98 protein-coding genes and 9 pseudogenes (1 of these 107 running past the window's edge) are annotated in these 113,705 nt (G+C 64.9%); 61 read left to right on the plus strand and 46 right to left on the minus strand.

Annotated elements, in window-relative coordinates:
- Positions 1-156: 156 nt before the first annotated feature.
- Positions 157-678, minus strand: a complete 522-nt coding sequence (locus ACHMXA_RS32250; RefSeq protein ID WP_395322649.1) for a helix-turn-helix domain-containing protein — start codon at positions 676-678, stop codon at positions 157-159.
- 269 nt (positions 679-947) lie between these two features.
- Between ACHMXA_RS32250 and ACHMXA_RS32255 the strand changes: the two genes are divergently transcribed.
- On the plus strand, positions 948-1,256 hold the full coding sequence (locus ACHMXA_RS32255; protein WP_395322485.1) for a helix-turn-helix domain-containing protein: 309 nt from the start codon (positions 948-950) through the stop codon (positions 1,254-1,256).
- Between the two features lie 388 nt (positions 1,257-1,644).
- On the opposite strand, the gene ACHMXA_RS32260 is transcribed toward ACHMXA_RS32255, so the two are convergent.
- From ACHMXA_RS32260 to ACHMXA_RS32285, 6 genes are all read right to left on the minus strand, one after another.
- Positions 1,645-1,839: a YqaE/Pmp3 family membrane protein gene (locus tag ACHMXA_RS32260; protein ID WP_176668663.1), complete on the minus strand. Its 195-nt coding sequence runs from the start codon at positions 1,837-1,839 to the stop codon at positions 1,645-1,647.
- A 753-nt stretch (positions 1,840-2,592) separates the two neighbouring features.
- Positions 2,593-3,450 carry an alpha/beta fold hydrolase gene (locus ACHMXA_RS32265; RefSeq protein WP_395322651.1) on the minus strand — a complete coding sequence of 286 codons (858 nt, stop codon included), beginning with the start codon at positions 3,448-3,450 and terminating at the stop codon, positions 2,593-2,595.
- A 343-nt stretch (positions 3,451-3,793) separates the two neighbouring features.
- Positions 3,794-4,033: a hypothetical protein gene (locus ACHMXA_RS32270; protein WP_395322487.1), complete on the minus strand. Its 240-nt coding sequence runs from the start codon at positions 4,031-4,033 to the stop codon at positions 3,794-3,796.
- 371 nt (positions 4,034-4,404) lie between these two features.
- Positions 4,405-6,180, minus strand: a complete 1,776-nt coding sequence (locus tag ACHMXA_RS32275; RefSeq protein ID WP_395322489.1) for a GMC family oxidoreductase — start codon at positions 6,178-6,180, stop codon at positions 4,405-4,407.
- Position 6,181: 1 nt separating this feature from the next.
- Positions 6,182-6,922, minus strand: a complete 741-nt coding sequence (locus ACHMXA_RS32280) for a gluconate 2-dehydrogenase subunit 3 family protein (RefSeq protein WP_395322491.1) — start codon at positions 6,920-6,922, stop codon at positions 6,182-6,184.
- A 32-nt stretch (positions 6,923-6,954) separates the two neighbouring features.
- Positions 6,955-8,310, minus strand: coding sequence for a cytochrome c (locus ACHMXA_RS32285; protein ID WP_395322493.1), 1,356 nt, complete (start codon positions 8,308-8,310; stop codon positions 6,955-6,957).
- A 35-nt stretch (positions 8,311-8,345) separates the two neighbouring features.
- Here ACHMXA_RS32285 and ACHMXA_RS32290 point away from each other — a divergent pair, with 35 nt between their 5' ends.
- The 11 genes from ACHMXA_RS32290 to ACHMXA_RS32340 all read left to right on the plus strand — a co-directional run bounded on the left by ACHMXA_RS32290 (position 8,346) and on the right by ACHMXA_RS32340 (position 16,150).
- The gene (locus tag ACHMXA_RS32290) at positions 8,346-8,624 is read left to right on the plus strand and encodes a hypothetical protein (protein ID WP_395322495.1); all 279 of its coding nucleotides are present in this window, start codon (positions 8,346-8,348) and stop codon (positions 8,622-8,624) included.
- Between the two features lie 376 nt (positions 8,625-9,000).
- Positions 9,001-9,186, plus strand: coding sequence for a hypothetical protein (locus ACHMXA_RS32295; protein ID WP_395322497.1), 186 nt, complete (start codon positions 9,001-9,003; stop codon positions 9,184-9,186).
- Between the two features lie 37 nt (positions 9,187-9,223).
- Positions 9,224-9,469 (plus strand): hypothetical protein, encoded by a 246-nt coding sequence (locus ACHMXA_RS32300; RefSeq protein WP_395322499.1) that lies wholly within the window; start codon positions 9,224-9,226, stop codon positions 9,467-9,469.
- 347 nt (positions 9,470-9,816) lie between these two features.
- Positions 9,817-10,614: a PASTA domain-containing protein gene (locus ACHMXA_RS32305; RefSeq protein ID WP_395322501.1), complete on the plus strand. Its 798-nt coding sequence runs from the start codon at positions 9,817-9,819 to the stop codon at positions 10,612-10,614.
- Between the two features lie 750 nt (positions 10,615-11,364).
- The gene (locus ACHMXA_RS32310) at positions 11,365-12,264 is read left to right on the plus strand and encodes a ZIP family metal transporter (RefSeq protein ID WP_395322503.1); all 900 of its coding nucleotides are present in this window, start codon (positions 11,365-11,367) and stop codon (positions 12,262-12,264) included.
- A gap of 4 nt (positions 12,265-12,268) precedes the next feature.
- Complete coding sequence (locus tag ACHMXA_RS32315) at positions 12,269-13,174, plus strand: alpha/beta fold hydrolase (protein WP_395322505.1); 906 nt, start codon at positions 12,269-12,271, stop codon at positions 13,172-13,174.
- 54 nt (positions 13,175-13,228) lie between these two features.
- Positions 13,229-13,720, plus strand: a complete 492-nt coding sequence (locus ACHMXA_RS32320) for a ferritin-like domain-containing protein (RefSeq protein ID WP_395322507.1) — start codon at positions 13,229-13,231, stop codon at positions 13,718-13,720.
- A 19-nt stretch (positions 13,721-13,739) separates the two neighbouring features.
- Positions 13,740-14,015, plus strand: coding sequence for a hypothetical protein (locus tag ACHMXA_RS32325; protein ID WP_395322509.1), 276 nt, complete (start codon positions 13,740-13,742; stop codon positions 14,013-14,015).
- 228 nt (positions 14,016-14,243) lie between these two features.
- Positions 14,244-14,543: a DUF2934 domain-containing protein gene (locus ACHMXA_RS32330; protein ID WP_395322511.1), complete on the plus strand. Its 300-nt coding sequence runs from the start codon at positions 14,244-14,246 to the stop codon at positions 14,541-14,543.
- 467 nt (positions 14,544-15,010) lie between these two features.
- Positions 15,011-15,925, plus strand: coding sequence for a manganese catalase family protein (locus ACHMXA_RS32335; RefSeq protein WP_395322513.1), 915 nt, complete (start codon positions 15,011-15,013; stop codon positions 15,923-15,925).
- A 42-nt stretch (positions 15,926-15,967) separates the two neighbouring features.
- The gene (locus tag ACHMXA_RS32340; RefSeq protein WP_395322515.1) at positions 15,968-16,150 is read left to right on the plus strand and encodes a hypothetical protein; all 183 of its coding nucleotides are present in this window, start codon (positions 15,968-15,970) and stop codon (positions 16,148-16,150) included.
- 289 nt (positions 16,151-16,439) lie between these two features.
- On the opposite strand, the gene ACHMXA_RS32345 is transcribed toward ACHMXA_RS32340, so the two are convergent.
- Positions 16,440-16,961 carry a helix-turn-helix domain-containing protein gene (locus ACHMXA_RS32345; RefSeq protein ID WP_395322517.1) on the minus strand — a complete coding sequence of 174 codons (522 nt, stop codon included), beginning with the start codon at positions 16,959-16,961 and terminating at the stop codon, positions 16,440-16,442.
- A gap of 25 nt (positions 16,962-16,986) precedes the next feature.
- Between ACHMXA_RS32345 and ACHMXA_RS32350 the strand changes: the two genes are divergently transcribed.
- Positions 16,987-17,439: a helix-turn-helix domain-containing protein gene (locus ACHMXA_RS32350; protein WP_395322653.1), complete on the plus strand. Its 453-nt coding sequence runs from the start codon at positions 16,987-16,989 to the stop codon at positions 17,437-17,439.
- Between the two features lie 400 nt (positions 17,440-17,839).
- Here the strand turns inward: ACHMXA_RS32350 and ACHMXA_RS32355 are convergent, their stop codons facing one another.
- Both ACHMXA_RS32355 and ACHMXA_RS32360 read right to left on the minus strand, forming a co-directional pair.
- Entirely contained in the window at positions 17,840-20,119 is a 2,280-nt protein-coding gene (locus ACHMXA_RS32355) for an acyl-CoA dehydrogenase (RefSeq protein WP_395322519.1), read from the minus strand.
- Positions 20,120-20,226: 107 nt separating this feature from the next.
- Positions 20,227-22,911: a LuxR C-terminal-related transcriptional regulator gene (locus ACHMXA_RS32360; protein WP_395322521.1), complete on the minus strand. Its 2,685-nt coding sequence runs from the start codon at positions 22,909-22,911 to the stop codon at positions 20,227-20,229.
- A 144-nt stretch (positions 22,912-23,055) separates the two neighbouring features.
- Here ACHMXA_RS32360 and ACHMXA_RS32365 point away from each other — a divergent pair, with 144 nt between their 5' ends.
- From ACHMXA_RS32365 to ACHMXA_RS32415, 11 genes are all read left to right on the plus strand, one after another.
- Complete coding sequence (locus tag ACHMXA_RS32365; protein WP_395322523.1) at positions 23,056-23,841, plus strand: enoyl-CoA hydratase/isomerase family protein; 786 nt, start codon at positions 23,056-23,058, stop codon at positions 23,839-23,841.
- Between the two features lie 55 nt (positions 23,842-23,896).
- Positions 23,897-25,126 (plus strand): lipase family protein, encoded by a 1,230-nt coding sequence (locus tag ACHMXA_RS32370; protein ID WP_395322525.1) that lies wholly within the window; start codon positions 23,897-23,899, stop codon positions 25,124-25,126.
- A gap of 46 nt (positions 25,127-25,172) precedes the next feature.
- Entirely contained in the window at positions 25,173-26,342 is a 1,170-nt protein-coding gene (locus ACHMXA_RS32375; RefSeq protein ID WP_395322527.1) for a thiolase family protein, read from the plus strand.
- On the plus strand, positions 26,339-27,541 hold the full coding sequence (locus ACHMXA_RS32380) for a thiolase C-terminal domain-containing protein (RefSeq protein WP_395322529.1): 1,203 nt from the start codon (positions 26,339-26,341) through the stop codon (positions 27,539-27,541). The genes ACHMXA_RS32375 and ACHMXA_RS32380 overlap by 4 nt, the downstream gene beginning before the upstream one ends.
- Positions 27,538-28,035, plus strand: a complete 498-nt coding sequence (locus ACHMXA_RS32385; protein ID WP_395322531.1) for a Zn-ribbon domain-containing OB-fold protein — start codon at positions 27,538-27,540, stop codon at positions 28,033-28,035. The genes ACHMXA_RS32380 and ACHMXA_RS32385 overlap by 4 nt, the downstream gene beginning before the upstream one ends.
- Positions 28,036-28,037: 2 nt before the next feature.
- On the plus strand, positions 28,038-28,505 hold the full coding sequence (locus tag ACHMXA_RS32390; RefSeq protein WP_395322533.1) for a Zn-ribbon domain-containing OB-fold protein: 468 nt from the start codon (positions 28,038-28,040) through the stop codon (positions 28,503-28,505).
- 51 nt (positions 28,506-28,556) lie between these two features.
- Positions 28,557-30,230 carry an AMP-binding protein gene (locus ACHMXA_RS32395; protein ID WP_395322535.1) on the plus strand — a complete coding sequence of 558 codons (1,674 nt, stop codon included), beginning with the start codon at positions 28,557-28,559 and terminating at the stop codon, positions 30,228-30,230.
- Between the two features lie 161 nt (positions 30,231-30,391).
- Complete coding sequence (locus ACHMXA_RS32400; RefSeq protein ID WP_395322537.1) at positions 30,392-31,948, plus strand: AMP-binding protein; 1,557 nt, start codon at positions 30,392-30,394, stop codon at positions 31,946-31,948.
- Between the two features lie 27 nt (positions 31,949-31,975).
- Complete coding sequence (locus ACHMXA_RS32405; RefSeq protein ID WP_395322539.1) at positions 31,976-33,172, plus strand: thiolase C-terminal domain-containing protein; 1,197 nt, start codon at positions 31,976-31,978, stop codon at positions 33,170-33,172.
- 39 nt (positions 33,173-33,211) lie between these two features.
- Positions 33,212-33,991: an enoyl-CoA hydratase/isomerase family protein gene (locus ACHMXA_RS32410; protein WP_395322541.1), complete on the plus strand. Its 780-nt coding sequence runs from the start codon at positions 33,212-33,214 to the stop codon at positions 33,989-33,991.
- Positions 33,992-34,030: 39 nt separating this feature from the next.
- On the plus strand, positions 34,031-34,837 hold the full coding sequence (locus ACHMXA_RS32415; RefSeq protein ID WP_395322543.1) for an SDR family oxidoreductase: 807 nt from the start codon (positions 34,031-34,033) through the stop codon (positions 34,835-34,837).
- Between the two features lie 220 nt (positions 34,838-35,057).
- Here ACHMXA_RS32415 and ACHMXA_RS32420 read toward each other — a convergent pair whose 3' ends face one another.
- From ACHMXA_RS32420 to ACHMXA_RS32465, 10 genes are all read right to left on the minus strand, one after another.
- Complete coding sequence (locus tag ACHMXA_RS32420) at positions 35,058-36,677, minus strand: AMP-binding protein (RefSeq protein WP_395322545.1); 1,620 nt, start codon at positions 36,675-36,677, stop codon at positions 35,058-35,060.
- Between the two features lie 12 nt (positions 36,678-36,689).
- Entirely contained in the window at positions 36,690-39,002 is a 2,313-nt protein-coding gene (locus tag ACHMXA_RS32425; protein ID WP_395322547.1) for a molybdopterin-dependent oxidoreductase, read from the minus strand.
- A 17-nt stretch (positions 39,003-39,019) separates the two neighbouring features.
- Entirely contained in the window at positions 39,020-40,468 is a 1,449-nt protein-coding gene (locus ACHMXA_RS32430; RefSeq protein ID WP_395322549.1) for an MFS transporter, read from the minus strand.
- A 151-nt stretch (positions 40,469-40,619) separates the two neighbouring features.
- Complete coding sequence (locus tag ACHMXA_RS32435; protein WP_395322551.1) at positions 40,620-41,030, minus strand: RidA family protein; 411 nt, start codon at positions 41,028-41,030, stop codon at positions 40,620-40,622.
- Positions 41,031-41,051: 21 nt separating this feature from the next.
- A complete protein-coding gene (locus ACHMXA_RS32440) occupies positions 41,052-41,894 on the minus strand; it encodes a phytanoyl-CoA dioxygenase family protein (RefSeq protein WP_395322553.1) in 843 nt (280 codons plus the stop codon).
- Between the two features lie 329 nt (positions 41,895-42,223).
- Positions 42,224-42,913 carry a TetR/AcrR family transcriptional regulator gene (locus ACHMXA_RS32445; protein WP_395322554.1) on the minus strand — a complete coding sequence of 230 codons (690 nt, stop codon included), beginning with the start codon at positions 42,911-42,913 and terminating at the stop codon, positions 42,224-42,226.
- 191 nt (positions 42,914-43,104) lie between these two features.
- A complete protein-coding gene (locus ACHMXA_RS32450; protein WP_395322556.1) occupies positions 43,105-44,037 on the minus strand; it encodes an MBL fold metallo-hydrolase in 933 nt (310 codons plus the stop codon).
- A 586-nt stretch (positions 44,038-44,623) separates the two neighbouring features.
- On the minus strand, positions 44,624-45,604 hold the full coding sequence (locus ACHMXA_RS32455; protein WP_395322558.1) for a Bug family tripartite tricarboxylate transporter substrate binding protein: 981 nt from the start codon (positions 45,602-45,604) through the stop codon (positions 44,624-44,626).
- A gap of 32 nt (positions 45,605-45,636) precedes the next feature.
- Positions 45,637-46,674 carry a Rieske 2Fe-2S domain-containing protein gene (locus ACHMXA_RS32460; RefSeq protein ID WP_395322560.1) on the minus strand — a complete coding sequence of 346 codons (1,038 nt, stop codon included), beginning with the start codon at positions 46,672-46,674 and terminating at the stop codon, positions 45,637-45,639.
- A gap of 92 nt (positions 46,675-46,766) precedes the next feature.
- Positions 46,767-47,150, minus strand: a complete 384-nt coding sequence (locus ACHMXA_RS32465) for a response regulator transcription factor (protein WP_395322562.1) — start codon at positions 47,148-47,150, stop codon at positions 46,767-46,769.
- Positions 47,151-47,175: 25 nt separating this feature from the next.
- Between ACHMXA_RS32465 and ACHMXA_RS32470 the strand changes: the two genes are divergently transcribed.
- The 9 genes and pseudogenes from ACHMXA_RS32470 (at position 47,176) to ACHMXA_RS32510 (ending at position 55,064) form a co-directional block, all read left to right on the plus strand.
- The gene (locus ACHMXA_RS32470; protein ID WP_395322563.1) at positions 47,176-47,568 is read left to right on the plus strand and encodes a hypothetical protein; all 393 of its coding nucleotides are present in this window, start codon (positions 47,176-47,178) and stop codon (positions 47,566-47,568) included.
- Between the two features lie 188 nt (positions 47,569-47,756).
- The gene (locus ACHMXA_RS32475; protein WP_395322565.1) at positions 47,757-48,935 is read left to right on the plus strand and encodes an ABC transporter substrate-binding protein; all 1,179 of its coding nucleotides are present in this window, start codon (positions 47,757-47,759) and stop codon (positions 48,933-48,935) included.
- 33 nt (positions 48,936-48,968) lie between these two features.
- Complete coding sequence (locus ACHMXA_RS32480; protein ID WP_095946463.1) at positions 48,969-49,826, plus strand: branched-chain amino acid ABC transporter permease; 858 nt, start codon at positions 48,969-48,971, stop codon at positions 49,824-49,826.
- A gap of 5 nt (positions 49,827-49,831) precedes the next feature.
- A complete protein-coding gene (locus tag ACHMXA_RS32485) occupies positions 49,832-50,824 on the plus strand; it encodes a branched-chain amino acid ABC transporter permease (protein WP_395322567.1) in 993 nt (330 codons plus the stop codon).
- Positions 50,821-51,561, plus strand: coding sequence for an ABC transporter ATP-binding protein (locus ACHMXA_RS32490; RefSeq protein ID WP_395322569.1), 741 nt, complete (start codon positions 50,821-50,823; stop codon positions 51,559-51,561). The genes ACHMXA_RS32485 and ACHMXA_RS32490 overlap by 4 nt, the downstream gene beginning before the upstream one ends.
- Position 51,562: 1 nt before the next feature.
- Positions 51,563-52,277: pseudogene (locus tag ACHMXA_RS32495) on the plus strand (ABC transporter ATP-binding protein).
- 40 nt (positions 52,278-52,317) lie between these two features.
- Positions 52,318-53,260, plus strand: a pseudogene (locus ACHMXA_RS32500) (PDR/VanB family oxidoreductase).
- A 29-nt stretch (positions 53,261-53,289) separates the two neighbouring features.
- Complete coding sequence (locus ACHMXA_RS32505; protein WP_395322571.1) at positions 53,290-54,387, plus strand: Rieske 2Fe-2S domain-containing protein; 1,098 nt, start codon at positions 53,290-53,292, stop codon at positions 54,385-54,387.
- A gap of 107 nt (positions 54,388-54,494) precedes the next feature.
- Positions 54,495-55,064, plus strand: a complete 570-nt coding sequence (locus ACHMXA_RS32510) for a MarR family winged helix-turn-helix transcriptional regulator (RefSeq protein ID WP_395322573.1) — start codon at positions 54,495-54,497, stop codon at positions 55,062-55,064.
- A gap of 410 nt (positions 55,065-55,474) precedes the next feature.
- Here ACHMXA_RS32510 and ACHMXA_RS32515 read toward each other — a convergent pair whose 3' ends face one another.
- The 3 genes from ACHMXA_RS32515 to ACHMXA_RS32525 form a co-directional block, all read right to left on the minus strand.
- Positions 55,475-56,248: a carboxymuconolactone decarboxylase family protein gene (locus ACHMXA_RS32515; RefSeq protein WP_395322575.1), complete on the minus strand. Its 774-nt coding sequence runs from the start codon at positions 56,246-56,248 to the stop codon at positions 55,475-55,477.
- A complete protein-coding gene (locus tag ACHMXA_RS32520) occupies positions 56,226-56,678 on the minus strand; it encodes a cupin domain-containing protein (RefSeq protein ID WP_395322655.1) in 453 nt (150 codons plus the stop codon). The genes ACHMXA_RS32515 and ACHMXA_RS32520 overlap by 23 nt, the downstream gene beginning before the upstream one ends.
- 81 nt (positions 56,679-56,759) lie before the next feature.
- Positions 56,760-57,185 carry a cupin domain-containing protein gene (locus ACHMXA_RS32525; protein ID WP_395322577.1) on the minus strand — a complete coding sequence of 142 codons (426 nt, stop codon included), beginning with the start codon at positions 57,183-57,185 and terminating at the stop codon, positions 56,760-56,762.
- A gap of 93 nt (positions 57,186-57,278) precedes the next feature.
- On the opposite strand from ACHMXA_RS32525, the gene ACHMXA_RS32530 reads away from it, so the two are divergent.
- A complete protein-coding gene (locus ACHMXA_RS32530) occupies positions 57,279-58,202 on the plus strand; it encodes a LysR family transcriptional regulator (protein WP_395322579.1) in 924 nt (307 codons plus the stop codon).
- Here the strand turns inward: ACHMXA_RS32530 and ACHMXA_RS32535 are convergent.
- Positions 58,186-59,085, minus strand: coding sequence for a LysR family transcriptional regulator (locus tag ACHMXA_RS32535; protein WP_395322581.1), 900 nt, complete (start codon positions 59,083-59,085; stop codon positions 58,186-58,188). The genes ACHMXA_RS32530 and ACHMXA_RS32535 overlap by 17 nt on opposite strands.
- Positions 59,086-59,246: 161 nt before the next feature.
- Between ACHMXA_RS32535 and ACHMXA_RS32540 the strand changes: the two are divergent.
- The 7 genes and pseudogenes from ACHMXA_RS32540 to ACHMXA_RS32570 all read left to right on the plus strand — a co-directional run bounded on the left by ACHMXA_RS32540 (position 59,247) and on the right by ACHMXA_RS32570 (position 66,635).
- Positions 59,247-60,309, plus strand: a pseudogene (locus ACHMXA_RS32540) (alpha/beta hydrolase).
- Complete coding sequence (locus ACHMXA_RS32545; RefSeq protein WP_395322583.1) at positions 60,309-61,532, plus strand: MFS transporter; 1,224 nt, start codon at positions 60,309-60,311, stop codon at positions 61,530-61,532. Before ACHMXA_RS32540 ends, ACHMXA_RS32545 begins: the two are co-directional and overlap by 1 nt.
- Positions 61,529-61,990, plus strand: coding sequence for a cyclophilin-like fold protein (locus tag ACHMXA_RS32550; protein WP_395322585.1), 462 nt, complete (start codon positions 61,529-61,531; stop codon positions 61,988-61,990). Before ACHMXA_RS32545 ends, ACHMXA_RS32550 begins: the two co-directional genes overlap by 4 nt.
- A 229-nt stretch (positions 61,991-62,219) precedes the next feature.
- The gene (locus tag ACHMXA_RS32555) at positions 62,220-63,050 is read left to right on the plus strand and encodes a 2Fe-2S iron-sulfur cluster-binding protein (RefSeq protein WP_395322587.1); all 831 of its coding nucleotides are present in this window, start codon (positions 62,220-62,222) and stop codon (positions 63,048-63,050) included.
- Positions 63,037-64,029, plus strand: coding sequence for an FAD binding domain-containing protein (locus ACHMXA_RS32560; RefSeq protein ID WP_395322589.1), 993 nt, complete (start codon positions 63,037-63,039; stop codon positions 64,027-64,029). Before ACHMXA_RS32555 ends, ACHMXA_RS32560 begins: the two co-directional genes overlap by 14 nt.
- Before the next feature lie 108 nt (positions 64,030-64,137).
- Positions 64,138-66,210 (plus strand): annotated as a pseudogene (locus tag ACHMXA_RS32565) (molybdopterin cofactor-binding domain-containing protein); the annotation flags it as partial.
- Positions 66,211-66,278: 68 nt separating this feature from the next.
- Positions 66,279-66,635, plus strand: a complete 357-nt coding sequence (locus ACHMXA_RS32570) for a cyclophilin-like fold protein (RefSeq protein ID WP_395322657.1) — start codon at positions 66,279-66,281, stop codon at positions 66,633-66,635.
- 145 nt (positions 66,636-66,780) lie between these two features.
- Here ACHMXA_RS32570 and ACHMXA_RS32575 read toward each other — a convergent pair whose 3' ends face one another.
- Both ACHMXA_RS32575 and ACHMXA_RS32580 read right to left on the minus strand, forming a co-directional pair.
- Positions 66,781-67,473 (minus strand): PIN domain-containing protein, encoded by a 693-nt coding sequence (locus ACHMXA_RS32575; RefSeq protein ID WP_395322591.1) that lies wholly within the window; start codon positions 67,471-67,473, stop codon positions 66,781-66,783.
- Positions 67,470-69,290, minus strand: a complete 1,821-nt coding sequence (locus ACHMXA_RS32580) for a DEAD/DEAH box helicase (protein WP_395322593.1) — start codon at positions 69,288-69,290, stop codon at positions 67,470-67,472. Before ACHMXA_RS32580 ends, ACHMXA_RS32575 begins: the two co-directional genes overlap by 4 nt.
- A 217-nt stretch (positions 69,291-69,507) precedes the next feature.
- On the opposite strand from ACHMXA_RS32580, the gene ACHMXA_RS32585 reads away from it, so the two are divergent.
- From ACHMXA_RS32585 to ACHMXA_RS32600, 4 genes are all read left to right on the plus strand, one after another.
- Positions 69,508-69,756, plus strand: a complete 249-nt coding sequence (locus ACHMXA_RS32585) for a hypothetical protein (protein ID WP_395322595.1) — start codon at positions 69,508-69,510, stop codon at positions 69,754-69,756.
- A 223-nt stretch (positions 69,757-69,979) separates the two neighbouring features.
- Positions 69,980-71,656, plus strand: a complete 1,677-nt coding sequence (locus ACHMXA_RS32590; protein ID WP_395322597.1) for a class I SAM-dependent DNA methyltransferase — start codon at positions 69,980-69,982, stop codon at positions 71,654-71,656.
- On the plus strand, positions 71,646-72,665 hold the full coding sequence (locus tag ACHMXA_RS32595) for a hypothetical protein (RefSeq protein WP_395322599.1): 1,020 nt from the start codon (positions 71,646-71,648) through the stop codon (positions 72,663-72,665). Before ACHMXA_RS32590 ends, ACHMXA_RS32595 begins: the two co-directional genes overlap by 11 nt.
- Before the next feature lie 113 nt (positions 72,666-72,778).
- Positions 72,779-73,471: a hypothetical protein gene (locus ACHMXA_RS32600; protein WP_395322601.1), complete on the plus strand. Its 693-nt coding sequence runs from the start codon at positions 72,779-72,781 to the stop codon at positions 73,469-73,471.
- A 370-nt stretch (positions 73,472-73,841) separates the two neighbouring features.
- On the opposite strand, the gene ACHMXA_RS32605 is transcribed toward ACHMXA_RS32600, so the two are convergent.
- The 9 genes and pseudogenes from ACHMXA_RS32605 to ACHMXA_RS32645 all read right to left on the minus strand — a co-directional run bounded on the left by ACHMXA_RS32605 (position 73,842) and on the right by ACHMXA_RS32645 (position 85,285).
- Positions 73,842-75,323, minus strand: coding sequence for a hypothetical protein (locus ACHMXA_RS32605; RefSeq protein ID WP_395322603.1), 1,482 nt, complete (start codon positions 75,321-75,323; stop codon positions 73,842-73,844).
- A 113-nt stretch (positions 75,324-75,436) separates the two neighbouring features.
- Positions 75,437-75,869 (minus strand): annotated as a pseudogene (locus tag ACHMXA_RS32610) (helix-turn-helix transcriptional regulator); the annotation flags it as partial.
- Positions 75,870-76,216: 347 nt separating this feature from the next.
- On the minus strand, positions 76,217-76,639 hold the full coding sequence (locus ACHMXA_RS32615) for a DUF6896 domain-containing protein (protein ID WP_395322605.1): 423 nt from the start codon (positions 76,637-76,639) through the stop codon (positions 76,217-76,219).
- 2 nt (positions 76,640-76,641) lie between these two features.
- Positions 76,642-77,685, minus strand: a complete 1,044-nt coding sequence (locus ACHMXA_RS32620) for a ParB N-terminal domain-containing protein (protein ID WP_395322607.1) — start codon at positions 77,683-77,685, stop codon at positions 76,642-76,644.
- Complete coding sequence (locus tag ACHMXA_RS32625; protein WP_395322609.1) at positions 77,685-78,032, minus strand: PAAR-like domain-containing protein; 348 nt, start codon at positions 78,030-78,032, stop codon at positions 77,685-77,687. The genes ACHMXA_RS32620 and ACHMXA_RS32625 overlap by 1 nt, the downstream gene beginning before the upstream one ends.
- Positions 78,029-79,195: a DUF2169 domain-containing protein gene (locus ACHMXA_RS32630; protein WP_395322611.1), complete on the minus strand. Its 1,167-nt coding sequence runs from the start codon at positions 79,193-79,195 to the stop codon at positions 78,029-78,031. Before ACHMXA_RS32630 ends, ACHMXA_RS32625 begins: the two co-directional genes overlap by 4 nt.
- Positions 79,188-81,425 (minus strand): type VI secretion system Vgr family protein, encoded by a 2,238-nt coding sequence (locus ACHMXA_RS32635; protein WP_395322613.1) that lies wholly within the window; start codon positions 81,423-81,425, stop codon positions 79,188-79,190. The genes ACHMXA_RS32630 and ACHMXA_RS32635 overlap by 8 nt, the downstream gene beginning before the upstream one ends.
- Positions 81,426-81,586: 161 nt before the next feature.
- Complete coding sequence (locus tag ACHMXA_RS32640) at positions 81,587-82,069, minus strand: Hcp family type VI secretion system effector (RefSeq protein WP_395322615.1); 483 nt, start codon at positions 82,067-82,069, stop codon at positions 81,587-81,589.
- A gap of 603 nt (positions 82,070-82,672) precedes the next feature.
- A complete protein-coding gene (locus tag ACHMXA_RS32645) occupies positions 82,673-85,285 on the minus strand; it encodes an excinuclease ABC subunit A (protein WP_395322659.1) in 2,613 nt (870 codons plus the stop codon).
- An 812-nt stretch (positions 85,286-86,097) separates the two neighbouring features.
- Between ACHMXA_RS32645 and ACHMXA_RS32650 the strand changes: the two genes are divergently transcribed.
- The 3 genes from ACHMXA_RS32650 to ACHMXA_RS32660 all read left to right on the plus strand — a co-directional run bounded on the left by ACHMXA_RS32650 (position 86,098) and on the right by ACHMXA_RS32660 (position 89,849).
- Entirely contained in the window at positions 86,098-87,111 is a 1,014-nt protein-coding gene (locus ACHMXA_RS32650; RefSeq protein ID WP_395321453.1) for a diguanylate cyclase, read from the plus strand.
- A 239-nt stretch (positions 87,112-87,350) separates the two neighbouring features.
- On the plus strand, positions 87,351-87,488 hold the full coding sequence (locus ACHMXA_RS32655; RefSeq protein ID WP_395321455.1) for a hypothetical protein: 138 nt from the start codon (positions 87,351-87,353) through the stop codon (positions 87,486-87,488).
- Positions 87,489-88,325: 837 nt separating this feature from the next.
- Positions 88,326-89,849: a histidine-type phosphatase gene (locus ACHMXA_RS32660; RefSeq protein WP_395322660.1), complete on the plus strand. Its 1,524-nt coding sequence runs from the start codon at positions 88,326-88,328 to the stop codon at positions 89,847-89,849.
- 57 nt (positions 89,850-89,906) lie between these two features.
- Here the strand turns inward: ACHMXA_RS32660 and ACHMXA_RS32665 are convergent, their stop codons facing one another.
- From ACHMXA_RS32665 to ACHMXA_RS32680, 4 genes and pseudogenes are all read right to left on the minus strand, one after another.
- A complete protein-coding gene (locus ACHMXA_RS32665; RefSeq protein ID WP_395321457.1) occupies positions 89,907-90,608 on the minus strand; it encodes an SH3 domain-containing protein in 702 nt (233 codons plus the stop codon).
- 48 nt (positions 90,609-90,656) lie between these two features.
- Entirely contained in the window at positions 90,657-90,902 is a 246-nt protein-coding gene (locus ACHMXA_RS32670) for a hypothetical protein (protein WP_395321459.1), read from the minus strand.
- 199 nt (positions 90,903-91,101) lie between these two features.
- On the minus strand, positions 91,102-92,694 hold the full coding sequence (locus tag ACHMXA_RS32675) for a HEAT repeat domain-containing protein (RefSeq protein ID WP_395321461.1): 1,593 nt from the start codon (positions 92,692-92,694) through the stop codon (positions 91,102-91,104).
- Between the two features lie 9 nt (positions 92,695-92,703).
- Positions 92,704-92,901, minus strand: a pseudogene (locus ACHMXA_RS32680) (IS3 family transposase); the annotation flags it as partial.
- A 165-nt stretch (positions 92,902-93,066) separates the two neighbouring features.
- On the opposite strand from ACHMXA_RS32680, the gene ACHMXA_RS32685 reads away from it, so the two are divergent.
- The 3 genes and pseudogenes from ACHMXA_RS32685 (at position 93,067) to ACHMXA_RS32695 (ending at position 97,152) form a co-directional block, all read left to right on the plus strand.
- The gene (locus tag ACHMXA_RS32685) at positions 93,067-93,336 is read left to right on the plus strand and encodes a hypothetical protein (RefSeq protein WP_395321463.1); all 270 of its coding nucleotides are present in this window, start codon (positions 93,067-93,069) and stop codon (positions 93,334-93,336) included.
- Positions 93,337-93,364: 28 nt separating this feature from the next.
- Positions 93,365-93,740, plus strand: a pseudogene (locus tag ACHMXA_RS32690) (SDR family oxidoreductase); the annotation flags it as partial.
- 226 nt (positions 93,741-93,966) lie between these two features.
- The gene (locus ACHMXA_RS32695; RefSeq protein WP_395321465.1) at positions 93,967-97,152 is read left to right on the plus strand and encodes an error-prone DNA polymerase; all 3,186 of its coding nucleotides are present in this window, start codon (positions 93,967-93,969) and stop codon (positions 97,150-97,152) included.
- A 236-nt stretch (positions 97,153-97,388) separates the two neighbouring features.
- Here ACHMXA_RS32695 and ACHMXA_RS32700 read toward each other — a convergent pair.
- Positions 97,389-97,561, minus strand: a pseudogene (locus ACHMXA_RS32700) (IS3 family transposase); the annotation flags it as partial.
- A 335-nt stretch (positions 97,562-97,896) separates the two neighbouring features.
- Between ACHMXA_RS32700 and ACHMXA_RS32705 the strand changes: the two are divergent.
- Both ACHMXA_RS32705 and ACHMXA_RS32710 read left to right on the plus strand, forming a co-directional pair.
- Positions 97,897-98,574, plus strand: a complete 678-nt coding sequence (locus tag ACHMXA_RS32705) for a hypothetical protein (protein WP_395321467.1) — start codon at positions 97,897-97,899, stop codon at positions 98,572-98,574.
- Between the two features lie 55 nt (positions 98,575-98,629).
- Complete coding sequence (locus ACHMXA_RS32710) at positions 98,630-99,103, plus strand: hypothetical protein (RefSeq protein WP_395321469.1); 474 nt, start codon at positions 98,630-98,632, stop codon at positions 99,101-99,103.
- Between the two features lie 281 nt (positions 99,104-99,384).
- On the opposite strand, the gene ACHMXA_RS32715 is transcribed toward ACHMXA_RS32710, so the two are convergent.
- Entirely contained in the window at positions 99,385-101,181 is a 1,797-nt protein-coding gene (locus tag ACHMXA_RS32715; RefSeq protein WP_395321471.1) for a hybrid sensor histidine kinase/response regulator, read from the minus strand.
- 482 nt (positions 101,182-101,663) lie between these two features.
- Between ACHMXA_RS32715 and ACHMXA_RS32720 the strand changes: the two genes are divergently transcribed.
- A complete protein-coding gene (locus tag ACHMXA_RS32720) occupies positions 101,664-102,980 on the plus strand; it encodes a hypothetical protein (RefSeq protein WP_395321473.1) in 1,317 nt (438 codons plus the stop codon).
- Between the two features lie 113 nt (positions 102,981-103,093).
- Positions 103,094-103,987, plus strand: a complete 894-nt coding sequence (locus ACHMXA_RS32725) for a peptidoglycan-binding protein (RefSeq protein WP_395322662.1) — start codon at positions 103,094-103,096, stop codon at positions 103,985-103,987.
- 492 nt (positions 103,988-104,479) lie between these two features.
- Here ACHMXA_RS32725 and ACHMXA_RS32730 read toward each other — a convergent pair whose 3' ends face one another.
- Positions 104,480-105,157, minus strand: a complete 678-nt coding sequence (locus ACHMXA_RS32730; protein ID WP_395321475.1) for a response regulator — start codon at positions 105,155-105,157, stop codon at positions 104,480-104,482.
- A gap of 539 nt (positions 105,158-105,696) precedes the next feature.
- Between ACHMXA_RS32730 and ACHMXA_RS32735 the strand changes: the two genes are divergently transcribed.
- Positions 105,697-105,969 (plus strand): hypothetical protein, encoded by a 273-nt coding sequence (locus ACHMXA_RS32735; RefSeq protein WP_395321477.1) that lies wholly within the window; start codon positions 105,697-105,699, stop codon positions 105,967-105,969.
- 303 nt (positions 105,970-106,272) lie between these two features.
- Positions 106,273-106,497, plus strand: coding sequence for a hypothetical protein (locus tag ACHMXA_RS32740; protein WP_395321479.1), 225 nt, complete (start codon positions 106,273-106,275; stop codon positions 106,495-106,497).
- A gap of 641 nt (positions 106,498-107,138) precedes the next feature.
- Here ACHMXA_RS32740 and ACHMXA_RS32745 read toward each other — a convergent pair.
- Positions 107,139-107,974: pseudogene (locus ACHMXA_RS32745) on the minus strand (alpha/beta fold hydrolase).
- Between the two features lie 819 nt (positions 107,975-108,793).
- Between ACHMXA_RS32745 and ACHMXA_RS32750 the strand changes: the two are divergent.
- The 3 genes from ACHMXA_RS32750 to ACHMXA_RS32760 all read left to right on the plus strand — a co-directional run bounded on the left by ACHMXA_RS32750 (position 108,794) and on the right by ACHMXA_RS32760 (position 110,396).
- Entirely contained in the window at positions 108,794-109,195 is a 402-nt protein-coding gene (locus tag ACHMXA_RS32750) for a hypothetical protein (RefSeq protein WP_395321481.1), read from the plus strand.
- Complete coding sequence (locus ACHMXA_RS32755) at positions 109,188-109,742, plus strand: helix-turn-helix domain-containing protein (protein WP_395321483.1); 555 nt, start codon at positions 109,188-109,190, stop codon at positions 109,740-109,742. Before ACHMXA_RS32750 ends, ACHMXA_RS32755 begins: the two co-directional genes overlap by 8 nt.
- Before the next feature lie 78 nt (positions 109,743-109,820).
- Entirely contained in the window at positions 109,821-110,396 is a 576-nt protein-coding gene (locus tag ACHMXA_RS32760; RefSeq protein WP_395321485.1) for a DsbA family protein, read from the plus strand.
- Positions 110,397-110,423: 27 nt separating this feature from the next.
- Here ACHMXA_RS32760 and ACHMXA_RS32765 read toward each other — a convergent pair whose 3' ends face one another.
- A complete protein-coding gene (locus ACHMXA_RS32765; RefSeq protein ID WP_395321487.1) occupies positions 110,424-111,896 on the minus strand; it encodes a catalase in 1,473 nt (490 codons plus the stop codon).
- Between the two features lie 189 nt (positions 111,897-112,085).
- Here ACHMXA_RS32765 and ACHMXA_RS32770 point away from each other — a divergent pair, with 189 nt between their 5' ends.
- Complete coding sequence (locus ACHMXA_RS32770) at positions 112,086-112,808, plus strand: YoaK family protein (protein WP_395321489.1); 723 nt, start codon at positions 112,086-112,088, stop codon at positions 112,806-112,808.
- Here ACHMXA_RS32770 and ACHMXA_RS32775 read toward each other — a convergent pair.
- Both ACHMXA_RS32775 and ACHMXA_RS32780 read right to left on the minus strand, forming a co-directional pair.
- A complete protein-coding gene (locus ACHMXA_RS32775; protein ID WP_395321490.1) occupies positions 112,799-113,413 on the minus strand; it encodes an antibiotic biosynthesis monooxygenase in 615 nt (204 codons plus the stop codon). The two genes, ACHMXA_RS32770 and ACHMXA_RS32775, sit on opposite strands and share 10 nt — an antisense overlap.
- Positions 113,414-113,436: 23 nt before the next feature.
- Positions 113,437-113,705, minus strand: the 3' portion of a protein-coding gene (locus ACHMXA_RS32780) for a GNAT family N-acetyltransferase (protein WP_176666518.1). Its footprint extends 70 nt past the window's final position; 269 of the gene's 339 nt are visible here — the last part of the coding sequence; its start codon lies off the right edge, out of view; the stop codon is at positions 113,437-113,439.

Raw genomic sequence — 113,705 nt, forward strand, 5'->3', positions numbered from 1 at the left:
ACACTGACAATACCGACAGCCAGTATCGACCAGATCGTCCGCGACCTGGACGGATCGCCGCCGTACCCGCCCGACAGGTCCCAGAGCAATGCGGCTGGTAGCAAGAAAAGAAAGATGGCCACTCCCAAGTCAGGACAGCCATCCGCCTCGACTGCCTCACTCCCTGAGCGTGAAGACCACCGAGAGGTACGACACCGGCCCTGCATGGATCGCCTCGATCCCATGCAGCGCCGTGGCATCGAACAGCAGCGTGTCCCCTGCCCTCACTTCCACCGCCTTCGCGCCGTAGCGGTAGGTCACCGCCCCGGACAGGAAGTACAGGAACTTGAGCCCCGGATGCTGGAAGGTCACGTATGGCCCCGCCTCCGGCAACAACGTCACGAGGTAAGGCTCCACAAAGAGATTGCCCGACAGGGAGTGTCCCAGCAACTCGTAGCGGTAGCCCGCCACGGCACCGATGCGGTCGACCGCGAGCCCCTGCCCTGCCCGCACATGGCAGAAGTCCGTGCGCCGCGCCTGGTCTCCGAAGAAGCGCGACACAGGCACATGCAACCCCTGCGCGAGCCGCTCCAAGGTCTCCACCGAAGGCGAGACCAGCCCCCGCTCGATGCGCGAGAGCATCGAGGCCGAGATCTCCGACGCCAGCGCCAGTTGGCCCGCAGACCGCCCCGCCGCCATGCGCAGCGCCCTCACCTGCGCGCCGATGCGCGCGGCGGACAGGCTGCGCACGACAGGCGCAGGTCGCCGGGACCGCACACGCGTCACGGAGACCGGCAAACGCAGCGGGCGAGCCGTCGGCAGGGGAGAAGCTGTTTGCTTGCGCATCATTTTCAGGCAGCGACGATGCAGTCCGACTAGTCGCCCATCACAACGACAAAGGAAAAGGTCCGAGGAATGAGTTAAAGATAACGTGGTTTTAATTGTCTCTCGATCGCAGCCTTCTGTCCATGCAGAAGCAAGTTGATCGGAGAGGAAGACCATTGGGGGCAACCACATTCGAGGCCGAGCCCGCCCGAGCCTTCGGCGCAGTGGTAAGAGCGCTTCGAACGGCGGATGGCGTTGGGCAAGAAGCGTTGGCCTATCAAGCAGGCATTGAGCGATCACACATGGGAAAGATTGAACGCGGTGAGCACATGCCGACACTTGCGATGATCTTGCGAATCGCGCATGCCCTCGGCCGCACTGCCGGGGAATTGCTGCTCGAAACCGAAGCTGCGTTGGCCGAACAGAAAGATGCTCACGATGGTTACAAGTAACGGACTCGCAGTCCGTTGGCCATTGGTCCAATCCGCCATACTCGTGGCCGAACTTGAAACCGGCACCTTCAGCTTCCTCATGAAGCGCTACACGAAGGAACTTCGAGCCAAGCCGGCCACCGGATAGCGCGCCCGGGAGATTCTCGACCTTGGCAGTCAGAAGGAACCAATGGATGCGGATTCCCAAGCGGTTCCCCTGACGTTCGGCATACCGAACGTCAGGAGAGAAAGTGAGAGGGGAATACAACGCACCGCCAATGCAGCAGCGATCCGAAAGCTAGGCTGCGCGCAATAGCCCTGAGATGCGGGGTTTCTTAAAGATCAGCAGCGCTGATCAAGTTTCAAGCGATGTGCGCGGGCAACGCCGAACAAGTACGCACAGCCTCCGTCACACTCTTTGGCTGAGTGCCTTTTCGATCTTCTTGTCGGTCTTGTACTGGCCCAACGCGTACACCGCCCATATCGTCGCGGGCAGCCATCCGATCAAGGTGATCTGAAGAATCAGACAGATCACGGCGGCGACCGGCCGACCGATTGTGAAGAACGCCAGCCACGGCAAAATCAAGGCGATCAACAGACGCATCGCTCATCCTTTCTGCTGCGCAAATCTCCAAGCCTGTCCCACGAAGCTCGCTTCGAGCAGCGACGCTACGTTCACGACTGAGGTTACCTGAAGGGAATCGCTTCGCGCCAGACCCCAGCTCATCACGGATCGCTGCTTCAGAGTCTGCCCCGCCAAGGTTGCCGTCCGCTGGATTGAGCGCTCTGGCTGGAACCATTTAGCCCCGCGAATGCTGTAGGAAGTAGCCAATCCGGCCGGTAATTCCGGTGCTTTCGCCGCTTGGCCGCAGCGACAGGGCGAGGCGCGCATGGATCCCGCGCCGTGCCTTCGGCAGCATACGGATGCATCCCCGGGGGGCCAGTCGGCTTTATCCATGCGCTGTGCTCGGCGCGTGGCCCATCAAACGACCGTCTGAATCAAGCGACTCCCACTCGACCTCACAAGGAACAACGCCCTATTCCGGATACGGGCTCGATGTCGATCTCGGACGAGTCCACGACGGCTCCTTCGAAGCGATGTCTTCGACCCATCGCATCGATCCAGAGGCGTTCCAAGAAGGTCGGATGTTGCGGGTGCTGTGAGCGAGCGAGGTCGGTACGAAGCGGCTCGTGCCCGCGGACCTCGCAAGCGGAAGCTGGACCGCCGGGTGCTGCGATCCCGCTGGCTGAATCTCGACCAGCGGCGGCGAAGGGCTGAACTTGAACGGAATGCAGTTGGGCAAGTCCTCGGCGCAAACAGCTCTTGAGAGACATACGTCGCGCCCGATCACAGGATTCAGCGCCGAAGAAAATTGAGCAGCTGCGCCGCGAGTTCCACGGGTTTCTCCTCGGCCATGTGATGCCCGCAATCGAGCGAACCGCCTCGCAGATCGCTGGCCCAGGACGCCCACACGCCGAGCACATCGCCATAGAGCGTTTCCAGGTCATCCTGCTTCGCCCACATGCACAGCATCGGGCATCGAATCTTGCGGCCGCCTCGGCGGTCTTCTTCGTCATGCATGCGATCGATGCCCAGTCCCGCGCGATAGTCTTCCACCATCGCATGCACGGTGTCCGGGTCGTGGATGGCCCGCTGGAAGTCTTCGAACGCTTCGGCGCCCATGTGCTTCGGCGATCCGCCATACCAGGCGTCGGGGTCAGCGAGGATGGCGCGCTCGGGCTTGTCGGGCTGCGCATAGAAGAACCAGTGCCACCACCGTTGCGCAAAGCGGGCGTTGCAGCGCTCCAGCGCCTCGACGATGGGAACCGCGTCCAGCACCACGAGGCGGCTGATCGCATCCGGATGGTCCATGGCAGCCCGGAATGCCACATAGGCACCGCGATCATGGCCCACCACCGCGAAGCGCGAATGCCCGAGCTGCCGCATGAGCTGCACGCAGTCGGCCGCCTTCGCGCGCTTGGACGAGCCCGCGTGGTCCGGCGTATCCGCCGGTTTGGAAGACTCGCCGAAGCCGCGCAGGTCGGGACATACCACCGTGAAGTGCCTCGCCAGCAACGGCGCCACCTGCGCCCAGCTGGCGTGGGTACGCGGGTGCCCATGCAGCAACAACACCGGCGCGCCGGCGCCGCCATGGCGCACATGCAGCGTCGCGTCCTTCAGCACCAGGCGCTCTTCAGTGAAGCCCTCGAACATGGTTCCTCCGTCGAATCGGTCCTTCCCGGCGACGCACGCGGCCGCGCCGCGAATCGTGCAACTACTTCGAAGCGGGCGGACCCGCGGTGTCCTGCGGCGGCGTCGCGGCGCCTCGGGCGGGGACATCGCCGGGTCCTTTTTTCGGCTCGTGCGTCCCATAGGCCAAGAGCAAGCAGCCAACGCTGACCACGGCCGCCGCGAGCAGCGCGGCCATAAGGCGGCGGCCGATGCGCATCTTCGTGTCCCGATGTCTGCGGTGCATTTGGGTTCCTCATTCAGTGCGTCACTCACAAAGCTCCCGCCCGACATTTCCACAAGCCGCACCACGAGAGATCGAGAACGCCTACCCCGAAGGCTCCGTCTTGCGCAGCCCCCGTAGGTTGAGGGCCGCCAGGCAGACCTGCAGCGCGATCAGTGCAAAGGCGCGGCTGTGCCAGCCCCACGCTGTCCACAGCACGTTGCTGAGCAAGAACACCCAGAAGCCCCAGTTTCTGCGCCGCCTCGTATCGGATGCAACCAGCCAAGCCGCGGCGAGTGACGCCAGGAAAGCCGGCCACTGAATCAGATCCAGCATGTCGTCCATGAGATTGTTTTCATCGCAATTTCGGATCGAACGCCAACGACGCCGATCCTCGGATGCCTTCACGCTCGGGAAGGACTTCGCGACAAGGTAGGCAGACTGCACGCCGCAGTTCGTCGGCGGGCCGCTCTCGCAGTTGTAGGAGGAACCGCGAGGCGCGGGCCCGCCCTATGGGCCTGCGGGCGGTCGTCGCCGAAGGCGCCCGCACGGGGTTCGCGAACGACCGCCCCTGTTCCCCACAACCCCCGCCGGGCATCGGCGGAGCCATACGAACAGCCGACGCATGAGGCTCACCTCTCAAGTCCGACGGATGGCCGTGTGGCGCAGAAATCTCCCCGCATTGCGGGCTTGCGATCGACCGAACGCTGGGCCCCTCAGGCCATCGGCCCGGGCGCCTTGAGATACCGCTCGCGAATCGCCTTCGCCGACCAGTAGGTCAGCGCAGCCACCAGCCCGGTCGGGTTGTAGCCCAGTCCCTGCGGAAAGGCCGAAGCGCCTGGCACGAAGACGTTGTGCACGTCCCAGCTCTGCAGGTAGCGGTTGACCGCGCTGGTGCCCGGGTCGACGCCCATGATCGCGCCACCGTTGAGGTGGGTGGTCTGGTAGCCCACGACGTCGAAGTGCTCGCCGAAGTTCTTGACGAGAACCCGCAGGGCCTTCGGGCCCATGGCCTCGGCGATGCGCTGCATCTTCTGCGCCATGAAGCGCGTCATGCGGATGTCGTTGTCCTTCCAGTCGAAGGTCATGCGCAGCAGCGGCTGGCCCCATGCGTCCTTGTAGGTCGGGTCCAGGCTCAGGTAGTTGTCGCGGTAGCTCATGTGCGCGCCATGCGCGTCCATCGAGATGGTGTGGTTGTAGTTCTCGGCCACGGCCTTCTTCCAGCCGCTGCCCCAGGCCGGTGCGCCATCGGGCAGCGAGATGCCGCTGATGGGCTTGGTGCCGGCCTGGTTGACCCACATCGGCGAGCCGCCGACGAAGCCGGCCGGGCCGTGGTCGAAGTTGTCGGCGTTGAAATCGTCGATCGCGACGCCGTTGCCGCCCGCGCCGATGAAGGGATTGGCGTGCACGTCCTTGTCGAAGTAGGCCTTGATGGTCGCCATGTTCTGGTAGGCGAAGTTGCGCCCGACCGTGCCCTTGCCGGTGGCCGGGTCGTACGGCGTACCGATGCCGGACAACAGCATCAGCCGCACGTTGTGGAACTGGAAGGCCGCGATGACGACGATGTCGGCCGGCTGCTCGACCTCGCTGCCCTGCGCGTCGAGATAGGTCACGCCAGTCGCGCTGCGGCGGTCGCCCGAGAGGTTCACCCTGAGCACGTGGGCGTTGGCGCGCAGTTCGAAGTTCGACGCCAGCCGCAGGGCCGGCAGCACGTTGACGTTGGGCGAGGCCTTCGAGTAGTTGTAGCAGACGTAGCCGCTGCAGTAGCCGCAGAAGTTGCACGGCCCCATCTGGCAGCCGTAGGGGTTGGTGTAGGGGCCGGCGGCGTTGGCCGAGGGCAGGTCGTAGGGATGGTGGCCGAGCTTTCGCGCCGCATCGCCGAAGCGCTGCGCCGACACCGTGCGCTTCTGCGGCGGCAGCGGGAAGTCGCTCGACCGGTCTGGTGCGAACGGGTTGCCGCCCTCGCCCACCCGCTTGCCCGCCACCGTCCATGCCGCGCCCGAAGTGCCGAAGACCTTCTCCGCGAAGTCGAAATGCGGCTCCAGTTCCTCGTAGCTGACGCCGAAGTCCTGGATCGCCATTCCCTCGGGAATGAACTTGCGGCCATAGCGTTCCTCGTAGTGGCTGCGCAGCCGCAGCTCGACGGGGTCCACCCGGAAGTGCACGCCCGACCAGTGCAGCCCCGCCCCGCCCACGCCGGTGCCCGGCAGGAAGGCGCCCAGCTGCCGATAGGGCAGCGCCGTGTCGTTCACGCCGTGGCGCACGGTGACCGTCTCGCGCGACACGTCCTGGAAGAGCTTGCGGCGGATGCTGTAGGCCAGCTCGTCCAGCACCTTGGGATAGATGCCGTCGGTGGCGGTGTCGCGCATCGGTCCGCGCTCAAGCGCGACCACGTTCAGGCCGGCCTCGGTCAGCTCCTTGGCCATGATCGCGCCGGTCCAGCCGAAGCCGACGATCACCACGTCGGCCTTCTTCATCGTGCGCGCCGCCATTTCAGCCTCGCCTCCCGCTCAGCGCCACCGGCGGCAAGGGGTACGGAACGTCGCGCTCGACCCAGTCCATGAAATCGGCGCGCACGCCGGGAAAACCGATCAGCTTCCAGCCGACCAGGCCGCGGTTGCCGCCATGCACGGGATCGGCAAAGAAGCCTTCGCGCACGTTCTGCAGCAGCAGCGAAAAGAAGAGCCCGGCCGGCACGGTGTCGAACGGCGCCTGCCCCGCTTCGATGGCGTGCAAGGCCGCGTCCTGTGCATCCGCGGCGAGCTCGGCAAAGGGCTTGCCGTGGGCCTTGCGCACGAAGCCGTCGGCGGCGGCGAGACCCAGCCGATAGATCTGCTGCGGCGTGAGCTGCGACTGGTAGCCCAGGGTGGCCGGTGCATCGGCCTGGAACGGGCCCTGCATGTACCACAGCGCCCCCGTGGCCCAGGGCGTGTCCATCTGCCGGTCGATGAATTCCGGCACGCCCGCCTCGATCGCCCCTGGCCCCAGCGCGTCGCTCGGAATCAAACGCCCGCTGGCAGCACGGACAAAGGCCCATTCGTCGGCCGTGAAAAAGCGCGGCGTGTAGGGCTGTGTCTCCGGGGCTGCGCCCGCGCTGCCGGGCATTGCCGCCGCCGGCCGGCTGTCGCAGGCGGGCAGTGCGACGGCGGCGAAAGCCGCTGCGCCCAGGCCCTTGAAGAGCCGGCGCCTGGAAGAAGAATCCGGGGAAGAATCGGGTGGGTTCGGTGCGGTCACGGTGATGCTCCTGTAGAGGGTCGGGCCCAGGCCTATCGGGCGGCCGGCGCCTGCGCGGCGATGTCCTTCTCGACGGCCTGGCGAATGGGGCCCACCTGCGCCGCGTCCACCTTCGGCGCCTGGTTGCCCCAGCTCTGGCGCACGAAGCTCGCGAGCTGCGCGACCTCGTCGTCCGACAGGCGCCAGCCAAAGCCGGGCATGGCCAGTTCGGAAGGCGCCGTGCCCGTCGCGGGCAACTTGCTGCCTTGCAGGATCAGCCGGATGACCGAGCTCGGATCGGCGGTCAACACGGTCGAGTTGCCGGCAATGCTGGGAAAGACCCGCGCATAGCCCTTGCCATCGCTGCGGTGACAGCCCGCGCAGTTGTCCGCGTAGAGCTCGGCGCCCCGTGTCGCGTTGACGCCTTGCCACAGGGCCGTGGCCGTGGCGGGGTCCGGCTTGAATGTCGACACCGCATCGGCGCTCGGCTCCAGCGTCTTCAGATAGGCGGCGACGGCGTTCAGGTCCTCATCGCTCAGGTGCTGCGTGCTGTGCACGATGGCGTCGTTCATCGGGCCGCCGACCACCGCGTGGGACGGGTTGCGCGCCGCCCGCAGGGTGGCGACGATGTCGGCCGCCGACCAGCCGCCCAGGCCATCGGCAGGATTGCCGCGCAGATTCACCGCGACCCATCCGTCGATGAGGGGACCGCCCGCCAGGTAGGCGGAGCCGGACTCGTCCAGCGCCTTCTCCTGCATCGTGACCGACCGCGGCGTGTGGCAACTGCCGCAATGGCCCAGGCCCTGCACGAGGTACGCACCGCGCGCCACCGACATGTCCGCATAGCGGTGGGCATCGAAGGCGACGGCATCGGGCCGGGGCGCGAAGGCCTTGCGCCACAGCGCCAGCGGCCAGCGGATCGACAAGGGCCAGACCAGGCCGCGCGGATGCGGGGTCGCCGGCGCCGGCGTCACGCCCTGCATGAAGAAGGCGTACAGCGCGCGCACGTCGTCGTCCGTCATGCGCGCATAGGAGGGAAAGGGCATCGCCGGATACAGCGAGTCGCCATCGGCGCGGATGCCGTGGCGCACGGCGCGATCGAAGTCGTCCAGCGAGTACCGGCCGATGCCGCTGTCGCGATCGGGCGTGATGTTGGTGCTGTAGATCGCGCCGATGGGCGAGGCCAGCGGCAGTCCACCCGCGAAGGGCGCGCCGCCCGGCGCGGTGTGGCAGGCCACGCAGTCGCCCGCCTGCGCCAGGTACTGCCCCTTGGCCACCAGGCCCGGCGAACGGCCGTCCGCGCCTGCGGCGATGGCCCTCGTGGACGTCGGCCACAGCGCCAGCGCCAACAGGACTATGAAGACGAGTGCCGCAAGGCCGAGCACGACCCATAGGTACTTTTTCAGCATCGATGCGCTCCTCTCGGGGGCGGTGCGTTTACAGCGTGAGGGATGTCGACGAGCATTTCCAGCGCCAGCATGCGGGCCCGAAGGCCAGCGACGCTTCGAACAGTTTGCAGCAAGGCCGGATTTCCTGCATCGAAGTCGCCGTCGCCGCTGCGTTCGACGAAGGGATACCGGCCCTGCGAGCTGGCCTCAAGGCATGGCTGCGTCTGCTTCCATGTGGGGGCTGCCGCTGCCCTGCAGAGAAATGCGGCATGGTGACCGAGTTCGATGCGACCTGCTTCGACCTCATCCCCGGCGAACGGATCGTCTGTGCCTGAGAGCTGCAAATGGACGGCCGCAAGATCCCGATCTCGCTCGCCACCCTCGAATCAGGGCCCCGGCCACAGCGACCCGGCTGATCATGACGGAACAGGGCGCCTTGCTCGAACGACTTCGACGACAACGGAAGCCGGGAGCGCGGCGATGCACCAGCTTGCATTCACCGCCTTCTCGCCGGAGCACCGGCATCACCGGCAGCCTGCTGGGATCGGGTTTGGTCGGCTCTGCATCCGGGCGTCGCATGCTGGAAGCCCCAACAGCCGCATACACGAACTGCCGCACAACTGGGATCTGTCACCCGGACGCTCCCGGATCGGGCGCATACTGGAAAACTGGCTTAAGCCGTAGGGAATGATGCCCGACACTGAGACACCCTTGCGACTCGCGCGACGCCACGTCGCGAGCGGCTCTCGCCTCGTCGACGAACAGGCCGTGCGGGTTGCTCGAATGGACCCTCACGGCGGCCAGGTAGGCCTTGCTATTGTCTTGCTGGAAACGATGAAGCAGACGCTGGCCGTATTTGTGGCCGACCTGGCCCGCCTGGAGGCGAAGTCCTCCTGAAGCTTGGACTGGCTGGCAGGGCAGTTCGCGCACGACGATGCGGCTTGGCCAGAAGCTGCTGTCGCCGTTCGAAGTGAGCCATCATCTGTTCAAAGCGCTGGCTGGCGATGTCTCGCAGCGACGCCACCCGTGCCAAAGCTTGCGGCGGATTGCGCCCTCGTTTGGCGATCTGCTCTGCCCATTTCATCGCAAACTCAACCCCTCGTCGGCCGCCATCCAAGCCGCGAGCTCTTCGCAGGAACTGAACATTTCGCTGGCTCCTTTGTTGACCTTTCTTGGGTGAGTTGGAGCGTGAAGGATGGACACCAAATGCCGCAGGTGCCGACACGACTTTGAGGTGAGCAGCGGCCACACTCAAAATAGTATGCTCAGCGCGCCGCGCAGGCGCCACAGGAGAAGCTGCGACGGTGATGGACCTCTGACGTCCCCCCGAAGGTCAAGCCGGGGACGCGCCGTTGGGCGCGAACACCTGTGCGGGTCGCATCTCGATGCGCGCTCCACCTTCATGCACCCACCGGTACGTGCGCACGAGCGCCACGCCTCGGACCTGCTTTCAATCCAAACTTCAATATGCCGTCACGCAGCTTTCCAAGAATCCTCGACGTGTGTGCCGCCCGGAGCGCGGCGCTCTTGCTGGGCCTCGCCATGGCGCTGCCTGGGGTGGCACAAACCGCTGCGCCGACGGTGCGCGTGCAATCCGACCTGAAGGACATTCGCATCCAGGCGATCACCAGCCTGCCCAAGGCAGGCGGCAGTGCCGACGATCGAAACGGTTGTCCGTGGCGCGTGATCCGGCCGAAGTCGGCGGCGGCCAAGCTGGTGGCTGCACAGGGATGGGCGGTGACGGCGGACGTGCCGCTGGGCGCCTATCGCGCGGTCAGCTTCGCCGGCCAGATGGAAGCCGGCACCAGCGGCACCTGCAGCATCACCCAGGGCAACGTGGCGGTGTTCGACGGCGACAAGATGCTCGCGCTGGCCTACGGCAAGTCGGCGGAAGATACCGCCATCGGCAACCTGACGGCACTCGAGGGTGGCACTGTCCGGGTGTGGGACGGCGACGCGGTCGGCTCGCCAGTGGGCGACTTGCGCATCGAGGCAGACGGCACTGTGCACCTGGGAAAGCTGGCCAATGAGGAGTCGGTCTGCAAGGGCCAGGCGAAGGTGCCGAACGTCTACGGCATGTCGATCGACAAGGCGCGCAAGGTGCTCGCCGCCAAGGGCTGGAAGCCCGTGCGGGGCGGGGCCAGTCCTGAACCGAGGCAGGCCGCGCTGGTCAGGCGCGGCATCGCCGAGGCCGAGTCCTGCGCGGGCACCGGCCTTGGCTATTGCGATTTCGGCTACGCCGGTCCGGCCGGCAGGCTGACCTTGACCACCGTCGGCGAAGACGCCCTTCCGAGTGTCTCGGACTACGCCGTCATGTGCCGTTGAATCCACACCACCTTGGCGGACCTCATCGAACCCAAGGAGCACGCCGACCGCGACGCTTTTTTTTGCGCGCGCTCGTAGCACCGGCCTGCGCGCCGCGTCGGCATGCCCCAATGCCACGCGATCCAGCGAAGGAAGCCACGTGAAGCGCACTGCGACCTCCCGAAAGCTTGCGCACGGCAATGGCACGCAGGATGTGCGATCAACCCGCGGCAGCGTCGACCGGTCACCCTTGCGCGCCATGCCCCAGCCGGAGGGCAACGGCTCGCTGGCCTGATTCCCCGTCTGGCCGGCAACCCGCACGGCTGAGTGCGGCGGCAACCTCGATCATGCGGGTGGTGGTGCAAGGCTGCGTCAGCCCCGCCATCGCAGCCGGGCGCACGACCCGCGCCGCGAGCCATGCCCGGGAGTGTATCGGCGACCGATGGCCCGATGGGCGGATGGGCGGATGGCCCAGGTGAGCCACCTGCGCCAAGCGTCGGCCACGATGCGAAGCCAGTGACAACCGGCGATGACCGCGCTGCGAGCCGCATCGAAGCAGTGACTGTCGGTCCGAACGGCCGGTCAGACGTCACCGAAGCGTCCTGCCCGAGTCCCAGCGCGAACCCTGCGCCGCCACCGGCGAGGCATTGCGCGATGAGCTCGCGCCGTGATGGAAATGGAAGTCAACTGCATTCCAGGGGCGGTGTCTTCCTACAGCCGGCCGCCCTGCAGCCCCAATGCTCGCCCTCCTCACCTTCACTGAACGTCCCCATGGCCGATATTCATTTCCCGAACTCCTGGGTCGTTGTGAGGACGGCAAAGCGCTGGATCGGCGCTGCCATTGCATGCGCCGGTGTCCTGGTGCTGATCGTCGAAGGCGTGCACCTTGCCCGGTCCGGCTCTGCCACCGGCGCTGCGCTCACCGGCGGTTGCATCGCGGCGTTGGCCACCGCACTCGGCACCGTGCCGGTTCTTCTTTCGCAGCAGTTCTCGCAACGGGTCTACGACAGCTTGCTGGGATTCGGTGCGGGCGTGATGCTCGCGGCCAGCTCGTTTTCGCTGGTCATACCGGCGCTCGCGGCGGCCAAATCGCAAGGCGCCGGCGCGTGGGGCAGCGGTGCCCTGGTCGCAGCGGGCGTATTGCTCGGCGCGCTGGCGCTGCTCGTCATCGATCGCGTCGTCCCGCATGAGCATTTCGTCAAGGGTGTCGAAGGGCCGGAGTCGCGCGCGCTCAAGCGCGTGTGGCTATTCGTGCTGGCCATCGTGCTGCACAACCTGCCCGAAGGCCTGGCCATCGGCGTCGCGTTCGCCGGGACCGATCCGGTCGGCGCCGCCGCGCTGACGACCGGCATCTCGATCCAGGACGTGCCCGAAGGCCTGGTCGTCGCACTGGCGTTGCGCAGCGTGGGCTACGGCAAGCTGAGCGCGGCGGGACTCGGCGTGTTGTCGGGGCTGGTCGAGCCGGTCGCCGCCGTCCTGGGCGCTGCAGTCATCGGGCTGACGGCCGCCCTGCTCCCGTGGGGCCTCGCGATGGCCGCCGGCGCGATGCTCTTCGTCATCAGCCACGAGATCATTCCCGAGTCGCACCGCAAGGGCCACGAGGCCCATGCGACCACAGGACTCCTGCTGGGGTTCGTGCTGATGATGGTCCTGGACACCGCGTTGGGCTGAATCCATGACGGCGCCCCTTGAACACCAGACCCTGCGCGCGAACGGCGTCGCCCTGCATGTGGTGACCGCAGGCCATGCCGACGCGCCGCTCGTGATCCTGCTTCACGGCTTTCCCGAACATTGGGGCGCGTGGCGGCGGCAGATCCAGCCCCTGGTCGACGCGGGCTGGCGCGTGGCGGTCCCCGACCAGCGGGGCTACGGCACATCGGCAAAACCCGCCGGGGTCGGCAGCTATGCCCTGGACACGCTGGCCGACGACGTGATGGGCATTGCGCGTGCGCTGGACGCACCCCGCTTCAGCCTCGTCGGTCACGATTGGGGCGGCATGGTTGCCTGGCACCTGGCTGCGCGCGAGGCCACCGCCATCGAGCGCCTGGTCATCCTCAATGCACCCCATCCCGCCACGTTCTTCTCGTTCGCGCTGACTCACCCGTTGCAGATGCTGCGAAGCAGCTACGTGGGCTTTTTCCAGATGCGCTGGGTGCCCGAAGCGGTGCTTCGCGCCAACGACTTCGCGCTCTTGCAAGCTGCGCTGACGCGCTCCAGCCGTGCGGGCACCTTCGGCGAAGACCAACTCGCCGGCTACCGCGCGGCGTGGGCCGAGCCTGGGGCGTTGCGCGCCATGCTCGACTGGTACCGGGCCATGCCCTTCGCGCAGCCCTGCACCGACGAGATCGAAGCGCCGGTGCGCATCGTGTGGGGCGATGCCGACTCGGCGCTGGAGCCCGGCCTCGCCGAGGCCGCGCTGCCTTACTGCCGAAACGGCGAAGTCGTGCACCTGCCGCACGCCTCGCACTGGCTGCATCACGAGGAGCCGCAGAAAGTCAGCTCGCTGCTTCTCGAATTCCTGGACGCCTCCGATGCCGCGGCACTGTCGGACCGAAGCGCCCAAGGACTACATGAACGTTGAGGCGCGCCGCGCAATTTCAGGTTCTTTCAAACCACTTCGATGGAGAAGCGACACATGCCAGTCAAGTCAGTGATGGATCTTTTCGTGCACGAGATTTCGGACACGCACAACGCGGAGAAGCAGATGACACGATCGCTGCCGAAGCTCGCCCGCGCGGCCACCGACCCCGAACTCTCGCAGGCGTTCGAAGATCATCTGGAGGAAACGCGCGCCCAGGTCGAGCGGCTCGAACAGGTCGCCGACCTCTGCGGCTTCAAGATCAAGCGCGTGAAGTGCGACGGCATGGAAGGCTTGGTCGAAGAGACCATGTCCTTGGTCGACCTGATCGGCAAGGGACCGGTGCTTGACGCCGCGCTCATCGGAGCCGCCCAGAAGGCGGAGCACTACGAGATCGCGGGCTACACCTCGCTGAGCCTCATGGCCAAGAAGCTGGGCTTTGCCGAAGCAGTTGTGCTGCTCCAAGCCAGCCTCGCCGAAGAGCAGGCCACCGACAAGCGCCTGGGCCTGCTCGCCGAAGCCGCGCAGATCGAAGAAGCGGCCGCCTGATCGTCGCAAGAGGTGTCACGTGCCGGACAGCTACAACGGCGACGGTTATGAGTTCAGCATCCAGCTGCTTGATCGTCGTCGTCTGCATGTGCACGTGACCCGCGCGGCGCTGGAATTCCTGGCCGGCGAAGAGCCGACGGACCAGTTGTGCACGCTGACGGCCTGCATGGGCCTTCTGCGCGAGCGTGCTTTGCTGGTCCACGCGCAGACCGGGGCGCAACGGGTGGTGCTTGGCCCTGCGGACCTCGCGGGTCCGTCCGACGAGGGCACGACGAGGCCACCGCTGCTTCACTGAGCCGGCACGAGAGTCGCGTTCCAAGCGCCAAAACTCTGCCCGTACGCTCGCACCGACGCATGGCCGGTGTTGCAGGGGAAGGCGCCAAAGCGCGCAATCCATATCCTTCACTGGCCCTGTCCTCGTGTTCTTCGTCTGCATCCGCGCGCGGACGGGCATTCGTCCGACGGCGGCGACGGGGCATTGGTTTAGGTTGCTCCCATCTTCAACCACCCCGCCGAGGTAAACATGCCCAAGACGACCCGCAGCTCAAACTCCGCAAACGCGCAGGCGCCGAGCTCTGCCGATTCCACAAGGACCGCCGATACCACTGACGCCACAGCGGCACCCCCCATCGATCCTTCCGCCAGCACCGCCGCGACCCAACAACCCACGCAGCCCACGCCCGAAAACGAGGACTCTGCTGCGCGCGAGGAACGGGTGCGCCGCGCCGCCTACGACGCCTATGTGCGCCGGGGTGGCGGGCCGGGCGACGAAGTGCAGGATTGGTTGGACGCAGAAGCTCAGGTCGACGGCCGCAACGCATAGCGGCCAGACGCCCGACCAGGGAGTGCAAGGCTCGTGGCAACGCACATGCCTGCTGCTAAAGCTCAGCGCTCCACATCCACAGGCAGGCTGTCGCCTGCAGGACTGACGTGCGCAAAAGGTGCTCTTCGCCGGTCTGACGCAGTTTCGCCAAAGACGGCAGCTCGCCTTGCGGCGGGCGGACCTGAAGGAAAAGCGGCTGCGCAAATCCTGAGGCGAGAAGGCCAAACGTGCCGCGTGCCCCCGGGGTTTGATTTTTAAAGAGTGCGATCAGCGCGTCGCTTGGCATCGCGCCCACATCGCACTCTGTCGTGCGGTCGATGACTACGTCGACTGCGCGGCGCGAGGGTCACTTTGAAGGCGTCCGAACTGCAAGGCCATCCCGAGAAGCCGCACGGACACGAACACCTTGCCGTTCGTTCTCCCCCCACTTACCGCGCCGTTCGCTGGCGCCCGATCAGGAGATTCCCATGTTTTCCCACAACAAGCGCCTTCAATACACCTTGCGAGTCAACGAGACAAACCCCGGGCTCGCGAACCTGATGCTCGAGCAATTCGGAGGGCCGCAAGGCGAACTCGCCGCCGCCTGCCGTTACTTCACCCAGGCCATCGCTGAGGACGACCCGGGCCGCAAGGACATGCTGTTCGACATCGCCACCGAAGAATTGAGCCATCTGGAAGTGATCGGGACGATGGTCGCGATGCTCAACAAGGGCGCCAAGGGACGCTTGGCCGAAGGCGTCGATTCGGAAGCCGAAACCTACCGCAGCATCACGGGGGCCGGCAACGACAGCCACCTCACGCAGGTGCTCTACGGCGGTGGGCCGGCGCTGGTGAATTCCGCCGGCGTGCCGTGGACCGCGGCCTACATCGACAGCATCGGCGAACCCACTGCCGACCTGCGCTCCAACATCGCGGCCGAGGCGCGCGCCAAGATCGTCTACGAGCGGCTCATCAACCTCACCGACGACCCGGGGGTGAAGGAAGCACTGGGCTTTCTCATGACCCGCGAGATCGCGCACCAGAAGTCGTTCGAGAAAGCGCTCTATGCCATCACGCCCAATTTTCCGCCAGGCAAGCTGCCGGGGATGCCTGAGTTCACGAAGGTCTACTTCGACATGTCCAAGGGAGGCGAGGTCCGCGGCCCCTGGAACCAGGGACCGCAATGGGAGTTCGTGGCGGACCCCGAGGACCAGATGGCGGTAGACGGAGGAGACGGCGAGCCCGCCATTCAGCTCACGCCCGAGGAAGAAACCGCGGTCGACGCCATGGCGGCGCGCACGGCCTCCGACCCCGCGAGCGATCCGCAGACGGGCGCCGAGCTCGGCATGTCGGAAGAGGCGGTGCTGGACGAACTGAACGACCAGCTCACGAAGAAGCCCTGATCGCACGGGCATCGACGCGCCTCACCGAAAGAGGAAACAAAGATGAACACCGACCCGAAGCCCACCACTTCTCCATCACCCGTCCCTCCGACCGAGGCCGAGGTCAGGGCCGACGACCTCGAGAAGCCGCCGCCCGACGACGCGGCTGAAGACAACGAAGCGACCGAAACGAGGCCTGGCGAGGGCGAGAACGTGCCAGGCTTCCTGAAACCCGGGAAGAGATAACGGGCGGAAGAAGACAGAAGGAAGGCGGACAGCCTCGCGAAACAGGGCAGCCGCCGCCCTCCCCGGCGCCGACCCAGAGCGCCCACACGACTGTCCGATAAAGATCCCGCCCTTTTCATCGAACAAAGATCTCCGTTCTTGACCGCCGGCCGGTGCTCCGGCGGTATTCGGCATGCCGAACACCGAAGCCAGAAGAAATGAAAAGAAGTGGCACGGGCGAATGCCCGAGCGACGCGCCGGGTCGGCAGCCGCTTCAATCAACAAGCCTGACTGTATTACCGAAGGTGGGTCAATCGCGCAAAGTGAAAACCACCGAGAGGTACGAGACCGGCCCCGAACGGATCGCCTCGATGCCGTGCAACGCCGTCGCATCGAACAGCAGCGTGTCCCCTGCCCCCACTTCCACCGCCTTCGCGCCGTAGCGGTAGGTGACCGCCCCGGACAGGAAGTACAGGAACTTCAGCCCGGGATGCTGGAAGGTCACGTACGGCCCCGCCTCCGGCAACAACGTCACGAGGTAAGGCTCCATAAAGAGGTTGCCGGACAGCGAGTGCCCCAGCAACTCGTAGCGGTAGCCCGCCACGGCACCGATGCGGTCGACCGCGAGCCCCTGCCCTGCCCGCACATGGCAGAAGTCCGTGCGCCGGGCCTGGTCTCCGAAGAAGCGCGACACAGGCACATGCAACCCCTGTGCGAGCCGCTCCAAGGTCTCCACCGACGGCGAGACCAGCCCCCGCTCGATGCGCGAGAGCATCGAGGCCGAGATCTCCGACGCCGCCGCAAGCTGCCCGGCCGATAGCCCGGCCGCCATGCGCAATGCCTTCACCTGTACGCCGATGCGTGCCGCGGACAGGCTACGCACGACAGGAGCGGGCTGCCGGAGTCGTACACGCGTAATCGAGACTGGCAACTTCAGCAAGTGCGCGGTGGGGAACGGGGACGGGAGCTGGACATTTCGCATAGGGACCGGTCCTTCGCAGATTGGAAGTCTCGATTGTGACTCAAACGCGGCTGACGTAAAAGCATCTATCTCGAAGACTTCCACTGTGACTAATGCTAGGAATTCTTCGAAGCAACCCAAGCCGTCGGCGAGGGAAGTACTTGCTTTGAATTTGATCCGGCAGCGCGGACTGAGGGGATGGTCCCAAGAAGCTCTGGCCTTCGAGGCCGGACTGCATCGGACCTTCGTCGCTCACGTAGAACGCCAAGCTCGCAACATCTCACTCGACAATCTTGAGCGTCTTGCATTGGCATTGGAGCTCAGGCCGTATCAGCTTCTCGAAGAATGAAAGCTGCCACCTTCACGTGTCGCTGCAAAGAAGCGCCACAGTTCAGCTATGGCTTTTGAGGATCACGCGTACTAACCCTACGGTGTGCAGCAGTCTTCAGGGAGTGCTGAGTCGGTCGCTATCTGTTCACAATGCAGCGTCCCTAAGTCAAGGACAGCTAAGCAGCGGTTGCTGCCGGTGATGTCGGTCTCCTGAGTTCACGGTCTTGGCCACGCAGCGGTCATTCATGCGCCAGCGTCATCTCGACCCAGTGGCCGGTTTTAAGTACTGCTGACCTTGCTGGTCAGCCGGCGTATGGCGCAGAGATCGCCGGAATCCAACACTTGCTCAACCGCGTGCAGTTGGGGGGAAGGCGGGTAGATCCTTAATGGTCCTTTTCGCCACGAGTAGCGAGCCCCGATCAGGAGCGCGGCAATCCCAACCCATGCTGAGCGATCAAGTTGCGCTGAATCTCCGCAGTGCCACCGCCGATCACGGTGAGGATCGAAAAGCGCAGCAGTTGCTCGAACCGCCCCCCGGCGACCGCGCCATGCGTCCCCTTGGAGAGCGTCGCCGCAGCGCCCAGAATATCGAGCGAGGCCTGCCCCAACTGTTCCATCAGTTCGCCGGTGTAGGCCTTGCTCATGGCGGCTTCATGGATCGGGGCCTTGCCTTTCTCCGCCATCTCAATACTGTGCATGAACAACTGCCGTCCGGCCTCGACCTGGGCGGCGAGCGCTCCGATGCGATCGCGAACGGCACCATCGGTATGGCCTGATTGCAGGCTGTCGTCGACCTCGCGCACGCATCGGACCAAGCACTCGAATTCGGCACGCGCATTGGCGATGAAACTGCCCATCATCATTCGCTCGGTGGCCAACGCGGAGGTGAGGATCTTCCAACCTTGGTTGACCTCACCGACCAGTGCATGCGCAGGTACCCGCACATTGTCGAGAAATTCCTGGCAGAAGGTGTGCCCGTACATGGCCATCGACGGGCGCACCGTGAGACCCGGGGTCTTCATTGGCACGATGAAGAGGCTGATGCCGGCGTGCGGCCGCTGCGCTGTCCGATCGGTGCGCGCCGCTAGCCACATGTAGTCGGCCTTCTCTGCGGCCGTGGTCCAGATTTTCTGTCCATTGATCACCCATTCGTCGCCGTCGCGCTCGGCGGTGGTCTGCATGGAGGCAAGGTCGGAGCCTGAGCCCGGCTCGCTGTAGCCCAGGCAGAAGGTGATTTCTCCGCGAGCGAGCTTGGGAAGGAACTCCGCCTTCTGCGCCAGCGTGCCAAACGACATCAGGGCATGAGCCTGGATGTCCCCACGCCCCCCCATCGGTGCGCCGACGCGCTGAATTTCCTCCATGAAAGCCAATTGCTCTCGGGGCGTGCGGCCTTCGCCGCCGTAGGCGCTGGGCCAGCTCAGGTTGTTCCATCCCTTGCGGCCCAGCAATGCGGTGAATCGGCTGTTGTAGCCCCATTCTTCGTACGGCCGGTCGATGTCGTCTTCCTGGCTTTCAGGCTGCCAGTTTTCCTTCAGCCAGTCGCGCACTTCCATGCGAAAGGCATTGCCCGCCGCGCCCAGGTCCTGCTCGGGAAGCGCTTGCCCCTGGTTGATCAATGCCTCGGCCAATTGCTCCCGGGCTCGGCGCACCCCGCCCAGGCGTGCCAGATCGGCGTGGATGCGCCGGAAATGCCGAGGTGCCTCATGTTCTTCCGAGTAGCCGATGGCACCGAAGGTGTGGTGCACCTCGAGTGCCACCTGGCGCAGAGCAGGACCGGAAAAGGCGCGCGCGCTCGCGCCGAGCACGCGCCAGTTGTCCATGCCAAGGTCGTGGCTGCGGGCCGCGTTGTTCAGCAGGAGCTGCGCTGCGTCCAGGCTCATCAGGCTATTCGCGAGCTTGTGCTGGAGTGCCTGGAAACGGCCGATGGGCTGACCAAACTGCCGGCGTTCCTTGGCGTACTCCACGGCCATGTCAAAGCCGCGCCGCGCAGCGCCCAGCGCGCGCGCCAGCAAGGCCAGCCCTGCGATCTGGTGCAGATCCTCGGCCAGCCGTTGCGGAATCGCCAGTGGAGCTGCCGCCACGTTGTCGAAGGTCAGCAGCCCCAGGGCCGGAGCCGCCAGGCCCGGCGTTTCCTCGATCCCAAGGCCTGGCGCGCTTCGCGGCACGATCGCCAGCAAGGGCTCCTGATCGACCAACACGAGCAGATGGGTGGCTGTCGCGACGCCCTCGGCAAAGGCCACGCGTCCCCGCAGACGGCCATTGACCCACCGAAGCCCTCCCGCGCGCGGGTCGCCATCGAAGCTGCCCAGCGCGAACGCGACGGCGGCGTCGCCCCGATGGAGTGCATCCAGCAAAGCATCAGCTTCCTGCGAGCTGCTTCGCAGGGGCGAAAGCGCCAAGTTCGTAAGCACGGCGCCGACCAGCGGCGCGGAACAGCCCGCACGCCCCAGCTCTTGCAGCGCCACACTGATCTCGCGCAGCCCGCCTTCGAGCGGATCACGGCCCAGGCTTGCCACGCCCTGTTCCGCCAGTGCGTGCCAGATCGACGCAACCGCCTGCGTGTCGGTGGCCAGCGCTATGGCGCGCTCGGCGGGCCAAAGCCGTTCGAGCAGACGGCGCAGGCTTTCGCGCAGCATCTCCCGCTCTTCGTCGCTCGGCAGCATTTCGGGGGCCGGCGCAGTGCGTTCTTCTTCAGCCATGTGGTTCTCTCGTGTGTGGCAGTCCGACTTCTGGACCGTGACGAAGATTCTGGTGTGCCCCCCAAAAGCAATCACCCCCCCTTTCGAGTGGAGCCGCTGCAAGTGCCTCAGTCGATCAGCCCGCGCTTGCGTGCCACCATCACCGCGTCATACCGGCTCGGGACGTCGAGCTTGCCGAAGATGTTCTTCAGGTTCCACTTCACGGTTTCGAGCGTGATATTCAGGGTGAGCGCGATGCGCTTGTTGGACATCGATTGACCGAGCAGCTGCAGGATCTCGATCTCGCGCGGCTTCATGTTCTGGTCTTGCGCCGTGGCCTCTCGCGATGGCAGCCGGATCATGCGCGCGGCATCGGCGCGTTGCAGCAGGTCGGCGAGGTAATCCTGGGTGTCGCCGGCCTCCATCGTCGGCACCAATTTCCTGAGCAGAACCTGCAGGGCTTCGCCCTCGTCCAGCACGGTGCGCACCAGGCCCAGACGCAGCGCGGCCTCGATACCGACCGTCAGCCCGTGCCTCGATTCCGCGCCGCGCCCCATCTGGTCGAAGGCGCAGCCCGACAAGAGGTCGGCCAGCACCACGCTCTTTTGACGCGCGAACACGACGCCGTGCTGCCGCAGGCGTTGGAGCGCCGGCAACGCCGCGTCCCCCTGACCCTCGGCCAGAGCGCGGCGTGCCGCCGCCAGTGCGGCGATGGCGTCGATTTCGGCGAGGAAGCCGGCGGCGCCGCGATGGCGTTCAGCCAGCGCGTCGAGTTCGGCCTGTATCTGCTGCGCGGCCTCATGGCGGCCAAGCCGCAGATGCAGGCGCGCCTGCTCGGCAAGCACATACGCCAGTGGGCGATCAAGGGCCTGCTCGCGGCATTGGGATTCGTCTTCGGCCAGGCCCTGGAGCGCTTCCAATGGCGACAGTTGCGCAGCCGCCAGCCGGTTGCGCGCGATGAGGGCGCGCGCCATCGGCTCCGGGGACGAGAAGCGCAGCAGGTCGAGGCGGTGGGCGAGCACGTCGCGCGCCTCGGCGAGGCGATCGGCTTCGTAGTACGCATCGGCGGCGAAGGCCGCGCAGTTCACGGCAGATACCGAGCGCCGGCCGTGCGCGTCCTCGGCGCGCACAACCAACGGCCCGGCAATCCGGATGGCTTCCGCATTGGTGCCTTCCAGCAGGTGACTGAGCAGCAAGGTCGATTCGGCCACCAGCGCCATGTCGTCCAGCAACTCGGCACGCGACAGGCGCGCGAGGTTGCGGTGCAGACTCCGTGCGTCGGCGTAGCGGCCTTGCGCGCAGTATGCAAAGCTGAGCATGGCCAGATGGGCCTGGCGCAGGAACCGTTCCTGCAAGGCATCGAAGTCCGAAGGCGCGATCAGCGCCAGCGCGGCATCGGTGTCGTCGCGCTGCAGCGCGATGCTGGCGCGCAGGTAGCGCGCGTGCAGGGTGAACTCGGGGGGCAGCGTTGCCTGGCCTTGCTGCAGCCGGTCGAGCCAGGCCTGTGCATCTCGCCATCGGCAGGTGGCGACCAGCGCCCAGCAGCCGAGCACGAGCAGCCGGGGATGGGCCATCAGCACCTCCGCCGAGAGCTGACTCATCCAGCGTTGCAGCGTGCTGATGAAGCTCATGCTGCGCACCGGCAGGTCGGCGCGCTCCACCAGCCGGGCCGCGGCTTCGAGATCGTCCGCGTGGTAGGCGTGCCGCAGGGCCTCGATCAGCGAGCCGTGTGCCTCGAACCAGTGGCTCGCGCGCGCATGGACTGCGCGCACCTGCTGCAAGTCACGCGCCGACAGGCGCTCCTGCAGGAAGCTGGCAAACAGCGGATGCAGGCGATACCACGGCGTGGGACTGTCCATCTCGACCGGGAGGAGCAGGAGGTTGTCCCGCTCCAGCTGGTCAAGCAGGGTTTGCGCTTGCGGGTTCTCTGTGACGTGGCAGACCAGGTCGGCATTGAAGCGCCGGCAGATGGAGATCTTCTCGATGAAGTCGACGAGTTCGGGCGCCAGCCCGCGCACCACGTCCTCTGACAGGTAGCGCTGCAGGTCGCTGCGGTGGTGCACCAACTGGGACAGCAGCGCGCGATTATCCGGCGCGCGCTTGAGCCGGATGCAGATCATCTGTACGCATAGCGGCCAGCCGTCGGTGATGTCGTGGATCAGGCGCGCGTCGTCGGGCGTAACTTCGCCGAGCTGGGTGGCCAGGAATTCCTGCGTCTCCTGGAAATCGAAGGGCAGCTCTGCCAGGGTGATCTCGGTCAGCTCGCCGGTCAGACGCATGCGGCTCACCGCAAGCGGCGGGGAGCTGCGCGACGCGAGGATCAGGTGCACGTCGTCCGGGCAGTGGTCCAAAAGGCCCTGGATCAGCGCATGCGTCAGTGCGTCGTCGACATGGTGATAGTCGTCGATGAAGAGGTAGAGCGTCTTGCTCGACTGGCAGGCCGCATCGACGATGGTGGCGACGGTCTGCGCCACCGGAAGCTCGGCGCGTGCCTCGGACGGTAGAGCGGTGCTGTCCTCGACGGCCAGGCCCGCCCGCTGCAGCGCGCCCAGGAGGTAGGCGCGGAACTGGGGAAACTGCTGCTCTTCCTGCGACAGCGACAGCCACGACACCTGCTCGCCGGTCTTCAGCAGCTCCTGGCGCCACTGCGCCAGCAGCGTTGTCTTGCCGAAGCCCGCGCTGCCGCACACCAGCGCCAGCCGGCAGTCACGCGCTTCGCGCAGCCGCGACAGCAGCCGGGTCCGCGCCGTCGACTTGGGGCTGATGCGCGGTGGAGCGAACTTGGTCGGAATGAGAAGGTGGTCGAGCGGCAAAAGGCGGGCTCCTTGCGCTCGGGATTCTAGGGAGTGCCTCCTCCGAACGCTCTCCGCTGCAACCCGCCCCCTCGACACGAGGGGTGCGCCTGCGAGGGTGGCGCCGCACCATGGCGACGCATCCATGCAAGGAGCCAGACCGTCATGACTTACCAGACCATCATCCACGAGCAGCGGGAGTCCGTCGCATGGATCACGCTCGATCGCCCCGCTGAACTCAATGCGGTGAACCTGCAGATGCTGCAGGAGCTGTCGGCGGCGCTGGCGGAGGTCGCTGCCGACGCTTCGCAGAAGGTGCTCGTGCTGACCGGCGCAGGGCGGGCCTTCTGCGCCGGCGCTGATCTGAAGGCCCTGCGTGGCGCCATCGATGCCGCCCCGGGCGAGCCGAATTTCTCCGACCTGACCCTGTCTACGCTCTCGCAGTTACGCAGCATGCCCAAGCCGGTCATCGGCGCGGTGAACGGCCTGACGATCGCCGGGGGTCTCGAGCTGGCGATGTGCTGTGACTTTCTCGTGGGCGCAGCCAGCGCGAAGATCGGCGACGGCCACGCGAACTTCGGCGTGTTCCCCGGCGGCGGAGGCGCGGCGGTGCTGCCACGCCGGATCGGCCTGCAGCGCGCCAAGCAGTTGCTGTTCACCGGCGACCTGATGAGTGCCGCGCAGATGCAGGCCTGGGGCCTGTTGAACGAGGTGGTGGCCGATGCTGAGCTGCAGCCGGCGGTTGCCGCCCTGGCGGCCCGCATGGCCGGTAAGAGCCCTTTGGTGCTGCGCCGCATGAAGACCATCGCCGACCGCGCCCTGGATCAGCCGCTCAATTTGGCGCTGCGCGACGAGTTGCTCGAATGCCTGCAGCACACACGCTCCCACGATTTCCGCGAAGGGCTCACCGCCTATCGCGAGAAACGCGCGCCGGCCTTTCGGGGCAACTGAGGCCTGCCAAGCGCCGGCCCATGGCATTGAAGAACAACACAACAGGAGACAACGAATGAATCGCTTACTAGATCTGCCGGTGGCACGACGCGTCCGGTCGCTGGGCCGATGGATGGCCGCGCTGATGCTCTGTCTGTGCGCGTCGGCGGCCGCGGTGGCTGGCCCGCTACAGGACCCGGCGGGCGACCCCTTCTACGCACCGCCGTCGCCGCTGCCCGAGGGGCCGCACGGCACGCTCATCCGTTCGCGCGCCTATGTGCCGCTGGGACTGCCCGCCTGGGGTTGGCAGATCATGTACAAGTCGACCGACGTCAACGGCAATGCCATCGCCGTCACGGGGAACGTGATGGTGCCGTGGCTGCCCTGGTTCCAGTCCTCGCCGCGGCCGATCATCGGATGGGCGTCGGGCACGCAGGGCGTCGCGGACCGCTGTGCTCCCTCGCACCAGCTCGCCATCGGCACCGAGTACGAGGCGATCGCCGGCCCCATCGGCTGGACGCTGGCGCGCGGCTGGGCCATCGCTATGACCGACTACCAGGGCCTCGGCACGCCGGGCGACCACACCTACGGCGTCGCAGCGCCCACGGGCCGGGCCATGCTCGATGCCGTGATCGCGGCCCAGCAGTTGGGCGGGGCGAACCTGTCGGCCCAGGCGCCGGTCGGCCTCGTCGGCTACTCGCAGGGCGGGCACGCCTCGGCCATCGCTGCCGAGCTGCAGCCGAGTTATGCGCCGGCGTTGAAGGTCAAGGGCGTGGCCTCGGGAGCGGGGCCCTCGAGCGTCGACGGCCTGTACGCGGCCCACAACGGCGGCCTCTTCGGTGGCGCGATCCCGTACCTGCTGGTCGGACTGAACGCGGCCTATCCCGAGCTGGGCCTCGACGCCATCCTGACCTCCTACGGGCGTTCGGTCATCGCCGACGCGCGCAACAACAAGTGCCTGCTCGCCATGGCTGCCAGTTATCCGGGACTGGGAGACGCAGTGCTTATCGACGGGCCGGGCATCCTGGCGCGTCCCGACTGGAAGGCACGCTTCCAGCAGCAACGCACCGGCACCGCTACGCCGGCCGTGCCCGCGCTCGTCTACGCGGGCCTGCTCGACGAGATCGTGCCCTTCGAGAACACGAAGAAGACCTTCACCGCGTGGTGCGCCGGCGGCGCGAAGGTGAGCTTCCGAACCATCGGCATCACCGAGCACGCGACCGGGATGCTGTTGGGCTATCCGCTCGCCCTGGACTGGATGGCGGACCGCTTCGCCGGCGCACCCGCGCCTTCCGACTGCCCGTGACCTGTCCTGTCGAGGCCCGGGCCCGATCAACCCAGAGAGGATGAATATGTCCAACCGTGTGGCCATCGTGTCGATGGCACAAGTCAACTACAGCGAGAAGCGGGCTTACTCACCCGAAGAGCTGGCCTACCAGGCAATCAGGCCGGTGCTGCAGGAAACTGGCCTGCGCTTCCTGCCAGCCTACGAGAAGGGGGGCATCGACGCGAGCCTGATCTGCCATGAGCATTCGCGCATTGCGCGCCCATTCTCGGCTTCGCTGATCGTTGATGTGGCGGGCGCCAATCTGCGGCCCGACGAGAAGGTGGACCAGGACGGTGCCGTCGGCGTGCTTGAAGCCTTCTGGCAAATCGCCTCGGGCGAATTCGAGACCGTGCTCGTGATCGCGGTCGGCCAGGATTCCACGGCGGCTAGCGGCGGCAATGCCATCGAGAACAAGGTGTTCGACCCTTTCTTCTGCCGGCCGCTGGGCCTGGACAACGTGCAGGCCGCTGCGCTCCAGGCACAACGCTACGCGCACAAGTACGGCATCACGCCGGAACAGCTCGCCGCGGTGTCGGTCAAGAATCTCGGCAACGCCCGCAACAATCCCCTAGCCTTGCGCGAGGGCGACTTCAGCATCGCCGATGTGCTCGGCGCGAAGATGCTGGCCGACCCGATCACCACGCTGCAGTCGCGTCCGCAAGGTGACAGCGCCATCGTGATGCTGCTGGCCAATGAGCAGCGCGCCCGGCAGCTGACGGACAAGCCGGTCTGGATCAAGGGCCTAGCCAACTGCTGCGACGGCTATTTCCTGGGTGATCGCGATCTCGCCGAGTCGGAAGTGCTGGCGATGGCGGCCAAGAAGGCCTACCGCATGGCCGGCATCGAGAACCCGCGCACCGACATCGACCTGCTGGAAGTCACCGACGAGTTCGCTTATCAAGAACTGATGGGCTACGAGGGGCTGGGACTCTGCACAGCGGGCGAAGGCGCTCGCTGGCTCGACTCCGGCGTCAGCGGCCACGATGGGCGGCAGCCAGTCAATCTCTCCGGCGGCGCTCTGTCCGGCACCAGCCACACCACCATCGGCATGTCGCGGGTCGCCGAAATCGTTCTGCAACTGCGCGGCGAAGCCGGTGCGCGCCAAGTGGACCGTGCCCGCACCGGCCTTGCACACCTCGCTTCCGGCCCCGCTGGGCAATTCCATCAAGTGATGATTCTGGGAGTCAATCCATGAAGCGCCGCGTCGCCATCGTCGGCTTCGGCCAGACCGAAATGACCGCCCATAGCCCGTTCACAAAGGCAGAGTTGGCCAATCAGGCCGTGCGCCGCGCGCTCGCGGATGCTCGGATCACGATGAAGCAGGTCGAAGAGATCGTCCTCGGCGACATCGACTGGGTTTCCGGTACCGCTGAATCTGAAATGGAACTGGCCGATTTCGTCGGCCACTACCGCAAACCCCTGGTCAAGATCGAAACCGGCGGCACCGTCGGCGGCTCGGCTGCAATATCGGCCATCCACCACGTGGCCGCGGGCGCTTGCGACGTGGCCATGATCTCCACCACCTCGAAGTTCGTCGGCCCGCCGGGCGACGTGATGCCGCGCGGTCCCTTCCTGCAGGCTGGTATCTCCTCCGGTGTGCATGCGCTCACCGAGAAATGGTGCGCCATCGGCGCGGTCGGCACGTTGTCGTTGATGGCCGCGGCTTACGCCAAGCTCTCTGGCTGCCCCGAGGAAGCGGTGGCCATCGCGCGCGTCAAGGCCTCCGAGAACGCCGCTCGGAACCCTTTTGCCCATCTGCGCGAGCGCCTCAGTGTCGAACAGGTGATGCAATCACCGATGCTGACGGCGCCCATGCGCCAGCTGCACATGTGTCCGATCACCGAAGGCTCTGCCTCGATCATCTTTGCCAGCGAGGATGTGGTGGACCAGATCACCGACAAGCCGGTCTGGGTGAAGGACGTCGTGAGCATCCATTCCGCGCAGCACTGGTCCGCCCTGCAGGACTTCATCGCACCCAAGGAGCGCTGCGTCCTGCCCAGCCTGCAAAAGGCCTGCGAGATTCTCTACAAGCGCAATGGCATCACCAGACCCGCTCAGCAACTGGACGTGGTCGAGATGTACGAGCCCTGCACCTGGGCCGAGCTGGTGTGGATGGAAACCATGGGTCTGGCGGAGCCCAACCAGGCCTGGAGGATGGCCGCCAGTGGTGCCACAGCCATCGATGGCGCGCTGCCGATCAATCCCTCCGGCGGCGTCACCTGCACCAACGGTGGCGTGCCCTCCACGACCCAGCGCTTCGGTGAACTGGCGCTGCAGATCCGCGGCGACGCGGGCGCGCACCAGGTGCCGCGCGAGCCTCGGCTGGGCATCGCCACCGGGTTCGGCGGTACCGGATGGACCCCGCTGCTACTTCTCTCCAAGGACAAGCCATGAGCGATACCACGCACAAGCCTGTGCCACCGACGCGGTTGCGCACGTACTTCTCGATGGACTACCCGGTGGGCCTGTTCAATGGCCGCTTCGCGCGCGAGATGCGCGACAACGGCCGGTTGATCGGCATCGTCTGTCGCCACTGCGGTTTCAGCATGCTGCCGCCCCAGGCGGTGTGCACGGTCTGCCACGGCGAGAACATCAAGGACCCCAACTGGGTGGAGATGGGGCCGGAAGCGACGGTCGCCGGCTTCATGACCTTCAACATGCCCTTCATCGACACCAACGACCTCTCGGTGCAGAAGGGCCACTACACGGTCGGCCAGCTGATGGTCGACTCACCGGGCCGCACCAGCGGTTTCCTCTGGCATTTCATCGGCGGGGCCGATGCCACCCAACTGCGCAACGGCATGCGCGTGCGCGCGATTTACCGCCCCATCGACGAACGCAAGGGCCTGATGACCGACATCCTGCACTGGGTGCCGACAGGAGAATGACGATGTATCCAGCCGAACTAGAAGCCGCCGAGCCAATGGTCCTGCGCCAGCCGGTGCTGTACTGCGACATCAACTACGACGTGGGCCGGATCAATGGCCGGTTCTTCGCCGCGCTGCGCGACGAGGGCCGCATCACGGCCACCCGCTGCCTCGCCTGTGCCCGCAGCTACCTGCCACCGCGCATGAGCTGCTCCGAATGCTTCGCCGAGTTGGACGACTGGGTCGATGCGGGCGATGCCGGCACGCTCACGGCCTTCACCATCGTGCGCGAGCCCGGCATGCTCCAGCAAATGCCCCTTCCCTATGTGGTCGGTCTGATCAAGCTCGACGGCGCGGACACCGCACTCGTTCACTATCTCGGCGAAGTCGTGCCCGAGGCAGTGAAGGTCGGCATGCGCGTGCGCGCCGTGCTGGCTGAAGAGCGGCACGGCAATATTTGGGATATCCGTTATTTCAGGCCGACAGCCTGAGGCAAGAGGCCGAAGAGCCACCCGAAAACTTACAGCAAAAGGAGACATGACATGCCGCACATCCACGCCCCTCTCGACCCCATTGCCTGGCTGCAACGCCACGTACAGGAACGGCCCGACCAGCGCTACCTCACCCAGCCCCTGGGCGGCGGACAGGAGCGCCACTTCACCTGGGCGCAGGCTTCGGAAGATGCGCGGCGCATGGCCGCTCATCTCGCGTCCTTCGGCTGGGAACCCGGTTCGCGGGTCGCGATCATGTCGAAGAACTGCGCCTGGTGGTTCCTCGCCGATTTCGCGATCCAGCTGGCCGGGCATGTCTCGGTGCCGATCTATCCCTCGCTCACCGGGGCATCGGTACGCCACGTCCTCGAGCACTCGGAGGCCAAGGCACTGTTCCTGGGCAAACTCGATTCCGAGGACTGGGGCGCCATGCGCGCCGGTATCCCCGAGGGGATGCCGGTGGTGCGGTTTCCGCTGTGCGCGGACGGGGAGCTACCCGACCAGCCCGTGGCCGACTGGGACACCGTGATCGCGCGCACCCCGCCGCTGACCGGCGAGCGCTCGCGCGGCGTCGACGAGCTGGCCACCATCATCTACACCTCGGGCACCACCGGCGTGCCCAAGGGCGTGATGCACACCTTCGGCACGCTGGGTGCGTCGCTGGGCATCGTGATGGACGACTACGGCTTCGGTCCGCAGGACCGCATGCTGTCGTATCTGCCGCTGGCGCACATTGCCGACCGGATGTTCTCCGAGCTGGTGTCGCTGGCAAGCGGCTGCAGCGTGACCTTCAACGAAAGTGTCGAGACCTTCGTCACCGATCTCCAGAAGACCCGGCCCACCTTCTTCATCGCAGTGCCGCGGCTGTGGGCCAAGTTCCGCCAGGCCGTGCTGGCGCGCATTCCAGCGCCGCAGTTGGCGGCGATGCTGGCCGACACCGAAAAAGGGCCGGCCGTGCGCCGGCAGGTGCTGGCACAGCTGGGCCTGGCTGAGACCCGCTATGCGCTGTCGGGTGCGGCGCCGCTGTCGCAAGAACTGCATCAGTGGTACCTCGACCTCGGCCTGGAGTTGCTCGAGATCTACGGCATGACGGAGAACATGGGCACGCATGCGAGCCGCCCTGGAAAGGGACGAGTGGGTTACGTGGGTCAGCCGCGACCTGGCGCCGAAGTCCGGCGTACCGACGACGGCGAGATTCTGGTCCGCTTCCCGGGCAACATGCGCGGCTACTTCAACGATCCGCAGCGCACCGCCGAGGTCATGACCGAGGACGGCTTCCTGCGCACCGGCGACGTCGGCGACATCGATGCCGGGGGCTACCTGAAGCTCACTGGCCGTGCCAAGGACATCTTCAAGACCAGCAAGGGCAAGTACGTGGCGCCCGCGCCCATCGAGAATGCGCTGTGCGGCAATCCGCTGGTTGAGGCCTGCTGCGTGACGGGCGTCGGCTTTCCGCAGCCGTTTGCCGTCGTTCTGCTGGCGCCGGGCGCCACGCGAAGCCCCGAACTCACGCAAACGCTCGATGCGCTGCGGCAAGCTGTCAACGAGACCCTGGACCCGCACGAGCGACTCGATTTCCTGGTCGTCGCCGCGCAGCCGTGGACCGTCGAGAACGGACTCATGACCCCGACGCTCAAGCTGCGCCGCAACGTATTCGAAACACGCTACGGACCGGATTTCGAGCGCTGGGCAAGCCTTGGCGAGCCCGTCGTCTGGGCCGAATGAGTGCACGGGGGACAGTGCCTGGCGCTGCCTTCCCCACCGCGAAAGAGGGGCCTTCGCGCATCCCGGCGCCTTCGCGCCACTCCATTCGAGGGGCGAAAAAACCGTGCGCCTCGGCAGACTGCATACCACCGAGACAAGCTAGCCGCCTACAGGAGACCCACATGGCCATCATCGACTTCTTTGACCGCGGATGGGAGATCGATCCGCAAGCGCCCGCCTACGTGATGGACGACACGGTCTACAGCTTCGATGACGTCGGCACGCTCTCGTGCCGCATCGCGAACGCCTTGCTGGCGATGGGCCTGGGGCGCGAGAAGGTCGGCGCCGTCTGGGCCGCGAACCATCCGGTGCCCTGGACCTGCACGCTGGGGCTGTGGCGCGCCGGCATGGCGTGGATGCCCGTCAATCCGCGCGGTGCGCTGGAAGAAAACCGGCAGTTGCTCGACGCGTTCGACTGCGAGGTATTGTTCTTTCAGCAGGCCTTCGCGCCGGCCGTGGAGGCACTGCGCGCCAGCCTGCCGAAGATCAAGCTGTTCGTCTGCATCGAAGGCCCTGTGCCGGGGGCGGTCGGGCTGGCCGACTGGATCGAAGGCCAGCCGGCGAGCAGGCCACAGGTGGCCTACCAGCCCGACGACACGGTGGCCGTGATGCCGACCGGGGGCACCACGGGTCTGCCCAAGGGCGTGATGAACACGCACCGCAGCTTCCAGGCCTTCTGCGCGCAGTTCATGATCGCGTGCAGCTATCGGGCCGACGAGAAGATCGTCAACCTTGCCGCGGCCCCGATGACCCACACCGCAGGCGTGCTGTCGCTGCCCTGCACGGCGCGCGGCGGCACGGTGGTGGTGCTGACCAAGCCCGACCCTTCCGCCTTGCTCGATGCCATCGAGGTGCACCGCGTGACCGAGTTCTTCCTGCCGCCGACGGTCATCTACCGGCTGCTGGACATGCCGGGCATCGAGGCGCGCAACTTTTCTTCGCTGAAGTATTTCCTGTGCGGCGCTGCGCCGATGTCGGCCGAGAAGCTGCGCCGCGCCATCGCAGTGTTCGGACCCGTGATGATGGAGGCCTACGGCCAGACCGAGGCGCCCGGCGCGATCGCGATGAAGCGGCCGGAGGAGAACTTCGTCGACGGGCAGCTCGCCGACGATGCGCGCCTGCTGTCCTGCGGCCGTGCCAGCCCGCTGACCCGCGTGGCGATCATGGGGGAGAACAACGAGCCGCTCGGCGTCGGCGAGACCGGCGAGATCTGCGTGCGCGGAGACCTCGTCATGAAGGGCTACTACAAGGCGCCCGAGAAGACGGCCGAGACCATCGTCGATGGCTGGCTGCACACCGGCGACGTGGGGCACCTGGACCGCGACGGCTACCTGCGCATCACCGACCGCAAGAAGGACATGGTGATCAGCGGCGGCTTCAACATCTACCCGAGCGAGGTCGAGCAGGTGATCTGGGCTCACCCCGCCGTGCAGGACTGCGCCGTGATCGGCGTGCCCGATGCCGCGTGGGGCGAGGCGGTGAAGGCCGTCGTCGAGCTGACGCCCGGCATGCAGGTCTCGGGCGACGAGCTGATCGCCCTGTGCAAGCAGAAGCTGGGCAGCGTGAAGGCGCCCAAGTCGGTGGACTTCGTGGCCTCGCTGCCGCGCAGTGCCAACGGCAAGGTCCTGAAGAAGGACTTGCGCGCGCTCTACTGGACGGCGCAGGACCGCAACATTTGATCCGCCGTGGCGGGAAGCGAGCAACCGATGACCCAGGAAACCCTCATCGCCGGTGTCGGCATGGTGCCTTTTGTGCGCCCCGGCCGAAGCGAACCCTATGACGTGATGGCCCAAAAGGCCGTACAAGCGGCGCTGGCCGATGCCGGTATCGACTACTGCCTCGTCGAGCAGGCTTTCGCGAGCTTCGTCTACGGCGACTCGTGCTCGGGCGAGCGCGCCCTTTACCGCGTTGGCATCACCGGCATCCCGATCACCAACGTGAACAACAATTGTGCGTCGGGATCCTCGGCGCTGTTCCTGGCAAGGCAGGCCGTCTTGTCAGGTGTCTCGGAGTGCGCGCTGGCGGTTGGCTTCGAGGAGATGCGACCCGGCGCATTGGACCGCATCTTTCCCACGCATGCGGACCCGCTCGAGCACCACCGCGCCAGTGTGATCGCTGCGATGGGCCTCAGTGCGCAGGAGCAAGCGCTGCCGCCCGCGCTGCTGATGTTCGGCTCCCAACTCGAATGGGCTGCGCGTGAATTGCAGCTGACCGATGAGGTGTTCGCACGCGTGGCCGTGAAGGCGCGCGCGCATGCGAAACACAATCCCTTCGCGATCTTCCGCGATCCGCTGAGCGTGGACGAGGTTCTGGCCGCACCCACGGTGTGGGGGCGATTGCGCAAGCTGTATGCCTGCGCACCAAGCTGCGGCGCCGCTGCGGTGATTGTGTGCAGCCCCGATTTCGCGAGGCGCCATGGCCTGCGCACCGATGTATCGATCCTCGCCCATGAGATGGGCAGCGACATCGCCACCGACCTCGATCCACCCAACGTGCCCGATGCGTTAAGCCGAGCCGCCACACGCCGTGTTGCGGATCGTGCGTATGCGCGCGCGGGCGTGGCGCCAACGGACATCAACGTCGCGGAGGTACACGATTGCTTCGTCAGCAACGAACTGCTCAGTTGCGCGAGTCTGGGCTTCTGTGCCGAGGAAGACTTGACCGGCTTCGTTCTCGAAGAGCGCAACACCTACGGCGGGCAAGTGGTGGTCTGTCCGTCGGGCGGCCTGCTGTCCAAGGGCCATCCGCTCGGCGCCACCGGGCTGGCGCAGATCACCGAACTCACTGCGCAATTGCGCGGCCAGGCCGGCGTGCGACAGGTCGAGGGCGCTCGCCTGGCCCTGCAGCACAACGGCGGATTGGGCACGGCGGTGTCGGTGGCCATCCTGCAGCGGCGTGATTGAACCGAGATCGAGCCGAAAGGCAAGAGAAAGAGAACCCGAATGACTGCACCTGTCGTGCTCGAACGCGACGGCCACGTGGCCGCTATCGTATTGAATCGTCCCGAACAATCCAACGCTATTGACCCGGACGCGGCGCATGCGTTGATCGCGTGCATCGATGCCGTGGCTTCCGATGCGTCGGTCCGCGCTGTGGTGCTGCGAGCCGCCGGCAGGCACTTCTGCGCCGGCGGCAGCATCGCGTTCTTCGACCAGGCCGGCGCAGCGCTACCAGCGCTTCTGGAGCAGTTCATCGGTCCGCTCCACGCCGCCATCCACAAGCTGGCAACGCTGCCGGTGCCGGTGATCAGTGCCGTCAACGGGCCGGTCGGCGGCGGCGGCATCGGCCTCGCGCTGTGCGCGGACCTCGTGCTGGGGGCCGAATCGATGAAGCTGCGCGGAGGCTACTCAGCCCTTGGGCTCACACCGGACGCCGGCTCCTCGTGGCTACTGGCGCGCCGTGCGGGTACAGCGCGCGCCAAGCAGATCTTTTTCACGAACGCCCCGCTGTCGGCACAGCAATGCCTGGCGTTCGGCATCGTCGACGAGATCGTCCCGGACGAAGAATTGACCGCCCGCACGACAAGCCTCGCCCGTACTCTTTCGCAGGGCGCGACGGGCGCGCTCGCGCGCATCAAGCGGCTGGTCGACGGAGCGAACGAGCGGTCGCTGCAGGCGCAGCTCGACATGGAGCATCGGCTGATGGTCGAGGCAGCCGCATCGGTCCATGTGGCCGAGGGCATTGCCGCTTTCCGGGGGAAGCGCGCTCCGTGCTTTACCTGACGGCCCGTTCGGCTCTCCGCAATCGCTGAAAGATACCTCATGCAAATGAACCTCGATTTCCACGGCCGCCATGTCTTCGTGTTCGGCGGCACCACCGGCATCAACTTCGGCATCGCGCAGGCCTTCGCGCGGCAGGGCGCCGCCGTGACCGTCGCGAGCCGCAAGCAGGAGAACGTCGACAACGCCTGCCGGACGCTTTCCGACGCTGGTGGCTCGGTGCATGGCGCGTGTGCCGACGTGCGCGACTTCGACGCGGTCGGCCGTGCATTCGAGGAAGCGGTCGGGCGATTCGGGTCGGTCGACGTGCTCGTCTCGGGCGCAGCCGGCAACTTCCTGTGCGAGGCCCGGAACATGTCGTCGAACGGTTTTCGCGCAGTGGTCGATATCGACCTCGTCGGTACCTTCCATGTACTGCGACAAGCGCACGCGCACCTGCGCAAGCCCGGCGCCGCGGTGATCAACATCACCGCGCCGCAGTCCTTCGTTCCAATGCGCTACCAAGCCCATGCCTGCGCGGCCAAGGCCGGCGTGGATCAGTTGACGCGAGTGCTGGCGCTGGAATGGGGCGGCGAAGGCATCCGCGTCAACTCCATATCGCCCGGCCCGATCGAAGGCACGGAGGGATTCAGGAAATTGATGGCGCCAACGCCGGAGGACCATGCCACTGCGCGGGGCCATGTGCCGCTACAGCGCTTCGGGTCGCTCGACGATATCGCCAACCTCGCGCTGTTCCTGGCTTCGCCCTATGCGAGCTATATCTCAGGTGCGCTGATCCCCTGCGATGGGGGAGGCGCCATTGAAAGCGTTAAACCTGCGCTCGAGGCCGCGAGCCAAGCCGGCCTGTAGGCAGCAAATCTTGGCACGGTAAATCCTCCCGCAGCGCGACTCTCAATGTCTTCAGATCGGGGGCGTAAGCGCCGATACTTGTGCGCCTCATGCAACGACGAGTGATTGGATGGGTCTCGAACACAACCGGACGAACCGCTATCTCCCGACCCAAATCCGGCGACATCGGCTCACGCCCGAAGCTCGATGTCTTGACTCGGCAACCGACACACTCGCAGCATCACTCGACGTCTCTTAACAAGCGTCGCAGCACCTTCCCTGCCCCTGCGGTTGGCAGTGCGTCCAAGAAGCGCACATGCCTGGGCGCCTTGTACGGCGCCATGTTGTCTCTGCACCAGGTGATCAGTTCATCGGCGGCCAACTCAGTTCCCGCCTTCTTCACGATGAAGGCTTTCACCACCTCGCCTTTGTCCACATCCGGCTGTGCGATCACCGCAGCCTGGGCAATGGCCGGATGCTTGATCAAGATGGTTTCGACCTCCTCGGGGAACACCGGGTAACCCGAGACCTTGATCATTTCCTTGAAGCGGCCCATGAAAGTGAGATAGCCATCGGCGTCCATGCACCCCATGTCGCCGGTGTGTACCCAGCCGTCGCGCAGCGTGGCGACGGTGGCTTCGGGCTTGTTGAAGTAGCCCCTGAAAACGCCGGGACTGGTCAGCACAATCTCTCCCTGCTCGCCCGCTGGCAGGGCCTTGCCGGTGTCCGGGTTGAGGATACGGATCACCACGCCCGGCACCGCCAGGCCCACCGTGCCCCAGCGGATGGCGTCGGCCGGCATGTAGGTGTCGCAGCTATGGGTTTCCGACAAACCGTAGGCGGCCTCGCGCGCATGGGCGTTCGGGGCGAAGGTCTTCCACTGCAAGGCCAGCGCTTCGGTGAAGGCGATGCCGAAGCTGGTGACGGTGTTCTTGCTCAGGCTGGACAGATCGAACTGCGCGATGTCCGGCTGCTGCATGCAGGCCGCGTTCATGGGTGCGATGCTGTACCACGCCGTGACTCGGTAGCGGTCGATGGCCTGCAGCGCGGCACGCGGCTCGAAACGATGCAGCAGCACGGCAGTGTCGCCGCAGAGCACCGGCACGTTCACGCCCGTCAACATGCCCGCGACGTGGTACATCGGTGCGATGCACAGCTGTGTGTCGTCCCGCCCCACCCCCATGGCGAAGGCCGACGTGCGGGTCTTGTACAGCGCATTGCCATAGGTGAGCATCGCGCCCTTGGGCAGTCCGGTGGTGCCCGACGTGTAGAGCATCAGCGCCAGATCGTCCATGTCCAACTCGACAGGGGCTGGCTTGGCACTGCCGGACATCGCGGCCAGAAAGTCTTCGCAGCCCGTTGGCACAACGCGCGCTTCTTCACGCGCCGCACTCAGTTCGGCAGGCAGATCCAGCGCGGGCTGCGCGGGCAGCAGGTCGTCATAGTGCACCATGAACACGTGTGCCAGCGTGCTCACCGGCTTCACCTTCTGCACCACGGGCAAAAGGGCCGATGCCGCCACGATCACGCGTGCCTTCAGGTCATTCACTTGGTAGGCCAGCTCGTGCTCCTTGTTCAGCGGCCCATTGGGGCACACGACGGCGCCGATCTTCTGGATGCCGTAGTGCGCCACGACGTACTGCGGGCAGTTGCCCAGGAACAGCACCACCGGATCGCCCTTCTTCACGCCCAGCGCCTGCAGGCGGGCGGCGAAGGCATCACTGGCGCGGTCCAGGTCGGACCAGCTCAGCACGGTGCCGTACCAGATCATGGCTGCGGCATCAGGCCGTTCTCGCGCGTGCATGCGCAGGTACTCGTGCAAGGGCTGGATCGGACAGGCGGGAAGGGCTTTGGTTTCCATGTCGATGGCTCTCTATTTCTTGGGGATGAAAGCCGGCGGATCAAAGCAGGTCGTCGGCGGCGGCATGTCGGCGAAGCGCTCGATCTGGACGAGGCACGAATTGGCCGTGCTGCCCTGCGCGATCTCTGAGGTGCCGAAGTCGCGCGTTAGCACATTGGCGTTGCCATGCTTGTCGAGCGGGATGCCGTCGCCGTCATCCAGCGCAAGGTCCAGCCAGGCGCCGGTGGCCATCTGCAGCACGCCCGGAGTCACCGCATCGGACACCACCGCGCCCGCAAGACAGCTGCCTCGTGTGTTGAACACACGGACGATCGTGCCGGTCTCGATGCTCCTACTCGCTGCGTCGACTGGGTGAATCCGTATCGGCTCTCTCTCGGAGATTTTCAGCTTCCGGCTGTGCGGCGCGTGGTCGTATTGGCTGTGCAACTTGGACGACGGCTGATTCGACAGCAGGTGCAAGGGGAAGTCCTGCACCTGCGCCGCGCCCAGCCATTCATGTGGCTCGATCCAGACCGGATGGCCCGGCTGCCCCTCGATTCCGAAATTGCGAATGGTCTGCGAGAAGATCTCGATACGGCCCGATGGCGTGCGCAAGGGCTTGCCGACGGGGTCGTGGATGAACTCCGAAAAGACCGTGGCGGACTCCTGCGTTGGAACCTCGACCATGCCCTTCGCCCAGAATTCATCGAACGCCGGAAGCTTCAGGCCCTGCGCGTCGCCCTGCTCCTTGATCTGTGCGTAGAACGAACGCAGCCAATCCTCTTCCGTCTTTCCCCCCGTGAATTCTTCGAGGCATCCCAACCGGGCGGCGAGCTCGGAGAAGACCTCGTAGTCATTGCGCGCATCCGCATGGGGCTTCGCATGTGCTGCGGAGGCAATGATGAAAGGATCGCTGCTGGTGCCCACGATGTCGTTTCGCTCGTACGCGACGGTGGTGGGAAACACGATGTCTGCATGCTTGGCCGTCGCCGTCCACCAGGGCTCGTTGACGATGATGGTTTCGGGCACCGCCCATGCCTTGCGCAGGCGGTTCAAGTCCTGATGGTGATGAAAGGGATTGCCCCCGGCCCAGTAGATCAGCCGTGTGTCGGGATATGTGAGCGTTTGGCCGTTGTAGCGAAACGACTGCCCTTTGTTGAGCAACATGTCCGAGATCCGGGCCACGGGGATGAACGAAGACACGGGGTTCTTGCCTTGCGGCAGCGCGGGGATCTTCACCGTGATCGAATCCAGCCCGATGCCGTTGACGGCGGCATAGCCGAAGCCGAATCCTCCGCCCTCTAGGCCGATTTGGCCGACCATCGACGCGAGGACGACTGCCATCCAGTACGGCTGCTCCCCGTTCTCGGCCCGCTGTACAGACCACGACATCGTGATCATGGTCCGATGCTGGGCCATGTCGCGCGCAAGCTGCGCGATGTCCTGCGCCGGCACGCGGCAGATGGACGATGCCCACTGCGGCGTCTTCGCAATGCCGTCGGACAGACCCAGCAGGTAATCGCGAAACTGCTCGTACCCGACCGTGTACCGAGCTAGGAACGACCGGTTCGCGAGGTTCTCGGACTCCAGCACGTAGGCCAAGCCCAGCATCAGCGCCACATCGGTCTGCGGGCGGATGGGCACCCATTCGCAGGGCACGCTGGTGTCGTCCCGGACCGGGCTGATCGAGACCAGGCGCACACCCGCTTGCGCAAGCTGCCCGAGCGTGTCGCGGTAGCGATGCCGCGTGACGCCTCCGGCGTTCACCTGTGCGTTCTTTTCCGGCAGCCCTCCGAAGGTGACCAGCAGCCGGGTGTGGCCGATCATGGATTTGAACGACGTGTGCCGACCCGCGAGGCTGTGCATCGAGCCGACCACGCGCGGAATGATCACTTCCCCGGCGCCGTAGCTGTAGGAATTGATCGATCGCGTGTAGCCGCCCAGCAGGTTCAGAAAGCGGTGGATCTGGCTCTGCGCGTGGTTGAACCGGCCGGCACTGGCCCATCCATAGGAGCCGCCGAAGATCGCCGAATTGCCGTGCATCGAGCGCACCCTTTCCAACTGCCCGGCGGCCATGTCCAGTGCCGTCTTCCAGTCCACCTCGACGAAGGGTTCGCGCCCGCGGCCGGCACCGCCCGCGCGGTGCTGCTTGTCGAGGAACGACTGCCGAATGGCGGGCGCTGCCACCCTCGGCCCCGTCTGTGTGCCGTCCAGGCCCTCCCAGACGGGTGCCGGCGCGGGATCGCCCGACCAGGATCGGATACCGGACACCTTCCCTTGATGCACGGCCACGTTGTAAGTGCCCCAGTGCGTGGAGACCACGCGATTCTCTTGGACAGGCAGCATTGGTGACTCCTGCAGGCTCAGACGGCCGCGCGGGGCGAGGCAAGCTCGGGCGCCGCGTCACCCTGGCCGCGAGCAAGTTCTTCGTCGGCAACCGCTTCCAGCGAACGATTCGTGGTGCGCGGGCCGAACAGCAGCACGGGGATGGCAAAGACGATGTAGATCGCGGCGGCCGTCCACGTCACATACTTCAAGCCACCTGCGGACACCAGCGCCGCGCCCATCACGCCGGAGACCGCGCCGCCGACCCGGGCCCCTGACATCACGATGCCGTTGCCCAGAGCGCGCAACTGCGTGGGCATCGTCTCGGGGATGTAGGTGTAGTAGGCATTGAGGACGAATCCGGCGAAGACGGTGAGGATGCCGCCGATGATGGACACGGCCCAATAGCCGGTGGACATGCCCAGGGCTGCCAGTGTGAGCGCCGCGAACACGGACATGAAGAGGATGGTGTTCTTGCGCTCCCACCGGTCCAGGAATCGCATGGCGAGGAAAGGCATGGCGCCGTAGACCACGGTCCAGATGAACAGGATGAAGTACGCGTCCTTCTGCGCGTACTTGAGGTCGTACACCAGCGCGTAGATGCTCCAGTTCGCCCAGGTGTAGTACGCGAGGTAGACCCCGAAATAGGAAACGAAGAGCACGGCCAGGTTGCGCAGCACAGACTTGTTCTGGAACAGGTCGCGCAGCGTCGGCTGGGCCGCGGCGTACGGCACAGCCGACACTTGGGGCGCGGCGAGCGGACCCTGGCGCAGCGCACGCGCTTCCAGCCGGCTGACGATCTGCTCGGCGCGGTCGACTTGTCCGCGCGCCACGCACCAGCGCACCGACTCCGGCAGGCAGAAGTGCACCAGCGGGGCGATCAGCAAGCCAATGCCCCCGGCGAGGAACAGGTGACGCCAGGTGTCCGGCCCGCCGGTCGGCAGGTAGAACATGGCCAGCGCCGCCGCAAGCACTGCGGCAGCAGTGAGCCCCATCGTCACGACCGACAGGAAGCGCCCGCGCGCGCCGCTCGGAAACATCTCGGAGACGTAGACCAGCAGCACCGACGTGGCCGCCTGCACGCCCAGGCCGGTGACGAAGCGGGAGGCCAGGATCAACTCGTACCCGGGTACGAAGGCGGTCGCCACCACGCCGAGCGAGTACATGACCGTGCCCCACACCAGCACCGGGCGGCGCCCCCAACGGTCCGAGAGCCAGCCGCCGACGAGCGCGCCGATCACCATGCCCACGTAGAAGGCGCTGCTGATGAAGCCGATCTGCTCGGTGCTCATGCCGGTGTGCGCCTTGATGGTCGGGCTGGCATAGGCAAAGATGGCGTTGTCGTAGTACTCCAGCATCATGTTGAGCGCCAGCAGGGCGGCCCAGACGTAATGCAGCCGCATCGTGGGCACGCGGTCGAATCGCGCCAGCAAGAACGAAGGGGCGGTTCCGGCGGAGGTTGGCCTCGTCTCGTCAATACGGTTCATCATTTGTCTCCATCAGCGTTTCAGCTGTTGTCTGGTTTTGTGCTGTGCCGCCGCGCCCACGGAACTCGCGGACGCAGCCATCCCCCGCCTGCGGGGCGACGCGCTTTCGTGGAAAGGCCGTGGCTGATGCCCGCGGCCTGCAGGCCGGGGCCTAGTCCGCGCCGCAGCCGACCACTGCGACCGCGCGGACCTCGACCAGGTACGCCGGGTGGGCCAGCTGGGTTACGCCTACCCCGGTCCACGACGGGTAGCGGTCGGGCAGGAACTCGTCCTTGACCTTGGCAAACGCCTGGATGTCCGGGCCGTGCATGTCCAAGTGGAAGGTCATGATCTCGACGACGTCGGCCAGCGTGGCGCCGGCCTCCCCGAGCACGGCTTTGAGGTTCTGAAATGCCAGCCGGGCCTGCTCAGTCATGCCCTGGCCGGGCTTGCCCGTCGCCACGTCGAAACCCACCTGGCCGGACACCCAGACCATGTCGCCCACACGGGTGGCCGACGAGAAATGCAGCTGGTCGTAGTGCTTCGCCTTGACGGACGCGGGGTTGATCATTTGTCGTTTCATGGGGTGGTACTCCTGGTGATGTCAGATGCCGGCAACCTGTCGGAAGATGGGGGAGCGGAACGCGTCGCCTTGGTTGAAGTGCGCCATTTCCTTGCGAAAAAGCGGGCCGACGCGGGCATAGCTCGGCTTGCAGGTGGGCAGCTCCCGGAAGGTGGCGTCATCGCCGAAGAAGCGCATCACCAGGGTGTGTCGGGTCGGGCAGCCGGCGTCAACCGGGGCGCCGCCGTGCAGCGAACGCGGGTGCAGGAACACGATGTCTCCGGGGTCGATGTCGAAGGAGACGATGTCCCACGATGAAGGGTCACGCGCCAGATCCTTGTCGATGTGCGGCAGGCGGGGATAGGTGCCGTCGCCGTAGAGCGGGTCCGTCGGATCGTCGGCGCTCATGAAGCTGGCGCCGTCGTACTGGATACCCAGGTGCGAACCGCGCACGATCTCCAGCGAGTTCTTCTTGGGAATCTTCTGGAAGGTGATCCAGGCGTTGCCCCAATGACGGCCGGCCCAGGGCAGATTGGCCGTGTCCTGGTGCCAGGGGCCACGGCCGCTCTTGCCGCCTTCCTTGGCGAAGATTTCCTCGGCGTAGTACCAGACGTTCTGCGAATCCCACAGCTCCTGAAAGATCTGGCCGAAGGGCAGCGACGCCGCCAGCGCGTCCAGCTTGGCCTTGGCCTCGGGGTTGGCGTTATCGATGTGAGTCTCCAGCGCGGTCCCGTTCAGGCCCCGGTAGACGTGGGGGCCGGGGTTGGCCATGTCCCACTTGAAGGCGTCGTAGCACTGGGCCAGTTGGGTTTCGTTGAGACAGTTCCTGAAGACGGTGGCACCGTCGTTGCGGAACTGGTCGCGCATCTGCGGGGTGGTCAGCATGGTGAGGCTCCTTTGAGGTCGGGCAGCAGGCACTTCTTTGCCTGGGATGCCTCACTGTAGCCAGCAGGCCGATTTAACACAACACCCGTTCTGTTAATGAAATCCCATATTTACATGACGATCGTTGTGTAATATTTAGACGCCTACGATAGAACCGAAACGAGCCGATTCGAGCCATTGCCAGTGCAGAACGGAAACGGCTGCGCAGCAGCGAGGTATCGCTGCGCGTTTTCATGTCGGATATCGAAGGCCCTCGGCCTCCACACAGCACCATCGCGGCCCGCGTCGAAGCGGCGCGCAGCATCGTGCGCGCAGGATGACCGCGCTGCCTAGCCGGCGTTCGTGCTGCGAGATTCGAGCGCTGGTTGCGCACCGGGAGCCGGAGCGATCAGGACACCCACGGCGTCGATGAGCGCCCGGATCCGCTTAGGAGTGAAGCGCCGGGATTCAACGGGATACATCAGCATCCAACCATCCCCCATCGCACTGAGTTGATCGGCAAGCACTTCGGCCGGGATGTCCCGGCGAACGCTTCCTCGCTCTTGCGCCTCCTTGAGGATCGATGTCTGGATCTTGCGAAATTGCGCGTAGCGCCGGACGATCACCTCCGCGAACGCGGGCTCATACCGCCCCTGCGCCAGCAGCTCGGAAGTCGCAGGCCAGAATCGTGTGTTGCGCTCGGTCAACTGCAACCAGTGCTCGAAGAGCAACCGGATGTCGCCCTTTTCCCGAACCGACTCCAGCATGGCGTCGAAGCGATCGAACGCGCTCTCCAGCAGCGCAACGATGAGCTCCTCCTTGTTTGCGAAGTAGTACGTCACGGCGCCCGTCGAGTGGCCCGCATACTGCGCGACGGTGCGCAGCGACGCCTTCGCATAGCCTTCCTGTGCGATCACCGATGCCGCAGCCCTGAGCAACTCCTTGCGCTTGATTTCCGGGTCGCCCGCGGGGCGCCCCCTTGTCGGCGTCTGCACGCCCTCCCCGGTGCCGTGCGCTGGCTTGATTTTCTTATCTGACATCTTTGGGGTCACCCGCAAACAAGTTGCACATCCGTATCCACTCCTCGTAGCTGCTGGCTCCCATCCAAGCGCTGGTCGCCGCAATGCACTCACGGACCGAAGCGACCTGCTTCATCGACAGAAGCAATGGAGGGAAATACCGCGCTCAGTTTAGTAGGTGCCCATGATCACCGGCGCCACGAGACCTGCGATCAAGCGAGCCGATAGACACCCAGCCCGTCGACCTGCACCTGCCCGTCGGCCAGCAACTCGGCCAGGTGCTGCGAGATGGTCCGGGTTTCCGCGTCGATCACCCAGGGGCTCTCATGGCCCGGCGGATACAGCACTCGATGCCGGACCAGTTGGGCCAGCGTCTTCGGCGATTCGCGCAGCAGGTCCAGCAGCCGCTGCGCGCGCTCGTCGAGCCTGGCTGCAAAGGACGCGAGATCACGCAGAAAGCGCTCTCGCTCGGTGTAGACGCCGCGGTGGTGCGAGGTGACCCACACCTTGGCCGGAATCTCCGGCAGCCGCGCCAGACTGCGGCGGAAGTCCCGCAAGCTGGAGCCAGCGTCGCCGTAGTAGGGGCCGAAGCCGGTCAGGTCGATGTCCCCGATGAAAGCAACGCCCTCCGGCTCGACCAGCAGCACCGTGTGGCCGGCTGTGTGGCCGGGCATGTGAAAGGCCCGCACGCCTGTGCGGCCCAGGTCCCAACTTGCACCGTCCACGTAGCCCGTCGCATCGGGGCGCGGTGCGTAGAAGAAGTCGCGCTGGAACTTGGCGAGCAGGGTCTGGATGACGTCCGGATCGGTCGTTCCGAAGGCGCTCAGCATGCCGTCCCAACTTTGCGCTGCCGGCAGGTCCGCTTCGTGCACGCACACCGCGGCGCCAGGCAAACGGTGCAGCCCGGCCATGTGGTCCTCGAGCACATGCCCCATGACCACCAGTTCGGTTGCGTCGAATTCAGGGCCGATGTGGTTGGCGACGATCGGCGTGTCGAAAGCGGCGCGCGTCTCGGTGCCGCGGACGAGCACCTGGTTGCCATCGGGGTACTTGCCATTCTTCTCGCCGAAGAAAACCGAGACGCGGCCAAAATCAATGCGGCTGACGGCAGGGAAAGAGTCGGTTTGGCGGAAGACAGCGCTCATGCTGCCTCATTCCTGGTCATGCCGAACGGCCGATCGATGCATCTCATCCCTCTGCAAAGAAGCGTTGCCCCAACCTCTTGGCCCCACCGCAGGCGCCTTCTCCCTTGCCTGGCAACCGTCGAAGTGAAGCAACCTCGACGAAGACGGCTTCGCTCCCAGTGGAATTTCCCTTCTGATGCTTGCATGGTGCGACCTTCCGAATCAATGCAGAAACATTGAAGCCTAGCAAGTCACATGATTTCTTACAACAATCGTTTTGCAAATACGCGAGTGGCCAAAAAGTCCACCGGGGCGCCACGGTGGAATCAGACCAGGGGTCGGTCTTCTCTGAACAACAAGCAAGGCCGCAGCTCTCATAAGCTGCACTTGGCAAGAGCGGAAAAGCCGCGAATGGGGTGGCTACCGGTTGATTTCCATGGAATCAAGACCCGGTCCAGTCCAACCGCGCTGAAAGGCGTAGTCGTGCCTGGGGCGAGCGGCGCCTGCGGCCGAAAGCCGCCACTCGCTCACCGGAACCGAACGACAGCAACCAGTCTGAAGTGGCCTTAGCAGCCTCAACACACCTGCCTACTTCTCGACAAAGAACCTACTGCGCCTCGATGCCGAACTCCACCATCCGCTTGACGATCACGTCGAAGTCCCGCTTGTAGTTCTGAGCGAACTGCTCGGGCGTCGTGTTGAGCATCTCGAGGCCGCGCTCGGTCATCTTCGACTGAACGTCCGGCATCGCGGCCGCGGCGCGCAGGGCCGTGGTCAATCGCCCAACCACCGCGGGCGGTGTCTTCGCTGGTGCGACAAAGGCGATCCAGACCGCCGCTTCGAACAGGGGATCGTCGAAACCGAGTTCGCGCATCGTCGGCACCTGCGGCAGAACGGCAGAGCGCTCGCGCCCCATGATCGCCAGCGGCACGACCTTGCCTGCCTGCACGTGCTGGCGGGCGAGACCGGCAGAGGTAAGACCGACACTCACGGTGTTGCTCAACAGGTCGGCCATCACGGGCGCCTCGCCGCGCTGCGGCACATGGACCATGCGTGCGTCGAGCTTGCGATTGAGCGCCTCTCCTGCCAGGTGGCCCAAGCCGCCGGGCCCCCACGTGCCGTAGCTCAGTTGCTGGCCCGGCCGGGCGGCCAGCTTCCGGAACTCGTCCATGTTCTTCACGCCCAGTTCCAGGTTGGCGGAAAGGATGGCGGGGCTGCGCACGACCTGCGTGAGAAAGACGAAGTCGCGCTGCGGATCGTAGGGCAGGCTCTTGTACAGCGCGACATTGTTGATCAGCGAATCGCCCAGCGTGACGGCGATGGTGTAGCCGTCCGGGGCTGCACGGGCGACCTCCCCCAGGCCCACGGCGCCATTGGCACCCGCCTTGTTGTCGACCACGACCGGTTGGCTCAGGGACTTGGCCAGGCGCTCGCCGATGAGTCGCGCCACGAAGTCATTCGCGCCACCGGCCTGCGCCGTGACGACGATGCGGATGGGCTTGGTCGGGAACGTGCCTTGGGCGAAGCCTGCAAGGGGCAACGTGGCGAGGACGGTGGTCAGGCTCAATGCCAGGAAGGTGCGACGCATCGGGGTCTCCTTTTTTTTGTGTGTGACGAGGGCTATGCGGCTTCGCGAACCGGCAAAGGCGCGCTGCGCTCCCGCTCGAACTCCTGCTGCAGCAGCCGGCGGTAGCGGACCAGCGCCTGGTCCATCCCGAGCAGCAGCATCGGGACGTCGGGGTCGATGTTGAGATGCTGGGCCGTGATCGTCTCGCGGTCTTCTTCGAAGGCGCTCACGAGCCCGCGATAGATCGTGTCGGTCACGGCCGGGTCGTCGATGCTGCTGCGGTGCGACTGCTGGAAGAAGTAATGCGTGGTGGTCTCGGTCTCCGGCGTCAACGTCTGGCAGCTGTGAAGCTGCACGCCGCCGCTCAGGTCGCCTTCCGTCTGGCCCACGGGCGCCCCGCCCGATCGCATCAGCAGGGTGCCGGGCAGCACGAAGTCGTATATGAAGTAGCGGTCGACATTCCGATCGAAGGTCTGGAACGATTGCCAGAATGGCGACGGCGGCACATCCGGAACATGGCGCGTGACGCGGATGCCGCGGGGTATCGGCTCGATGGTGGGAATGGCCTGCGCGATCGCCGTCGAGCCGCCGAGCGAGCTTTCGTGCACATAGCTCAGGTGCGAGAAGTCGAGCAGGTTGTCGCAGACCAGCAGATAGGGCGTGTCGTAGTGCACGTAGCCGGGCTTGTACGACCAGTCGGGATGGTCACAGGAGAAGTTTTCAGGCAGCAAGGCCCGATCGGCCAAGGCCGGGTCGCCCATCCAGACGAAGATCCACTTGTTGTGCGAGACCACGGGATAGGTCCGCACGCGCGCCTTGACGGGAATGCGCGCCAGGCCCGGCGCTTCCACGCAGACGCCGTCGGCATCGAACTTGAGGCCGTGGTAGCCGCAGCGCACGCAATCGCCTTCGCGGCGTCCGCGTGACAGCGGCGCCTGGCGGTGGCAGCAACGGTCCTGCATCGCGACCAGCCCGCCCTCGCTGGATCGATAGACGAGGATCGGTTCGTCGAGCACGCGCCGCGTGAACATGCCCTCGGCGGGAACCTCGTGTTCCCACGCAATGACGTACCAGCAATTTCGTATCCACATGCCTGTCTCCACAAAGTCCAGGCACTGTAGGAAATGCGGGTCGTGCCGTCTGTCCCCGCAGAAGGGGACAAACGCGCCGCGCGGTCGGGCGGCTAGTGAATGAAGCGCAGGAGCTGCTGGCGCCCGTGGATCGCCAGCTTGGCGTAGGCGCGCTTGCGCAGCGTCGCGACGGTCGATGCCGCAATGCACAGCTCGGCCGCAATGCCATCGATGCCGATGCCGCAAGCGATCCGCGCACACACCGCGCGCTCCCGGGGCGAGAGCAGCGGTGCCGTGCGCTGGAGCGCGCGTTCGATCTTCGAGCCCGCGCAGGCTTGCGTCCGGCGATGCCAGGTGCGCGAAGAGCGCGTTGCGGTGCGCCCTCTTGAGGATGGGCGCCAGGCCCAGCAGCCGCTGTACATCGGCTTCTTCGAAGCGGCCGTCGTGCTGGTCGCGATAGAGATTGATGGCGAACAGCGTTCGCGGCAGTGGCGCATACAGAAAGCTCAGGCGGCCGGTGAGTTGCCGCCCCACGAAGATCTGGTCACGCCAGCCTTCATCGGGAATGTCCACCGCGTCGTAGAGCAACGCGGTCACCGGCGCATGCGCGGAGGCTTCGCCGACCATGCGCGTCGCCAGGCGCGTGAGTTCGTCGGCCTGCCGGAACCTGCGCTTGTAGAGCGAGAAGCACTCTGCCGTGATGTTCTGGTGGCGCCCCGTCGAATGCCCTTCCACCTGGGACGGCACGCCGTCCACGTATTCGACGAGCGAGATGTACTCGACAGGCACCACGTGGTTCACGAAGTCGAGCATCTCGAGCGCCGGCGCGCGTCCGTCGCCCGCGTCCAGCAGACGTGCGACCGCGGCGGCATCGAGCATGTGCCCTGCCGGCGGGTTGTCGAGCAGCCAGGTTGAAGCCATCACGGCGGAATATAGGCAAGCCGCTGACGAATCAACAGGGTGAATGCCCTCAGCGAAGTTTTGCTCCGGGTAAACACCATATAGTTGATATTGCAACTAGTTGGCATTTCAACCAAAATAGCGCCACCGAAACAGTCCAGCGCGGCGGCATTTCGGGCACGAACCACTACTGGAGACACACGATGAAATTCCACCGTCGCGCCCTTGCGTGCGCGCTCTTCGCTTCGGCTGCGCTGTCGCTCGCCGCCCCCCAGGCCATGGCGCAAAACGTGAAGGTCGGCATCATCGGGCCCTTCTCGGGACCGTTCGCCCACTACGGCTCGCTGTTCAAGGCAGCGGCGCAAGCCTATGTCGCAAGCCAGGGCGGCAAGCTGGCCGGCCAGAACGTCGAGTTCATCTACCGCGACACGGGCGGCCCCAACCCGGCCCTGACCAAGACTTTGGTCCAGGAGCTGCTGGTCAAGGACAAGGTCGACTACCTCGGCGGCTTCGTGTTCACGCCCAATGCCATGGCCGTGGCACCGCTGATCCAGCAGTCGCGCACGCCGACGGTCATCTTCAACGCTGCGACCTCCGCCATCACCGAGAAGTCCGAGTACTTCGTTCGCACGAGCTACACGCTGTGGCAGGTCACGGTTCCTGCGGCGCAGTGGGCGGCCAAGCAGAACATGAAGAAGGTCGTGACCGCCGTCACCGACTACGGGCCCGGCATCGACGCCGAGACAGCCTTCAAGAGCGAGTTCACCAAGCAAGGCGGCACCGTGGTCGAGAGCATCCGTATGCCGATCGCCACCACGGACTTCGGCCCCTTCGTGCAGCGCATCAAGGCCAGTGGCGCACAGGCCGTCTACACCTTCTTGCCGGGCGGCCCGCCGAACCTCGGGTTCGTCAAGGCCTACAACGAGAACGGCCTGGCCAAGGCCGGCGTGCAGTTCCTCGGCTCGGCCGAGACCGACGAGTACGACCTGCAGAAGTTCGGCGATGCTGCGCTGGGTTTGACGACGGTCTTCCACTACGCGGGCGCGCACGACTCGTCCGAAAACAGGAAGTTCGTCGCCGCGCTCAAGAAGCAGGACCCGAATGCGGTCGCCAATTACGCATCGGTCGGCGCCTGGGATGGCATGTACGTGATCCACAAGATGATCGAGGCCACTGGCGGCAAGAAGGACGGCGCCAAGGCTATGGCTGCAGCGCGCGCGCTCGCCTGGGAAAGCCCGCGCGGGCCGGTGAGCATCGACCCCAAGACGCGGCACATCACGCAGAACGTGTACCTGCGCAAGGTCGAGAAGGCGGGCGACGCGCTGGTCAACAAGGAACTGCTGAGCTTCGGTGCGCAGACCGACTTCGGGCTGGAGAAGTGAGTTCGCGCGCGACGCGTCTCTTCTGACATTCCCGTGAACACCTTACTCAACATCCTCATCGACGGGCTGGCCTACGGCATGGTGCTGTTCGTCATCGCGGTCGGCCTGTCGGTCACGCTGGGCCTGATGCGCTTCGTGAACCTCAGCCACGGTGCCTTCGCCATGGTCGGGGGCTACTGCGCGGCCCTGCTCACACGCGAGGCGCAGTGGAGCTTTTGGCTGGCGGTGCCGGCCGCGGTCCTGGCGACGGCGCTGCTGGGTGGTTTGCTCGAAGCGCTCGTGCTGCGCCACCTGTACCGCCGAAAGGAACTCGAGCAGGTGCTGTTCACGATCGGCCTGAGCTTCGTGCTGATTGCCACGACCAATGCGCTGGTCGGACCGCAGGTGCAGATGATTCCGCTGCCGCCGCTTCTTTCCGGCTCAGTCGACCTGGGCTTTCGCACCCTGCCCGCGCAACGCCTGCTGGTGATTGGCGCCGGCTGCGCCGTGGCGGCGCTGGCCGCGTGGACGGTGTCGTGCACCCGCTTCGGCATCTGGCTGCGCGCGGCCGTCGACCACAGCGGCACCGCATCGTCGCTCGGCATCCCGATCCGCACGGTGCAATGCGCGAGCTTCGCCGCGGGTGCCGCGCTGGCCGGCCTGGGCGGCATCCTCGGCGCCGAGCTGATGCCGCTGGAGCCCTACTACGCGCTCAAGTACCTCGTGCTGGTGCTCGTGGTCGTCTCCGTCGGTGGCATGGGCTCCATCACCGGGTCCCTGCTGGCGGCCGTGCTGCTGGGCGTCATCGAGACGGCCAGCAAGTACCTCGCGTCGGAATGGGGAAGCCTGTTCTTCTTTGTCGCGATGGCTCTTCTTCTGGCCTGGCGTCCCAACGGTCTGCTGAAACGATGAACACCATGACAACCCTCACTCCGGTGCTCGCCGCGGCACCCGGCCAGGCCGCGGCACCGCGATGCGCGCCGGCTTGGCGTGCGCCTCTCGGTGTCCTACTGGTCGGCATGGCCGCCTGCGCCTTGATGCCGGACCAACTGGGCCTGATGACGCGGATCTTCATCACCGCGCTCTTCGTGCTGTCGCTGGACCTGGTCGTGGGCGTCGCGGGCCTGGCCACACTGGGCCACGCCGCACTGTTCGGCATGGGCGCCTACGCAGCGGGCATCTTCGCGCTGCAGGTCCATCCAGACCCGCTGGTCGGCCTGGCGGTCGGCATCGCCGCCGGCGCGGGTCTGGCCGTGTTGTCGGGGGCGTTCCTGCTGCGCTTTCAGGGCTTCACATTCCTGATGCTGACCGTCGCGATCTCGCAGATCCTGCTTAGCCTGGCGCAGAAGGCCCGGCACTGGACCGGCGGCGACGACGGCTTGTCGGGCTTCGTGATGGGGCCGCTGCTGGGGCGCTTCGAATTCGATCTCGAGGGCCGCGTCGCGGCACTCTATGCACTGGTGGTGCTGGCCGTGCTTTTCTATGTTGCCCGGCGGATCGTCGACTCGCCTTTCGGCCTGGCCGTGCGCGGCATCCACGAGAACCGCGCCCGCATGGCGGCACTGGGCACGCCGGTGTTCGCGCGACTGTGGGTGCTCTACACCGTCGCCGGCGCGATGGCCGGCGCCGCGGGGGCTTTGTCGGCGCAGACCAATGCGGTGGTCGGCATGGACAGCCTCTCCTTCGCGTTGTCCGCCGAAGCGCTGGTCATGCTCATTCTGGGTGGCGCCGGGCGGCTCACCGGCGCGCTGATCGGCGCCACGGTGTTCACGGTGCTGCATCACACGGCAGCCTCCATCAACCCGTACCACTGGCTATTCGTGGTGGGCGCCTTGCTCATGCTGGTGGTCCTGGTGTCGCCGGCCAAGGCCTGGGCCTGGTTGCGTCGCCGCAGCGGAGGTGCGCGATGAGTGCACTGCTCGAACTCAAGTCGCTGGACAAGCGCTTCGGCGGGCTTCACGTGACGCGCCATGTGTCGTTCGCGCTGCAGGCCGGCGACCGGCTGGCATTGATCGGCCCCAACGGGGCCGGCAAGACCACGCTCGTCAACCAGATCAGCGGTGTCCTCGCGTCCGACAGCGGCGAGATCTGGCTGCGCGGACAGAACGTCACGCAGTTGAGCCAGGCCAGGCGCGTGCGCGCCGGCCTGGCCCGCACCTTCCAGATCACGACGCTGGCACCGCACATCGCTGTCCAGCGGCAGATCGAACTCGCGCTTTTCGAACGCGAAGAAATGACCGGCCGCATGTGGCGCAGCATCGATGCCTACCCTGCCCTGCAGGCGGAGGCGCAAGGCATCCTGATCCGCTTCGGTCTGCGCGCCCATGCGGCCACGGCCACGCAAGACCTCGCCTACGGCGAGCAGCGCCTGATCGAAATGGCACTGGCGCTGGCGCTGCGACCGCAGGTCGTCCTGCTCGACGAACCCATGGCCGGCGTGCCCAAAGGCGACGGCGAGCGTCTGCTGGCCGCGCTGGATTCGCTGCCGGGCGACCTGGCCGTGCTGATCATCGAGCACGACATGGACCTCGTGTTCCGCTTTGCCAACCGGATCGTGGTGCTGGCCGAAGGGGCCGTGCTGGCCGATGGCTCTCCCGACGACATCCGCCGCGACCCCAAGGTGCGGGCCGCCTACCTGGGAAACTGAAATGCCCAAATCCCTGCTCGAACTCGAGGACGTGGTGGCCGGCTACGGCCCCGACGACCGTGCTCAATGGCCTTTCATTCGAGATGGCGGCGCGCGAGCGCCTGGCCATGGTCGGACGCAACGGCGTCGGCAAGACCACTGCGCTGCGCGCCATCATGGGATTGGTGCCGCTGCGCAGTGGCCGCATGAGGTTCAGGGGCCAGGATATCTCCGCGCTCGCACCGCATCAGCGTGCAGACCTCGGCCTGGGCTACGTGCCGCAGACCCGCGACATCTTCCCTTCGCTGACGGTCGAGGAGAACCTGCTGGCCGGGCTCAAGCGGCGCCCGCGCAGCGCACTGGACGAGGCCTACACGCTGTTTCCCCGGCTCGCCGAGCGACGCCGCAATGGCGGCGCCCAGCTTTCGGGCGGCGAGCAACAGATGCTTTCGGTCGCCCGTGCACTGCTGGGCCAGCCTTCTCTGCTGCTGTTGGACGAACCGCTCGAAGGCCTCGCGCCGCTGATCCGCCTGGAGCTGCTCCAGGCCTTCCACAACCTGAGCGAGCGCACCGGCATCGCTGTCGTGATCGTCGAGCAACAGGTCGACGAGGCACTCGGCTACGCCGAACGCGCGCTCATCCTGGACCACGGTGCCGTCGTCCACAGCGGCAGCGCCTCGGCGCTGCTCGACGACTCCCAGACGCTGGAGCGCTGGGTCGGCATGGCCGTGCACTGAAGACGCAAACCACGCGATGAACACCATGACGAATGAACTGATGCTGCGTGTCGCGCGGCGTGTCGAAGAAGCCGACGGCGTGTGCAGCTTCGAACTCGTGCCGCAGGACGACCTCGTCTTGCCTGCTTTCTCGGCGGGCGCACATATCGATGTGCATGTGGCGCCCGGCTTGATTCGGCAGTACTCGCTGAGCAACGATCCCGCCGAACGCGACCGCTACCGGATCGCTGTGCTGCGAGAGCCGGCCTCCCGTGGCGGATCGGCCGGCATGCACGACAGCGTCCGGGCCGGTGACGTCCTGCGCGTGGGTACGCCCCGCAATCACTTTCCCCTGGTCGATGCGACTCGCAGCCTTCTACTGGCCGGCGGCATCGGCGTGACGCCCATCCTGGCCATGGCGCGCGCCTTACATGCGCAAGACCGGGATTTCGAGATGCACTACTGCGGCCGCAGCGCAAGCCGCATGGCGTTTTCTCGAGGAGCTCGCGTCCGCCGCTTTCGCCAGCCGCGTCGTCCTCCATGCCGACGACGTGCCGGATCAGAAGTTCGACGCCCGAGGCGTGCTGTCGCAGCCCGCTGGCGACACGCACCTGTACGTGTGCGGGCCGAACGGCTTCATGGAGCACGTCCTCGAAACCGCCAGGGCCCTCGGCTGGCCGGACACGCAACTGCACCGCGAGTATTTCACTGGCGTGGCCACTGCTCTGGCGACGGACGGCAGCTTCGAGATTCGCGTGGCGAGCACAGGCCTGAGCTGCCAGGTGCCCGCCGGCAAGACAGTCATCGAGGTGCTGGCAGCGCATGGCGTGGAAGTGCCGACGTCCTGCGAAGCCGGCGTGTGCGGGACATGCCTGACGCGCGTGCTGGAAGGCACACCCGACCACCGCGACAGTTTTCTCACCGACGCCGAGCGCGCCGCCAACGACCAGTTCACGCCCTGCTGCTCCCGGGCCCTGTCCCCGCTGCTGGTGCTCGACCTCTGATCCGCCCGCCCCTTCAAGGAGAACCCCCGATGACCACGACCTGCATCCCCATCAAGAACGCCGCCGACAACGCAGACATCCGCCGCTTTCCGCTCGACCAGTGGTACGTGGCCGGCTTCTCGTCCGAACTCACCGACAAGCCGGTCGCGCGCACCTTCCTGAACCAGAAGGTCGTACTGTTTCGCACCGGCGAAGGACACGTCGCTGCCTTGGAAGACCGCTGCTGCCACCGCTCGCTGCCGCTGTCGTGCGGGACCGTCGAAAGCGCCGGCGTGCGATGCGGCTACCACGGCCTGCTCTACGCGCCGAACGGGCAGTGCATCGAGATTCCCGGCCAGGAGCGGGTTCCGTCCAAGGCCAGGGTGAAGGCCTATCACGTCGTCGAGAAGAACAAGATCATCTGGATCTGGATGCCGCGCGACGAAGCGGCCCCGCCCACGCGCACGGCGCCGGACTATCCGTTCCATGACGATCCGCGCTACAAGTTCGGCAGCGGCAACTACCACTACCAATCGCCGTGGCAACTGATCCACGACAACCTGCTCGACCTGAGCCACCTGGGCTATGTCCATCTGCAGACCATCGGCGGCGACGCCAAGCTGCACATGAACGCGCCGATGAAGGTGACCTCCGAAGGCGAGCAGGTCAAGGTCGTGCGCCTGATGCCCGACTCGGCGCCGCCGCCCACCTACCGTGCGGCCTGGCCCTTCGGCGACAAGTGCGAACGCTGGCAGGAGATCGAATTCGACGTGACGCACCTGCGGATCTGGACCGGCGCGGTCGAACCCGGCACCGATGCCATCGACGACCCCGACCGCGGCGGCTTCCACATGCGCGGCTTTCACGGCATCACGCCCGAGACCGACGAGACCTGCCACTACTTCTGGAGCATGGCCAGCACCAGGCATCCCGACATGCCCGACAACATCGACGCCGTGGTCCAGCAAACGGCGTTCACCTTCGATGAAGACCGCACTGTCATCGAGGCGCAGTACCGGAACATGCGGGCATTCGGCGACAAGGCGAGCTGGATCGACATTCACGTCGATGCCGGTGCCAACCGCGCCAGGCGCATCGTTGCCGAACTGCTCAGGAAGCAGGCAGTCGCAGAGTCCACCGAATCCTAGAACACGGCCAGCCTGTGAGTCCGCAGCGCATCCCATCGTGAATGCCGACGCCATTGCGGACCACCGAGGGACGCTACAGTGGCGACAGCAACTCTGGTTCTCTTCCGATGCCTCGTACCAAGACCCCATCCGCGCGAAAGACCGCCTCGAAGGCCGCGACAGGTGATGTGATCAATCTCGACAACTACGCCCCCGCCTATCTCACCTGGATCGCCAACAAGCTGTCCAGCGGCGCTTCGCAGGCCTACCTTGCCGCCTTCGACGTCGGCATCGAAAGCTGGCGGGTGCTGGTGCTGCTGGCCATCGAAGGCTCGATCTCGGCGCAGAAGGCCTGCGGCATCATCGGCATGGACAAGGCCTCGATGAGCCGCTGCTTCAAGAGCATGCAGGCGCGCGGCTTCATCGAACTCAGCCTCGACCCTCAGGACGGACGCGCCCGCATCGCAACGCTGACGCCGGCCGGCCGCACGGTGCACGACCAGATCCGGGACATCGCCATGGAACGCGAACGTGCGTTCCTGTCGGTCCTGTCGGCGGCCGAGCGCAAGGTGCTGCTGGACCTGCTGCGCCGTCTGCACGAAAACCTTCCGGCGGTCGAGGCCGCCACCCGCGATCATTTCAGCCGGCACCACCCTCACGCATTGCAGCGGCGAGGGCCCAAGGATTCGGAGTCCTGAACACTCTCTTCGCCCCCGTTGGGTGTTTTTGCAAGAGGAAGCGCCGGTTAGGAGTTCATGGCCGCATTCCTGGACACCAAGCGTAGCGCTTCCGTGACAGCCATCGTGTTCATGTCACCGAATACGATCAGCACCGTGTTTCACAAGAATGCTGTGCTGCTGTAAGAGGGGCAACTAGAACATGCGACAGTCGGTCCGAACGACAGCTACGCAGCGATTGCGACCGTCCGGAGTCCGCCAGCGAAAGGCTGCTCCGCCCTGCAACGCAGCCGTTGCAGCTAAACGCTTTGCACGCGCCCGGCGAAAGGGAAGCGCGATAGATACTTTTTAAGGTGGATGACGGTCTGCTCGGGGTAGTGCACGCAGAGCGAGGATTTCCATCCTTGCTACAAACAACCTCAACGATTCACTCAGCTCTTTGTCCGCGACGCCAGTTGGCGCGCAAGCGCATCGTGAGCCCGCGTTGCAGCTTGCCCATCCACCTTCGTGGCCAATACCTTCGTTAACTGATCCAGCTGGCCCGCCGTGATGCCCACATTCATGCTGAAGCCCATGTGTGCCTGCAGTTGCGCGTCAGCCCCCGGCAACGCCGACAACATCCCGACGGTTGCGAGTTCGCGACTTTGCCAATCGAAGTTATCGCGCTCAAAGATGGCACCAAACAGATGGCTCTTCAGGTACTGATCCACCACTGGCGCGAAGTCATAGATGGCGCCCTTTGCGGGACCGCCCAGCAGCTTGGTCTGGTTCGCGGTGCCTGCCGCGAGCAGCGCTTCGCCGGTTGGAATGGGCCTTCCAGGCAGCTGCCCTTGTGCATCCTGTATGCCGCGTTGCTTGCGTGCTTCGACGACCTTCATCAGTTCGTTCAAAGCGTTCAAGCTGCGCGGAAATCCTGCGTAGGCGTAGAGCTGGATGAGCACTTCCTTCGCATCGTTGACGGTCAATCCGGCGTCCAGGCCCTGATTGAGCGCGGTAGCGAGCCGGGCCATGTCACCAGAAGCGCCGAACGCCGCGATCGGAACGATGGCCTGCTGGCGCATGGAGAGGGTATCGGACGCAGACTCCCGCTGCGTCGCCGCTGAGGTCTGTCCATGCGAGGGCGCATGCTCCATCATGGCCACAGCGCCGATTGCCAGGCCGAGGGCAAGCTTCGAGAAGCGCTTAACGTGTTGTGTACTGTTCATCGCTGACTTTCTCCATCCATTCGACGTTCTTTCCATCGAGCATTCCTGTCACCGCAAGATGTGTCATCGCCACTGCAGGCGATGCACCGTGCCAATGCTTCACACCCGGCGGGCACCAGACGACATCCCCGGCTCGTAGTTCCTGAACGGGCTTGCCCCACTCCTGTGTGCGCCCTACACCTGAAATGACGACCAGCCGCTGTCCGGCAGGATGGGTGTGCCACGCAGAACGTGCACCCGGCTCAAAAGTAACGTAGCCGCCGCTTGCGGTAATCCCGCTGGTGGCGGGCCAGAGCTGATCGACCCTGACGCGACCGGTGAAGGCCGCCTCAGGACCAGCCACGGATGGCGTGGTTCCCGCGCGAAAAATCTGCTGGGCTGTGATGGGCACGGCGGGTTCCACGGCGTAAGCCGCGCAGGCCTGCGCCATCCAAAGACATGCGCCCAAGGCGCGAAGATGGTGGTTCAAATGGGACTCCTTGTTGATCTGAAACCAGCTCAAAGAAATAGCTCAGCCATGCGTTGTGGCAGTGGCCGCCGGGCCTGCGAAATACTCTGCATCGGTAACGTGCGTCAGCCATTCAACATTCTTGCCGTCGAGCGCTTCCTGCACGGCAATGTGCGTCATCGCAGTTGTGGCGGTCGCGCCGTGCCAGTGCTTGTGGCCGGGCGGGCACCAGATGACATCTCCCGCACGAATCTCGACGATCGGCTCGCCTTCGCATTGGGTCCACCCGCAGCCCGCTGTGACGATCAGTGTCTGGCCCAGTGGATGGGTATGCCAAGCTGAACGCGCACCGGGCTCGAAGGTGACGCTGGCGCACGACGTGCGCGCAGGCGGCGGCGGGTTGTTCAGCAAGTCGATGCGGACGGAGCCAGTGAAGCATTCAGCAGGGCCCTTGGCGGATGCTCGAGTGCCGGGACGGATGAGTTTCATAGGAGGTGCCTTTGCATTCGCCCCACTGTATTTCTGCGCCGGTTTTCTGAGAAGACTGCAAAATCAGCATGCACCTGTGCAAAACAATCACCAATGGCCAAAGAAAACCTGAACGATCTGCAAGCATTTGTGGTGGTCGCTCGCGAGCGGAGTTTCACCCGAGCGGCAGCGCAAATTGGTCTTTCGCGCTCGGCGTTGAGCCACGCGATGTTGGGGCTGGAAGCGCGGCTGGGCGTGCGGCTTCTAACGCGAACCACCCGAAGCGTTTCGACCACGGAAGCCGGCGCGCGTCTGCTCGACACGGTGGCGCCGCGTCTGCAGGAGATCGAGGCCGAACTAGGTCAGCTCAGCGCGATGCGCGACAAACCGGCCGGCACGGTGCGCATCACCGCACACGACCACGCCATCGGCACCGCGCTCTGGCCTCGCTTGATGCCCTTGCTCAAGCAGTACCCCGACATCCAGATTGAGTTCAGCGTCGACTACGGCTTCACCGACATCGCGGCGCAGCGCTTCGACGCCGGCGTGCGAGTCGGCGACCGCATCGACAAGGACATGGTGGCCGTGCGAATTTCGCCCGACATGCGGATGTCGGTGGCTGCCTCCCCTGAGTACTTGGCAGGCAAGACATCGCCGAAGACGCCGCAGGACCTGACCGAACACCGGTGCGTGAACCTGCGCCTGTCGACGCGCGGCAACCTGTACGCGTGGGATTTCGAGAAGGGTAGAAAGTCGGTCAACGTAAAGGTCGACGGGCAGACCATCTTCAACAGCACGGCCCTGATGCTGCAGGCAGCGCTCGACGGCCTGGGCTTTGCCTATGTTCCTTACGACCTGATGAAGCCACACATTGATGCAGGCCGACTGATTCCGGTGCTGGAAGATTGGTGGCCGACCTTTCCGGGCTATCACCTCTACTATGCGAACCGGCGCCAGATCGCGCCGGCGTTGGCGCTGGTGATCGAGGCGCTCAGGTATCGCAAACCCGAGCGAACTGCTTTTACCGCGAAGCGCTGAAGCGCAATGCCTTTACCACCAGCGAAAAGGCCGGCGACGGCTGCCGCTTGCTGGGGTAGTACAGGTGGTAGCCGGCGAACTTGGGGCACCAGTCCTGCAACACGCGAACCAGCCGCCCCGAGTCGATGTGCGCCATCAGCTCGTCTTCCGGCAGCAGCGAGATGCCGAGCCCGGCCAGCGATGCGTCGATCTGCGGAGGCGCGGTGTTGAAGATCAGCGGCCCATCCACGCGGACGTTGACCTTTCGGCCACGCTTCTCGAAGTCCCACACATAGAGTCCGCCCGATGTTGGCATGCGCTGGTTGATGCAGGCGTGCTTCGTCAGATCGGCCGGCGTCTTGGGGATGGAATGGACGGCGAAGTATTCGGGCGATGCCACCACCGCCATCTGCAACGGTGGCCCGATCGGCACCGCGATCATGTCGTTGTCGATCGTGTTGCCCATGCGCACGCCCGCATCGAAGCGATCGGCCACGATGTCCCGAAAGCTGTAGTTCATGTCGAACTCCAGCTTGATCTCCGGGTACTCGCGCAGCAGCGGCGTGAGCTTGGGCAGCAGCACCGTGTGCAGCACGTTGTCGCCGCAGGTGATGCGCACGGTGCCGGCGGGCTTGTCGCGCAATTCGGTAAGCGCGTCGAGTTCGGCCTCGATCTCGTCGAAGCGGTGGCCGATCGCCTTCATGAGTCGCTCTCCAGCCGATGTAGGTGCGACGCTGCGTGTGGTGCGTGTGAGCAGGCGGATCTGCAGGCCTTCTTCCAGGCCGCGGATCGCCTGGCTGAGCGCCGATTGCGTAACGCCCAATGTGCCGGCCGCTTTGGTGAAGCTGCCTTCGCGGGCCACCGTCACAAAGGCCAGGAGGTCGTTGAGATTGCGTCTTGGCATGTTGGTCTTCGCGAGGCGTGCACTGATTAGTGAGGGTAATAAATGTATTAAGCATTCATTACCTAGTCAATTTCCTCGTCGATCGGCAGACTTGCCGTAAAGGAACATCGACCATGAAAACCCAAACAGACACCCCTTCCGATCGCCGCGAATTTTTGAAGATGGCTGGCACCGGCGCCGCTGCCGCCGGCATGTTGTCGACGACTGGCGCCACATTGGCAGCGGCGCCGAAGAAGAGGACCCGGTTGTCAAACGGCGCAGACAATTTCTACACGAGCGACGAAGTCACCGTGCAAAAGGTCAGCTTCAAGAACCAGTACCAGATGACCATCGCAGGAAACCTCTTCCTTCCCAAAAAGCTGGACCGCAAGAAGCGCAGCCCGGCGATCGTCGTCGGTCATCCCATGGGGGCGGTGAAGGAGCAGAGCGCGAACCTGTACGCGACCAAGATGGCGGAACAGGGCTTCGTGACGATTTCGCTGGACCTCGCGTTCTGGGGCGGCAGTGACGGACAGCCGCGCAATGCAGTCTCGCCCGACATGTATGCCGAGAGCTTCAGCGCTGCAGTCGATTACCTTGGCAGCCAGGCGCTCGTCGACAGGCAGCAGATCGGCGCCATCGGCGTGTGCGGCAGCGGCAGCTTCGTCATCAGTGCAGCCAAGATCGATCCCGCGGATGAAGGCCATCGCTACGGTGAGCATGTACGACATGGGCTCGGCCAACCGCGATGCGCTGAACCACTCGCAGACGGTCGCTCAGCGCAAGCAGATCATCGCTGCGGCCGCCGAGCAACGGCAGGCGGAGTTCAACGGCGGCGCTGTCCAATACACCGGCGGAACGGTGCTCGCGCTGGCAGCCGACACGCATCCCATCCAACGCGAGTTCTTCGATTTTTATCGCACGCCGCGCGGCGAGTTCACCCCCAAGGGCGCATCGGCGCGCACCACCACGATGCCGACGTTGACCAGCAACGTGAAGTTCATGAACTTCTACCCGTTCAACGACATCGAGACGATCTCGCCTCGGCCGATGCTGTTCATCACTGGTGACCAGGCGCATTCCAGGGAGTTCAGCGAAGACGCCTACAAGCGCGCCGCCGAACCGAAGGAACTGCTCATCGTTCCGGGCGCCGGCCATGTGGATCTGTACGACCGCGTCACGCTGATCCCTTTCGACAAGCTGACCTCGTTCTTCAACAAGCACCTCGTTGGGGCGAGCGCCTGATGACGGCACAAGCCATTGGTGCGTCGGCCGGCAGCGCCGTTTTGGACGAACGAAGCGAAGCGCAGCCAGCCCACTGGGGCGGAGTCTTCGCGATGACGCTGTGCGTCTTCGCACTGATCGCCTCGGAGTTCATGCCCGTCAGCCTGCTGACGCCGTTGGCGACCGACCTCAAGGTCACCGAAGGCATGGCGGGGCAGGGCATCGCCATCTCCGGCGCCTTCGCGGTGCTCACCAGCCTGTCGATCTCGGCAATCGCCACGAGGATCGACCGCAAGGCACTGCTGCTGTCGCTGACCGCGCTGATGTGCCTCTCGGGGGCCATCGTCGCGCTCGCACCCAACTACCTGACCTACATGGCGGGCAGAGCGCTGATCGGTGTCGTGGTCGGTGGCTTCTGGTCCATGTCGGCGGCCACCGCCATGCAACTCGTGCCACCGTCCAAGGTGCCGCGTGCACTCGCGATCTTCAACAGCGGCAATGCGCTGGCCACGGTCGTGGCGGCGCCGCTGGGCTCCTTCCTCTCCTCGGTCATCGGGTGGCGCGGCGCGTTCTTCTGCCTGGTGCCAGTCGCGGCGATCGCATTCGTCTGGCAGTGGTTCAGCCTGCCGGCCATGAAGGTACAGCCACGTTCGCGTGGCTCGGGCAATGTCTTCAGGCTCTTCAAGAACCGGCTGGTCGTGCTCGGCATGTTGGCAGTTGGCATCTTCTTCATGGGGCAGTTCGCGCTGTTCACTTACCTGCGGCCGTTCCTGGAGACAGTGACGCAGGTCGATGTGTCAGCGCTGCCGCTGGTGCTGCTGACGCTGGGTGTCGCTGGCTTCGTCGGCACCACGGTCGTCGGCCGGTTTCTGAAGCTCGGGTTCTACGGCACGCTGACGATCATTCCGGTGCTGATGGCCGCGATCGCGGTAACGCTTATCGCCGTGGGAGGCTCGGTGTCTGCCACGACGGTCCTGCTGGGCGTCTGGGGCCTGGTGGCAACCGCAGCGCCGGTCGGCTGGTGGCTGTGGATCGCACGCACGCTGCCGCAAGACGCCGAAGCCGGCGGCGGGCTCATGGTGGCGGTGGTGCAACTCTCCATCGCGCTCGGCTCCACGGTGGGTGGCCTGCTGTTCGACGGCAGTGGCTACCGGAGCACCTTTGTTTTCAGCGCCGGCTTGTTGCTGATCGGCGCGTTTCTGGTTGTCTTGACAGCGCGTGCTGACCGCACGAAATCGACATGACCCAAAGCCTCGTTCCTTTCGCCACGACGGTCAAACCTCGCAGACGGTGGCGCCTGCACCTCGCGGGCCTGTGCATCGGCCTGCTCGCTGTCGGTGCCAGTCACGCCGAGTCACGCATGTGGATGACCGTCGGCGAACGTCGCATGGCCGTGACCCTGGCCGATACGGAGGCCGCCCGTGCGTTCGCTGCGCGACTGCCGATGACGCTCGACATGACCGATCTCAACGCCAACGAAAAGAAGTTCGACTTGGCGAAGGAGTTGCCCGCGAACGCTAGGCGACCGGGAACGATCCGCAACGGCGACCTCATGCTGTACGGCACGAGCACCGTAGTCGTCTTCTATCTGACCTTCGATTCGCAGTATTCGTACACGCGTCTGGGTCGGGTGGACGACCCGGCCGGGTTGGCGCAAGCGCTTGGACAGGGCAGCGTCAAGGTCGGATTCTCAAGGCAATGAAGACTCAACGCAGCCCGCGGCCTGAAATTCATTAGCTGAAGTAATAAAGGCATTAAGCATTTGTCACGTAGTCGACGCGCGGCGTGTTTGACACAGTCGAACGCGGCAAAGAACAACCAAAAAAGCCCGCAGACGGCTTCGCAGCGCACGGTCAAGCACGGCCCGGCCAACACGCACCGCGATGAGCTGGCGAACTGCCACCGCATCCCATTTTGAAAGGACACCGTCCATGCCCCACGAAATCAAGAATGATCTCCCGTCCGAACTCAATGCGGACGAAGCGGCACTGCTTCGAGAGATGCCCGCACTCAACGACGTGGGTCAAGCGCGACGCACGTTCATGATGCAGACCGGCGGCGGTGGCGTCGGCCTCTTCGCCGCCAACCTGCTGGCGACCGAATCTGCGCTCGCGCAGATGCCGCCTGTGCCCGGCGCGGCCTCCGCGCCCGTCGTCGCGCAGAACGTCGTGAAGGTCAGCTTCCTGGTCAACGGCACACCGCATGCGCTGGACATCGACTCACGCGTCGTGCTGCTCGACGCGCTTCGCGAGCGCCTTGCGCTGACAGGCTCCAAGAAGGGGTGCGACCAGGGCCAGTGCGGCGCCTGCACCGTGCTGGTGGACGGACAACGCGTCCTCTCCTGCCTGACGCTGGCCGCTACGCTGCAGGGCCGGGAGGTCACGACCATCGAAGGACTGGCGAAGGGAGACCAGCTGCATCCTATGCAGGCGGCCTTCATCAAGCACGACGGCTTCCAGTGCGGCTACTGCACGTCGGGCCAGATCTGCTCCGCAGTCGGCATGCTGGGCGAAGCGCAACGCGGCCAGGTCAGCCACGTCACCGAGAACGTCGGCAAGACCACCACGCGCCTGACCCACGACGAGATCAAGGAGCGCATGAGCGGCAACATCTGCCGCTGCGGTGCCTATCCGGGCATCGTCGCGGCGATTCAGGAGGTGCATTCGGGCCGGCAGGCCGCACAGACCTGGGGCTTCGCCACCGAGACGCAGCTGGCGATGACCACGACACCCAGCAAGGAGGACGGCCATGCGACCGTTTGAGTACGTGCGGGCAACGGATGCCACGTCCGCGACCGCCGCCATGTCGGCCCTGCCGCAAGCCAAATACCTCGCGGGCGGAAGCAATCTGCTGGACCTGATGAAAGAAGACGTCGAGCGCCCGACGCGCCTGGTCGACATCACCCGCCTGCCGCTGCGCGACATCCAGCGCACGCGCGCCGGCCTCTCTATCGGGGCCCTGGCCACCAACACAGAAACGGCCAACCACCCGCTGATCCGCGAGAACTACCCGCTGCTCACGCAGGCGATCGTCGCGGGCGCCTCGGGTCAGCTGCGCAACATGGCCACCAACGGCGGCAACCTGTTGCAGCGCACGCGCTGCAACTACTTCTACGACACATCCATGCCGTGCAACAAGCGCGAGGTCGGCAGTGGCTGCGGCGCGCGCGAGGGCCTCAACAAGATCGGCGCGATCCTCGGCTGGAGCGAAGCCTGCGTCGCGACCTATCCCGGCGACATGGCCACGGCGTTGTACGCACTCGATGCCAGGGTGCGTGTGCGCGCGCCGGACGGCCGCGAGCGGCTGATCGCCATCACCGACTTCCATCGGCTGCCGGGCGACACGCCGCAGCGCGACAACAACCTGGAGCATGGAGAGTTGATCGTCGCGATCGAGCTACCCGTGTCCGCGGGAGACTTCGCGCGCAACTCGCACTACCTGAAGGTGCGCGACCGCGCCTCGTACGCTTTCGCGATGGTCTCCGTGGCCGCCGCGCTGGACATGGACGGCAGCAGGATCAGGCAGGCGCGCGTGGTGCTGGGCAGCGTCGCGCACAAGCCCTGGCGCAGTGCCGAGGCCGAAGCGGTGCTCGTGGGCCAGCGTGCCGACGAGGCCACATTCCAACGCGCTGCCGAAGCCGCGCTGCGCGATGCGCGTCCGCTGGCGCACAACGCCCACAAAGTGGAACTGGGTCGCCGTTCTGTGGTGCGGGCGCTGATGCGCGCTTCGCGCCTGGCGTGAAGAAGGGAAATCACATGGCACGCTATCTAGGCAAGGAAACGACCCGCGTCGACGGGCTCGCCAAGGTCACCGGCAAGGCGAAGTACACGGCAGAGTTCCAGATCCCGAATGTCAGCTACGGCTTCATCGTGCTGAGCACGGTGGCCAAGGGCCGCATCACCGCCATCGACACGCGCCAAGCCGAACAGGCGAGCGGCGTGATCCGTGTCTTCACGCATCTGAACGCGGGCAGGCTCGGTCCGGCACCCGCGGCCGGTGCAGCACCAGCGTGGTCGTGGCCGCTGCAATCGGACCGCGTTTTCTTCAACGGCCAGCCGATCGCGCTGGTCGTGGCCGAGAGCTACGAACAGGCAAGGTATGCGGCGCGGCTCGTCAAAACGACCTACCAGACCGAGTCGCACAACACCGACTTCTCGACGGTGCTGGACCGCGCGCAGCCGGACCCCGCCACGGCAAAGGGCACGCCCCGCGGCAACCCGGTCGCCGCGATGCAGGCCGCGGCGGTCAAGGTCGAGGCGGAGTACCGCATTCCGATCAACCACCACAACCCGATCGAGCCGCACGCGGCCATCGCGCTCTGGCAGGGCGATCAGCTCACGATCTTCGACAAGACGCAAGAAGTCTTCGGCGTGCAGAAGCATCTGGCAGAACATTCGCGTGGTGTCGCCATTTGTCGGTGGTGCCTTCGGTGCATCGCTCAAGCCGAACTACTACCCGTCGTTGACGGCGATGGCGGCGCGTGAACTCAAGCGCCCGGTCAAGGTGGTCTACACACGCACCCAGATGTTCACCGGACACGGTTACCGGCCAAACACCATCCAGAAGATCGCGCTGGGCGCCGACCGCAACGCCAAGCTGACATCGATGATCCACGAGGCGTTTCACAACACCTCGTCGTTCGAGGCGTTCTCGGATTCGACCACCGGCTTCACGCGGCAGCTCTACGCCTGCCCCAATCTTCATGCGCCGCTGAAGGTCGCGGCAACGGATCTGGCCACGCCGACGTGGATGCGCGCGCCCGGCGCGGTGAGCGGCATGTTCGCGCTGGAATGCGCCATGGACGAACTGGCCTACACGCTCAAGATCGATCCGATGGAATTGCGGCTCGTCAACTACGCCGAAGTCGATCCTGAAAGCGGCAAGCCCTTCTCCAGCAAGGCGTTGCGCGAGTGCTATCGCCTGGGTGCCGAGAAGTTCGGCTGGAAGAACCGCAAGGCCGAGCCACGCTCGATGCGCGACGGCCGCCTGCTGGTGGGATGGGGCATGGCCTCCAGCGTGTGGGGTGCGATGCAGATGCCCGCCAGCGCACGCGTCATCTTCCGTGCCGATGGGACCGCGAGCGTGACCAGCGCGACCAGCGACATCGGGCCGGGCACCTACACGGTGATGACCATGATCGCGGCCGAGTTCCTCGGTCTTCGGCTAGACCAGGTGCATTTCGAGCTAGGCGACACGCGGCAGCCGAAGGCGCCGGCGCAGGGCGGCTCGTGGACAACATCCAGCGTGGGTTCGGCGGTGCGAGGTGCGGCGCTCACCATCGTCGCGAAGCTGCTGGATCTTGCGAACCGGGATGTAGCGTCGCCGCTGAAGGGCGCGAACGCAGCGGACGTGGAAATGCTCGATGGCGTCTTGCGCCTCAAGAGCGATCCGTCGCGCTCGGTCGTCATCGCGGAGGTCATGCGCCACACCGGCACGAGCGAGATCGCCGAGACCTACGACTCGTCACCGTCGCCCGAGCGCGCGAAGTACGCCTCGCTCGCGCACGACGCGCAGTTCGTCGAGGTGAAGGTCGATCCGGACCTGGGTACGGTAAAGGTCACTCGCGTCATCGAGGTCACGGCCTGCGGCAAGATCCTGAATCCGCTCGCCTCCCACAGCCAGGAGATCGGTGGCGTGGTCTGGGGCATCGGCATGGCACTGGAAGAAGCGACCGAGATCGACCACCGCTACGGCCGAATCATGAATGCCAACCTGCAGCACTACCACGTGCCGGTGAACGCCGACATCCATTCCATCGAAACCATCTTCGTCGAGGAAGAAGACACCATCGTCAATCCGCTGGGCGTGAAGGGCATGGGCGAGCTGGGCATGGTGGGGATTCCCGCCGCCATCGCCAACGCGATCTTTCATGCCACTGGCAGGCGTGTGCGCGATCTTCCGATCACACCGGAGAAACTGATTTGACTACGCCGAGCGACAGACCACCTGATGCAATTAATTCTTCTGGCTCAACGAGACAAAAGAGCGGAATGAAGCTCAACATCGTCGTTGACGGTGCTGTCGTTGCAACTGGAGAGCTTGACACCAGTCCAAGTGCAGCGGATTTCGCCTCGCTTCTTCCCATGACGCTGCATTTCCAAGACTACGAGGCAACAGAGAAGATCGCAGATCTGCCGCGCAAGCTTTCAACTGAAGGCGCCCCGATTTCGTATACGCCGTCATCGGGGGACATTTGCTTCTACGCTCCGTGGGGAAACATTGCTTTCTTTTACCAAGATGGCGCATCTTCAGACGGACTGGTACGCCTTGGGCGTCTTCAATCAGGGCTTGATCGCTTAAGCAAATGCAATCAAGACAGTTTGGTCGCGGACCTGTACTTGGTCTAAGTTGGAAAAGGCCGCTGGCAATCCGAGGGCAGCGTTTCGAGGAGCGCTTCAGATTGAGCCAGTCCATTGCGACGTCATCGCGACTGGCCGTTTTCAGCGCCGAAGCTGTCGTTCGATGGGATCGTTGCCAACGACCGAGAACAGTCTAAACCTGCCTCTCGGCGCCGAGTTCCCGGTACTCGACTGCCCCCTCTGCGATCTTGATGGCACCCCCTCTCACGAGAGCCGCCATTACACCGGCCACCTTTTCAGGCGTGGGATCCGGCCCAAAACGCCATTGAATTCTTTTCTCGAGTGAGGTCAAGGTCTTGGGCTTCCCTGCTTCCGCGAAGTCCTTGAGGATCTCCAAATAGATCTGGTCGACCGATTTCGATTTCTTGTTCCTCGCGGCAAGCCGAATAGATGCGGCAGCCAGACGGTCCGCTGCGATCTTGGGAGACAATGACGGCGTCTGCCGAGCAGGCAGGGATCGGGCTTCAGCGGGCGCAGGCCCCAGGTCTTCCACGCGCTCGACCCGCCGGCCCTTCGATCGCGCATGCACGATAGCGGGGTCGTAGTCGCCATCCGCCGCAACGATCACGAAACGCGCCCCCGGCTCGTGGCGCCCGACCAGATAGCCCAGGTAGAGGACCAGATGGAAATCCAGCGAGTTCTTGCCCGGCCTGGAGATGTCGACAAGAGACACTCGATCACCCAATTCCATGTACGGCGCGAGCAGTCCGATCTCGTGCTCACCATAGAAAACCCAGGCCTCGCCATTCGAACCCATCCACGACGCGACATCCTCCGGCGCTGGATGCCGGTTCTGCAGATCGATCAACAGATAGGTCTTGCTCATTGCCCGACGGCGTTGGCGATCAAGAGCCGCGAAGTCGCGCGCGTCGCACCGACGTAGAACAGCCGCATCTCTTCCAACGGGTCGTGATCGTCCTTCGCGGCTCCCCGCTCCCGGCCTGCGACAGCCTGAAGCGCCCCCATCACTGCAACCACCGGAAACTCCAGACCCTTGCTGGCATGCAGCGTCATCACCTTGATGGTGTCCGCACCAGGGTCGAAATCACGCGTGCCCTTGCGCACCTTGTGCGGCAGCCGGCGGCGCGCCAGCGCGCGGGCGCATTCGTCCATCAGCGCCCAGCTCCGGCACAGCACCGCCATGTCGCCCCAGGCATGCCCTTCGTTGTGCGCACTGGCCATGAGCTCCGCGATCCGGTCGGCCTGCGCCCGGGTGGTCGGCAGGTCGATGACGATCGGCTCGGGCCCGTCCCTGCCGCAGCTCACCGGCTGGACGATCGGAACACCGTCGTCGTCCTTCTCCTGGGGCCGCAGGAGCTCGGTCGCCATCGCACTCGCCGTCTGCAGGATCTGGCGGGTGTTGCGGTAGTTGATCCTCAGGATGGTCGTGCGGCCCTGCGCCTGCACACCCACGCTCTTGAAGCTGAAGGGCTTGCCGCTGCGCTTGTCGTAGATGCTCTGGGCATCGTCATAAAGTAACAGCAGGCTGTTGGTCGCGGGATCGACCATCTGGGTGACCAGCTTGAGCCACTCGGGCGCGAAGTCGTGGCCTTCGTCGACCAGCACCGCCAGGTACTGGCCCGACGGAATCATCTTGCGGTCCACACCGTCGATGACGTTGTGCACCATCTGTTCCATCTTGGCGCCCACCGGAAGGTCGTTGGGCGGCAGCGGCTGGCCGAACGCCACGAGCTGGTCCCGGCACCATTTGTGGAAATGCCGCACCTGGACACGCTCGGCCAGCCCCTTGGCTTGCATCGTCGCCTGCAGCTTGACCGCCAGCGGCTCGTTGTAGCAAAGCACGAGCACGGGCTTGTGCGCATCGCTCGCGGCCTTGGCCAGGTACTCGGCGCGGTACCCCAGGATCATGGTCTTGCCCGATCCTGCGACACCGTGGATGACCCGGTGGCCGTCCCCCAGGCTGCGCGCCAGCTGCTCCTGCTGCAGATCCATCACCCGCAGAAGGTCGGGAATCGTCGCCTGCTCGTCCGCATCGTCGAAAAGCGCCCCCTGCTGCGGCACCCGCACTTCGGGAAACAGGTTCCAGCGCACTCGGTCGATCTGCGGCAATGACAGCGTCCCGCGCATCAGCACCGGGAACATGTCCCAGAGCCGGCTCTGGAAGTCCTCCGGCTCGGCGTCCTCCAGCATCTCGTCGGAACAGATCACACGGTTGGGTTCGATCGCGCTGCCGAGCCCCGCGGCCTCGAACTGCTTGCGCGTGATCCGGGTGAAGACGACGCCATAGCTCCATGGGAAGGTGAGCATGCCCTTCCATTTGCCCTCGTGCTGGACCAGTTGCGCGTCGCGCTTGAGGGCATCAACCACCTGCAGCGCCTGGTGCCGGGCCTGCTCGACCGGGTTGGGCACGCGCTTGGGAACGCCGTCGGGCACGATCGTCCAGTCGCCGCGACTGGCCTGCTGGATCGTGTCCAAGCGCCAGTCCTTGGTTTCCAGGATCAGCAGACCCCGGCTGGGGTGCAGCACGACGAAGTCGGGGTGGCATTGCCTGGGCCCGATGGGGACGTCGTACCACAGCAGGTAGTCCTCATCGAGTTTCTGCTGCAGTCGCTCCGCCAAGCGCCGCTCGCCCGAAGTCATCCGGGAAACGCAGGTGCTCAACGCAGGAATCAGGACAGCCATGGAAGATGCGATCGCCCCGGGCGGCTCGAACAAAAAGGTGAAACGCAAACTACAGTAACAGGCGGATACGGTCAATTGCAGTGCCTATCAACCGGCGCGGGAAACTCCCAGGCATGCATGCTGTTCAAATACACAGTCATGTATAAAATATCAGCATCCAGGCGCTAGCCTCCACCGCGCACTGCGATCCCGTCTGCGTGGAGGAAAAGGAACAAGCATGTCCAGGAACACCAAGCAAACATCCCCGACCGTCGCTTCCGTCGCGGGCAGGACACTCGGAAACGCTTCGGCCAGCGGCATCCAACGCTTGCTCGCGGGGTCTGCGCTGCGACAAAGCGGCCGCCCCGCGCAGACCGGGGCCAAGACGGAAGACCGAGCTTCGCGCGCACTGGACAACCCTCACGCGTCCAAGGTGACCAAGACGCTTGCCGGAAGCGTGGTATCTCAGTCGAACAAGACGCGTTAGACCGCCGCCCGCGGTCCCGCGCGCCCTCCGCGACGCACGGACGCGACGCACGGACGCGACGCATATGCATGCGCCTGCATGATGTGATCTGCCACTGGATGGGATCTGATCGGACCAACCATGATCGGATCCCATGACCGCATTCGCCGCCGGTCCACCTTCAAGCCCCCAAGCCGCGACCTGACAGACTTGCCAGTCGGGTGCGCGCTCTTTGCAAAATAGAATGCCCCCGGTGACCCTCGCGCACTCCATCCATCCCGACGATACCCCTGCGCTGCGCAAGGAGCGAGGGGCGTTCTTCACACCCGACGAAATCACCCGGTTCATCGCCCACTGGGCCATCCGCAAGGCAGACGACCTCGTGATGGAGCCCTCGGCCGGTGACGCAGCCTTCCTCGTGGCGGCCGTGGATCGCCTTCGCGAACTCGCACCGGGCTCCGATGCGCAACCCATCGTGGACGGTGTCGAGATCCACGCCCAAAGTGCGAAGGTCGCCCGCCAGCGCGTACTGAATGCGGGCGGCAAGGCCAATGTGAGGCACAGCGACTTCTTCACGATCGAACCCGAGCCGGTCTATGACACGGTTATCGGCAACCCACCGTACATCCGCTACCAGGATTTCTCGGGCGAATCCCGTGCGCGCTCGCGCGAGGCCGCACTCCGCGGCGGCGTGTCGCTCACCGGCCTCGCCTCCAGCTGGGCCGCCTTCACCATCCATTCCGCCCTGTTCCTGGGGAAAGGCGGGCGGCTCGGGCTGGTGCTTCCGGCCGAGCTGCTTTCGGTGAACTACGCGGCGCCGGTGCGCCGCTTTCTCTTCGAGCGCTTTCGCGACGTACAGCTCGTGCTCTTCGCCGAACAGGTCTTTCCGGAAGCCGAAGCGGACGTCGTGCTGCTGCTGGCCGACGGCTACCTTGAGGGCCCGGCCAACCACGCCACCATCCGGCAAGCCAAGAACGCGGCCGAGCTCGCCTCGCTGGGTGTCGGACAAACCTGGACGCCCACGGACCCGGCTGCAAAGTGGACCTCCAGCCTCGTCGACCCCGGTGCCGTCGAGCCGCTGCACAAGCTGCTGAAAGACGGGCATTTCACCCGCCTGGAGACATGGGGGGACACGACCCTGGGCATCGTCACGGGCAACAACAAGTACTTCACGCTCTCGCCTCAGCGGGCCAAGGAGCTCGGCCTGCGCAGCAAGGAACTGCTGCGCCTCTCCCCGCCAGGGAGCTCGCACCTGCGCGGCCTCTCGCTTTCCGACGACATGCTCACGAAGCTGGGGCGAGAGGGCCAAGCCACCCTCCTCTTCTACCCGAGCAATCCGCCTTCCGCCGCGGCCTCGGCGTACATCGCAGACGGCCATCGGACCGGCGTTGATACGGCCTACAAGTGCCGTGTCCGCAAGACTTGGTATCAGGTGCCGCTGGTCCCCGCTGCCGACCTGTTGCTGACCTGCATGAACGCAGACACGCCCCGGCTCACGGCCAATGACGCGAAGGCCCGCCACCTCAATTCGGTGCACGGCGTCTACCTCAATGCCAAGCACCGGGAGCTCGGCTGCGAGCTCCTGCCACTTGCGAGCCTGAATTCGATCACGCTGTTGCATGCGGAGATGGTGGGCCGCGCCTACGGGGGCGGCATCCTGAAGATCGAGCCAAAGGAAGCCGATGTGTGGGCCATGCCGTCGCCGACGTTGGTCCAAGCCCGCGCAGACGCACTTCGCACCGTCAAGCAGCAAGTCGCCAACCTTCTCGGGGATGGCAGGCTGCTCGATGCAGTCGAACTCGTGGACCAAGCGCTCCTCGCAGACGTCGGTGAACTTTCCGCTGAACAAATCGCACATATCCGGCAAGCACGGGCAGAATTCGCGCGTCGTCGAACCTTGAGGGGGGCCAGTGGCCACTGAACCGAGCGCCAAGGCCAAAGCCTGGGTCATCTTTGATCGAATCGTCGCACGCGCTGCCCCGGATAACGTCCACAGCAATCCCTGGATCCGAAGCGCGGACGGACAATTGCACTTCGAGCCTGATTTCGACACGCTCGCCCAGCTGCTAGGCGTTCCTCTTCACCTGAAGGCAGGGACCCAATCTGGTGTTCCGGCCTTGGCGCTCGACGTCTGGCTGAGCTACGAGTTGCGACGCGCGGGCTTCAACACCGACCAGGTTTGGCCGCGGCCCGTTCACCCACGCATCCTTCCGGCGCCCATCGCCAACCTGCTGAAGGCATTGCCTGCCGGAACCCGCAAAGCCGTTGCAGATCGCATCGAAAGGGACGGCGCGATCACGGGCGCGACATCGTCCAGCGGGATCATCCTCGGCAAGAACTACCTGAAACAGGTCGACGTCGTGATTTCGGATTGGGTGACAGGCCCAGAGTTGCTGATCTCGACCAAGCGCATGGACTCCTCCTATGGCAAGAACGCGCCAAATCGCATCGAGGAGTCCTATGGCGACGCCAAGAACCTGCGGCTGAGGCACCCTCTTGCAGCGCTCGGCTTCATGTTCGGCCTACGCTCAGACATCCTCCAGAAGGAGCCGGCGACTGCGGAGTGGTTGTTTGACCTGCTCGGCAAGCTCGGGCGTGAAGACGATGCCTACCATGCCACATGCCTCGTCCTGATGGAATACGCCAACGATGGCGGGATACCTGACACGGGTGAAGAGCCTCCTGTGACGGCCCTGCCGGAACCCGGGCACGAGGTCGCCGATGAAAACGCGCCAGCCCCCACCCTCGATGCCATCGTCGACCAAGACATCGCGCAGTTGCCCAAGGTGAAGGTTCTCAACGAGCAGATCCCGGAGGAGCTCGCGCCTGGCCGGTTCCTCGCGGCCATGGTCACGCGGGTCCTCGGCGCTACCCCAGTCAACATGCACAAAGAGGCACGAAAGCGGCGCTTTTCGCCCGCGTTGCGGTAGGTCTGCCACCTCCTCTCGGAGACCTTGGCCCCCGCTTCACGTCAGATCAGCCGGCGCGTCATCGCATTTGAGCTTTTGCATAAAAGATAGACGTCCAAAGAGGAGTCGCATCCATGAAGCTGAGGATCTGGGCTGCAGTGGCCCTTTTGACCGCGTCATCGATCTCATCTGCCGCTGGCTCTGCAGTGGTGAATGGGAGATTCATCAACAACATCATTCCTCAGGGCTACTGCGCAATTGGCGACGCCATCAAACGGGACGCGCTGACCAAGACGGCTCAAGGATTTTCTGGCGCCACGGGACTGGTTCTCTCGGTATTTGAGTCATGCCCTGGGAAGCAGGCGTCAGCACCAAACGGCCAGGGTCCAACCTACCGTTTCGGCCGGGTGATAGTGGGACGCGTAAACGGGACAACCGTGGCATCCAATGAATCGACAAGGGCCCAATACCTTGCAGTGCTCAATTCGGTGATACAGAAAGAGACGCCAAGCATCTCTCAAGACCCTGACAAACGCCTTCTGGCCGCGCGATCTAGCAAGGTGCCTGTCTATGAAGACTGGGGAGCCATCGGGCGCGATGCCAATGCGATCTACCGAGGTAGCCTGGGCACCCTAGAAGCCAATGGCAAAAAGCCGACACTCGGAATCTTCGTCGCCGCGCTCACCTTTGCCAACAACCAGACCTTTGTGAATTTTCTTTGTGAGATCGTCAACGACAACACAAGCGTTGCCGGTCTGCTTGCTGAGCAGCAGAAACTCACTGCCTCCTTTGTTAAGGACAATAAGCCAGACAAATCGAGAGACTGACCTGTAGGCGGTGGAGTGATGAACTGCGCGGCTACCTCTAGCGTAAAGCTATTCAAGACGGCCTCACTGGGCGCATACATTGGTTGGCGCTCTTCATCATCTGGTCGGCCCAGACAACCTCCCAAACTGCCGGAACGCTGTTGTCGGCGCATTTGCGGGCCGTCGACGACCGAGTGCACCGCCCCGATCTCGCGCAGCCAGGGCCATCCGCTCGGCCCCCATTAACTCTTGTGCCGGAACTCGATGCTCAACGTGTCGTGCCGGAATCTCGGCAGCCGGGCCACGACATCGGCGAAGATCTCATGGCCAAGTGGGTCACTTCTGGATGGAAGCACAGTACAAAACTGCGCCGTCGCACCACCGAACTCCATCACGGGCGTGTGTACGTCCCAAGCTCCATGTCCAATCCATACTGGGCGAGGACGTGGTCATATGCCCCTTCAACAAGCCTTTGCAGGATGTCTCGGGCAGTCATCGGTCCCCGAGGAACCAGTTGAAGTGCGCGCACGCCGTGCATCTGGCTCTCTGAAAAGATGACAACTGGGGAGTGAGCATCCTCTCCCTCGTAGGCGAGCTGATAGCCGACATCTTCGCCAAGGATGTATTCGCCTCGCGCGATCGCGACCGATGCGCGCAGATTCTTCATGTTGTACGCAGGCCGCTTGTCCAGGGCACCGGTAAGTTCATATGGCTTGGGAATGCTGTTGACCGAAAGCGAAAGCGAGCGCGAAAGCTCGCTGCTTTCTCCGTCAAAGAGCGTCACGGGGCCAAAACCGGCGGACGGCTTGTACTTCACCAGAGCACCCCCCACGGGGTTGCTTCCATGGAGCGTGTGCCGATGCAGCAATACCTTGACTTTCAGGTTCGGGTAAGCCTTCAACACATCGCTGACCTGATCCATGATCTTGCGCGCGGATGCGCCACCAACCAGCGTCTCGGTCATGACGATCTTCACCTTGCGCTGGCCGGCGATAAGCATGAACTGGTCGATCGCCGCCCTGAAGCGCCTGGCATGCTCAGTACGCTGATACTTGGGATCATCAAACTTTTGTTTGTAAATCCACCATGGATCATTAAGTCGCACTTCATCCGGCACGCGCGGCGCAACCAGGTCGGGATCGACTTTGGGGATCTTGAAATTGAAGATGCCCTTCTTCGTGAGATTCAGGATGTGATCGGCAACCAACGCCCCGCCGCGCTCAAGGCTGAACATGGCCTCCCCCTTGCCGATCTCACTGATCAGGCTGCGAATCGCTTCCCGATTGAGCTTGATGAATCTCGCGGGGATCGCACCTTGACCATCGGAATACACGTTGTCGTCCATCCGCAGCTCCCGAGAAGCCGCAAGACGTTCATCGGCAAATGCGCTGAAGAGCCGCGCCTCGATGCCACGAAGGGCGAGCACTTGCTGGGGATTGACAACCGAGACCACGGCACATGCGGGATCAAGATGGAGGGCTCCCGGGTTGATGCCTGTCATCAAGCATTCGAGCAGCCAAGCGCACTCTTTGCCGTCGAAGACGGGCGGCAACGCACCGTCATAGAGCCGCAGTGCCGCCAGCCCCTTCCTGAGATCGTCCATATTCTTCACGGCGACGAGATGCCGCACGATCCCGACCTTTACCTCCCATGCCAGCCCCTCCAGCCAGATGTTCTTGATGGGGCCCAGAGCCCCTTCGAGGATGACTTGGTTCGCCTGCCCTAGCAGTTCCCGCTTTTGCAGCTCAAACGGCAGGCGATCTATTTCTTCCACACTCAGGAACATCGACCATCCCTCCCCTGGAATCAGGCCGCCCCATCCGGCGCGGCAATTCATAGGCAGGTCTGCGCGCGCCCCCTGTTGATGGAGCATACGTGCGCACATTAGGCTGGAAGCACGGCAACTGCATCCCCAGTTCGGGGGATGCTCATGCAGTCAGCGCTGGCGGCAGTGCGCTTTTCGAGAAAGCTCTTTAACAGACAAGCGGGACGTGCACGGGCGCCCACAAGCAATGCAGACGTCTCCAACTCACGCCGCAAAGCGGCTGGAAGAACCGCGGCGATTCGCGTTGCCGCTTCTCGCGCGCCGTAGGCCAACGCCGAATCTCCGCGATCAGCGACCCACCTCAGCCCCAGCATCAGAGCCTCAACCTCGTCAGACCGAAATGAGCGGTGGCAGCACAAAGCCCGGTCGCTGCACGTACCCGACTCCAGGCTCGCCCACGATATCTGCACCTTGCGCCTTCAGGCTTGAGATGTCGCGATATAGCGTCCGCACGCTGACGGCAAGCTCGCTTGCCGGCGTCTGGGCGCTCACGGGTCGACGATGGCGACGCAGGGCTTGCAAGAGGTTGAGCAGACGTTCGGAGCGTGACCTCTGCAGAATGATAGCGACCGACCCGGCGCCGTGACTGCGCATTCAGCGCGGAATCTTCGACTTCTACATCGCTCTTGCCTGCGGCCGCGCCGACATCTCGCCGCAGCTGCCCGGGGGCAAGGCCGGCTACAAGCTGAAAATCGACGAGACGCCGTTTCGCACTCCAAGATGCAATCGAGCTGGAAGATTGCTGCCGCCTGGTGCTTTTCGCCAAGACTTCGACGGCGATCCGCCGTCATCATTCTTTGGAAATTGCGGGAGAAGTGTCGCTTGCCAAGCCAGCGGGCTGATCCGTGGCCGTGAGCGCTCAGTTGCGCAACTCCGCCGGCCGGGTGGCCGGTTGATCGACGAGGTGGCCAAGGCAGCGACGTCCAACTGGAGAGTCAAAGTCAGTTCGAGAAAGAAGGCAAGACCCAAACGTCAGTCGCGACCGGAACCTCCTTCAGAGAGCCCGTTCCACTCAATTCCCTCATCCGATCCCGGCAGTAGTCGAACATGTCTTCTAACAAGTTCAGTTCCTGAAACTTAGAGGTCAGGTACCCCGAGATCCGATGGGCATCGACGGCATGCGGATAGTCGATCACATGAGCGTGGGCATCAACAATCCATCCAGAGTCGTTTTCAAACTCGACCCCTTGCCCGTGTATGCGATATCTCCAGGGCTCGCCGCGCATCAGGAGTTCGCCTTTCTTGGGCACACCGGTCAGATACTTTCGCTCCATCTCCGGGTGCATGTCCAAGAAGCATCCAAGCAGATCGGCCTGTGTGATTGAGTAGGCTTCAATTTCACGCAGAAGCTCGTCGTCATTCATGGCTACCATCGATTCATCCTTTCTGCCCTGGCTGCATCGGCCTGACTTCTCAAGAGGCTTGCATCCTCTGGAGAAACAGGGTTCATGTGGACCGGGATTTCTCGAACCCCAGCCTTGATTGCAGCTTCCGCACGATGATGTCCGTCAATGATGACCGGTTTGCCGTCGCCGGCCTGCGCAGCCTCGACGGGAGGGAATGAACCATATCCTCCTTGCTTTTTCATTGCGGATGTGTATTTCTTTACCTTGCTTCCCGACATTTCGTTTGGCCCCTGACGTGACGCCAAATTTCGTGGGTTCATCATGACCGGCTCTGCCTTCTGCACCACTGCGCCATCCCCAGGCGGAACAGAACCCGATGCCCGTTCATTCAGCTTGGCAGGCGGCTCCTGCACCATTCTCGGCTTCGTCGAAAGAGGCGTCGGTTCAACGACGCCTTGCCCGCCCTTGATGCCTACGTGTGCAGCAGTGAGGTCGAACACCATCGCACCGGCGTCGTTTGCCGCGGCCACCTGACTTTCGCTGCCACCGCCCATCCGCGTCAAGAAACCGGGTATGCCAAATGGTCCCAGAAGAGCCATCCCAAGCGTGTTGGTCGCGTACAGGTTCTTTTCATTGACCCAGGCCTGCTCGGCAGGACTCAATGCCAGGTCCGGATGCTCGCCGGGTTGATACACGCGCTGCAGGATATTCAGGTCGTTCTTCAGCTTGACCGATTGCTCCGGTGGCAACCCGCTCTGCGCTCTTTGTCGCATGTCGTCCAGGATGGATTTATCCACCTCGTTCGGCAAGGCCCTGCACTCCCTCTGAAAGATCAGCGCAGAGTTGATTTCCGGAGTTTCACCGGAGCCGACCGGCCTGCCGTGCCCCTGAATGAAGGTTCGATAGAACCATCCGTGCTCTCTCTCGTTCTCCTGGCGCAGGCGATTCAGCAACTCATCGCAGATCCCGTCGCGTTTCTTGAGTTTTTCTGGCGGACGCGGGACCTGGCATGTCAGAAGTCGTCCGGGCGTTCCGTTCCCGTTGAAGGGTGGCATCTCTGCCATTACGCGCTTCCATTCATTTCGCAAAGATCGCCGTGGCGGGCGACTGCACGACTTTCGACGAAGACGGTCTGCGAGCCTGAGATGATCTTCACATTGCCCGCGCCCAGCGAGACGCCCGAACGCACCCCGCTGCCAGCGTTGCCTGTCACACCCTTGACGATGCTATCGACCATCAACACCTTCTCGCTGCGCGCGAACACGGTGTCAGCGTATGCAGCTTTCTCGGGCGGAAGAATGGACACGATGTCGAAGGGCACGACCTGGTTGCCGACGACACAGAAATCAGGGGCGATGTTGACCACCATGAAGCGCGACTCCGCATCGGCGATGTGCTTTTCGGCGCTCATGCGGACACTCCCGGAGGTTCGACCATGCCTTCGGCAGCCTTGGCATTGGGCCGGTGGAACAGATCGACCGCCACCATGTCGAGCGCCTGGTCCAGCGTGAGCCGCCAGGTCAGGTGCACGAGCATCTCGTCGAGGTCGACGTGAACCGTGTCGAGTTTCATGGCCTCGCTGCGCTGCGTGCCGCCGCCATCCCTGCACAGCGCCTCTATCCAAAGCTGCGGCAGCTGGAACTCGATGTGCGGCGCGGAGGCGAAGAAGCCGCTCATGCGCACCGACTCGTCGCCCCGCAGGCCACCGGCCACCACCTGGTCGGCGGGCGCGTACTGGAAGAAGCGCTCGTCGAAATCGTCGGCGTAGTCCATGTAGGGCTGTCCGGCGTGTCGTTCGCGCCAGGTGTCGTCGTAGGTGCCGGCCAGCGCGACGCGCGGCTGCCAGAAGCGTGCGATGGGGCCGAAGCCGGCGGGACGCGCATCTTCCTGGTTGGCGTGCTGCAGCGGTGTGCCGGCATATTCGATCTGCGGTCCGAAGAACGGCTGCCCGGCGACATGGCGCGCCCCGGGGTGGTCTTCGCGGGCTGCGCTGCCAAACCATCCGGTGCCGCAGGGGTTGGCTGCGTGCGTGCGGGGCTGGGCCGCTACATTGTCTCCCCGGTCGAAGCCCCATCCGCCGTAGGCGAGTTCATAGCGCAGCGGCACCGCGAGCGCGGGCTGCGGATCGGACAGGCCGCGCTGCGCCGTGTCCTCGTGCCAGCTCCAATGCCGTGGCCCCGTCAGGCGCAACGCCTTGTGCAGCAGCGTTTCCTCCTGCCGGCGCACCAGCAGTTCCGCCTGCCACTCGCTCGACGGTGTCCAGCCGAGGGCGTGCGCGGTGCCTGTCACGTAGACGTCGGCGCCGGGCTTGCGCAGCAGCACGTCGGTCGCGGCGCGCAGGCTCGACAGGGTGGCATGGTCGGCGTCCCACGGCTCGTCGGCAAAGACCGGCCCGCGGTGAAACGCTGCCGGCTCCAGACGCCCGGGCGCGAGAACGAAGCTCGCGCACACCACCACCACGTCGTGGAAGCGCCGGCCCTTGCCCATCTTGTCGAACTGGAAGTGCACAAAGGGCGTCGCGTTGCGCAATTGCGCGAGGCGTGGCTCGGGGATCGGGGGCGCAGGCTCAGCCATGGCCATTGTCCTTGCCCGCCGCCATCTTCCCGACGCCCGCGGCAACAGCCGCGGAGACGGTGCCCAGCACCTGTGTCACCTGGCCTGCCGCTTCGCCGCCGCCAGCGCCTCCGGCCACCTGCTGTGCGATCGACGCGAGCTGTCCCGCCTTGCCCAGCAGGTCGGCCGGGTTGCCACCCATCAGCGCGCCCAGGCTCGCGAGCGGGCTGCCCGGAGGCTCGGCCGGTGGCGGGGTTGGCACCGCGTTCGGCTGCAGCGCCGCGCCACCGCCCTTCGGGTTGAGCCAGATGTGCTCGCCGTTAACGGTCACGTCGTCGCCCTGCGCGGTGATGTTGATCTTCTTGCCCGTGACTGCGATGGAGCCGTCGGCCTTGAGCTGAACCACCGATGCCCCCACGCGCAGCGAGATGGTCTTGCCGTCCATCTCGATGTGGCTGCCCTTGTCGCCGCCCACGGACAGCAGGTACTTCTCGCCGACCTTGGTGGTCTGCGTCTTGCCGACCATGGTGTTGTCCATCATGCCGACCACGGTGTTGCGCAGCATGCCGACGTTGAAGGAGTAGGCCAGGCCGATGTTCACCATCTTGGCCAGCCCCACGTTGTGCATGTAGGCCATGCCGATGGTCGCCATCTGGTTGCGGCCCACCTTCTTGCTGCGGTCGCGCCCCACGGAATGGGTCTCGTCGTGCTCGACCTCGATGTCCTGGTTGCGCTCGGCGTGCAGCCACACCTGCTCGGCACCCTTCTTGTCCTCGAAGCGCAAGGCATTGGCGTTGGCCTCGCTGCCGCCCTCGGAGCTGCGCGTGAGCAGGCCGCTCTGCGTGGCGTTGTCGGGCAGCGTCCACGGCGGCATGTTGTCGGCGTTGTAGACGCGGCCGGTGACGATGGGCCGGTCGGGGTCGCCGTTCTCGAAGTCGACGATCACCTCCTGCCCGATGCGCGGGATCTGGATGCCGCCGAAGTTGGTGCCCGCCCAGGGCGATGACACGCGCACCCAGCAGGAACTGTTCTCGTCCTTCGTGCAGTAGCGGTTCCAGTGGAAGCTGAGCTTCACGCGGCCGTACTCGTCGGTCCAGATCTCGCGGCCCGCGGGGCCCGTGACGATGGCGGTCTGCGGACCCGTGGTGCGCGGCCTGGGCACCGGCGGTGCCGGCGGGCGGAAGACCTTGCTCGCTGGTATCACGTCGAAGTCGACGCGGCACTCGAATTCCTGCTGCGAACTGGCATCGCCCACGTCCTGCAGCCGCAGATGGGCATGCGTGACCAGGTACTGCCGGTTCGATTCGTTCTGCGGATGCCGCTCCAGCGTCATGAGGTAGCCTGGCACCACGGCACGCAGGTTGCCCGAGCCGCTGGCGAGCTCGCCTTGGCTGCCGGTCTCTTCCATGCGCGTGCGCACCAGTTGCTCGCCCTCGGCCTCGACGACGTAGTCGCCCGGCCAGCCGTAGCGCTCCCAGGCGTTCTGCGCGGTCTTGCGTGGCATGGCGCTGATTTGCTGCAGCTCGGCCTTGGGGCGCTTGAAGTCGAAGTCGTCCGTCACCCAGCGTCCGCTCTGCAACTCCTCGCAGGCGTTGAAGCGGTCGCAGTGTTCCTCGCGCACGGTCGCGTCCGCAGGATGGAAGGGGATGGTCTGGTAGCCCTCGTGGGCGAAGGGCTGGTGCGAGACCATCTCGTCCACGATGACCAGCTTGTGGCTGTTCTCCTCGTGCTCGAAGTAGTAGTACAGACCCCATTCGTGCAGCAGCCGGGCGATGAAGTCGTGGTCGCTCTCGCCGTACTGCACCTGGAATTCGCGCGGCGGGTAGCTGCGCGTGGCCCGCATCTCGAAAGGCAGGCCGTACTTGCCGAGCACGGTCTTGACGATGTCCAGCACGTTCTGGTTCTGGAAGATGCGGTAGTCGCTCGTGCGCGTAGCGAGCGTGAGCCAGGGCTCGATCACGGCCTCGTAGAGCGCGCGCCGGTTCTCCAGCCGCAGGAATCGCACGCGCGTGACCAGCCCCGAGATGTGGCGCTGCTGCGGACCCGAGCCCGGGCGGCCGTCGAGCACGACGTGCGCGGTGAGCGTCTCGCCCACGAGCTGCTTGATGGCGACGTTGGCCGCCTGGCGCTCGTTGTAGCCCGGCTGCTCGGGCGTGGCCAGCGTCAGCGTGTAGCGAAACAGGCTACTGAGGCCTTCGTCACCTGCGATGGAGATGGGTTCCAGCGCCGGCGCATTGCCGAGCGTAGGCATGGCGGACGAGGAAGCGGTCAGGACGCGGGCGGACCGCGCTGCGCCTGTCGGCATGGCACTCTCCCAGGAATTCGAATCAACGTACGAAAGTCGGGACTACAGGCCGCCTCCTGCGGCCCGATGAAACGGAAACGTCGCGCTCCCGTTTCGCACAAGGAGGATCAGGCTTCCCTGTTTTCCTTGATGTTCCAGCCCAGCACCGTCTCGGCGCCCTTGCCGCCCTTGTCGGTCTGCTCCCAGTACTGCTGCTTCACCTTGGCGGCCTGGAAGGCGTACTGCACGAGCACCGCGTCGGAGCCCTGTTCGGCCGTGTACTGCACCGAGGTGACCAGCACCTCTTCGAGCGTGACGCGCGTGTACTCGATCTGCGAGCCCCCCGCCTTGCACACCGACACCTCCACCTTGCTCAGGTGCTTGCCACTCGCGCAGTTCTTCAGAACCGAAGGCGCTGCCTTGTCGATGCGAGCGAGCACCTGCAGGTCGTTGAAGCTGGCCTTGCCGACGCCGCCACCACCGCCGCTGACCATGTTGCCGGGCTGCGTCGCGCCCCATGCGAACGACTTGATGTCCGTCCACTCCTTGTGGTTCGAATCCTTCGATTCGCCGTTCGCGCCTTCGACGCGCATGAACATGTCTACTGCCATGATGAGTAACTCACTGTGTTCCGATAGAAGAAGAAATGCGGCCAATGCCCGCAACGTCGGAGTGAGTAGGTTTGACCGACAGGCCCGGATTCTGAGATCGAGTGCGTGTCGTTTCCTCCCTACCTTCTTGTAATCGGGAGAACTCTAAAGGCAGGGAAGCAATTCAGAAAGCGAGCAAACTTACTAACTGCCGCCGTGATCTTCCCCAACTAACCCACTTGTTTTACGGATGAGGGAGCCAAGGGAATCGCTAGCTCCGAATGACTGCTCGTTCTTCTTCCACCTCACTAGCATCTGCCGAACACGCCTTGATTTCTAGATGCGGGCCATCGTATTTGGGCCTCTATGTTGAGCTTGACGTGTTCTTTAAATCCGACGACACAAGGATTGGTGTGGAGGTGAAGTCATCCGTCTTTCACGGATTTGAGCGTGACAACGAGCGTGGGCCTTACCAAGTCGTCAAACACAAGGCGGTTCTCACGCCCAAGCATCAATCGATCACCCCTCTCAAGAGAACACCTTGCTATCGATGGTTGGCTCCGCTTCGAACTTGAGATGACCAAAGTCGCGAGAAAGCCTCGCTCCGCGCGCGGACTCTCCCGTTCACTTGCCCGGCAAGGTCCAGCGCGCCAGATAAGGCGCCGTCCGGCTGCCAGATGCCGTGGCCACCTCCTGCGGCCGGCCGCTCGCGACGATGCGCCCGCCTTGCGCGCCTGCACCCGGCCCCATGTCGATCACCCAGTCACAGTCCGAGACCAGCCGTAGTTCGTGCTCGACGACGATCACGGTGTTGCCGGCGTCGACCAGGCGGCCCAGTTGAGCCATGAGCTTGTCCACGTCGGACGGGTGCAGGCCGGTGGTTGGCTCGTCCAGCACGTACAGCGCGTCGCCGCGCTGCGCGCGCTGCAGCTCCGTCGCCAGCTTGATGCGCTGCGCTTCCCCGCCCGACAGCTCGGTGGCCGGCTGCCCCAGCCGCAGGTAGCCCAGGCCGATGGCCTTGAGCAGCCGCAGCGGCCGTTCGATGGCGCTGTCGTTCTCGAAGAAGGCGTGCGCCTCGTCCACCGTCATGGCCAGTACGTCGGCAATGGTGCGGTCGCGCAGCGTCACCTTGAGCGTCAGTTCGTTGAAGCGCGAGCCATGGCAGGTGGGGCAAGGCGCATACACGCTGGGCATGAAGAGCAGCTCGACGCTGACGAACCCTTCGCCCTCGCAGGTGGCACACCGGCCTTTCGCGACGTTGAACGAGAACCGACCAGCATCGAAGTGGCGCGCGCGGGCGGCCTTGGAGTCGGCGAACAGTTTGCGCACGTGGTCGAAGAGGCCTGTATACGTGGCCAGGTTGGAACGCGGCGTGCGCCCGATGGGCTTTTGGTCCACGCGCACCAGCCGGCGAATGCGCTCCATGCCGCCGGCGATGCGCCCGCCGGTGCGGCCACCAGGGCTGCTCGCGGCACCGGGTTCGGCGTCTGGCTCCTCGTCCACGGGCGACGCTTCGTGGCCCAAGTGCGCGGCCACCAGCTCTACCAGCGCCTGGCTCACGAGGCTGGATTTGCCCGACCCGGAAACCCCGGTCACCGCCGTCAGCACGCCGAGCGGAAACGCCACCGACAGGCCCTGCAGGTTATTGCGCGTGATGTCTTCCAGTGCCATCCATCCGGCAGGTTCGCGCAAAGACCGCTGCGTTGAGGTTCGCGGCGCAAAAAGATAGCGCGCGGTGTGCGAAGCCTCCACATGGCGCAGCCCCTTGGGCGGGCCGCTGTAAAGAACGATGCCGCCTTCCTCTCCAGCACCGGGGCCGACGTCGACCAGCCAGTCGGCGCGCCGCATCAGGTCCAGGTCGTGTTCGACCACGAACAGCGAATTGCCCGAGCGCTTGAGCGTATCGAGAGCCACCACCAGCGCCTCGCTGTCCGCGGGATGCAGCCCCGCCGACGGCTCGTCGAGCACATAGACCACGCCGAACAGGTTCGAGCGGATCTGCGTGGCAAGCCGCAGGCGCTGGAGTTCGCCCGGGGACAGCGTCGGCGTGCTGCGGTCGAGCGAGAGGTAGCCAAGGCCGAGATCGGTCAGCATGGTGATCCGCGCCAACAGGTCGTGCGCAATGCGCTGCGCTGCGATGCGCTTCTCCGCCGACTGGTTGGGCGTTCGGCGCACGTCGGGGGCCGCCGCGTGTGCACCGCCCTTCTTGCGCAGCACGCTCGGGGGGACGTCGCCACCGGACGCGTCCGGTGCATCGCCTCCTGCCGCGCCACGCAGCACCTGCGCGAACTGCGCCAGCGGCATGCGCGAGATCTCGCCGATGTCGTACCCCGCAAAGCGCACCGACAGGGCCTCCGGCTTGAGCCGCTTGCCTTTGCAGGCCGGACAGTCCCCGCCCACCATGAAGCGCGCGACGCGGTTCTTCATCAGCGCGCTCTGCGTGGTCGCGAAAGTGTGCAGCACGTGCTTGCGCGCGCCGATGAAAGTGCCCTGGTAGCTGGGCTCCAGCTTGCTGCGCAGCGCCGCGCGCGTCTCGGCCGGCGTGAAGCCGGCGTACACCGGAACCGTCGGCTGCTCCTCGGTGAAGAGAATCCAGTCGCGCGTTTTCTTCGGCAGATCGCGCCATGGCTTGTCGACGTCGATGCCCATGGTGACAAGGATGTCGCGAAGGTTCTGACCGTGCCAGGCAGGTGGCCACGAGGCGATGGCGCGCTCGCGGATGCTGAGCGTGTCGTCCGGCACCATCGAGCGTTCGGTCACCTCGAAGACGCGTCCCAGTCCGTGGCAGACCGGGCAGGCGCCCTGCGGTGTGTTGGGCGAAAAGTCTTCCGCATAGAGCATCGGCTGGCGCGCCGGATAGTCGCCGGCCCGCGAATAAAGCATGCGCAACAGACTCGACAGCGTGGTGACGCTGCCCACCGAAGAGCGCGTGCTCGGCGTGCCGCGCTGCTGCTGCAGGGCCACCGCGGGCGGCAGACCGTCAATGGAATCGACCGCGGGCACGCCCACCTGGTCGATCAGCCGGCGCGCATAGGGCGAGACCGATTCGAAATAGCGCCGCTGGGCCTCGGCGTAGAGCGTGCCGAAAGCCAGCGACGATTTGCCGGAACCGGAGATTCCGCTGAACACCACCAGGGCGTCGCGCGGAATGTCGACGTCAACATTGCGAAGGTTATGTTCGCGTGCACCGCGAACACGCACGAAATGGTCGGTGCCACGGGCGGTAGCGCGCGTCATGTTTTTTCTTTCTGTTGTATGCCGTAGGCGACGATGCCTCAGGCATTGAAAAATGTAGACCCGGTTGAGACTATCCAAGCCCGCCGGCACGCCTGTGAGAGTCGGTCCACCAAGACTGTCGGACACCGGGACCCTGGGTGAAAGGCCTGCAGTGGCGCCTCGCTGTCCACGGCGCGAATCACGCCGTGCGTACCGTCTGAGATCTAGATCGGCACACCACGTGATTGGACTCAGACGGTTTGCGGTCCGCACCGCACGGGGCGCATCTACTCAATCCTGCAAGGGTCTCGGGATTTCTCCGACACTGTCAGCGCAGAAATTTCTGGAACGTCGATCGATCGATCCCCCGTTCAGCGTTGCCATGCCGCTCAGCTACCTCCAGCGCCTTGAACAATCAAGCCTCCCGATGACCGTCACGGATCCAGATGAGGTTCGGAAGGTAGAGATACTTCGAGGAGCACTGCTGATCGAAGCGCGGCTACGTCGCGCGACCGGTGCAGGCCCTGTTCACTCGGCCATCGTCTTCTCGATCACACCAACCGGTATGGAACACCTGAGGCGGCTGCGCCGACCCTCTAAATCAAGTGAATGAAGCTCTCGCTTGGCGCCAGATTTCGACCGGCCGGATGCCCCTGTAACACGAGGCGCGTCAAGGAACATGGTTTCAGATCGCGTCGGACCGCCCTCGGTTCTTATACGATGCGGGTCATCAACCAGCGATGTACGCTCTTGCGCGCCCTAGCAAAAAGGGATCGAAATTGAATCAGATTGCACACGCTCCCCTGGATAACACAGTGCCGAATGAGACGGCCGTGCCGCAAACGACCGGCGCCGCCAAACCCTTCAATGAAGATCAACGCCTCGCGGCGCTACACCGCTATCAGGTGCTTGACACCATCGCAGAGCAAGCTTACGACGATGTGACGACACTCGCGTCGGCCGTTTGCAAGGCGCCAATCGCGCTCATCTCCCTTATCGATCAGGACCGCCAATGGTTCAAGTCGCGCGTCGGGCTGGACGCGAGCGAGACTCCGCGCGAGCTCGCGTTTTGCGCGCACGCCATCCTGCAGCCGGACATCGTGTTCGAAGTGCAGGATGCCCACCTGGACCCGCGCTTCGCCAGCAACCCGCTGGTGACCGGCGACCCGGGCATCCGCTTCTACGCAGGGGCGCCTCTGGTCACAGCCGATGGTCTGCCGATCGGCACGGTCTGCGTGATCGATCGCGAGCCGCGCGCCCTGTCGGCGGCCGAACGCAAGGCGCTGCAGTCGCTGGCCCGGCAGGTGGTCGCGCAACTCGAGCTGCGACAGGTCATGGCCGGCCTGGAGCTCGAGAGCATGACCGATCCGCTAACGTCACTATGGAACCGGCGAAGCCTGGATCGGCGACTGCAGGCGGCCTGGGATCTCCAGGCACGCGAGCGTTCGCCGCTGAGCCTGCTGATGATCGACCTGGACCACTTCAAGCGCATCAACGATGCCCTCGGCCATCCTGCCGGCGATCGGGTGCTGGTACAGGCCGCGGCCATCATCCGGGACCAGATCGGCCATGACGGTGTTGCCGCCCGTTTCGGGGGTGAGGAATTCTGCGTCGTGCTGCCAGGCATGGACGCCGAGACGGCACGGGAGCGCGCCGAGCAGGTACGGCGCGCGATCGAGGGCGCGTCTTGGCCCGCCCCCAACGTGACTGCCAGCGTCGGCGTAGCGACTGCGGTGGTTGACAGAGAAAGCTCGCCCAACGTGATGCTCACGCGTGCAGATCGCGCACTGTATGTCGCCAAGCGCGAGGGCCGCAACTGCGTGCGGCAGTTCGATGGATGGTCCTGATCGCTAGGCTTCAGGCGGAATGCGCCGCGGCGAACCGACCTACGAGCGCTTTGGTTCACGCGTTCATGGCTCGGCATGCTTCGAAGACGGGAACGCCGTGGGCCGGAGATGTTCGATACCCGATCTCCGCTGCGAGGTGCAGCCTGGCGAATTCTCTTGAGAACATCCGGCTCCATCGTGAGCTGGCCGTCGTAGCGGCCCTGGGCGGCGCGCTGGCCCTGAGCTTCAAACCGGGCTTCGTGCCCAGCACGGGCGACACGCCCATGGTCATCGGCAGCGGCGCACTGACCGGCCGGTTCTCAGCGATCAACGCGCCGGGCTTCAAGGTCACGCCCACCTACACGCAGACCCAGCTCATCGTGCGTTTGGACACCTGAGTGCGACCGACGCATCGTCCACTGAGCCCGATCTGAAAGTCGCCGCAGCTTGGATGCGCCTGAGCAGCGCCTGCCGGCCGAGCCATCGCTTCTCTGCAACCGCAGTCACATTCATGTCACGCACAGGCAGAAAGCTCTACCCTTTTCGCGTCCGTGAATCCCATGCTCCCGACCTCGCAGCTTCGTCGTGTCCTGAACCGTGCACCGGTCTGGTCACTCAGTCTCTGGGCACTCCTTCTGGCCGCGTGTGGCGGCGGCAACAGCGGCTCTTCCTTCACCTGGCTGCCCACCACGGGGGCTTCAACAGTGCCTGCGGCTCCAAGCAACACGACGACGACCAATACCAGCGGTGTGGTGGTCGGCAGCTACTTCGTCAATGCCAAGGTCTGCCTCGACATCAACTCCAACGGTCGCTGCGACGGCGATGAGCCCTCCACGCGATCAGACAAGCAAGGCCGCTTCACGCTCGCGGGCTCCGGCGCAGGCATCGTGGCCGAGATCGGCACCGATGCCACCGAGCTCGATCCCCTCGGACCGTCCTCCAAGCCGGTGGCTTCGCCGCTTGTGCTGCGTGCGCCGAAGGAGGCGCCCGGCATCGTCGACTTTCAATCGACTGCGGTAGTCGCGGAAATGGAGGCCAACGGGCTCGACTTCAAGGCAGCTGTGGGCAAGGTGGCGATCTCGGTGGGCGTGATCGCGTCGAAGCTGCTCGGCGACATCAACACCGAGAGCGACCCGGTCGCGAAGGCCGCGCTCAAGGCGGCGTCCGACGAAGGCCTGCAGCGCATCCGCGACGCGCTGGCATCAGCGGCGAGCGGCGACGACGTCAAGACGCTCGTGACGGCCGCTGCCCTGACGGAGCGCTACTACCAGACCAAGGCACCGTACCGGCCGCAACAGGACGTCAGCACCTACGAAGCCGCGCCTGCCGGCTTCTCGCCGGTCTATACCGAGCTCGTCGCGCGCCATGGCTCACGCGGCCTCTCCAGCCTGAAGTACGACCTGGCGGTCTACAACATGTGGAAGAAGGCGCAGGACGATGGGGCGCTCACGCCGCTGGGCGAGAAGCTCGGCCCCGACGTGCTGAAGATCATGAAGGCCAACTTCCTGCTCGGGTACGGCGTGGCGGGCATCAGCACGCCAGGCTATGGCAACGAGACCCAAGTCGGTATCTACGAACACACGCAGCTCGCGGCCCGGATGCTGCAGCGCCTGCCCGCCTACTGGAAGCAGATCGGCGACAACGCGGGCACCGCCCCGCGCCAGATCGTGACGGTCACCTCCGGCGTCGACCGTGCGGTCGACAGCGGCAACTTCTTCGTGCAGTCGCTCAAGACGGTGCAGCCGGCATTGGCGCCACTGCTGGCCCATCCTCCGGCACCGGCCCCGTACCCCGACAACGGCGCTGCCGTCAGCCAGCCAGCCGGCACCAACCGCTTCCTGCTGTACTTTCACAAGCTCGTGAAGGCGAGCGACCTGGTCACGAACCCGGCCGATCCGCTCTATCCCACCTACCAGGCCAGCCTCGCCTACCAGGACTACAAGAGCAACGACACCGACCTGCTGGCCAAGCAGAGCGGCCTCACGCTGACGCCCTCGGCCGCGGCCGCCGGACGGGTGTTGCTGGAGCGCCTGTTCGCCAAAAGTTTCGTCGACAAGATCGCCAGCGGCACCTACAGCTTCGCCAACACCGGCAGCTTCAGCTTCACCAGCGATGACGGCAAATTCGCGCCCACCCTGAGCGGCGACGGCAAGACGTCGATCAAGTCGCTCGGCGACGCCGGCTCGTTGTTGTATGAGCTCTACGTGATCTCTCCGGCGATGCGAAGTGAAGCCGGCGTCGACTTCACTGCCTACATGCCCGTTGCGCAGGCGAAGTTCTTTGCCGCCCTCAACGACGGCTCCGACTTCTACGACAAGGGGCCGGGCATGACGGAGAAAGGCGACATCACCTCGCGCATGGCGCAGATCCTGGTGGACGACATGTTCAACGAAGTCGACGCGATCGCCAGGGGCGACCGGTCACACGCTGCCAAGCTGCGCTTCGCACACGCGGAAATCATGATGCCCTTCGCCGTGCGGATGGGATTGAAGGGCGTGGACCAGAGTGTTCCCAAGGCCGCCAGCTTCGGCTACGACAGCAACACGTGGCGCGGCGACTACGTCTCGCCGACGGCGGCCAACATGCAGTGGGATGTGTTCGCCGATGCAGGTGGAAAGCTGCTGGTACGGATGCTCTACAACGAGAGGGAAACCGACTTCAAGGTGGCGTGCGATTCAGCCAAAGCGCCGGGTACGGCTCACTACTACGACTACACGGCACTCAAGGCCTGCTACGGGCACGTGGCGAGCCCGAGCTAAGCGGGCCGCAGCTGGTCCACGAAAACGCCGCAAGACGAGGCGCCCGGATCGGACGCGTCAGGAGCAACTGGTTTCCTGGATGCCGCAGAGACGATCCACCCAGACGCGGAAACGGCCCGGCGGCAGGCCTGCGCGCGCCGCGGGTTGGACCTTCAGCGCGGCGCGTTCCTGGGCGGGGAAGCGCTGATCCGTGAATTCGACTTGCGCCCATTCGCCCTGGCAGTCGCTCAGACGGGCGGCTTCGATGAAGCTGTCGCCATCGAAGGTTTCGCCGTCCCCGATGCGCAGATGGACCGCGGCGTCACGGGCCGGTCGCGCGCGGCCCGCATCCGCTTGGGATTTCACGGTGAGCTTGCTGCCGCTGACCCATCCCCTGCCGCTGTACATCGGCCGCGCCGGACGACCGGCGAGATCGGCGTTGTCCCTGGCGTTGCGGATCAGGAACCAGCCCTCGCGCACGCCGGTGATCTCCACCTCGACTCGGACACCGTAGTTCATCGTGGGCTCGACGAAGGTCGGCGGGAGCTTGCCCAGGACCTTCGCCGCAGTGCTCGGCGCCTCGCGGACGTTGAGACCGGCCGGGTCGGTCTCGGCGACGAAGGCACCGAAGTTGCAGGATCTGGCCGGTGTCACCGACGGCGACTCCGGGCGCGAAGCACCGTCGGCGGGACCGGCGGCGTTCGCGCCGCTGGTGAGCGAAGCCAGACCAGCAGTGACAGCGATCAGGATCGCCCTGTGGAGGTGGAAATCAGCAGCCATCGGTAGCCGTCGAGAGAATGTGGTGGAACGTCGGCCTCTTCTACACCATCAGCCCGCCCTGCGACGCGCAACCAGGAGCACCAGCCAGGCCACCGCGAGCAATACCGCCCACGTCGCCAGGTAGCACCAGCCCGCAGGCCCCGAGTGGCCGACGGACTCCCAGCCCGTGGTGGCCTCCCACCATGACCAGAAGGGATACAGGACGAGTGTGAGGATCGGACCGGCCGGCACCACCCAGGCAAGGGCGATCAGCAACCGCAGCACGCGGTGGCGTTGCGCGGGTGGCGCTGGCACGGGATCGGAAGGGCGCGGCATGGCCCCATTCTGGTCGGCTCGCTGCTTTTCTGAAAGGGTCGGGCGCCCTCGAGTCAGGGCACTGCCGGAAGCCACCGGCGAAACTTGCGGCGCTACCGCCAGATTGACGTTCATGCCGCGCCGCTCTCTCAGGTTGGCTGCATCATCTTCGCGACCTCGCTCATTTCGTTAGCCGCGCCTATTCATATTCTGTGGTTCCCAAGCGAACCAGACGCTGACCACTCGGACCCGGGGAGCCATCACCTTCTTCCAATTCGTGCTCGAGTTCGCCGCGCAGCAGCTCACGCGCTGGCGCCGGCAACCGACGCAGCAGAGGCAGGCGAGATAGCAACGCGCGAATCTGGGCCGGCGTGAGCGTTTCCAGCAGGGCCCTGGCCGCAGTACGGGCCACGCCGGGCGCAGGGTCCGACAAGCTACTGGTCAATACCGGCATCACACGCTTTGAGGTGAAGAAACTCAACGCCCACACGATGCGTCGGCGCACATAGGGCTCACGGTTTTCCAAAGTGCGGATCAACGGCTCAATGGCTTCGCTATCGCCAATCGCAGCCAGTGCCAGCGCGGCGTTGGCGCAGCAATCATCGTCCTCGTTGTCGAGCTGCGCTATCAACGCGGCGAGTGCACGGCGATCCGGCAGATCGATGAGCACGTCCGTCACCTCCCTCGTCAGCTCGTTCTCACTCAGCAGTGGCAATAGCAGCGGGACCGCATCATCGGCGAGACTACGGTAGGCGAGTGCCTGCACCGCCAGCTTGCGAGCATGGAGGCCCGTCTTCCCAGACGACTGAAGTAGACGGAGAAATACCGGCGGAATCGGCGCGCCCGCTTCGAACTTCAGTGCCTTGATCGCGGCATTGCTTATCTCGGCAACGGGGTCTTCGAGCAGCTCGGACACGAGCGGCGACAAGCGCTCTGCAACGCCTGGGCCTGCAAGCGGCAATGCCTCCAGCGCCGCCACGCGGACATTTTCAGCTGGGTCGCGCAGCGCAGCCAGCCAGAGCGGAAGCGAAGCAGCGCCAGGCTGCTTGTCGAACAGAGGGGCCAGCGAGCGGACGGCACGCTCGCGGACTTCCTCATCGGTATCCGTCAGCATCAACGAAACGAGTTCAAGCCGATGCTCCTCAGGCAGCGAGCGTGAATCGCCAAGCGCCAGCGCGGCGGCCAGCCGGAGCCTCAAGTCCTCGGCGCGAGCGGCCAATCGGAGCGCATCCAATGCCCGGGTTCCGTCGAGGTAGGCCAATGCATACAGCGCATTCTCTCGAACCTCCAAGTCGAGATCGTGGTGGAAAACGCGGATCAACGCATCGAATACGGACCGGACGGGCAGGTCGAAGTCTTTGAGCGCGATCACGACGTTACTGCGCACATCGGCATCCGTATCGCGCAGTGCGACCAACAGCGGTTCAATCGCAGCTGGGTCGCTGAAACGCAGACCTTGGGCGGCGGCAGCGCGCACACGGGCATCCACGTCCCGCAGGCCCGCTGTCAACGCGTCGAATGCCGCCGTGCCGACGCCCCTATCCTCTTCGTCGCCAAACCAGCACATGGCGTTCCATCTTGTGGCTGGAAGGGGATCGCAGGCGGCTTCGACAAACACCTTCGTCACTGCATCCCCTCTCAATCGAGAATCTGCCAGGGCAGACAAGGCGGCACTGCGCATTTCTTCATCCCCGTCGGCCCACAGCGGCAACCAGGGTGCAATTTGCCCGGCGACGTCAGTCGCTTGTTCGGCCTCTTTTTCCGCGGCCTCTATATGTGCTTGATCCAGCATTCAAATAGCTTATTTCGTGAGGCTGACGCGGCCGGGCAGGTTTTTTCGCTGCCGGCCAAGGTTCTCACGGTATTCCGTAGGGCCGAGAGAGATTTCGATCCGCTTCTGGTTGTACCAACGGACGTAGGAAGCAACCGCTTCGATGAATTCCTCAACGGTGGTGTTCGTCCAGTTTCGAGGATAAAACAGTTCGGTCTTAGATCGGCCGGGGCTCGCTCAACGTAGCGGACGCCTTCGGGCAGACCTCCGTTGGCGTCGAGGACTACCGCACCGTGACCGTCGGCTGCAGTTATGGCTTAGGTGTGGTTAAGGCCTACGTCAACTACCTGCGCCATCGACTAGGACGCGAGCGGCAGATGAACGCACTGATCGGTGCGTCGGTCCCCGTCGGCGCGGGGCAGCTCCGGGTATCGTTGCGCGCGCTCCGAATGCTCCGGCCCAGGCCTCGAGACCGGCGGCACGGCCCGCCAGTTCGCCTTCGGCTACGCACACAACCTGAGCAAGCGCACCACGCTGTACAGCACCTACTCGCGCATCAGCAGCCGCAGAAATGCCGCCTGCGTGGTGGCCGACTCGTCGCCCGCCGGTGTGGCGGGCCGACGCTCGTCGGGCCTGCACTTCGGGGTGAACCACGCCTTCTGAACGCAGCCTATGAACCGACCGATATGACATCTCGAGCGAAAGCACGGTGCAGACACCCACCGAGATGATCCACGACGGCATGACGAAGACCGCGCAGCTCGCTGTGTCGCGCGGCCTGGCGGAATTCCCCCCTGCTAAGAACATCACGGTGAACAGCGCACTTCCGGGTGCGAGGAAATGCCCGGCGTCGGCGACTTCGTGGAAGGCATGACGCGCTCGAACGATAAGAGCTTCTAGCAGGTCGAGGCGGAGTTCTTCGACCAGGTCCGCCCAACCTCGATGATCAAGCGCTTCGCATCGCCACAGGAAGTGGCCGCTCTGGTGGCCTACGTGGCAAGTCCGCCCGCTTCGGCGATCACGGGGCAACCCTTCGCGTCGACGGCGGCATCGTCAGGAGTCGCTTCTGCGAACGCTGGCCTTTGAGTTCGTACGAGATTCCCCGCGCTGCCTTCGAACTGCTCGCCCGGCCTCATATGACAACGCCATCCACAGGGGGCGAGGCAGACCGCCCGACGCGCCCGCGGGTCGCGCAGCGCCTGAACGCAGAGCGGTTCTCGATTCGATCGTTGGGACTGGAAACCGAAAAAAGAGGACTTGAGTGGTATTCAAATGGCTGTATAAATATACAGTATGCCGCTCGACCCGCCGCCTTTTGCCGAACTGCATTGCCGTTCCAGCTTCACCTTCCTCGTGGGCGCCTCTCAGCCCGAAGAATTGGTGAGGAGGGCCGCGGCCAAGCTCTACACGGCGCTGGCGATCACAGACGAATGTTCGGTCGCTGGCGTGGTGCGGGGGCACCTGGAGGCGCGCGAGTGCGGACTGCACTTCATCGTCGGCAGTGAGATCCTGTTCAAGACCAGCGGCGGTGCACAGTTCGCGCGCCTGGTGCTGCTTGCGCAGGAGCGTCTCGGCTATGGAAACCTCTGTGAGTTGATCACGCTGGCGCGACGACGGGCCGAAAAGGGGTCCTACGACGCACGCGTGGCGGACCTCGAGGGCAAGTCTCCCAACGCCCCACACCTGGCGGGTCTGCCAGGCTGCCTGGCCTTGCTGATCCCGGAGAAGGACGGCACGGTCGAAAGTATCTTCGGGCAATGCATGTGGCTGCGGACCTGGTTTCCTGAACGTGCATGGGTGGCAGGGCCGCGGCCGCTGGAGATCGATGACGACTTGCGCTGCTGGACCGTCGAGGAGGCCGTTGCGCGCGCAGGTCTGCGCATCGTGGCCACGGCCAGCCCGCTGATGCACACACGCCTGCGCAAGCCGCTGCAGGACACCCTCACCGCAGTGCGTCTCGGCCGGCCGGTCCAACGCTGCGGCTACGACCTGCACCCGAACGGCGAGCAGTACCTGCGCGGGCGCGCCATGCTGGCCGAGCAGTTTCCGTCCGACTGGATGCGCGAGACCCTCAAGGTCGCACGGCGCTGCACGTTCTCGCTCGAGGAACTGCGCTACGAATATCCGGAGGAACTGGTACCGGCCGGAGAGACTGCCGCTTCGCACCTGCGCAAGCTCACCTACACCGGCGCCCGAACGCGGTTCCCCCGGGGGTTGCCGGTCCAGGTTCGGACGCAGATCGAGCACGAGCTGAAGATCATCGCCGAGCTGCAGTACGAGGCCTATTTCCTCACGGTCGAGGACATCGTGCGCTTCGCGCGGTCCCGCAACATCCTCTGCCAGGGCCGAGGCTCGGCCGCGAATTCGGCGGTCTGCTACTGCCTGGGGGTCACCGAGGTGGACCCTGCGCGCATGAACGTTCTCTTCGAGCGCTTCATCAGCGTCGAGCGCAAGGAGCCACCCGACATCGACATCGACTTCGAGCACCAGCGTCGCGAGGAGGTGATGCAGTACATCTACCGCAAGTACGGCCGTGACCGCGCGGCGCTCACCGGTGTCGTGACCGCCTACCGCACGAGATCGGCGCTGCGCGATGTGGGCAAGGCCTTGGGTTTTCCGCTGGAGGTGGCCGAGCGCTTGGCGAAAACGGCCTACGGCAACGAGGAACAGTGGATCAGCGATGCCTGCCTGCAGGACAACGCGCTCGACCGCACTGCCCCCCTCGTGGACCTGTGGCTGAACCTCGCGAAATCGGTGCGCGGCTTCCCGCGCCACCTGAGCCAGCATACTGGCGGCTTCGTCATCGCACGGGACAAGCTCAGCCGGATGGTGCCGGTGGAAAACGCGGCAATGGAAGACCGCAGCGTGGTGCAGTGGGACAAAGACGACCTCGACGCACTGGGCTTGATCAAGGTCGATGTCCTGGCCCTGGGCATGCTCACCGCGATCCATCGCGCGCTCGACTTCATCGCGGCCAAGCGCGGTGCACCCATGCGCATGCAGGACGTCCCCGCGGAAGATCCCTTGACCTACGCGATGATCCAGAAGGCCGACACGGTCGGCGTCTTCCAGATCGAGAGCCGGGCGCAGATGACGATGCTGCCGCGCCTGAAACCCGCGCGCTTCTACGATCTGGTGGTGCAGGTCGCGATCGTGCGTCCCGGTCCGATCCAGGGCGGGATGGTGCACCCGTACCTGCGCCGGCGGGCGGGCGAGGAGCCGATCGAATACCCCAGCGAGGACATCCGGATCGCGACCGAGCGCACGCTTGGCGTGCCGCTGTTCCAGGAGCAGGTGATGCAGATCGCCATGCTGGCGGCCGACTTCACGGCCGGGGAGGCCGACCAGCTGCGCCGGGCGATGGGCGCCTGGCGCAAACGCGGCGGCCTGGAGCAACATCAACGCAAGCTGATCCAGCGCATGCTTGCCAAGGGCTACACCCAGGCGTTTGCCGATCGCATCGCCAAGCAGGTCGAGGGTTTCGGCAGCTATGGTTTTCCGGAGAGTCATGCCGCCAGCTTTGCGCTGCTGGTGTACGTGAGCTGCTGGCTCAAGCGGCATCATCCCGATGCTTTCCTTGCTGCGCTGCTCAACAGCCAGCCCATGGGGTTCTATGCGCCGGCGCAGCTCGTACGCGATGCGCGCGAACACGGCGTCGTCGTTCACCCCGTGGACGTCCAGCACAGCGAGTGGGCCAGCACGCTCGAGGAGCCGGCGCAAAGCGCCAATGCATCACCGCGCTGGGACACGAACTACGCCGAGCCGCTTCGCGCAGTGCGGCTGGGCCTGTCGCGGATCTCGGGGATGCGCGAAGCCGTTGCCGAACGCATCGTGCACTCCCGCAAGGCGGGGCGGTTCCTGAGCATCGAGGACCTGACACGTCGCGCGGGGTTGGATGGACATGATTTGAAATGCCTCGCCGGCGCCAATGCGCTGCTGGGACTGGCCGGCCATCGCCCGGATGCCTTGTGGGAGGCCGCGGGCGTGGACACGCGGCCGACGAAGATGTTGAGCGAGGCGCCGACCGTCGAAGATGCCGTGGCTTTCGCGGTGCCCCGGGAGGGCGCCGAGATCGCGGACGACTACGCGACCATGGGACTGACGCTGCGGCGGCATCCCCTCGCGCTGCTGCGAGCCCAACTGTCGGAAATGGGCATCCACACGGCGGAGGACCTTCGCTCGAAGGCACAGGATCGCCAGCGCGTACGCGCAAGTGGCATCGTGACGCATCGCCAGCGGCCGAGCACGGCCAGCGGCGTGATTTTCGCGACGCTCGAGGACGAGACAGGCACGGTGAACATCATCGTCTGGCCCTCGCTTGCCGAAGCACAGCGCAAGACCTTGCGCGGCGCGATGCTGCTGACGGTGGATGGCACCTGGCAATGCGACAAAGGCGTGTATGCGTTGGTGGCCAGCCAATTGCTGGATCACACGGCATTGCTGGGCGGCCTGCGGGTTAGCAGCCGGGATTTCAGATAGCAGATCGGCGGCCTCGAGCGCCGAAACGGCGGCGAGGACGAAACGGCGACGCCGGCATTCGCCAGGTGGGGTTCCCAGCCTGCGCGTTCACTCGTTCGTTCACCTTCCTCCCTCAACTGGCTATGCCACGAACTTGTGCGCGACCGAGGATTGAGAAAAGGAACTCGACATGGCCATTGGCCGTTGATTTCCATCCAGAAGTGACCCAGTCGGGGCGGATAAAACTTGGACTGGCTTTATGCCGCAAGTCCAAGGCTCACCCGGTGTTCGATGGGGCTGAGGGCCCCGGGGAGATCTTGATCCGCTTCTCGTTGTACCCGCGGATGTACGAGTCGACAGCCTCTACGAACCGCTCAATGGTGGCGTTCTTCCAGCCTCGAGGATAGAACAGCTCAAACTTCAACACTCCACCCTTTCAGGGACGCATCGCTCCAGCATCTATCGGATTTGGTCATCGCCGTTCCCGTACTTGGAGTCGTCTCGGGACGACTACCGGTATGCATCATGCGAAGTCCGAATGCTTGCAGCGCTTGCAAAGAAAATAAGACTTTGGATTGGGTTTTCGCACGAAGTCTATTTTTATTCGCAGAATGAGACATTGGCTGATGCGCGAAGCCTCATGAAGAACGAATAGTGCTGATATGGTGCACGGCGTAGTTTTCCTCGTATCCCTGTTGCCTTTGCATGGGACCAACAACGCCCATGAGCCACGCCAAAGTCTTTCCCCGCCATTCCTTCTATTGCGTGCTCGCCGGCATCGCGGCCCTTTACGTCTTCAGCGCCATGATGCTGGTACCGGCCAAGGTCTACATCCTTCCGTACCTCATCACGCCGGACTTCATTCACCGCAGGGGCGCCATCGTCGTTCTCTTCCTGGCCGTTCCCGCCGCAATCTATTTGATCTGCTGGCAGGGCAGCGACTTCTTCGCGTGGCTGCGCGCGCCGGGGGAGCTGTCCGTGAGCAGGCACGGCCTCCAGCTCGGCGACCGCACACTCGCGTTCGCGGACGTCACGCGCTTTCGCCACCGCCATAGCCGCAACCATGTGCTGCTCGGCACTCGCAACGGAAGGATGCTGTGCCTGCGCCTGAACCTGTGGGACGCTCCGGATGCTTTGCTCGCCGAAGTGGAAGAGGCCGTCGGCACCACAATGGCACACGATGTCGAGCGCCGCCTGCATGCGGGCGAGACGGTGAAGTTCGGCGCGCTTGACCTGCAGGCCGAAGGCCTGGTGCACAAGGGCCAGTTGATTGCGTGGTCGACTATCGACACCATCCGCACGCAGTCCGACGAAGAGGGCATGGAGGTGGACGAACACCTGGTCATCGTCGCGCACGGCAAGTCCCGAAAGATCGATCGCTCGAAGATCGACAACGAGCCCGTGCTGATGGCCTGCCTGGTGCAGCGCCTGCCCGCGCACTGAATCTTCTTCCTCCCGCTTTTCTCACTCCGACACGCGCACAGCGCATCAGACAAAAATGGAAATCTACAGCTCCGCCGCCCAGCAAGAGAAGACCCGCCAGGACCACCCCGTCTTCTATTCCCGCACGCGCCTGATCGCCGGCGCCGCGCTCTGGGCGGTGGTGACCGTGGTGCTGGCGGTGCTGTGCATCCGCGCGCAGGACAAGAACATCGGCATCCTTATCGCCGCCTGCTTTGGATTGCTCACGGCATGGCTCACGTTCAAGTGCTTAAACACGCTTCGCAACATCGACCAGCCCGCGTTCGTCGTCGGCCGCCAGGGTCTGACCTTCGAGAACGGCATGCTGCTGCCGTGGGACAACATCGTCGAGAACACCTGGGTCAACCAGAGCTACATGGGCATTCCCATCGGCAGGCAGATCCAGATCAAGACCGATCTGCCCAAGCCGCGGGCACGGGTGCTGCGTCGTGCCACGGGCTTGGAGATTTCGGGCGACGAGTATCTGGCGCTGTGCGACGCCTATCGGTGAGGCGACATAGCCGCGCTCCGCTTCAGTGCCGCTGGTCCGCGCATAGCGGCAACTGAGGACGACAACCACAGGCACGTGTGGCGTAGATCGCTGCAGATTCGCCAAATGACATGTTCGTTCTTGAGGGAATGAGAGGGGGTCCTGTCGTGACCGAGCGCGGCCGTGCGCTGAAGCATGCTGTGGACGGTGTGCCCTTGCGCCTGTCAACCATGACTTGCCGAGCTGCATACAAGGAAAATGTCCCTTGCGAGTCAGCAGACGAGCAATGCGCGGCTGGATATTCATGGGTCGACCGCCCCCAGCTGCGTCTCAGACGCGCGCGAAATCAGTGAAATGATGTGCCGCAGCGCGGTAGCTTCGACGGGCTTGGCGATGATCGCGATGCCGAGTGCTTGCACCTGCTTCAGGCGGTCCGGCCCGGTTTCGCCGCTGATCAGCAAAAGCGGCAGATCTTTATCGAATCGCTCGCGCAGGCGCAGCCCCACATCCGCGCCATTGGCTTCTTCCGACAGGCGATAGTCGCAGATCAGCAGATCGAAACTTTCGCCTGCGGCCTGCGCGCTTTCCATGGCGGCCACCGCCTCTGACTGGCTGCCGACTGCGGTCAGCTGCACGCCCCATGTGGCCAGCAAGTCGGTCATCGCTTTTCGTATGTCGGCCTCGTCATCGACCAAGAGGACACGCCGGGGCATGGCCTTGCGCGCCAACGCAGACACTGCGCCGTGGATGGAGGCCACCACCGGCTGCGTGCCCTCAGGTTCGCAGACGAGCGGCAGGGATATCCTGAACAACGTGCCGCGGCCCGGCCTCGAGCGCATCTCGATCGGGTGCGCCAGAAGTTTCGAGAGCCGCTTCACGATGGAGAGGCCGACGCCCAGGCCCAACGATCGGTCCCGGCCGGGGTTGCCTATTTGATAGAACTCGTCGAAGACGCGCTCCCGCTGGTCGGGCGCGATGCCAACGCCCGTATCCCGCACGTCGATCCACACGCGGTCCTTCCGTAGGCGTGCGACGACGATCACCCCGCCCCTGGGGGTGTATTTGAGCGCGTTGTCGACCAGGTTCGACAGCATGCGCGGCAAGAGTTGGGGATCGCTGCGCACGCGCAGTCCGCACGCGCGAACGCGCAGTTGCAGGGACCGCTGTTCCGCCAGCGCGCCAAAGACATCGTCCAACGACTGAAGAATGGGGTCGAGTGGCACCGGCTGGAGCGTCGGCTTGACCACCCCAGCATCGATCCTGGATACGTCCAGCATGGTTTCGAGGGAATGACTCAGCGCATTCACGGCCTGCATCAGGCGATGGGCGTTCGCACCTTCTGTCTTGCCCTCGAGCTGGTTCTCCAGTGCCGCCCCGAACAGCGAGATGGCGTGCAGCGGTTGACGCAGGTCATGGCTGGCAGCCGTCAGGAAGCGCGTTTTCTCGAGGCTGGCGCGTTCGGTTTCCTGCACCTGCTCCTGGAGCCGGGCCGCCAGGGCCTCGTTCTCGAAGCGCAGGGTCAATGCCTCGGTGAGCTGGTCGGTTTCGTGCATGCCGGCACGAAGCAGCATGGCCAGGTGCACGGCCGCGAAGGCAGCAAGAAAATAATAGTACGTACCGCCTTCATGGATCAGCGCCGCGATCAGGCTGAGCATCGCGCATAGCACATGGCCCACAAGCGCGATCTTGAAGGGCCGAAGCGATTGCACGGCGCGTGCGCAATTCGCCATCATGACAACGATGAGTACAGCGGTCAGGGGCAAATGGCCTGGTTGCACGAAGATCCAGGGCGCCACGCCATCCGCCACGCCGGCCGCAATCGTGCAGATGGTGATGGCTCGCGCCCATCGCTTGCTCTCGGAATAGGGCACCTTGCGCATCCACCGCGGAATCTGCAATGTCACGAGCGACAGCAAAAAGTGAGCTGCGGTATAGATGATGACGGGGAGCCCTGGCAGCTCTGCATACATGATCCCGCCGATCACCAGTACGAACACCATGCGCGAACGAAAGATGGTGTTGAAGATGAGCAGGAACGCTGCGATCTGTTCGCTCAGCACGCGCTGCGCGAGCGGCGCGTTTGACGGTAGCGTGTCCATTGATACTTTCCGGTCCTGTTTACGTCCCAGTCCCTCCTGAAGCAAGAATGGCGCCGCAGCACGACATGTGTGCTGAGCGCTGCCTCGTTGTCGCGACGAGCCGCTTTTGACGAAGCAGGAGGCATTGAAGTTCCCCTTCACCCTGGCTCGCCATGGTTACTTTCGGCACTTTGTTAGCGCCCTCTTCCTTCCTATAGTCCGCGCGGTCCGTATCGGAGTGTGTGGATTCATTTTTCAATCAGGAAGGTAGTAATGAATAAGAGTTCTTGGGCAATGGGAGGAATTGCCATTATTTCGGCCGCGGTGCTGGCTGCTTGCGGAGGTGGGGAAGTGGATCATCCGGAAGCTTCTTTCCGGTCAACCCGCCGGTCGACGGTGGCGGCGGTTCCGCGCCGCCCCCACCAGCACCGCCTGCTCCGGCACCGCCGGCGCCTGCGCCCGCTCCAGCGCCCATATCGGGCAAATGGAGCACACCGGAACTGGTGGAGGCCGATGCACAAGACGTCACCGAGCACCGCATCGCAGTGTCGGCAAACGGGACCGCAGTCGCGGTATGGCTGGAAGATCGCTCTACCGGCACGAGCGAATTTTCCAGCGTGCATGCACGCGCCTACTCTCCGGCAACAGGCTGGGGAGACCCGGTGGCGTTCAATCTCACGGGCAGCAACAGCGCAGGCAAGCCCGAAGTGGCGATCAACGCCAACGGCGAAGCGATTGTGGTCTGGGTGCAGGTCGGGGACCCGGCCGCCGGTACATCGCGCCGCTTCAACATCGCGTCCGTTCGATACAAGGCAGGTGCCTGGGACAGTGCGCCCACGAACCTGCTAAGCGCCAGCGATATCCCGGATGCCGGCTTCTCGATGGACTTGACGGCGCACCAGATCGCGTTGGATGACGCTGGCGATGCGCTCTATGCATTTACTGTCGCAACGATCCTGGACGCGCCGGACGGTGCATGGGCAAAGCGCTACCGCAACGGCGTCTGGGAACCGGCGGCGCGTTTCCTCACCGGCGCCAGTTCGGAAGCACGTGACATCAGGCTTGCTGCGGCCCCCAACGGCCACACGGCAACGGCCGTATGGAAGCAGTACAACAATTCCAGCAACAAGTACCGCGTTCTGGCGAGCGAGTACACCGAGGGCGCGGGCTGGAGCGCAGGCCACGCCATCGACGCCGACCTGGCGCTGGGCTCTTACGACAACCCGCGCGTCGCCATCGCCGCCAACGGCGAAACCACTGCTGTCTGGGAAGCCAGCACGACCGGCGGCACGCGCACCGACGTCTACGCGAGCCGTTTTGCGGGCGGCACCTGGAGCCAGCCGACCGTTGTGACGAGCATTTCCATCGGTCGTGCGGATGGCTTCATCGCCGATCTCTGCAGTGACGCCGCGGGCAACGCCATGCTGGTCACGAAGCCGTACGACCTCGGACAGATCGCAGCCACGCGCTTCTCGGTGAGCACCGGTTGGGCGCAGCCAGAGCGCATTCCTCCGGAGACGCAGAGCTTCATCGTTCCTCAGGCATCGGTCGCCTGCAACACCAAGGGCGACGCGATGGTGTCCTGGCGCGCAGCGCTGGGCCCGACCAACAGCTATGACATCTGGGCCCGCCCTTATGCAGCGGCCAGCGGATGGGGTACGGCCGAACAGATCGTCTCGCTGCCCTCGAGCCCTGGGCTCACGTTGCGCAGCGCGCTGGTGGGCTTGGACGACAGCTCGAAGGCGCTGACGGTCTGGCGTCAGGACAACCAGCCCGGTGTGAGCCCGCCACAAAGCCTGTGGAGTTCCACGTTCAAGTAAGGCGGTGACCGGCCGGCTGACGCCAAGGCTCAGCGCGGCCGCATTCATTTTTTTCTGATCGACGCCAATGCTTCGCTCGCATGGCGTCGCTCGATCGTTTCAAGTTGACTCGTATGAAATCTCTCGTGATTGCCAAGGCCACTGCAATGGCCGCTCTTCTGGTGCTTGGCGGTTGTCAAAACATGCCGGGCCTGGATATGCAGATGGGTTCTTCATCCGCCAAGACCGTGGCAACAGGCAGCGCCGCGGGTTCGGCGTCTTCTGGCGAGAGCGGTGCGCTCGAGCGTTGCGACTCGCCGCTGGGCACCGTTTCGTTGATCGAAAACGTCAACGCGGGCTGGTACACCGTGCTCACCGGCGAATACCGGTTGCCGCCCACGGCGAACCTGTTGCGCCTGCTGGTTCAGCAATCGAACTGCTTTGTGGTCGTCGAGCGCGGCGCGGCCGGCATGAACGCCATGACGCGCGAGCGCGCCCTCATGCAGTCGGGTGAAATGCGCGGCGGCAGCAACTTCGGCCGCGGGCAGATGGTCGCTTCGGACTACGGCCTGTCGCCGGAAATCGTATTCAGCAACAACGACGCGGGCGGGCTGGGCAGCACCTTGGGCGGCCTCATCGGCGGGAGCCGCGGCCGCGTCGTCGCCAATCTTGGCGCCAACCTCCAGACCAAGGAAGCCTCCGCGCTGCTCACGCTCATCGACAACCGCTCGGGCGTTCAGGTGGCGGCCGCGGAAGGCAGCGCTTCCAAGACCGACTTCTCGGGCCTGCTCGAGCTGAGCGGTTCCAGAGGGGGCGGCAACATCGGTGGCTACACCCGCACGCCGCAGGGCAAGGTGATTGCGGCTGCGTTCATGGACTCGTTCAACCAGATGGTGCGTTCGCTGCGCAGCTACAAGGCGCAGGTCGTTCAGGGTCAAGGCCTCGGAGGCGGGGGCCGCCTCGGCGTCGATGGTGGGGCGGCGCCGTCGCAGACCAGCGCTCCCGGGGCAAGAACCCGTCGCAAATAGTGCGTTTGCCATTCACCAGTTGCGCGTGCACATGGCAAGCGGATGCCTGTCATGCGCAAAGCCTCTTGCCTGATGCCAGTTCAGCCATGGCCTGCAGCGGCGCCCGGGCGCTGACTGCATGAGCAGCATCGGGACGTCCGAGCCCTTGCGCTCAGCAGCCGGTGGGGCGCGGTTTCGCCAGCGATCGGCAGCAACGATGACGCAGTAAAGAACCGTTCGTTCAGGCGCATGTCAACCCTGAACTCGTCAGTCCCATCGGCCCGGCGGTCGTCGCGCTGCACGACGGGGAGGCAGGCCGGGTCCATGTTCGGATAGCCGAAGCGCACCAGAGCTGTGCCAAAGCACAGGCAGGTGGATGATGGCGGGCCTGTGACTTGCGTAGACAGCCGCCGCCTGCTCGCGGAGCGCGCGCTGGCTCAGGTTTCTGCCGCCGGACGTCCCGGCGTACTGCCGGCCATCGCTTTCTTGCTTTCATTGACAGGGGCGAGCCCATCAGCGCAGGCTGCTGATGAGCTGCGCGCGGGAACGGATCCCGAGCCTCAGCAAAATGGTGGAAACATAGTTCTTGACCGTGCCTTCGCTGAGTCGGAGCGCCTCGGCGATCTCCCTGTTGTTCTTGCCTTCCAGTATGAGCTGGAACACCGGTAGATGCCGAGGCGAGAGCGTTTCCGATGCACGCTCGGGAAGGCTCGGTCTCAAAGGGGATGGCGTTCTGGAAGGAAGCGGCAGTCCATCCGCCCCACCACTGCCGATCAATCCGCAAGCGCGGATGAAGCTCACGACCTCCTGCAGGTTGGCGGTCTTGGGCAGGAAGGCGCTGGCACCGGCGGCCAGCGCGCTTTGGGCGAGACCATCCTGAGCCAACGAGGTGGTGCCGATGCCTGAAATCACCACGATTCGAGCCTCGGGATGGCGATCGCGAAGTGTCGTCAGGCCGTTGAGTCCCTGCGTATCGGGCAGGGCCAGGTCCAGGAGGAGGAGATCGATGGCGTCCTTCTGACGATCGTAGAGCGCCAAGGCTTCGGCCAGGCTCCCTGCTTCGAGGACATTCACGGTCATGCCGGCGGGTGACGCCTGCGATTGAAGCAGGGCACGTACACCGAAGCGGACAAGTTCGTGGTCGTCCACCATCAGGATCGTGAACGAACGCGCAGACGAAATAAAGGTCATGACGGGATGTTAGGTGCGCTTGCAGTCTGTGGGCGGTGACGAAAGTCACCGCCCACAGGGCATGCAGACGCAACCGGCCGGAGCCCTGCGCTGCGGCGCAAGATCTCAAACGCTCGCGACTGGCGGTCGAAAGATGACAGCAGTTGGCATCGATGCATTTTTTTCGAGCGGATTTTTCCCTCTTGCTCCTACCGGCGCCATTGCTCTTGGGCCGCAGTGTGCATATCGGACATGGGGTCAACGTGAAGTCCGTGCGCTGCCATAGAAGCATCCTGCACAGGCTGCACAGGCTGCACAAGGCCGCGCAAGCCGCAGCCCGTTCAGCACGATTCAAAGACTGCTGGCTGCAATTGCGGTGTGACCATGGCTGGGATGATCCGCTCCATCTTCGATGAAGAAAGGACGGGGAAGATCAGACCTCCGTCGAGTTCAGCATGTAGATCCTCAAGCCCATCGAGCTTGTGTCAGTCTGTGCCAAGTGATTGACCTTGGCACGAGCCGGTCGCTATATTGTTTCGGCAGAGCTAGGGAGAGACGCATTGCCCGAAAATTGGTACTACGTGCTTACGTGCATCGCCGTGGTCGTGGTGATATGCAATCTGTTTGCAACGGTGGTTGTGCTGCGCAGCGACTTTTATTCACCGTTCCAGCAGAGCCTGCAACTGGCCTTGGTGTGGTTGATTCCCGTAGTGGGTGCGGCCTGCTGCGCGAGCTTCGCATTCATCCACGGGCGAGCGGTGCCGGTCCCCGGCAAGCCATTCCCGAAGCCCGATTCTTTCGACTTGCCCGGCGGCGAAGGCAACAGCCTCTGAGCCGGTCGTTGCCTGCAGCGGTCATCGGCGACGGTCCTGCCCGACGCTTCCTGGAATTCCTCTCGAGGCAGCTCATACGCAATAAGGAGCAGGTCTAGGCGATGGGTTTTTCGATGGAGCACCGGATCGTTCTCCTGACCACGGCATTGATTGATCCTCGGAATACCAATGTGGCGGATCGTCGCGCGCACCGGGCATCCCGGTGTGAGAGCTGTCCTGTTCATCATCCCGTTGGTCAACGCAGGCGTGCTCTGGTGGTTGGCCTACGGCAAATGGCCCAGCATGCCGGATCGATCCTGACGCATGCCGGTATTCACCGATGTCCAGACTCTGCGTGGCTCACTGCACAAGGCAGGGCTGAGCGACTACGCGCGCGGCATCGAGGCCTCTGTTCGGCCCGTGTTGGTCTTCGTTCGTCGCCAGGAAAAGGACGATACGTTGCCCCTGGGTGCCAACACGATGGCCGGCAACCCCGACTTGCCGCCCCGGCATGCCGTGGCTCGTACGCCCTGCACTGGCCTCGCCTGAGCGCCAACTGACGCAGCTTCGCCAGCAAATCGAGGCCACCGCAACGCCAAGCCACCGATGACCGGCGAGATCGGGCCGATCGCTTTCGATTCCCGCAGCGACAACCTGCGCGGGACGGTGACCATCTACGAGGTGCGCCAGGGCAAGCTTGTGGCGTCGCGCTAGCCCGCAAACGTGCTCGAAGCACGCGCCTTCACCATGCGACTTGGCCCGAGCAGCCCAAGCGGCGCGAACGAACCGGGCGGCCCACGCCGTGTCGGATCTGCCACGCCCTTCGGGGCTGTACCGCCCCGGCGACGAGCCAGGCGATCTTCGGAGCGTGGCGCCACGACGAGCCGCGCTCTCACAGCCGAAGGCGAAAGCGACCACCCACACTGACCAGGAAAAGGTCGCCTCATCGGGAGCTTCGTGATGCGGTGCTGCAAATGGATCATCAACTGCCACCTCTGACGCGCGCCGTGGCTGCTTCCGCTGAGGGGACTGCAGCGCCTTGCCAACAGCGAACAGCCCCGAAACGCTCGTTCCAGACAGAACAGAAGTGAAAACGGGCAGGCGGCCGAGTGGCCGTCTGCCCGTCCGTCATCACGCGACCGCGGGCGCCGCGCCCAGACGCACGGGAGGGCGCTCGTTCGCCTGGCGTCTCAGCTCTTGAAGAACGCCAGCAGATCCGGATTGAGGACGTCTGCGTTGACGGTGAGCATTCCGTGGGAATAGCCCTTGTACACCTTGAGCGTGCCGTTCTTCAGCAGCTTGACCGACTTCAGCGCGGCGTCGGCGATCGGAACGATCTGGTCGTCGTCGCCGTGCATGACCAGGGTCGGCACGGTGATCGCCTGGAGGTCCGCGGTCTGATCGGTCTCCGAAAACGCCTTGATGCCGTCATAGTGGGCCTTGGCGCTGCCCATCATGCCCTGGCGCCACCAGTTCTGGATCACCCCCGGGTAGACCTTCGCGCCCTCGCGGTTGAAACCGTAGAACGGACCTGTCGGAACGTCGACGAAGAGCTGTGCCCGGTTGTCGGCGACACCCTTGCGAAAGCCGTCGAACACTTCGATCGGCAATCCTTCCGGGTTGCTCGCTGTCTTGAGCATCAAGGGGGGACTGCACTCACGAGCACGGCCTTCGCAGCACGGCCGCTGGGCTGACCGAATTTGGCGACGTAGCGCGCAACCTCACCGCCGCCGGTCGAGTGGCCGACGTGGAAGACCTTGGTCAGGTTCAGCGCCTCGACGACGGCGAAGGCATCGGCAGCGTAGTGGTCCATGTCGTGACCTTCGCTGACCTGCGCCGACCGGCCATGGCCACGCCGGTCGTGCGCGATCACCCGGTAGCCACGCTGCACGAAGAAGAGCATCTGGGCATCCCAGTCATCGCTCGAAAGAGGCCAGCCATGATGGAACATGATGGGCTGGCCGTCCTTGGGTCCCCAGTCCTTGTAGAAGATCTCTACGCCGTCCTTGGTGGTGATCGTGTTCATGAGGTGATGCCCTTTCTGAGAATGCGCGGTTGCGCGGTGCTTGGTGGAGGGAGTTGCATTCCCCACCATCGGGAGACCGGCGATCGCCATGCCCCCCGCGCTGGCGAGAAGAAGCTTGCGCCGTTCGCTGTCAAAAACGGTGTGAAGATCGAGCTGTTTCATGTGTTACCTCGGCAGCGTCAAGCTTGCGCTTCAAGGGGAGCGACTGCCCGGACAGTCTCGAGAACGACGTGAACCAGCAAGACGGTGATCCTGGGATCGGCGGGAATATTCATGGTTTCCTTGAAAGAAATCAACGGGCTTGGGATCGCGCAAGCCACCCCGTTTCGAGAGGGCGACGAACCATGGGGCCCGACTATGAGGCGCAGCGCGGCGCGCGTATTGCAGATTCGGCGCCCAAATTGAACGCTTGTTTTTCTTGCGCCGCCCGAGGCGCCGCATCGGCTTGCGCGACAGCCTCGCGACCGCGACTGCTTTGAACGCCCGCACAACTGTTGATTTTCAGGAACAAGTTTTTTGCTGATGGAGGGGGTTTTCCTGCAAGAGGCGCGAACGCACACTCGGCACCGATCGAGCACCGCTTCTCCTCGCTCGAGACTCACCGGGGCTCGGCCGTGGCGGCACTCCACATCTACACTGACGGCTGGCACGCAATGTGCGACGGGAAGAACGAGGTCGAGCCGACAAAGGTGCGACCCCACAGGCTCGATCGACTGCGCGAGGAATATCTTCAAGGAAGCGCGCAAAATTTCTATCCTTCATTCGTCGCAGCGCCGCCAATCGGATACCCCATCACTCCAACTCCCGCCCTCCCAGTTCATGCGCGCCGAAAGCAGCCTCAACGAGGCGAGAAGTCAACCTCTGCCCGCAGGTCAAGGGCTCATGCCACAAGACCTGCTCGGCTGCACGGTCGGTCATCTGCAGAGAGATCAGGAACTTTCGGCTGACGGCGTTCGGATCTATCGCAAGACCGTGAACGCCCATGAGCGGCACCATGTGGAGACCGCCCCCAGCGGTCGCGGCGTCCTGCTCGGCATCTCGTTGCGCGACGGTCACCGCCGACGAATCCTTCATGAACACCATGCGTCTTGTCACGACTTCGGCAAGGGCTCGATCTATGTCCGCGATTTCTGCGACCGCTATCGCGCGGACATGCAAAGCGGCTTCGACTTCGTGCTGCTCGAAGATCTCCCACTCGGCCCTGGAGCGCGCCATGGATGAAAAACCGGGGCCGCGCGTGGGCGGCTTGGTCGATGTCGCAGGCGTCAGGGACGAGGTCCTCGCCCATCTCGCGAGCGCGCTGACCCCTGCGCTCGAACGCCCTGCCGAAGTCAGCCTGCTGTTCGTCGATCAGCTCAGCGTCGCGATGACGAGCTACCTGGTCGACAACTACGGCCGCGTTGCGACTGCGGCCGAGCCGCGGGCCAACCGTCTGCTCTCGCGTTCGCACGAGGCGCGCGTCAAGGAGATGCTGCGCAGCAAGATGGACGGCAGCATTTCGATCGCCGAGATTGCCGACGCCTGCAACCTGTCGCGCAGCTATTTCATCCGCGCCTTTCGCGAGACCACCGGCCAGACGCCGCACCAATGGCTGACCGCACAGCGGCTGGAACGTGCGCGCGCGCTGCTGAAGGACTTCGAACGGCCCTTGGCGGACGTTGCCGCGGCTTGCGGCTTTGCGGACCAGAGTCACTTCACGCGCGTGTTTTCCCAATACACCGGCATGCCGCCGGGCAGCTGGCGCAAAAAGACGCAGCTTGAAAAATAAGAATGCCCGAACGCGGATACCGATGCGAAACGCCGAGCTCCGCAATTCTTCGTACCCACTACCTCGCACAGGCCACCCATGAGCACGCCATCCCACGCGAAGCCCGATCGCGCCCTTGTCGCACTGCTCTCGCCGGACCCGGCCACCGACCACATCCTCGGGCCGGCGTCGGCCCCCGTGACCGTGGTCGAGTTCGGCGACTTCGAGTGCCCCTCCTGCCGCCAGGCTCACCCGACCGTTCAGTTCACGCTGTCGCACTTCGGGCCGCAGCTGCGCTTCGTGTACAGGCATTTTCCGCTGCGCGAAGTCCATCCGCATGCGGAGCTGGCAGCGCAAGCCGCCGAGGCTGCGAGCGCGCAGGGCAAGTTCTGGGCTTACGCAGACCTGCTCTTCAACCACCAAAGCCACCTCGACAGCCGCCACCTGGATGCCTATGCCAGGCAGCTCGACCTGGACATGCCACGTTTCGAGAACGAGCTGAAGGACGGGGTCTACCGCCAGCGCGTGCAGGAACAGGTCGAAGCCGGGCGCCGGCTGAACGTGCGCGCCACGCCCACGTTCTACGTGAACGGCGTCTTCACCGATGTGTCCTTCGGTCTGCTGCAGCTGCGGGACGCCATCGAGCGCGCCTTGCGAAAACCGTCCGCGCCCTGACCGCGCTCCGCGCCTTGCGGCCTGCGGCTAGATGCCGAGCTGCGCCGCGATCCCCTGCCCCAACCCGGCGTCAACCAGCCGGAAGTGCTCGACCTGGCGTCGCTGGATGGCCCCGGGCACACCTGCCATCGCCGCCGCGATATTGGCGGCCAGGCGCTCCCGCTCTGCGCTTTCCATGCGGCTATACAGCGCCGTGGCCTGCACATAGTCGCCGAGACCCTGGCGATCGTCGAAGCGCCCGGCGTCGCCGCTCAGCGGGAACGTCGGCTCCGCGTGCTGTCGATCAGGACGCGGTCCGCCGAAGGAGTTCGGCTCGTAGTAGGCGTCGGTGCGAGGCGGCACGTCCAGCCGCATCGCACCGTCGGCGTGGTAGGTGTGCACCGGCGCGCGCGGGCGGTTCACCGGCAGCGCTGCATGGTGCGTGCCGACGCGGTAGCGCTGCGCGTCGGCATACGCCAGCAGCCGTCCCTGCAGCAGCCTGTCGGGCGAGATGCACAGGCCCGGCACCATGTGCGCCGGATTGAAGGTCGCCTGCTCCACCTGCGCGAAATAGTTGTCGGGGTTGGCGTCGAGCGTGAGCTCGCCCAGTTCGACGAGCGGAAATTCGGCTTGCGGCCAGACCTTGGTGGGGTCGAAGGCATCGAAGGACAGTGCCTCGGCCTGCTGCTGGCTCATGAGCTGCACATGCAGCGACCAGCGCGGATGCTCGCCACGCTCGATGGCCTCGAACAGGTCGCGTTGCGCGCTCTCGCGGTCCTCGGCGATGGTGGCGCGGGCCTGCGCATCGGTGAGGCAGCGGATGCCTTGCCGTGTCTTGAAATGAAACTTGACCCAGCAGCGCTCATTGGCATCGTTGATGAGCCCGAACGCATGGGCGCCGTAGCCATGCATGTGGCGGTAGCTGCTGGGCAGGCCGCGATCGGAGAACAGCATCACGATCTGGTGGATGCTCTCCGGCGAGAGCGACCAGAAGTCCCAGATGGCGGTGGGCGAGCGCAGGTGGCTCACCGGGTGGCGCTTGAGCGCGCGCACCAGGTCGGGGAACTTCTGCGGATCGCGAATGCAGGCCACCGGCAGGTGGCTGCCGACCAGGTCCCAGTTGCCTTCTTCCGTGTAGGCCTTGAGGGCGAAGCCGCGCATGTCGCGCTCGGCATCCGCGCAGCCGCGTTCACCCGTGAGGCCCGAGAAGCGCACCAGCACGGGCGTGACCTGGCCCGGCTGCAGAAAGCGCGCGCGGGTGTGGCGCGCAATGTCGCCCGTGATGCGCAGCTTGCCCGATGCGGCGGCGCCCTTGGCGTGCAGCACCCGCTCCGGAATGCGCTCGCGCGCCAGGTAGGCGAGCTTTTCGGACATCTGGTAGTCCTGCAGGAGGATCGGTCCGCGCGGCCCGGCGGTGATCGAGTGCTGGCTGTCCGCCACGGGTGCGCCACCTGCGGTGGTCAAGGTCGGCGGCCTTGGGTTTGTCGTCATGGCGATCTTCCTGATCGAGTCTCGCAGCATGGTGAGCTGGCTGGGCGCGCGTGTCTTGAACAGGAGTCGCCCGTTTTGAACGACTGCGAATTGCAAGCCACCCACGCCGTCACCCAGCAACGCAGCAACGCCCGAATGTGCAAAGCCGCGCCCAACCCGACAAGACGACGCGACGCACCGGGTGCACCATGGAGCCCCACCCCACGACAGGCACCTCCCATGAAACCCACCCTGCCCCAGCTCATGAGCCTCAACGGCGGCTTCGTCGACACCGCCGGCTTCCTGGCGCTGCACGGCCTGTTCACCGCGCACGTGACGGGCAATTTCGTGACCATTGGCGCGGCGCTGGTGCACGGCACCTCGGGCGCGCTCACCAAGCTGCTCGCGCTGCCCGTGTTCTGTGCGGTGGTGATGCTCGCCCGGCTGCTGAGCTACGGCCTGCCCGGCCTGGGGCTGCCGGTGCTGCGCACGATGCTGGTGCTGAAGGCCGTGCTGCTGCTGGCGGGTGGCGTGCTGGCCATCCGTTTCGGCCCCTTCGCCGACGGCGACAGCGCCATGGCGATGCTCGCGGGCCTGGTGCTGGTATCGGCCATGGCCATCCAAAACGCGGTGCACCGCATCCACCTGGGCAGCGCGCCGCCCACCACGCTGATGACCGGCACGACCACGCAGGTCATGGTCGATCTGGCCGACCTGATGCGCGGCGGGCAGGCACCCGAAGAGAAGGCTGCCGCGCATGCCCGCATACGGCGCATGTCGGCCGCGGTGGCGTGGTTTGCCACCGGCTGCGCAGCGGCGGCGCTCATCTACGCGCGCTGGGACGTGTGGTGCTTTGCCGTGCCGCCGGTGCTGGCCGCACTGGCCGTCGTGCTGCAGGGGGGCACGCACGAAGGCGACGGCGTGGCGCCGCCGCCTCAGGCGGCGCTACCGCGTCACTTGTAGAGCCAGCGCGCCATCAGGCGCGTATACCTCGGCATGATCAGGTACACCATCAGCCCCACGACGGCGACCGACGCCAGCAGGTGCTCGACCCCATACAAGGACAGCACGGGCACCGGCGCGAGCAACCAGTGCAGCACCGCGGGCACCAGCATGGTCAGGGGGTAGATCACCGACAGCGTCAGCAGGAACTGCTTGTAGCGCTTGGCCGGCGGCTGCCCCGCGGGCGGATGGAACCAGAACTCCAGGCCGCTGCGTGTCTCGACCTTTTCTTGCGCCTCCAGAAGCGGCTGCGCCTCTTCGATCAACTGGCGGCGCGCGTCCGAATCGAACCAATCCTGCGCATGCGCGAGCGAGTCGAAGCGGATGGTGATGGTGTACTGCAGGCTCCCTGCCGCCGGGTGAATCACATTGACGCCGCGGTGCCCGGGAAAGCGCGACGCAATGGGTACCACCTTCTTCAGCCATCGCTCGTAGTCGGCCACCCGCTCGCGGCGAACGGTCTGCTGGATCACGGCGGTGACGGTTTCGGCCCCGGGCGTCGCGCGCCCGGCAATCTCGTCCAGCGTGGCGGTGCGTAAGGCCGGTTGTCGGTCGTCGGTGGTCATGTACGGCGCCCTGTTCAAAGGTCTCAGAGGCCGATCAACTTGCGGCCCTCGTCGCTCAGCAGGTCGTGCGTTTCGGGGTGCGCGCGCATGTAGGCATTGAACACCGGGCACTGCGGAACCACGCGCAGTCCGCGCTCGCGCGCCGAGGCCAGGCCGGCGAGCACCAGCTGCTTGGCGATGCCCTGCCCCTGCAGGGCTTCGGGCACCAGCGTGTGAATGAACGTGATGACGCCACCCTCGAGCGAATAGATGGCGACTGCATGGTGGCCCTGCGACACGTATTCGAAGCGGT

Origin of the sequence: Variovorax sp. UC74_104 (genome assembly GCF_044055375.1) — a bacterium.
In the GTDB taxonomy this organism is placed as follows: Bacteria; Pseudomonadota; Gammaproteobacteria; order Burkholderiales; family Burkholderiaceae_C; genus Variovorax.

Bases quoted from the DNA above. Each gene is read 5' to 3' on its own strand.
- ACHMXA_RS32580 (WP_395322593.1), bottom strand. From the start codon at position 69,290: ATGGCTGTCCTGATTCCTGCGTTGAGCACCTGCGTTTCCCGGATGACT.
- ACHMXA_RS32640 (WP_395322615.1), bottom strand. From the start codon at position 82,069: ATGGCAGTAGACATGTTCATGCGCGTCGAAGGCGCGAACGGCGAATCG.
- ACHMXA_RS32465 (WP_395322562.1), bottom strand. From the start codon at position 47,150: ATGCGCCACTGCCGCGAACGCTGTTCGCCATCAATCTCTATCGCGACC.
- ACHMXA_RS32420 (WP_395322545.1), bottom strand. From the start codon at position 36,677: ATGGAAACCAAAGCCCTTCCCGCCTGTCCGATCCAGCCCTTGCACGAG.
- ACHMXA_RS32725 (WP_395322662.1), top strand. From the start codon at position 103,094: ATGAAATCTCTCGTGATTGCCAAGGCCACTGCAATGGCCGCTCTTCTG.
- ACHMXA_RS32255 (WP_395322485.1), top strand. From the start codon at position 948: ATGCAGAAGCAAGTTGATCGGAGAGGAAGACCATTGGGGGCAACCACA.
- ACHMXA_RS32750 (WP_395321481.1), top strand. From the start codon at position 108,794: ATGCGCGCCGAAAGCAGCCTCAACGAGGCGAGAAGTCAACCTCTGCCC.
- ACHMXA_RS32380 (WP_395322529.1), top strand. From the start codon at position 26,339: ATGAAGCGCCGCGTCGCCATCGTCGGCTTCGGCCAGACCGAAATGACC.
- ACHMXA_RS32570 (WP_395322657.1), top strand. From the start codon at position 66,279: ATGAAGCTCAACATCGTCGTTGACGGTGCTGTCGTTGCAACTGGAGAG.
- ACHMXA_RS32770 (WP_395321489.1), top strand. From the start codon at position 112,086: ATGAAACCCACCCTGCCCCAGCTCATGAGCCTCAACGGCGGCTTCGTC.
- ACHMXA_RS32475 (WP_395322565.1), top strand. From the start codon at position 47,757: ATGAAATTCCACCGTCGCGCCCTTGCGTGCGCGCTCTTCGCTTCGGCT.
- ACHMXA_RS32345 (WP_395322517.1), bottom strand. From the start codon at position 16,961: ATGGCGGCCGGGCTATCGGCCGGGCAGCTTGCGGCGGCGTCGGAGATC.
- ACHMXA_RS32635 (WP_395322613.1), bottom strand. From the start codon at position 81,425: ATGCCTACGCTCGGCAATGCGCCGGCGCTGGAACCCATCTCCATCGCA.
- ACHMXA_RS32560 (WP_395322589.1), top strand. From the start codon at position 63,037: ATGCGACCGTTTGAGTACGTGCGGGCAACGGATGCCACGTCCGCGACC.
- ACHMXA_RS32330 (WP_395322511.1), top strand. From the start codon at position 14,244: ATGCCCAAGACGACCCGCAGCTCAAACTCCGCAAACGCGCAGGCGCCG.
- ACHMXA_RS32350 (WP_395322653.1), top strand. From the start codon at position 16,987: ATGCGTGCCGCGGACAGGCTACGCACGACAGGAGCGGGCTGCCGGAGT.
- ACHMXA_RS32630 (WP_395322611.1), bottom strand. From the start codon at position 79,195: ATGGCTGAGCCTGCGCCCCCGATCCCCGAGCCACGCCTCGCGCAATTG.
- ACHMXA_RS32525 (WP_395322577.1), bottom strand. From the start codon at position 57,185: ATGAAACTCATCCGTCCCGGCACTCGAGCATCCGCCAAGGGCCCTGCT.
- ACHMXA_RS32515 (WP_395322575.1), bottom strand. From the start codon at position 56,248: ATGAACAGTACACAACACGTTAAGCGCTTCTCGAAGCTTGCCCTCGGC.
- ACHMXA_RS32370 (WP_395322525.1), top strand. From the start codon at position 23,897: ATGAATCGCTTACTAGATCTGCCGGTGGCACGACGCGTCCGGTCGCTG.
- ACHMXA_RS32730 (WP_395321475.1), bottom strand. From the start codon at position 105,157: ATGACCTTTATTTCGTCTGCGCGTTCGTTCACGATCCTGATGGTGGAC.
- ACHMXA_RS32460 (WP_395322560.1), bottom strand. From the start codon at position 46,674: ATGTGGATACGAAATTGCTGGTACGTCATTGCGTGGGAACACGAGGTT.
- ACHMXA_RS32270 (WP_395322487.1), bottom strand. From the start codon at position 4,033: ATGGACGACATGCTGGATCTGATTCAGTGGCCGGCTTTCCTGGCGTCA.
- ACHMXA_RS32775 (WP_395321490.1), bottom strand. From the start codon at position 113,413: ATGACCACCGACGACCGACAACCGGCCTTACGCACCGCCACGCTGGAC.
- ACHMXA_RS32260 (WP_176668663.1), bottom strand. From the start codon at position 1,839: ATGCGTCTGTTGATCGCCTTGATTTTGCCGTGGCTGGCGTTCTTCACA.
- ACHMXA_RS32520 (WP_395322655.1), bottom strand. From the start codon at position 56,678: ATGGCGCAGGCCTGCGCGGCTTACGCCGTGGAACCCGCCGTGCCCATC.
- ACHMXA_RS32375 (WP_395322527.1), top strand. From the start codon at position 25,173: ATGTCCAACCGTGTGGCCATCGTGTCGATGGCACAAGTCAACTACAGC.
- ACHMXA_RS32765 (WP_395321487.1), bottom strand. From the start codon at position 111,896: ATGCTGCGAGACTCGATCAGGAAGATCGCCATGACGACAAACCCAAGG.
- ACHMXA_RS32505 (WP_395322571.1), top strand. From the start codon at position 53,290: ATGACCACGACCTGCATCCCCATCAAGAACGCCGCCGACAACGCAGAC.
- ACHMXA_RS32455 (WP_395322558.1), bottom strand. From the start codon at position 45,604: ATGCGTCGCACCTTCCTGGCATTGAGCCTGACCACCGTCCTCGCCACG.
- ACHMXA_RS32755 (WP_395321483.1), top strand. From the start codon at position 109,188: ATGGATGAAAAACCGGGGCCGCGCGTGGGCGGCTTGGTCGATGTCGCA.
- ACHMXA_RS32300 (WP_395322499.1), top strand. From the start codon at position 9,224: ATGCGGCTTGGCCAGAAGCTGCTGTCGCCGTTCGAAGTGAGCCATCAT.
- ACHMXA_RS32315 (WP_395322505.1), top strand. From the start codon at position 12,269: ATGACGGCGCCCCTTGAACACCAGACCCTGCGCGCGAACGGCGTCGCC.
- ACHMXA_RS32710 (WP_395321469.1), top strand. From the start codon at position 98,630: ATGGAAATCTACAGCTCCGCCGCCCAGCAAGAGAAGACCCGCCAGGAC.
- ACHMXA_RS32385 (WP_395322531.1), top strand. From the start codon at position 27,538: ATGAGCGATACCACGCACAAGCCTGTGCCACCGACGCGGTTGCGCACG.
- ACHMXA_RS32250 (WP_395322649.1), bottom strand. From the start codon at position 678: ATGGCGGCGGGGCGGTCTGCGGGCCAACTGGCGCTGGCGTCGGAGATC.
- ACHMXA_RS32675 (WP_395321461.1), bottom strand. From the start codon at position 92,694: ATGCTGGATCAAGCACATATAGAGGCCGCGGAAAAAGAGGCCGAACAA.
- ACHMXA_RS32335 (WP_395322513.1), top strand. From the start codon at position 15,011: ATGTTTTCCCACAACAAGCGCCTTCAATACACCTTGCGAGTCAACGAG.
- ACHMXA_RS32585 (WP_395322595.1), top strand. From the start codon at position 69,508: ATGTCCAGGAACACCAAGCAAACATCCCCGACCGTCGCTTCCGTCGCG.
- ACHMXA_RS32615 (WP_395322605.1), bottom strand. From the start codon at position 76,639: ATGAATGACGACGAGCTTCTGCGTGAAATTGAAGCCTACTCAATCACA.
- ACHMXA_RS32450 (WP_395322556.1), bottom strand. From the start codon at position 44,037: ATGAGCGCTGTCTTCCGCCAAACCGACTCTTTCCCTGCCGTCAGCCGC.
- ACHMXA_RS32625 (WP_395322609.1), bottom strand. From the start codon at position 78,032: ATGAGCGCCGAAAAGCACATCGCCGATGCGGAGTCGCGCTTCATGGTG.
- ACHMXA_RS32365 (WP_395322523.1), top strand. From the start codon at position 23,056: ATGACTTACCAGACCATCATCCACGAGCAGCGGGAGTCCGTCGCATGG.
- ACHMXA_RS32575 (WP_395322591.1), bottom strand. From the start codon at position 67,473: ATGAGCAAGACCTATCTGTTGATCGATCTGCAGAACCGGCATCCAGCG.
- ACHMXA_RS32435 (WP_395322551.1), bottom strand. From the start codon at position 41,030: ATGAAACGACAAATGATCAACCCCGCGTCCGTCAAGGCGAAGCACTAC.
- ACHMXA_RS32410 (WP_395322541.1), top strand. From the start codon at position 33,212: ATGACTGCACCTGTCGTGCTCGAACGCGACGGCCACGTGGCCGCTATC.
- ACHMXA_RS32695 (WP_395321465.1), top strand. From the start codon at position 93,967: ATGCCGCTCGACCCGCCGCCTTTTGCCGAACTGCATTGCCGTTCCAGC.
- ACHMXA_RS32405 (WP_395322539.1), top strand. From the start codon at position 31,976: ATGACCCAGGAAACCCTCATCGCCGGTGTCGGCATGGTGCCTTTTGTG.
- ACHMXA_RS32590 (WP_395322597.1), top strand. From the start codon at position 69,980: ATGCCCCCGGTGACCCTCGCGCACTCCATCCATCCCGACGATACCCCT.
- ACHMXA_RS32510 (WP_395322573.1), top strand. From the start codon at position 54,495: ATGCCTCGTACCAAGACCCCATCCGCGCGAAAGACCGCCTCGAAGGCC.
- ACHMXA_RS32760 (WP_395321485.1), top strand. From the start codon at position 109,821: ATGAGCACGCCATCCCACGCGAAGCCCGATCGCGCCCTTGTCGCACTG.
- ACHMXA_RS32645 (WP_395322659.1), bottom strand. From the start codon at position 85,285: ATGACGCGCGCTACCGCCCGTGGCACCGACCATTTCGTGCGTGTTCGC.
- ACHMXA_RS32310 (WP_395322503.1), top strand. From the start codon at position 11,365: ATGGCCGATATTCATTTCCCGAACTCCTGGGTCGTTGTGAGGACGGCA.
- ACHMXA_RS32665 (WP_395321457.1), bottom strand. From the start codon at position 90,608: ATGGCTGCTGATTTCCACCTCCACAGGGCGATCCTGATCGCTGTCACT.
- ACHMXA_RS32285 (WP_395322493.1), bottom strand. From the start codon at position 8,310: ATGCTGAAAAAGTACCTATGGGTCGTGCTCGGCCTTGCGGCACTCGTC.
- ACHMXA_RS32390 (WP_395322533.1), top strand. From the start codon at position 28,038: ATGTATCCAGCCGAACTAGAAGCCGCCGAGCCAATGGTCCTGCGCCAG.
- ACHMXA_RS32530 (WP_395322579.1), top strand. From the start codon at position 57,279: ATGGCCAAAGAAAACCTGAACGATCTGCAAGCATTTGTGGTGGTCGCT.
- ACHMXA_RS32445 (WP_395322554.1), bottom strand. From the start codon at position 42,913: ATGTCAGATAAGAAAATCAAGCCAGCGCACGGCACCGGGGAGGGCGTG.
- ACHMXA_RS32440 (WP_395322553.1), bottom strand. From the start codon at position 41,894: ATGCTGACCACCCCGCAGATGCGCGACCAGTTCCGCAACGACGGTGCC.
- ACHMXA_RS32430 (WP_395322549.1), bottom strand. From the start codon at position 40,468: ATGAACCGTATTGACGAGACGAGGCCAACCTCCGCCGGAACCGCCCCT.
- ACHMXA_RS32535 (WP_395322581.1), bottom strand. From the start codon at position 59,085: ATGCCAAGACGCAATCTCAACGACCTCCTGGCCTTTGTGACGGTGGCC.
- ACHMXA_RS32400 (WP_395322537.1), top strand. From the start codon at position 30,392: ATGGCCATCATCGACTTCTTTGACCGCGGATGGGAGATCGATCCGCAA.
- ACHMXA_RS32715 (WP_395321471.1), bottom strand. From the start codon at position 101,181: ATGGACACGCTACCGTCAAACGCGCCGCTCGCGCAGCGCGTGCTGAGC.
- ACHMXA_RS32275 (WP_395322489.1), bottom strand. From the start codon at position 6,180: ATGGCGGCGCGCACGATGAAGAAGGCCGACGTGGTGATCGTCGGCTTC.
- ACHMXA_RS32740 (WP_395321479.1), top strand. From the start codon at position 106,273: ATGCCGGTATTCACCGATGTCCAGACTCTGCGTGGCTCACTGCACAAG.
- ACHMXA_RS32485 (WP_395322567.1), top strand. From the start codon at position 49,832: ATGACAACCCTCACTCCGGTGCTCGCCGCGGCACCCGGCCAGGCCGCG.
- ACHMXA_RS32265 (WP_395322651.1), bottom strand. From the start codon at position 3,450: ATGTTCGAGGGCTTCACTGAAGAGCGCCTGGTGCTGAAGGACGCGACG.
- ACHMXA_RS32620 (WP_395322607.1), bottom strand. From the start codon at position 77,685: ATGGCAGAGATGCCACCCTTCAACGGGAACGGAACGCCCGGACGACTT.
- ACHMXA_RS32415 (WP_395322543.1), top strand. From the start codon at position 34,031: ATGCAAATGAACCTCGATTTCCACGGCCGCCATGTCTTCGTGTTCGGC.
- ACHMXA_RS32490 (WP_395322569.1), top strand. From the start codon at position 50,821: ATGAGTGCACTGCTCGAACTCAAGTCGCTGGACAAGCGCTTCGGCGGG.
- ACHMXA_RS32600 (WP_395322601.1), top strand. From the start codon at position 72,779: ATGAAGCTGAGGATCTGGGCTGCAGTGGCCCTTTTGACCGCGTCATCG.
- ACHMXA_RS32425 (WP_395322547.1), bottom strand. From the start codon at position 39,002: ATGCTGCCTGTCCAAGAGAATCGCGTGGTCTCCACGCACTGGGGCACT.
- ACHMXA_RS32545 (WP_395322583.1), top strand. From the start codon at position 60,309: ATGACGGCACAAGCCATTGGTGCGTCGGCCGGCAGCGCCGTTTTGGAC.
- ACHMXA_RS32340 (WP_395322515.1), top strand. From the start codon at position 15,968: ATGAACACCGACCCGAAGCCCACCACTTCTCCATCACCCGTCCCTCCG.
- ACHMXA_RS32320 (WP_395322507.1), top strand. From the start codon at position 13,229: ATGCCAGTCAAGTCAGTGATGGATCTTTTCGTGCACGAGATTTCGGAC.
- ACHMXA_RS32550 (WP_395322585.1), top strand. From the start codon at position 61,529: ATGACCCAAAGCCTCGTTCCTTTCGCCACGACGGTCAAACCTCGCAGA.
- ACHMXA_RS32605 (WP_395322603.1), bottom strand. From the start codon at position 75,323: ATGCTCCATCAACAGGGGGCGCGCGCAGACCTGCCTATGAATTGCCGC.
- ACHMXA_RS32395 (WP_395322535.1), top strand. From the start codon at position 28,557: ATGCCGCACATCCACGCCCCTCTCGACCCCATTGCCTGGCTGCAACGC.
- ACHMXA_RS32555 (WP_395322587.1), top strand. From the start codon at position 62,220: ATGCCCCACGAAATCAAGAATGATCTCCCGTCCGAACTCAATGCGGAC.
- ACHMXA_RS32355 (WP_395322519.1), bottom strand. From the start codon at position 20,119: ATGGCTGAAGAAGAACGCACTGCGCCGGCCCCCGAAATGCTGCCGAGC.